The following is a 115,343-nucleotide window of genomic DNA, read 5'->3' as shown; positions in this document are numbered from 1 at the left end:
AGAACGCGAGATCGAGCCCCCGCGTCAGCTCGTGCAGGTGCAGCGCCGCGAGTGCCTTGGGTCGAAAGGCGCCGTCGATGCGCTCGGGCCGCAGCGAAAGAATCGGTCCGTCGTCGAGGGCACCGGCCGTGTGCACGACGCCGATGAGAGGATGCTCGGCCGGCACCCCGTCGAGCAGCCGGCGCAAGGCCTCTGCATCGCCCGCATCGCAGGCGACCACGGTGACCTGCGCTCCCGCGGCGGCGAGCTCTTGCCGCAGGCTCTCGGCGCCCGGTGCCGACGGACCCCGGCGCGATGTGAGAAGGAGATGCCGCACCCCATACGCGGTGACGAGGTGTCGGGCGAAGATCGCGCCCAGCGCGCCCGTGCCCCCGGTGATGAGCACCGTGCCTGCGGCATCGAACGACGTCCGGACCCCCGCCGCAGCCTCGAGCCGCACGAGCCGCGGCACCTTCGCCGAGCCCTGACGAAGCGCGATCTGCGATTCCCCCGATGCGATGGCCTCCGAAAGACCTCGATCCGCCTCGTCGCCGGCATCGAGATCGATCAAAACGAGGGTGCGATCCGGGTGCTCGGATTGCGCCGCGCGCACCAGACCCCAAACGGGCGCATGGGACAGATCGACCACCGTCTCGTCCGGCCGCGTCGCCACCGCGCGCCGTGTGACGAGCACCAAGCGGCAGGCTGCGAGCCGCTCTTCGGCGAGCCAGGCCCGGAGAAACTCCGCAGCCCGATGCGTGGCCGTGCTCGGATCCGGATCGCCGTTGGCGGAGATCCAATGGCTCACGACCGTGTCGGGGGCCGCTTCGCCGTGCCGGAGCGCTTCGAGGAGCGCGGGCAACTCCGCCGGCCCGACGGGGCGCATCGTGGCCGGCGGTAAGCCCTGGTTCTCGATCTCCAGCTCGATCCAGTCGAGGCGGTGCAACGCGGCGTTCGGCCGTCGCTCGTCGTGCGACTCGGGCCAGTAGCGTTCGCGCTGAAAGGCGTAGGTCGGAAGTGCGACACGCTGCGGGGCCAGGGGACCGAAAAACGCGCTCCACTCCACGCCGTACCCGCGCCCGTGCAGGCCACCGAGAACCGCGGCGATGGTCGAAGCCGCGGGTCGCTCGTGGTGGAGCGCAGGCAGAAAGCTCGCACGGGCTCGGTGCTCCTCCGAGAGGCAGCCATCGGCCATGGCCGAAAGCACGCCATGGGGCCCGAGCTCGACGAAGGTGGTCACGTTCTCGGCTTCGAGCGCGCGCACGCCCTCGCAGAAGCGCACCGTCTCGCGCACGTGCCGGACCCAGTACTCCGGGTCGCCGAGCTCCCGCGCCGTGGCCCGGCGGCCGCTGACGTTCGAGACGATGGGGATGCGCGGCGTGCCGAAGGACAGCGTGCGAACGACGGACCGAAAGGCCTCGAGCATCCCGTCCATGTGCGGCGAGTGAAAGGCATGGCGGACCCGCAGTCGCGATGTCTTCCGCCCCATGGCTTCGACCTCGCGGGCCACGTCCAGGACGGCCTCTTCGTCCCCGGCGATCACGGTGGACGAGGGCCCGTTCACGGCTGCGATGGCCACACGTTCCTCGCGCCCGCGGAGCAGCGGGCGAACTTCTTCCTCCGACAGGCGAACGGAGATCATCGCCCCGCCCGTGGGCAGCGCTTGCATGAGGCGCGCGCGTGCGGCAACGAGGGTGCAGGCATCCTCGAGCGACAGCACGCCGGCCACATGGGCGGCGGCGAGCTCCCCAACGGAGTGCCCGAGCAGGAAGTCCGGTGCGAGCCCCCAGCCTTCCAGCAGCCGAAAAAGCGCGACTTCGAGCGCGAAGAGGGCCGGCTGCGTCAGGGCGGTCTGGTCGAGACGCGCGGCGAGCTCAGAGCCCGGATCGGCAAAGAGTACCTCGCGCAACGGCGCCTCGAGCTGGGCATCGAGCCGCGCCGCCACGGCGTCGAGGGCATGGCGAAAGGATGGAAAGCCGTCGTAGAGCGCCCGCCCCATGCCTGCGTATTGGCTTCCCTGTCCGGTGAAGAGGAACGCGAGCTTGCCCGCCGCCGGCGCCTCGCCGAAAACGATGTCGGGCGCCGTCCGGCCCTGGGCCAAGTCGCCCAGCTGCTCGACGAGCGACGCGCGATCGCGCGCGAGCACCGTGGCCCTCCGCTCGAAGTGGCCGCGGGACGTGGCGAGCGAGTAGGCGACGTCGACGAGACCGAGGTCGGGCGCCGCCTTCAGATGGTCGCGCAGCCTCGAAGCCTGCGCCTCGAGGGCCGCTTCCGATTTGGCCGAAAGGACCACGGGCACGACGGAAAAGCTCCCCCACCCCGACCCTCCCCCGGAGGGGGAGGGAGCCCTTGCGGGCTCCCCCGGTGCGTAGGAGTCAGACGGAACGCCAGGGCTCCCTCCCCCTCGGAGGTCCGCGGCTTGCCGCGGCCGACTTTCAACGCAGAGGGAGGGTTGGGGTGGGGGGGCCTCTTCCAGGATGACGTGCGCGTTGGTGCCGCTGACGCCGAAGGACGAAACCCCCGCGCGTCGCGGCGAGCCGTTCGGCTTCCACGGTGCGGCTTCGGTGAGAAGCCGAATCGCGCCCGATGACCAATCGACGTGGGTCGAAGGTGCCTCGGCATGCAGCGTCTGCGGCAAGAGCTCGTGCCGCAAGGCGAGCACCATCTTGATCACGCCCGCGACGCCGGCGGCACCTTGGGTGTGCCCCAGGTTCGACTTGATGGTGCCGAGCCACAGCGGCTCGTCCTTCGACCGCGCCTTGCCGTAGGTGGCGAGAAGGGCCTGTGCCTCGATGGGATCGCCGAGCGTCGTGCCGGTGCCATGTGCCTCGACGGCCTGGATGTCCGCGGGCGCGAGACGGGCACTGGCGAGCGCTTGCCGGATCACACGCTGCTGCGAGGGGCCATGGGGGGCCGTGAGCCCCTGGCTCTTGCCGTCCTGATTGATCGCCGAACCGCGGATGACGGCGAGCACGGGATGGCCATGGCGCTGCGCATCGGGGAGCCGTTCGAGAAGCAGGAGGCCCACGCCTTCGGCCCAGCTCACGCCGTCGGCTCGATCGGAGAACGCTTTGCACCGGCTGTCGGCCGCGAGTCCCCGCTGGCGGCTGAACTCGACGAACGCCGCGGGCGTGGCCATGACCGTGACGCCGCCTGCGAGCGCCAAGGTGCACTCGCCCTGGCGCAGCGATTGGCAAGCGAGGTGCAGCGCCACCAGCGACGAGCTGCACGCCGTGTCGACGGTGACCGCCGGTCCTTCGAGGCCGAGCGCATACGCGATGCGCCCCGACGCGACGCTGGGGGCGCTGCCGATGCCGACGTAGCCTTCGAGGTCGGCCGGGGCGGGGGCCAAGCGCTCGGCGTAGTCGCTGTACATCACGCCCACGAAGACGCCGGTCGCACTTCCGTGGACCGAGGCCGGCGGGAGCCCCGCCCGCTCCACCGTCTCCCACGCCGTCTCGAGGAGCAGGCGATGTTGCGGATCGATGGCCAGCGCCTCGCGCGGGCTGATGCCGAAGAAGGCCGGATCGAAATGGTGCGCGTCGTAGAGAAAGCCGCCCTCGCGCACGTACGAGGTGCCGTTCTGGTCGGGGTCGGGATGGTAAAGCTCGTCGAGCTTCCAGCCCCGGTCGTCGGGGAAGGCACCGATGGCATCGCCGCCGCGAACGAGAAGCTGCCAGAGTTCGTCCGGATCGCGCACGCCGCCGGGAAAGCGGCAGCCCATCGACACGATGGCGATGGGGTCGGGCTCTTTCGATTCGATTTCCGTCAGCCGTTTACGAGTCTTGTCCAACTCGTGCATGGCTTGCTTCAAGTACTCTCGAAGCTTGTCTTCATTCGCCATTTGAGGCTGGCCCTCTGAATTCTCGATCGAACAAATCGAAAAGCTCGTTGTCCGAGGCGCCCTTGAATCGATTCCCGTTCCGGGACGCGGGCGCTCCGCCTTGCAGGCTGCTCCACTTCAAGAGCAACCGTTGCAGTCGCTCGGTGATGTCCTCGTGCATGTCCTCGCTCGGAGCCATGTCGTCGAGGATCGACTCGAGCCGATCGAGCTCCGCCAAGGCCGGCGCCGTCTCCATCGGGAGCGCCGCATCGTCGGGCACCATTTCGCTGCGCAGTCGATGCGCGAGGTCCGAGGGCGTGGGGTGATCGAAGAGCAGGGTGCTCGGCAGCCGCAAGCCGGTGACCGCGCCCAGTCGGTTGCGCAGCTCGATCATCATGAGCGAATCGAGGTGGAGCTCGCTCAGGGGGCGATCGGGGTCGATGCCTTGGCTCGACGTGAGGCCGAGCGCGGTGGCAATCTCCGCGCGAACGACGTCGAGCAGCGTGCGATTGGCATCGCGCGGCGAGAGGCCGGTGAGGCGCTCCCGGACGGGCGCGGGGCGGCCCGCTGCCGCGGGCTCCGTTGGGAGCTGGACGAGGCCTCGGAGGAGCGGAGAGATCTCCGAGCGTGCACTCAGCCCGGCGAAATCGAAGCGTGTGGCGACGACGCACGCCTCGGAGCGGCCGAGCGCCGCATCGAACAGCGCGATGCCTTCCTCGGGCGAGAGCGGCGCCACGTTTTGGCGCCGCATGCGGGTGCGGGCGGCCTCCGAAAGGGTCGAGGTCATCCCTCCCTCCGCCCACGGCCCCCAGAGCAGGGAGAGCCCGGGCCGTCCGAGCGCCCGCCGATGGCTCATCAGCGCATCGAGGTAGGCATTGGCCGCGGCGTAATTCGCTTGACCGGGATTTCCCAGGGTGCCCGCGAGGGAGGAGAACACGACGAACGCGGACAGATCCGCGTCGCGCGTGAGCTCGTGCAAATGGATGGCGGCGTCCACCTTTGGCCGCAGGACCCGCTCGATGCGCTCCGGTGTCATCGATCCGAGCACGCCATCGTCGAGCACACCGGCCGTGTGAACGATGCCTTGCAGCGGATGCATGGGCGGGATCTCCGCGAGGAGCTGCTGGAGCACTTCGCGGTCAGACACGTCCCCGGCGCGGAGAACGACACGGGCTCCCGCTGTTTCCAAATCGCGCACCAGGTCCTGGGCGCCCGGAGCCGATGCCCCACGGCGCGACACGAGCAGCAGATGCCGGACTCCGTGGTGCGCGACGAGATGGCGGGCCACGAGTGCCCCCAGCGCGCCCGTGGCCCCGGTGATCAGTACCGTGCGCTCCGCATCGAGTCGGGGCGGCATGGTCAGCACGATCTTGCCGACGTGGCGCGCGTGCGCGAGGAAGCGGAATGCTTCGGGGGCGCGGCGAACGTCCCACGTCGTGACGGGCAAGGGCCGAAGGATGCTGCGCTCGAACAAGCCGGCAATCCGCTCGAGGCTTCGGCGAACGTGGTCCGCGTTCACCTGCGCGAGGTCGAAGACCTGGTAGCGAACCCCCGCGTGGCGAGCGGCCACGGCTTCGGGCTCGCGCATGTCGGTCTTGCCCAACTCGACGAAGCGCCCGCCGCGCGGCAGAAGGCGCAGCGAGGCGTCCACGAAGTCACCGGCGAGGCAGTCGAGAACGAGGTCCATGCCGCGCCCGTCCGTGGCCCGCAGGAACTCGCCTTCGAAGTCGAGCGTGCGCGACGACGCGATGTGGGCATCGTCCAGGCCCGAAGAGCGCAAGGTGCTCCACTTGCCCGGGCTGGCGGTGCCGAACACCTCGGCGCCGAAGTGTTGCGCGAGCTGGACGGCCGCCATGCCCACGCCGCCCGCGGCCGCGTGCACGAGCACCCGCTCCCCGGCCTGGAGGCCGCCGGCGACGGCGAGTCCGTAATAGGCGGTGAGGAACACCACGGGCACGCCCGCGGCTTCGGCGAAGGACCAACCCTCGGGCACCCGCAGGAGCGTCCGGTGGTCGGCGATGGCGATGGGGCCGAAGGCTGCGGGAAAGATGCCCATCACGCGGTCGCCGGGGGCGAAGCGCGTCACGCCGGGGCCGACGTCGAGCACCACGCCGGCGCCTTCGCCGCCCAAGGGCCCTGCGTCGCCGGGGTACATGCCGAGGGAGTCGATGACGTCGCGGAAGTTCAGGCCCGCGGCCCGCACCGAAATGCGCACGTCGCCCGGACCGAGCGGCGAGGCCGCGGCCGGGTGCTCGACCAGCGCCAGGTTTTCGAAGCTCCCCTTGGTCGGGATGTGGAGTCGCCACGTGGGCGCTTCGGGCGGCTCGAGGGCCTCCACCGCGGGAAGCGCAGCAATCCGCGGAACGCGAGGAACGCCTTCGCGCAAGGCGAGCAGGGGCTCTCCGGAGGCGACCGCGGCGGGCAGCGCGCGCGTCGACTCCGTGCTGCCGTCGGTATCGACGAGGACGATGCGCCGATCCGGCGCCTCCAATCGCGCCGCGCGAACCAGCCCCCCGAGGGACGCCTGCGCGATGTCCATCACGGGTTCGCCCGAGCGCGTGGTCACCGCACCCTGGGTCAGCACCACCAGGGGCGTTGCGGCGAACCTTTCGTCGGCCAGCCAGGCTTGGATCACGCGCGTGGCGTGCTGCGTTGCCTCGTGGGCATCGAGGACGGCCTGGCCGGCGTTCCTGTCGACGTGGGCCGTCGCCCGTGCGGGCGGTGCGAAAACGAGCACCTCGGGCGCGGCGTGGAGCGCTTCCAGATCGGCGAGCGCGTCCTCACCCAGCCAAACCCAGGCGCCGGCGGCGTTTGGCTCGGGAAGGGGATCCCGATCGACCCATCCGACGACGTGAAGGTCCTGCTTCTTCCGATTCGGAAGAAAGATCTCCTTGGGGGCGCGGCGATTGGTGAACCCCTCGATGCGCGCGACGGGCGTTCCCGTTCCGTCCCAGAACGTGACGTCGGAAATGCGCGAATCGTCGTCCGAACGATCCCGCAGCACGCCCTCGGCCCACGCCGGTGTGGAGCCGTGCGCGTACCACACCAGGCGCTCCACCAGGAACGGCAGCCGGGGAACGTCCTCCACGGCATCGTACGAGCCCGAGCTCCACAGCTCGAGGCTCATGGCGCTGTCGAGCGCACCGCCGGGCAGCGGCGCATCGTCGGTGGGCACGCCCTCCGGTGCTTCGAGGCGGCCGAATCCGGTGCGTTCGCGCAGACCGTTCGCCTGCCGCAGCCAGCACCACCGCGGCCCCCACTCGGCGTTGGCGGAGCGGAAGGTGCCGCCCTCGAACTGCGACGGCATCCCCGTTCCTTGGCGTTTGGGCAAAGGCGGAAGCGGGACGTGCAGCGTCGGTTCGTCCGCCGCAGGTCCGAGCATGCCGGTTGCGTGCGTGTTCGAGCCGGTTTCGCTGCGCGTGAACAAGGTCGCCGAGAATCCCGGTCCGTCGTGGCGTGTGAGCTGGATGTGCAACGTCACCGCGCTGGAGGGATGCTGGAAGGTCAGCGCACGAAGGAACTGAACGTCCCGTAGCTCGATGGTTTGGCCCGGCCAGTGCGACTCCGCCACCGCGAGCAAGACGGCGAGGTAGAACGCACCCGGGACCACGATCCGTCCGTAGATCCGGTGGTCCTGCAGGTAGGTTTGAACGCCCGGCCCCACCTCCAGGGTGTGGAGAACGGAGCCATCGGGAAGATCGAGCCGCTGCCCCGCCAACGCGTAGCGCCCCGCCGACGGGAGGGACGACATCGCGCCTCGATGCGGCACGTCCAGCCAATGGCGCTCACGCTGGAACGCGTACGCGGGGAGAGGAACCCGCTTCGGCGCCAACGGCGCGAAGAACGCCGCCCAATCGAGCTCGTGCCCTTCGGCGTGCAAGGTGCCCAGCGCCGTGGTCAACGTCTCGAGCTCCGGCCTGTCCTTGCGCAGGGCGGACGCGAACACGGTCCGCCGGGCCCCGGAGCAAGCATCCTGGGCCATGGCCGAAAGGATGCCCTGCGGTCCCAATTCGAGGAAGGTCGTGACCCCTTCGGCCTCCAGCTGCCGCACGCCATCGACGAAGCGCACGGCCTCGCGCGCGTGGCGCGCCCAGTAGCCCGGGGTGCTCATCTCCGCCCCCGCACGCTGGCCGGTGACGTTCGACACGATCGGAATGCGCGCCTCGTGAAAGGTGAGTCCGCGCGCAACGTCCTCGAGCTCTTGGAGCATGCCGTCCATGTGCGGCGAGTGGAAGGCGTGGCTTACCTCGAGCCGTGTGGCCTTCGCGAAGTGCGTCGCCACCTCGAGGACGGCGGTCCGGTCGCCGGAGATGACGGTCGAGCGCGGACCGTTGAGCGCCGCCACGGCGATCTCGCGTTCTCGGCCCGCGATGCGTGCCCGAACCTCGTCTTCCGAGGCTTGGAGCGACACCATGGCGCCGTCGCGTGCGATCGCCTGCATCAGGCGCGCGCGCGCCGCGACCAACGTGCACGCGTCGTCGAGCGACAGCACGCCGGCCACGTGGGCGGCCACGAGCTCGCCGATCGAGTGCCCGAGGAGCCAATCCGGCTCGAGGCCCCAGCCCTGCATCGTGCGGAAGAGCGCCGTCTCCAGTGCGAACAGCGCGGGCTGCGCGTACGCGGTGTGGTTCAAGAGCGCCGCCGCTTCGGAGCCCGCGGGCGCCAGCAGAACGTCGCGAAGCGGTCGTGCGAGCCGGCCGTCGAAGTGCGCACACACCTCGTCGAGCGCCCCGCGGAACGAAGGGATCGCCTCGTAGAGCGCACGGCCCATCCCCGCGCGCTGGCTTCCCTGACCCGTGAAAAGGATGGCGAGCTTGCGCCCTTTGGCCGATCCGCTTACCACGCCGGACGGAGACGCGCCGCGCGAGAGGCCCTCGAGCACCTCGAGCGCGCGCGCGCGATCCTCGACGATGGCGACGGCCCGCGTCTCGAAATGCGTGCGCGCCACGGCCAACGAATGGGCGATGTCGAGAAGCGGCAGCTCCGGCCGGGCGAGAAGGTGTGCGCGCAGCGCGCCCGCCTGCGCCTGCTGGGCCGCCTGCGTCTTTCCCGAGATGGCGATGGGAAGCCACGGCGGCGACGTCGGCGCCTCGACGCCCGCGCGCGCGGGCGCTTCCTCGATCAGCACGTGGGCGTTGGTGCCGGAGAGGCCGAACGCCGACACCCCGGCACGGCGAGGCCGATCGAGCCGCGGCCACAGGCGCGCTGCGTCCACGACGCGAACCGGCAGATCGTCCCACTCGATGTGCGGGTTGCGGGGCGTGGTGTGCAGCGTGGCCGGCAAGGCATCGTGGCGGAGCGACGCCACGATCTTGGCCACGCCCGCGAGCCCTGCGGCTGCCTCGAGGTGTCCGATGTTCGTCTTGATCGCGCCGAGCAGCAGCGGGCGCTCCGCGTCGCGTCCGGTGCCGTACACGGCGCCCAAGGCTTGCACCTCGATGGGATCGCCCAGGGACGTGCCCGTACCATGGCACTCCACCACGTCCACGTCCGCGGCGGCGAGCCGTGCATCCTCCAGCGCGGCACGAAGCACCTTCTGCTGCGACGTACCGTTGGGCGCGGTGATGCCGCTCGTCCGCCCGTCGTGGTTGATGGCGCTTCCGCGCACGACGGCGAGGATGTCGCGCCCGCGAGCCCGTGCATCGCGCAGGCGCTCGAGCGCCACCACGACCACGCCCTCGCCGCGGCCGTATCCGTCGGCCTGCGCGGAGAAGGTCTTCGAGTGCCCGTCGGCGGCAAGAGCCCGTGTCCGCGACATCAGGACGAACAAATCGGGCGTGGCCATCACGTTTACGCCCGCCGCGAGGGCCACGTCGCACTCGCCGTGCCGCAAGGCCTGGCACGCGAGGTGAAGCGCCACGAGCGACGAGGAGCATGCAGTGTCCACCGACAGCGCCGGACCTTGCAGCCCCAACGTGAACGCGAGACGGCCCGCCGCGAACGACGAAGGAGTCCCCATGACCGCGTACGCGTCGGCGTCGCGAACCGGACCCTCGAGCTGCTCGTAGTCGCTCGGCCCGATGCCCACGAAGACGCCCGTCTTCGAGTCCCCCAGCGATGCGGGGACGATGCCCGCATCCTCCAGCGCATGCCACGCCGCCTCGAGCAGGAGCCGGTGTTGCGGATCCACGTGGCTGGCCTCGCGCGGGCTGATTCCGAAGAAGTCCGCATCGAAGAGATCGACGCGGTCGAGAAAGGCGGCGTCCCGGACGTAGCTCTTGCCCTTCACGTCGGGGTTCGCATCGTAGAAGGCGTCGGCGTCCCAGCGGTCCGAGGGAACGCGGGTGACCGCATCGGCCCCGCGCGCGAGGAGCCCCCAAAGTTCGTCCAAGCTGGTCACGCCCCCCGGCAAGCGGAGGCCGATGCCGACGATGGCCAGCGACGCCTCGGCGCGTGCGGACGCTTCCGGCGTGGCGTCGTGTCGCTCGACGTCGGCCGAGAGCCGGTCGAACAGCCAATTCGCGACGTGGCGCGGTGAGGGATGGTCGAACGCGAGCGTCGCCGGCAGCTTGACCCCCGTGCGCTTCTGGAGCCGGCGGCGGAGCTCGACGGCCATGAGCGAGTCGAGACCGAGATCGAGGAACCCCGCGCGCGGGGAAAACTCGATGCCTTCGGGTGCCTTCAGAACGGCGCCCGTCTCGGCCAGCACGAGTTCGAGCAAATGGTCGCGTCGCTCACGTTCCCCGAGCCCCTGGAGGTGTTCGGCCAGGGAGGGCTCCTTTTCCGTGGAGGTCCCTTCCGCCGAGACTACGCGCTCCGATCGCGCGCTCTCCGAAGGCTCGAGCCAATAGCGCTCGCGTTGAAAGGCGTACGTGGGGAGTGCAGCCTCCCCGAGTGCAAAGGGGGCGAAGAACCCGTTCCAATCGACATGGTGGCCGCGCGCATGCAGTCCACCGATGGCGGCAACCAATGCCGCGAGGTCGGGCCGGCCGCCGCGAAGCGCCGGAACGAACAGGGCATCCCTGTCGTCGGACGCGCAGTCTTGGGCCATGGCCGAGAGGGTGCCGCTCGGACCGAGCTCCAAGAACGACGAGACGCCTTCGGCCTCGAGGACACGGACCGCATCGGCGAAGCGAACGCCTTCGCGCGCGTGGCGTGCCCAATAATCCGGAGATGAAAGCTCCTCGAAGGTGAGAAGCCGGCCGGTGACGTTCGACACGATGGGCATGCGCGGCGAATGAAACGTGAGCCCCGCGGCGACGTCCCGGAAGGCGTCGAGCATGCCCTCCATGCGGGGCGAATGGAACGCGTGGCTCACCTGCAGGCGCTTGGATTTGCGCCCGAGGCCCTCGAAATGCGCGGCCACGTCGAGGGCCGCGTCGAGCTCCCCCGAGACGACCGTCGAGAGAGGACCATTGAGGGCGGCGATTCCGAGTCGTTCTTCGCAGCCGGCGAGGAGCGGGCGAACCTCCTCCTCGGAAGCCTGAAGGGCGAGCATGGCGCCGCCGCTCGGCAAAGCCTGCATGAGTCGCGCGCGCGACGTGACGAGGGTGCAGGCATCTCGAAGAGACAGAACGCCCGCTGCGTGGATGGCCGAGAGCTCTCCGATGGAGTGGCCGAGCAGCCAATCCGGCGTGATGCCCCAACCCTCGACGAGCCGGAAGAGCGCGACTTCGAGCGCAAAGAGCGCCGGCTGCGTGAACGCGGTCTGCTCGAGGCGCGCGGCGTCGTCGGAGCCGGGGGCCGCAAAAAGCACCTCGCGCAGCGGCCGCTCGAGGTGAGCATCGAGCTCGGCGCAGACGGCGTCGAGCGCCTGGCGGAACGGCGGCAGCGCCTCGTAGAGCGCGCGACCCATGCCCGCGTATTGACTTCCCTGTCCGCTGAACAGAAACGCGACCTTGCCCGAAGCCTCGGTGTTGCCGAGCACCGTGTCCGCATCGGGTTTGCCTCGGGCCATCGCCTCGAGCGACGCAAGGAGGGCCGTACGGTCACGGGCGACGAACACCGCCCGCCGCTCGAAGTGCGTGCGCCGCGTGGCCAGCGCCTGGGCCGCGCCGGCGATTCCATCGTCGGGCAAGGCGGCCAGGTGCTCGCGCAGCCGTGTGGCCTGCGCGGAGAGGGCGGCCTGGGACTTGGCCGAGAGGAGAACCGGCCACGCGGCAAGCAACGGCGCCGTCGCCGTGCGCGCATCCGCCGACGCGGGCGGAGCTTCTTCGAGGATCACGTGGGCGTTGGTGCCGCTGATCCCGAACGACGAAACGCCCGCACGGCGCGGCGAGCCTCCCGCGTTCCACGGGACGGGCTCGGTCAGGAGACGGACCGTACCCGGCGACCAATCGACATGGGACGAAGGCGTCTCCGCATGCAACGTCTTGGGCAAGAGCCCGTGTTGCATGGCCAGCACCATTTTGATGACACCGGCGACGCCGGCGGCGGCCTGTGTATGACCGAGGTTGGACTTGAGGGTGCCCAGCCAGAGAGGTCGCTCGGGGGAATGGGCATGCCCATAGGTGGCGAGAAGGGCTTGTGCCTCGATGGGATCGCCCAGCGCGGTGCCGGTGCCATGGGCTTCGACGGCATCGATGTCGGCTGCGTCGATGCCCGCATGGGCGAGCGCTCGCTGGATGACCCGCTGCTGCGCCGGTCCATTGGGGGCCGTGAGCCCTTGGCTTCGGCCGTCCTGGTTGATCGCCGAGCCCCGGATGACGGCGAGGACCGGATGCCCATGCCGCCGCGCATCGGACAGGCGCTCGAGCAGGAGCATGCCGGCGCCTTCGGCCCACCCCGCACCGTCGGCTCCCTCCGAAAATGCTTTGCAGCGGCCATCGGCTGCAAGCCCGCGCTGGCGGCTGAACTCGACGAAGACGCCCGGCGTCGCCATGACCGTGACCCCGCCGACGAGCGCCAGGGAGCACTCACCTTGCCGGATGGACTGGCAGGCAAGGTGCACGGCCACGAGCGACGAACTGCACGCCGTATCCACCGTGAGCGCCGGCCCCTCGAAGCCGAACGTGTACGCGATGCGGCCGGAGGCGACGCTCGGTGCGCTGCCAATGCCGATCCACGCTTCGAGATCGTGGGGTGCCCGGGACAGGCGCGCGGCGTAGTCGCTGTAAATGACACCGACGAAGACGCCCGTGGGGCTGCCTTGAAGGGCCGCGGGCGCGATGCCCGCGCGCTCGAGCGCTTCCCACGACGTCTCGAGCAGCAGCCGCTGCTGGGGATCGATGGCCAGGGCCTCGCGCGGGCTGATGCCGAAAAAGAACGGATCGAACCAGGCGGCGTCGTAGAGGAAACCGCCTTCGCGCGCGTAGCAGGTGCCGGGCTGCTCGGGATCGGGCGAGTACAGCGCGTCGAGGTCCCATCCGCGGTCGTCGGGGAAGGACGAGACCACGTCGGCGCCGTCGGCGAGGAGCTGCCAGAGGGCCTCGGGCGTGTGCACCCCGCCGGGGAAGCGGCAGCTCATGGAGACGATGGCGATGGGCTCCTCCGACGCGGTCGCGGGAGGGGGCGGGACCGCGGCCTCAGGGCCAACGAGATCGGCGCGCAGCCGTGCGACGAGGCCTGCGGGCGTCGGATGGTCGAAGAGCAACGTGGACGGAAGACGGAGTCCCGTCGCGGCCCCGAGGCGATTGCGCAGCTCGACGGCCATGAGCGAGTCGAGGCCGAGCTCCCGCAACGGCCTTGCCGCGTCGATGCCCGCGGGCGACGCAAGGCCGAGGACCGTGGCAATCTCCCTGCGCACGAGCGCGTCGAGCGACTCGACGCGCGGTTTGGGGGCCGACGCACGGCGGGCGGTCGCACGACGGAGCGTAACCCTCGCGCGATCGTCGAAGCGCGCTGGGACGACGAAGGCTTCGGGGTGTGCGAGGGCACGGTCGAAAAGGGCCAGCCCGTCGTCCGTCGAGAGCGCACGCACACCGAGGCGGCCCATGCGCTGGAGATCGGTGTCTCCGAGGTGGGCGGTCATGCCGGTGCGCTCGGCCCAGTAGCCCCATGCCAGCGAATGCGCGGGAAGGCCCGACGCCCTTCGATGCAGCGCCAGTGCATCGAGGAACGCATTGGCGGCCGCGTAGCCGCCCTGCCCCAAGGTGCCCACGACGCCCGCAATCGACGAGAAGAGGACGAAGAACGAGAGATCCTTCCCGTGCGTGAGGTCGTGCAGGTGCAAGGCCGCGTCGACCTTGGGGCGAAACACCAGCGGCAACCGGTCGGGGTCGAGTGAAAGAAGGACGCCGTCGTCGAGCGCACCGGCGGCATGGACGACACCCGTCAACGGATGCTCGGGCGGAATCTCGGCGAGGAGTCGGCGGAGGCTCTCCTTGTCGGAGGCATCGCATGCGGGGAGGGTGACGCGGGCACCCGCCGCCTCGAGCTCGTCGCGCAGAGCCTGCGCCCCGGGGGCCTCGATGCCCTGGCGCGAGACGAGCAGCAGATGGCGGACGCCGTGCTTGGCCACGAGGTGCCGTGCGAAAAGACGACCCAGCGTTCCGGTGCCGCCGGTGATGAGCACCGTGCCTTCGGGCGAAGGCGCGTGGGGCAGGGAGAAGACCAGCTTGCCGACGTGCCGCGCCTGGCCGAGAAAGCGGAAGGCATCCTGGGCATGGCGGATGTCCCAACCCATGACGGGCGGCGTATGGAGCGCGCCCTGCTCGAAGAGAGCCACCAGCGCGGTGAGCATCTGCTGGATGCGGTCGGGCCCCGCATCGAAAAGATCGAACGCCTGGTACGTCACACCCGGGTGCTCGGCCGCGACCGCGGCGGGATCCCGAACGTCGTTCTTGCCCATTTCGACGAAGCGCCCGCCGCGGGGCAGAAGCCGCAGCGACGCATCGACGAACTCGCCCGCGAGCGCGTCGAGCACGACGTCGACGCCGTGGCCTTCGGTCGCGCGAAGAAACCGCGGTTCGAACTCGAGGGTGCGCGAGGAGGCGATGCGGGCATCGTCGATGCCGAGGTCGCGCAGCGCGCCCCACTTGCCCTGGCTGGCCGTCGCGAACACCTCGGCGCCGAGGTGGCGGGCCATCTGCACGGCGGCCATGCCGACGCCACCGGCGGCCGCGTGGACGAGCACCTTTTCGCCCGGCCGCAGGCGCGCGAGATCGACCAGCGCGTGGTACGCGGTCAGAAAAACGGCGGGAACCGCGGCGGCCTCGGCGAAGGACCACCCGCACGGGATGCGCGTGACCATGCGATGGTCGGCCACGGCGATCGGACCGAAGGCGCAAGGCAGCAGCCCCATGACGCGATCGCCGGGCGCGAGACCCGTGACGTCCGAGCCAACGGCGAGCACGATGCCCGCGCCTTCGACGCCGAGGTCGACGCCCTGGCCGGGGTACATGCCGAGGGCCTGGAGCACGTCGCGAAAATTGAGGCCGGCCGCCCGGACCGAAATGCGCACCTGCCCCGGGCCCAAGGGCTCGAGCGCGGCCGGGTAGGGAACCAGGGCAAGGTTCTCGAACGTTCCCGTGGCCGAGACGTCGAGGCGCCACGCCGATGCGTCCACGGGAATCGAGAGCGCGGCACGCGCTCGCGCGAGCCGGGGCGCGTACAGGACGCCCTTGCGCCACGCGGCCTGCGGCTCCCCCGAGGCGACGGCGGCCGCGAGCGCGCGCTCGAGGTCCGCGTCGTCGTCGAGATCGAGAAGAAGCAGGGCCCTGTCGGGGTGCTCGGATTGGGCCGTGCGCACGAGCCCCCAAAGCGGGGCCTGCGAGACATGGTGAATGCGATCTTCGGCCTGCGCCGCGATCGCATTCCGCGTGACGAGAACGAGGCGACCTTCGGCCGAGTGCTCGTCGCCGAGCCAGCTGCGAAGTAGCGCGAGCGCCTGGCGCGTGGCCTCGAGCGGTGCCGCGTCGCCCGTGTCCTGCGGCCAAAGGCAGACCGCGAGCTCGGGCAGCTTCCCGCCTCGCGCGAGATCGATCCGAATCGTCTCGGGATCCTCGTAGCGTGCGAAGTCGAGCTTCGCCGGTGCCGCGCCCGCGGGCTGCGGCACCCAGTGCAAACCATGGAGCGCTCCCTGATGCACGCCGCCCCGAAGCTGCTCGCGCGAGGCGGATCGCATGTGAAGGGCGGCGATGGAGGCGACCGGCTCCCCGGTGGCGTCGGCGATGTCCAGCTCCGCGGCGCCCTCACGATCGTGGCGAAGATGCACGCGCAGGGTCGACGCTCCCGCGGCGTGCAGGGCGATCCCCCGCCACGCAAACGGGAGGACCACGTCTCGCGCCGCGAGGAGCAGCGGGTGAAGGGCGGCATCGAGCAAGGCCGGGTGAAGGCCGAACGCTCCGGCGCCGTGCGCCGTGCCCTCGGGCAGGTGGACCTCGGCGAACCAATCGTCGCCGTTCCTCCACACCGCCGAAAGACCTCGGAAATCTTGCCCATACGCGAGACCCGTCGCGGCGAGGCGCTCGTAGAGGCCGTCGATCGGTACAACGGCGCCGGCCGGAGGCCACGCGCGGAGCTCGAACGCGGGCTCCTCCGCATGGGGGGCCAGCATCCCGGTGGCATGGCGGACCCACGGAGCGTCGGCCGGCGCATCGTCGGAGCGAACGTGAAGGGTGAGTCCCCGTCGCTTTCCCTCGTCCGGCGGGCCCAACGCGAGCTGCACCCGAACACCGCCCTTCGGCGGAAGGGCGAGCGGTGTCTCCAAGGTGAGCTCTTCGACCTGCTGCAACCCCACGCGGTGTGCGGCGGCGAGTGCGAGTTCGACCATCGCCGTGCCGGGCACGACGACCGCATCGAAGACGCGATGGCCCGCGAGCCACGGATGGCGCTCGAGCGACAGAAGCCCGGTCAACACGACGCCGTCGCTGTCGGCGAGTGAAAGCGATGCGCCGAGCAGCGGATGCTCGGCGGAGACCAACCCCGCGGAGCGCACATCGGTATCGCGACGTCGCGAAGCCTCCAGCCAATGCCTCTCCCGCTGGAACGCGTACGTCGGCAGCGGCACCCGCCCTCCGCGGGGTAGGATTCGCGTCCAATCGACGGGCAGCCCTTTGGCAAAAAGCTCTCCGGCCGAAAGGAGCACGCGCCGGAGATCGCCCTCGTCGCGTCGCAGCGAGCCGGTCACGCAGGCCGAGACCCCGGCAGCCTCGAGCGCCTTCTCGATGGCCAACGTGAGCACCGGATGCGGGCTCACTTCGACGAAGAAGCGATACCCTTCGGCGACGAGCGTCTCCACCGCCTCGCCGAAACGAACCGTTTGCCGCAGGTTGCGGAACCAATACGCGGCATCGAGATCGGCGCCATCGATTCGGGTCCCGGTGACCGTGGAAAGGATCGGCACCTTCGAGGGGCGGGCCTGGATGCCGTCGAGGGCCGTTCGGAGCTCGTCGCGCAGAACCTCGACCTGGGCGCTGTGCGAGGCATAGTCGACCCGCACCTTGCGGGCGAAAATGCCCGCGGCATCGAGCTCGCGCAGCAGCGCCTCGATGGCCTCGGGCTCGCCCGAGACCACGGTGGAGCCCAGGCCGTTGACGGCGGCGACCGAAAGCCGATCGCCCCAGTGCGCGAGGCGATCGCGCAGCCGCTCGATGGAGAGCTCCACGGCGGCCATGGCTCCCTTGCCCGCGAGTTTGGCGAGGAGCCGGCTGCGCAGTGCGACCACTTTGGCCGCATCGTCGAGCGAGAGCGCTCCGGCCACGTAGGCCGCGGCGATCTCCCCCTGGCTATGCCCCATCACCGCGTCGGGTTCGATCCCCATCGAACGCCACACGGCGGCGAGCGAAACCATGACGGCGAAGAGCACCGGCTGCACCACGTGGACGGGATCGAGCGACGGAGCACCTTCGTCGCCGCGGACCACGGCAAGCAGCGACCAATCGACGTGGGCCTCGAGGGCACGCCCGCACGCTTCGAGCTCCTCGCGAAAGACCGGCGAGCTTTCGAGCAGCGCGCGGGCCATCGCCGGCCACTGCGAACCTTGTCCCGGAAAGACGAAGACGCGCCCACCCCGCAGCTTGCCCTCACCGAGCACCGTGTCGCCGCCGTGGGCCAGCGTATCGAGTGCGTCCAGAAGGGCGTCCCGATGGCGCGCCACCACCACCGCGCGCCGCTCGAAGTGCGTGCGCGCGAGCGCCAAGGTGCGGGCCACATCGCCCAGGCCGAGCTCGGGCCGGCGGTCGAGATGGGCGCGCAAATGCCGGACCTGCGCCTGCAAGGCCTCCTCCGTCCTGCCCGACACGAGGAACGGCAACGGATCGCCCATCGCCATTGATGTCGTTGTGACGTCGATGTCTTCGAGCGCCTCCCAGCGCACACTCGAGGCGTAGAGCGTGTGGATAGCGCCGAGCGTGTCGAACACCACGTCGAACTCGTCCTCTTCGCGCCGGAGCGACGGCAGCGCGATGCCCCGGCGTCCCGAGCGGCGGATGTTCGACTCGATGGCGTCGATGGTCAGCGGGTGCGGACTCACTTCGAGAAAGACGCCGAAGCCGTCCGCGAGCAAGCGATCGACGGCGGTGGAAAACAGTGCGGGATCGCAGAGGTTCGTCGCCCAGTGGCGGGTGTCGAACGCCTCGTCCGGAAGCACGCCGCCGGTCACCTCGGAATAGATGGGGATGGTCCCTTGGCGCGGCTGCACGCCCTGCAGCGACTCGAACACGTCCTCGCGGATGCCATCGGCCATCGGCGAATGCGGGGTCACGTCGATGGCGACCTGACGATAGAAGACCCCGCGGGCCTCGAGTGCGCTCCGCACCTCGGCGAGTGCCGTGCGTTCACCGACGAGCACCGTCGAATCGACGCTGTACTGAATGGCCCGAAAGACTCGGCCCGCGAAGCCTTCGAGTTCTGCCCCCGCCTCCTCCCACGACAGGCCGACGACGGCCATGAGACCGGTCCCGCGGATGCGCGCGAGCGCACGCCCGTAGACGCACGTGATCCGCATCGTATCCTCGAGGCTCAGAACGCCGGCGACGTGCGCCGCCGTGATCTCGCCGAGGCTGTAGCCCACCACCGCGGCCGGCCGGACGCCCCAGGCTTGCCATTGGGCGGCCATGGCCAGTTCGATGGCCGCGATGGCGGGCAGTCCAACGTCGATGCGATCGAGCCGGCCGTGCTCGTTGGACAGCTCGTCCAGCAACGACCATCCCATGATCCGCTGGATGAAACCGTTGCACGCCTCGAGGGTCTCGCGAAAGACGCGTTCGCGCGCCCAAAGTCGCAGGCCCATCTTCGGCCACTGCGCCCCCTGGCCTGCGAAAACGAAGACGGGCCCCCGCACCTCGCCCTCGAGGACCCCGCGCGCCCGCTGCGCCAGCGGGCCTTGGCCTTCGAGGGCGCGGACGCGGCGTGAGGGCGGCTCGGAGACGACGACATGGCAGTTCGTTCCGCCCATGCCGAAGGAACTCACGCCCGCCGAACGCGGCCGGCCCTCACTGGGCCAAGGCTCCAGCGCCGTGGTCACGCGAAGATTCAGCTCCTCGAGTGCGATGTGGGGATTCGGCTTCTCGAAGTGGAGGCTCGGAGCAAGCTGCCGATGCTGCATGCAGAGCACGACCTTCAGCAGTCCCGCGATACCGGCAGCGCCCTCCAAGTGGCCAATGTTGGTCTTGGCCGAGCCCACGAGCAGCGGGCGCTCCGGCGCTCGCGCCGTTCCGAGCACTGCGCCGAGCGCGGCGGCCTCGATGGGATCCCCGAGCTGGGTGCCCGTGCCATGCAGCTCGACGTAGTGAACGTCGGCAGGATCGATGCCTGCTTGCCGGTACGCTCGCCGCAGCGCCGCTTCCTGGGCCACGGGATTGGGCGCCGTGAGGCCATTGCTCGCGCCGTCGTTGTTCACCGCGCTGCCTCGAACGACGGCGCGGATGGAATCACCGTCCGCGAGGGCGCGTGAGAGCGGCTTCAGCACCACCACCGCGCCGCCTTCTCCCCGCACGTAGCCATTGGCCCGCGCATCGAAGGTGAAGCAGCGGCCGTCGGGCGACATGCCTCCGAACTTGGACATTCCGATGGTGGTCTCGGGAATGACGTTCAAGCTCACGCCGCCGGCGAGCGCCAAAGAGCATTCTCCCCGTCGCAAGCTCTCGCACGCGACGTGGACGGCGACCAGCGATGCCGAGCACGCCGAATCGATGGTCATGCTCGGGCCATGCAGCCCCAGAAAATACGAGACCCGGTTTGCGATGATGCTCCGGTGCTGGCCGGTCACGGTGTGTTGCGTGATGGCCTCGCGGTCATGCTGATGGACGAGCGTCGCGTAATCGTCCCAGATGGCGCCGAAGAAGACGCTGGTGTCGCTCCCCTTCAAGCTCGCGGGGAGCGTGCCCGCATCCTCCAACGCCTCCCAACTGAGCTCCAACATGAGCCGCTGTTGCGGATCCATACCCGCCGCTTCACGCGGCGAAATGCCGAAGAACGCGGCATCGAACCCATCGATCCGTTCGAGAAAGCCCCCCCATCGGGTGCTCATCTTGCCTGGCGCGTTCGGGTCCACATCGAACAGCGTTTCGGTGGACCATCGCTCGTTGGGCGCCTCCGTAATCGCATTGACGCCATTACTCAATAAACGCCAAAAGGCTTCTGGGTTCGGCGCCCCTGGAAAGCGGCACGCCATGCCGACGATGGCGACCGGCTCGTCGTGCGCCCGTGCCACCTCGCGCGATGTTGTTTTGACTTCAATATCCACATTGGCCAGGTGGCGGGCGAGCGACGCGGGCGTTGGATAGCGCCACGCGAGGATCGCCGAAAGCGGCCGCCCGAGCAGCTTTGCCAAAGAGGCGAGCAGGCCGGTGGCTCCGCGGGAGTCCAGGCCATAGCGAACGAACCGCTCCTCCGGATCGATGGATCCCACATCGATATTCAGTCGTTCGGCGAGGTGAGAGGCGATGAATGCGCGAAGATCGCTCTCGGACGGGGCGGCTGCTCGCGGATGGGCGGGCGAAGTCGTCATATTCGTGTGGGCCATTCCAAATGAGCAAACCCGTTAATCGGGAGAAGATGGCCCGCGTTAGGTACTAGGATCGAGACACGTCACCTGCAAGCCAAGTCACGCGGAAGGGGCTACTTTTCTCGTGGCGCAGAAAGCTCGACGTGCGCGGAACGGCAGATATCGACAGGTGCGTGGCGCAGGAAGCCGGGCCAAGCGCGCCAGGCTAATTCGTAAATTCGAATCAAGTAATCGCAAATGGTTTTGCGAATGAGGCTGTTGGTCGTGGGGGGCCGAACACTGGACGGCCGGAACGTATCCTTCCGCGTGAGGAAGCACGGGTTCCTCGACCTCGTCGCAAACTTACCGCGGTACTGCCGCTGCCTGTGGGGGTGGAAGACGATGCATCAACACGCTATGGTATACATCGTATGTACCACGCGGCCACGGGAAATATCCTTCGAGTGCGAGGGCCAGCACGGCGGCCCGCCTCGTTCGTGCACGTGATGGTCACGTCGGGACGATCCCGCGGCGCGCATGGAACCGGGCACCCATTAACGGTGGGCCGTTCGAGCAAGGCCGACGTGTCCCTCGACGATGCCTGCGTCTCGGAGCTCCACGTCGAACTCGTCGTGCACGACGAGGGCATCGAGGTGCGAGATCTCGACAGCCACAATGGCATTTACCATGCGGGCTCGCGGATCTTGCGCGCGGTGGTGCCGCGAGGTGCGAGTCTGCATCTGGGCGAATCGACGATTTGCGTGGATGTTGTCGAAGCATCATCGACGGCGCCGCGTCCGCCGCGCGATTCGTTCCACGCGCTTCACGGCAAGAGTGAGGTCATGCGTGAGCTCTTCTCGCACCTGGAGAGGCTCGCGCCCACCGAGCTTTCCGTGTTCATCGAAGGGCCCACGGGCAGCGGCAAAGAGTTGATCGCGCGTGCCCTTCACGACGAGAGCCCGCGTGCGAAAGGCGAGTTCGTCGTGCTCGACTGTGCCGCGCTCCCGCCGGCCCTGGCCGAGTCCGTTCTGTTCGGGCATGCCAAAGGAGCGTTCACCGGCGCGAGCGAAGCACGCATCGGCGTTTTCGAACGGGCCCACGGCGGCACCGTGTTCCTCGACGAGATTGGCGATCTGCCGCTCGACCTGCAACCGAAACTGCTGCGCGTCTTGGAACAACGCGAGGTGACGCGCGTCGGTGAGCAGCAGTCTCGTCCTGTTTCCGTACGCATCCTGTCCGCGACGTGGCGAAATCTCCGCCGCATGGTGAATCAGGGCTTCTTCCGCGGAGACCTGTATTTTCGCTTGGCACAAACCTGCGTGGTGCTGCCTTCCCTCGCGCACCGTCGCGACGACATCGAGCTTCTCGTGTCGGAGTTCTTACGATGTCTGCCTCCGGAGGCCGCGTGTGCCCGCGCGATCTCGGGGGAAGCTCTGGACGAGCTCCGCGCGCGCGACTTTCCAGGCAATGTGCGCGAACTCAAGAACGTGATCGAGCGCGCGGCGTACATGTGCAACGGCGCGCTCATTCGCCCGCAGGATCTCGCGTTCGACAGGCTTCTCGCTCGGGCGCCGAGGAACGATGGCGCCGAAACGGAAATTCCCGATTTCAAGGAAGCCAAGCGAACGGCGGTGGACGATTTCGAGCGGAGCTACCTGCAGCGACTGATCGCGAAGACGAACGGAAACATCGCCATGGCCGCGGGGCTGGCCGCGATCGAACGGCACCACTTGCGCTCGCTCCTCAAACGACACGGGCTGCACAATCCGAAATAGGAATGGTCCCATGACCGTTTTGCACCTGGATCACGTGGTTCATTTTGGTGGTCACGGTCGTGAGTGTCGGCGCGCAGCCTCCCCTTGGGGGACGATGGTGTGCCGCGCACCGACATGGCCTCGATGGAAGGCCTTCTCGCCCGAGGGAGGCGATGCGAATAATGGCATAATGCGCGCATGTCTAGCGGCTTATGCAGATTCCGTTCAACGCGAAGTCGCTGATCACGATCACCGTAGTATCGCTCGCCGCGATGGCGGCTCCGGGATGCAGCTCGCGCGAAGATGGGCCCCCCGCGCAGAACAGCGTGGATGCTCTCTCGAGTGCGGATCGCTTCCCACGGTATGAGAAAATTCGCGATTCGGCGCATGCGCGCGGAATCGGCAATGCGTACCTGCTGGCAGGTATCGCCATGCACGAGTCGGCCGGGCTCGCGATGTGTTGGTCCGAGTTGACCTGGGCATGCCAGGGACCAAACTCTCCCGATTGCGGAGGTGGCCCCATCATGGCCGGCTCCGGAGACGGAGCCTGCTCGTCGCAGCAAGGCGGTCTGGGCATGTTCCAATTCGATGCAGGTACCTATTGGGACACCATCAATCGGTACGGAGAGGACGTGCTGACCATCGATGGCCAGGTTCGCCACGCCATCGATTACGCCGTCAACATGGTCAAAGTGTCGGCCTATACGACGGACGCCGAGACCGATGACAAGGCGCGAGCATGGATCAACCGCTTCGACATCAACAATGGCACGCTCCGCGACCAGTGGATCAAAACCGTACTGAGTGAGTACAACGGATGCCGCAGTCCGGACTGGAGCTGCTGGGCACCCCGCTACCAGGCGTACAATGACGCTCTCTCTCAAGTGCTCGACGAAACGCCGGCAGGCTTCTGGGGGGCGGTGGGGATCACCTGCGAGGGCGGCAGCGGTACCGTGGTAGGGATGATCGCCGAGAAGTACCGCGCCCTCGGTGGGTGCGGATCGATCCTGGGCGTGCCGAAGAGCAACGAAATGACCACGCCCGACGGCGCCGGCCGTTACAGCGTCTTCGATCGCGGATCGATCTACTGGACGGAGGCACTGGGCGCGCACGAGGTCCACGGTGCCATTCGCGACAAATGGAAGGACGTCGGTTGGGAGACGGGGGCGCTCGGATATCCGATCAGCGACGAGACCCCGACGCCGGACCAGATGGGGCGCTACAACGTGTTCGAGCGCGGTTCGATCTATTGGACGGAGTCGACCGGTGCGCACGAGGTTCGCGGTGCGATTCGGGACAAATGGAAGGAGCTCGGCTGGGAAGCCGGAAGAATGGGTTATCCGATTTCCGACGAATACTCGGTCGCGGTGGGTCGCAAGAGCGACTTTCAAAAAGGCTCGATCACCTGGAACGAAAAGAGCAATCAGACGACCGTCGAAATGAAATAAGAATCGAGCAGCGAATCCTGGACGAAACCTGGAGGTCTGGCATGACATCATTCGGTTCTCTCCGCCCGCTCGTCATCGCGCTGTCGTGCAGCGTGTGGGCATGCTCCTCCGCCACCCGAGAGGAGAACGTGATCGAGCAGGCGAGCACATTCGCCGATACGGCATTCTGTCCGGCGGAGGGCCCGATCACGCAGGGCTATCACGAGGGGCACGATGGCGTGGACATTGGCGGTCCGCTCAGCGCGCCTATTTTCGCCACGGCGGCGGGCTCGGTGACGGCGTCCGGTCCTGCACAGGGTTACGGACAATGGATTCGGATCCGGCACGACGATGGCAGCATGACCGAATATGGACACATGCATACCCGCTTCGTCGAGGTCGGGGACCATGTGAACGGTGGCGATCGCATCGCACTCATTGGCGCAGAAGGCCAGGCCACGGGGCCGCACCTCCATATCCGCACGTACAACCGCGAAGGCGACGGGCATGGAATCGATCCCGTGGACTACCTCGGCGCCCGCGGAGTCCCGCTGCCGTGCCAAGCCGGGCAGGGCGGCGGCGGCTCGACGACGTGCTCGGGAGGAGATGGGGCGACGGTGGGCGCCATCAACGTCAAGTACCGGGCGCTGGGCGGTTGTGACTCCGTTCTTGGAGTCCCCCGTTCCGACGAGCTCACCACGCCGGACACGCGCGGTCGTTACAACGTCTTCGATCGCGGATCCATCTACTGGACCCCATCGACCGACGCCCACGAAGTTCACGGCGCGATTCGTGACAAGTGGAGCGACTCGAAATGGGAGGCGGGGCACTTGGGATACCCCATCACCGACGAGTTCACGGCCCCGGATGGCAATGGGCGCTTCAACGTGTTCGAGGGAGGATCCATCTATTGGACATCGTGGACGGGGGCCCACGAAGTGCGCGGGGCCATTCGCGACCGGTGGAAGGACGAGGGATGGGAAAAAGGCCGTCTCGGATATCCAACTTCGGACGAGCACGACGTTGGAAGTGATAGGCAAAGCGACTTCGAGCATGGATCCATCCAATGGATTCGTGCGACCAACGAAACGAAGGTCGTCATGAAGGCAAATCCGTAACGGAATGAATGTTGCTCACCGGAGGCTCATGATTTTTCGTCATCCCATTTGGTTCGTCGCGTTGCTCGCCGCGTGTAGCAGTCAAGGAGGAACGGGCTCCGACGGCACCAAAGACCCAGGTAGTCGCGAACAGGCGGGCAGCGGTACGGATGCTCCGCCGGCGGCATCGCCCTTTGCTTTGGCCCAGAGCGTCGATCGGGCGCGCTATACCGCGGACCTCACCGCCATTGCGAAGGAGCGCACCCCGCAGAATTCGCAATGGCAGTCGGTGCAAGACCTTTGTGCGACCCGCTTTGCGCAATACGGCTTCACGGTGGAGCGCCGCCATTACGCCTCCGGTGTCAACGTCGTGGGGGTGAAGCCGGGAACCTCGGCCACCGACAAAGCTCATCAAATCATCGTAGGAGCCCATTACGACAGCGTGGCCAATTGCCCGGGTGCCGACGACAATGGCAGCGGTGTGGCCGGCACCCTGGAGGTGGCCAGGGTGCTCGGCCAGGCGAGCTTCCCCCGCACCCTGACGCTCATGTGCTGGGACGAAGAGGAGAGCGGCTACAAGGGGTCGACCTCCACCGCCAAACAATCCTCGCAAGGTCACGACATCATCGACGCGGTGTTCGACTTCGAAATGATCGCGTTCAAGAACGACGCAGAGAACTCGCAGCAATTTCCCACCGGGATCGAGCTCGTGGCGCCGCAGCAAGCGCAATGGCTCAAGGCCAACAAGAACCGCGGCAACTTCATCGCTACATTCGGCAACCCGGGAACGGAAAATGCGCTCAATGTCTTTGCGGTTTACGCGCAAAAGGTCGGGGTTCTCAACCTCGCCACGGGGCTCACACCGCTCGGCATGTTGAACCCTCTGCTGGGCGACCTTCGCCGCTCGGACCACGGCCCTTATTGGACCGAGGGTTATCCGGCCGTCATGGTCACCGACACGGCCAATTTCCGCAATCCGGCCTATCACTGCTTGAACGGAACGGTGGACGACCTGAGCCAACTCAATTTCGAGTTCGCGACGCAAGTCGTAAAGAGCGTCGTGGGCGCAAGCGCCGAGATGCTGGGGTTGCCCCGCGACATCTGACCGGGTTGTGCCGGCTGTGTGCCATCCGGATCGTGCTGGCATCGTTCTGCTCGACGTTGGGCCGTTTTTCGCCGAGAAGACGCGAACCTGTAGGCTGCGGCATACAGGTTGCGTAACGGCGGTTCATGCGCTCTTTTCTCCCGCTTTCTTCGTTGGCGGCTTTTTCGGCACTCGCCCTCAGCGCCGCGTCGCTCGGCTGCAGCAGCAACGATGGCAACTCCGCCGCCGAGCCGAATGTCGTGAAATCCGATCTCGCACGCGATATGGCGCCCGCAGCGACGCCCGCCGACGTGGTGGCGCTCACCGCGGCCAACACCGATTTCGCGTTCGACTTTTACCGCGCCGCCGACCGCAAGCTCGCGGGCCAAAATATGTTCTTCTCGCCGCACAGCATCTCGGTGGCGCTGGCCATGACCTACGCCGGCGCCCGCGGGACGACCGCGCAGGAAATGTCGAAAGCCCTGCACTTCGCCCAGGCGCCTGCGGCATTGCATTCGACGATGAACGCGGTGGACCTCGCGCTTTCGAGCCGCGGCAAGGGCGAAAAGGGGGCCGATGGGCAGCCGTTTCGGCTTCGCGTCGTCAATTCGAACTGGGCCAACACCGGCACACCGTTCGAGAAGCCCTTCCTCGATACGCTTGCCCGTGATTACGGCGCCGGCATGTACGTGACCGATTTCCAACGAGAGCCGGAACCATCGCGCATCTCGATCAACCTGTGGACGAGCCGCCAAACGGAAAACCGCATCAACGATCTCATCCCGGAAGGGATCATCGACGCGAGCACGCGGATGGTGCTGGTCAACGCCGTCTATTTCAACGCCGAGTGGCGCGCGAAGTTCGATGCCAAGGTCACGGCCAAACAAGATTTCAAGCACCTCGACGGCACGAGCCAGAGTGCCGATTCGATGACCCAGCAGGAGACCTTCCCGTACGCCGAAGCCGATAGCTACCAGGCCGTGGAGCTGCCGTACGCCGGTGGCGACACCTCCATGGTGGTGGTGCTGCCGAAGGAGGGCAGCTGGGCGACCTTCGAATCGGCGTTCGACGGAGCGATCTACCGAACGATCACCGCGAGCCTCGCGCCGGCGGCCGTCAAAGTCTCGCTGCCGAAGTTCAAGATCTCCGGTGCTTCGATGAGTCTGAAGGAATCGCTCTCCCAACTCGGCATGCCCACGCCCTTCACGGGGAGCGCCGATTTCTCGGGTATCCTGAACCCCAGCGTGGAATCCCTCATGCTGCAGGATGTGCTCCACCAAGCCTTCGTCCGTGTCGACGAGGCAGGCACCGAGGCGGCGGCCGCCACCGCCGTGGGGTTGGGTCGTGGTGCTGCGCCCATCGGGGTGAAGACCTTCAACGCGAACCGCCCCTTTTTCTTTTTCATCCGCGACATCCCCACGAGGGCCCTGGTCTTCTTCGGTCGCGTGACCGATCCGCGGCAATAAGACGATTCACGAAGGGCCGCCGAAGAAGACAAAGGGAAGAACGCACAACGCGAGCAGGAGGGCGACGGTGCAAAGGGTGCAGAAGGCGATGGCCAGCTGCTTGGCCATCGCCGTGAGCACACCGGTGGGGGAGGGCCAGTCCATCACGACCTCCCATCGCGGCTCGACGCGGTAGGTGGGGCGCACCCACTGCTCCAGGGTCATCGTGCCGCTCCCCGAGACGTAGAGGCGCAGCCCAGCGATGTCCCCGCGGGCGACCGATCGGAGCCAGGCTTGTCGCCGGCGGTTGCGCGCGATGGCGACAGCGCCCCGTGCAGCCCCTGCGACGATCAGGGCTCCTCCGAGCCACGGGATGCCAGGAAGCGGGGAGAGCTGCGCCGCGCACCAAATGGACAGGGCGCCGACGGCAACGAGCCAGGTCGCGGTGGCGGCCGCGCGCAGGTCCGGTGGGTGATTGGGCTGGATGAGACCGAGAAGGCTCACGAGCAAGGGCATGGCGAGAAGACGGATCACCAACGTTGAAGCGTCCGCGGCGCGCACCCCGCTACCCGGAATGGACTCCACGCGCAGGCCGTCCAGCACCATGACCGCGATGACGGCGCCCAGCAGGAACCCCATTGGGGCGACGATGGCACTTCGATGAGGGCGATCGCGATGGCGCGATCGGGCCATCACGGCGATGGCCACGCTGGCGAAGGTGCAGCCGAACGCCGTGACGCACACGCTTCGACGGTCCGGCAACTGAGCGAGAGAAAGAAGGCCCATTCCAAAGAGCACGGCGGCGACAGCCACGCGCCGGTGCTCCAGGCGGGTGGGCCGCAAGAAAGCAGGTATCATTCGTCCTTGGCTAAGGTGTCCGGACCCCCACCGCCGGGATCGAGCATTCGTACGGTGTACGTGCGCTGCATTTCGCGCCGATCGAAGAGGTCGCTTCGTCGCATCGAGCGGCGTTGCACGTTGCAACGTGCAACGCGGTTTGGTGCGACGCTCTCGCGCCATCGCGCGGGGCGCGCGCCAAAGAGGCCCATGGCACCGCATCTGCAGCCTACGCGGGCGGGAGAATTCCATGGCGCCTCGGGAAAGGTCAACACGAGCGGCCGCGCTGCTGTTCATCGCCGCAACGGCGGGGTGCTATCACTACCGCGTGGCCGCACCGGCCGTGGCCAATGCCAACGAACCGGTATCGAGCACCAAATGGTCGCTTCTTTGGGGCGCCATCCAGAATGAGTCGACGGATACTTCGTGTATCTGCTTGAACAATGGCATCAAGGAGGTCACCGCCTCTACGAACTTTGGTTATGTGATGCTGAGCATTGCCTCGCTCGGCATTGCGGTGCCCATTCGTATGGAATACGTGTGCGGCAAACCTCCGCCGGGCACCGCGCCGCCCGGCCCTCCGATGGCCGGCCAATGCCCGAACATGGCGACGTATCCGGTGCCCGCGACCACCACGGTGCCGAATCGGCGCGACGATGGATCGTTTTGAAAGACGTGGCCCCATGGCAAGCCCGCTCATCACCCTTGGCGAGAACACCGTCTGGGAGAACAAGCACCGCACCGTGAGCCTCACGCCGCGTCTCTTTTGCGACGTGTGGAACATGTGGTTGGAGCCCCCCGCGTCGAACGAGCCTATCTGGCGGGCCGGCCTCGCGGGGCTGCGTGCGCTCGTTGCCAAGGCCGAGGCGCAGAACCTGCGCATCCGCGGGTTGGGCGGAGCCTGGTCGCTCTCTCGGGCGGCGGCGACTCACGACATCATGGTGAACACCAAGCCATTGAATTACATCGAACTTGGCTTTCGCGATAGTAGCTTGGATATCGGCTTTTCGGGCAATCCAGACGCCCTCTGTTTCGCCCAATGCGGTGCCAGCGTGATGGAGCTGTATCAATACCTCGAAGCCCGTGGCTACACCCTTCCGACGTCGGGCGCCAGCAATGGACAAACCATCGCCGGTGCGGTGTCTACGGGAACGCATGGTTCGGCCAATGCCATCGGATCCATGCAGGATTACGTGCTCGGACTTCATATGGTGATCGACGGCGGCCGTCATCGCTGGATCGAACGCGCTTCGAAGCCCGTCGTCTCGCAGGCCTTCTGCCACGCCATCGGTGCCGAGCTTTTGCGCGACGATGCGCTCTTCGACGCGGCGGTGGTGGGCTTTGGAAGCTTCGGACTGATGCACGCGGTTTTGTTCGAAGCCGAACCCCTATTTTTGCTCGAAAAGAGCCTCGTGCGCATGGACTACGACCGCGTGCACCCGGTCCTTGGCACGCTCGACGTCGAGGCATTGGGCTTGAGCGGCGGGGCCGAGCTGCCGTTCCACTTCGAGGTCGTCGTCAACCCGTACCGCGTATCGCGCGGGCAGCGCGGCGCTTACGTTCGGTACATGTACAAGCGCCCGCATCGACCGGTGGCCGTGCCCACCGGCGGGTCGACGTGGGTGCAGGGCGACGACGTCATGACCCTGCTCGGCACGGCGACGGGGTGGACGCCCGAGCTCGTGCCCGTGCTTCTGGAGCCCATTCTGTCCGCGCAGCTCGGTCCCGTGCAAGGCGTTGCGGGAACCCCGGGGTTCCAATTTGGCGCCACCGATCTTCGCGGCGACGTCATGAGCACAGAGATTGGCGTGGCCTTGGCGGATGCACCGCAGGCGGTCGATGCCATCATCGAGGTGGCGAACCGTTTTCCTTGGTCCGGTTTTCCCGCCATCCGATACGTGAAAGGCTCCGACGCGACCTTGGCCTTCACGCACTTTTCGCCGATGGCATGCACCATCGAGCTCCCGTCCGCGGGCTCACCGCGCACGCTGGAAGCGTTTCACCGCGTGTGGGACGAGCTTCGCGCCCGCGGTATCCGGTTTACCATGCATTGGGGTCAAAATATGCGTGAAGACCGCGCGCTCATCGAATACGGCCACGGCGCCCGTGTCGAAGAATGGCTCCGCGCACGACGCTCGCTGCTGGGGGCGACCGGTCAGCGCATCTTCGGCAGCGATTGGCTCACGGCGTGCGGTCTCGGCTGATTGTATCGATATACGTATTACGTATTACGAAGTTGGACCCGTGACCTGCTTCATCCGAGCGTTTGCGGACGCAACGCAGCATCATGCGTCATCGCGGATCCGGTAGAGGTACAGGAACGGGACAGCGTGAATCGGGCACGGACGTCGAGAAGGGTTGTGCGTACATGGATTCGCCCATGCGCGTCGTCTTTTGCTCATTGCGGGTGCTGTCGCAAATCGTTTATACGTGCCCGACTGACTTTCACGTAGTCCAGACTCGGCGTTTCTCCAGAGCAGTCGAACATACATTGAATTGGACCGGCGAATCACCGCTCGGTAGAGGAGCATTCGAGTGAACTCAAAAGAGAGATGGACGTCGGTGCGAACCGACGCGCTGGGCGCGTTGTTCCTCTTCGTGACCCTTGGCTTTCCAACAGGCTGCTCTTCCCGACCCGATCCCGAGAGCATCGGAGTCGATGCGTGTGACGGGTACATCATCGTTTATCAGGACTGCCTTCGAAGGATGGGCGTCTCCGGCCGCCCGTTGTACGCCCGCCTCGGCGCCGCGCGCACCTCGATGATGGTCGCTGCAAGCACGGGAGAAGCGGCTCGCGCCGCCCTTCAGGTCCGATGCATCGAGGCAACCAACCAATTGGCGCAATCTTGTCCCTAACGCACTAACTGGCTTTGAGTCAGTGAGCCCGGGGTTTGGTCATCGAAATCGATCATGGGTCGAAACGATAGATTCATCCAATCGGTTGCCAATCATGCTTCGGGCGCACAACCCCTGTCCGTATGAGCAAAACGGATTTTGCACTTTCCCACCACAAGACCGACGTTCATGGCGTCCGACTCCATTACGTTCTCGCGGGACGGGGCGAGCCCGTGGTTCTTCTGCACGGTTTTCCGCAGACGTGGTTCGAATGGCGAAAGATCATCCCCGTGCTCGCGGAGCGCTTTACGGTGATCGCACCCGATTACCGCGGTGCGGGCCATTCGAGCCGACCCGTGTCGGGGTACGACAAACGCACCATGGCCGAGGACATTCGCCAATTGGTTCGCCATCTCGGATTCGAGCGCGCGACCATCATCGGTCATGACATCGGTCTCATGGTGGCCTACGCCTACGCGGCCGCGTACCCCGAGGCGACCTCCAAGCTGGTGGTCATGGATGCCCCGTTGCCGGGAACCAAGGTGTGGGACCGTCTCGTCCACGATCCGCGCGTCTGGCATTTCGCGTTTCACGGCGCGCGTGACGTCGCCGAGATGCTGGTTGCCGGCAAGGAGCGCGAATACTTGACCACGTTCTACGACGCCCGCATCTACGATCCGAGCGCGTTCACCCGTGAGGACATCGACGAGTACGTACGTTCCTACGCCGCCCCCGGGGCCATGCGGGCCGGCTTCGAGGTCTACCGCGCCTTTCCACAAGACGTTGTGGACAACCGTGCCTCGATGCGGGCTCCCCTGGAGATGCCGGTGCTTGCGTTGGGCGGCGCGCACAGCACGAGTGGACCGCTTCTCGAAGAGATGATGCGCGAGGTCGCCCGCGATGTAACCGGAGCCGTCGTACCCCATGCTGCGCATTGGTTGCCGGAGGAGAACCCCGCGTTCGTGCTGGAGCAGCTGCGGGCGTTCCTCTGAGGGTGCTGATCGAACCGCCAAGACGCCAAGGACGCCAAGATGGATTGATGTGGTGCAGCTCCGAGTAACGCCTCGATCACGCATCCCATCCTTGGCGCTCTTGGCGCCTTGGCGGTTCGCTTCATTCCCCTGTATCAGGTCCTAGTCCTCGCGGCGGTACTGCGCGAGTTTGTAGACCAGGGTCCGTCGGGAGATGCCGAGACGGGCGGCGGCGCGGGTTTGGTTGCCACCCTCGGCGGCGATGGCTTCCTCGATGGTCTTGCGCTCCACTTCGTTCACGCGTTGTCGGATGCGGGACGTCGGGGCGCGGGATGAGGCGGGTTGCAGGACGGCGCCGGTCTGGATCTCGGACGGGAAGTGCTCGCAGCGCAACGTGGAGCCGTCGGCCATGACGAAGGCATGTTCGACGGCATTGCGAAGCTCGCGCACGTTGCCGGGCCACGGATAGGCCATCAGCATGGTGATCGCGTCCGGTGCGATCGTGGGGGGTGGTGCGCCGGTCTCGGTCGCCAGTTTGTTCACGAAGATTTCGGCGAGGAGGCAAACTTCCGCGAGGCGGTCGCGCAGGGGCGGGACGCGCACCATGAAAGGGCTGATGCGATAATAGAGATCGGCACGGAACCGCTCGATGCCGACGAACGCTTGCAGGTCCCTGTGCGTGGCACAGACGACGCGAACGTCGATGGGGATCGGGGAGGTGCCGCCCAGACGGGTGAGCGCCCGATTCTCGAGGACGTTGAGCAGCTTCACCTGCGCGGCCGAGGACAACTCGCCAATCTCGTCCAGGAAGATGGTCCCGCCCTGGGCTGCTTCGAAGTAGCCCGCCTTCCTTCGGTCCGCGCCGGTGAACGCGCCACGCTCGTACCCGAAAAGCTCGCTCTCGAGCAGCGTCTCCGGGATGCCGGCACAGTTCACGCGGACGAGTGGCTTCTCCGCCCGCGGACTCCACTGATGGAGCTGCTGCGCGAGCACGTCCTTGCCGCTCCCCGTTTCGCCCAAGATCAGGACCGTCGTCGCCATTCGTGCCACCTTGCGCACGCTGGCGTAGACGCGGGCCATCTCGGGGTCGGCGAGGACGATGTCGACCTGGTGCTCCGCCCCCGCATTCACGCTCGACGACGTCGACGAACGCGTACCCCAGACCCGTCCCGCCTGCGTGGCGACGATCAGCTGGCATTCGCCGATCACGACGATGTCGCCCGGGCCGATGCGGACCGTGGCGGAACGCAGGGCGTGTCCATTCACGAGCGTCCCGTTGCGGCTGCCGAGATCCTCGACGGTGAGTGCGCCGTTCGCAAACATCAGCTTTGCGTGGTGCCGCGAGACCTCCGCATCGTTCGCCACGATTTGAGCGTCTCTGGCCCGGCCGATGAGCCACTCGCGCCGTCCGCGGAGCTCGAACAACGACAGCTCGTTTCCGCTTCGTCGGATGAGAAACGGCTCAGAGAGCTCCTGTGGGCTGTCGAGCCCTATCAAGTCTTCACGAAAGAGCGGGACGGTCTCGGTTTCGTCGGCCGGACCCCGCGAGTGTTCGTCGACCATCGCATCCACTCCTGCCGACCCGTGCGCAGCGATGTTCCCCCGAACTGCCATGTCCCGCATCTTATCTCATGATGTGTGATGCACAACTGGCCGTTCAACGTTCAGAGCGGCTTATTTCTCCTCGTCACTCGGCACGTCGAGGTCGCCTATTGGCCTTCCAGCGTTCGACGTATCTCGAGATTTAATCACTCGTTGTCCATTCGACGAGCGAGCTCACGCATCGGTTGCGAAATATCGCCACCCCGCTCCAACATTGCAAATCGGTCCAACTTCAGCGGCAACGCCATGATTCGGCGGTCCGTCCATCGTGAGCGGCAAGCATCGGACCTGTGGGTTAAAATCCTTGTAGACACACGAAATACCTCAATCGGGGTATATCGTTTCAAATATTGGATGACGTATCCGAATTCCGTCCCAGTGAAACCACCGCAAGGTACGGGGATCGATTCATCCGACGACTACGCGCCTGGCGAATGCGGTTGCGATGCGGGTGAGGTTCCGCGCTGCTCACGGCGAGTCTGTGTTGCTTGTGAGCAATCGAGTGCTCTTCCTTGCTCCGTGTTGCGCAAACGTTTCGAGGGCGGGTGTCGGAACGGGTCGAGGCTGCCAATCGGATGCGGTGTTCGCGGCATCCGTTCATCGCCCGTCGCGCTGCCGCGACCGATGTGTGGCACAAGGCTGGCTACTACGACACCCAATGAATAGAGGCAGCCTTCATGGGGTGGGGGAGGCGAGGTCTTTGGTCGCGGGGGAAGGAACGTTTCCCGGCGCCGTGCCGAGGTTTCGCGTGCTCGCGCAGCTCGGTCAGGGCGGCATGGCCAACGTTCATCTGGCGATCGCTCGTGGCCCTGTCGGGTTCAGCAAGCTCGTCGTCCTCAAGTCGCTTCGCGCTGATCTGGTGGACGATCCTGCGATGGTGGAAATGTTCCTCCACGAGGCACGCATTGCGGCACGCCTCAACCATCCCAACGTCGTGCAGACGTTCGAAGTTGGGGAAGAGTCCGGGCATCACGCCATCGTGATGGAGTACCTGGAGGGGCAGACGCTCGCGCAAATTCGCCGGCGTGCCCGGGCGTCCGTGGGGGGCCTTCCTCTCGAGATCCATCTGCGCCTGCTCAACGATGTCCTCGGTGGGCTGCACTACGCGCACGAACTTTCGGACTACGACGGAACCGCCTTGGGCCTCGTCCACCGCGACGTCTCGCCGCAGAATATTTTCGTCACCTTCGACGGACAGGTCAAACTGCTCGACTTCGGAATCGCGACGCTCACGACCGGCCGTCGCATCGAGACGCAGACGGGCGTGCTCAAGGGCAAGATCGATTACATGTCGCCCGAGCAGATGATGGAGGCGGAACTCGATCGGCGTTCGGATCTCTTCGCGATGGGCATCATGCTCTGGGAGGCGGCGGCGGGCCGGCCCCTGTGGCAAGGGCTCACGGAAGTCGGCGTCATGAACCGCGTCCTCAATGGCGATATCCCACGGCTGCGCGACGTCAATCCGTTGGTGTCGAGGGGGCTCGAGCGCATCTGCCTCAAGGCCATGGCGAGATCGCGCGAGGAGCGCTATGCCACGGCGGCCGAGCTCCAACTCGATCTCGAGAGCGAACTCGCCTCCATGGGCGCGCCCATCAAGCAACGCGAGCTCGGTGGGTTCGTCGCGGACCTGTTTGCCGATGTTCGGGCCGAAAGGAAAACGTTCATCGATCTGCAGGTGCGCAGGGCTGCGCGGTTCTCTGGGAGCGAGTCCGATGCGCTCCGGCCGCTCCTGCTGCCCGTCCTGCGGAAGGAGCCGTCCAGTTGGGGCAGCGGGGACCTCGTGCCCTCGCAGCATCGGGGCGCGCTCTTGCGCAAGGCGTCGCGCGCGGCCTGGGGCGTCGTTCTCTCGCTGGGCACCGCATGCCTTTCCTCGCGGAAGTCGAAGGGCGTGCCCACCCCGTGAGGGCGGGGCGGGCCTGATCGAACCGCCAAGACGCCAAGGACGCCAAGGACGATGGATGTGCGGGGCTCGGAGGAAAGCCCTCGTTCACAACCATCGACCCTTGGCGCTCTTGGCGTCTTGGCGGTTCGACGAGATCGCTCGTCGTGAAGGAAATGCCAGCCGGCCCCGCGTCATGCGCCCGCGGTCGAATGCTTGTATCGGCGCCAGCATTCCGGACACCGCCATTCGGCTTGCAGCTCCCCGGATACCGTGCGCGACCTGGTCAAACGCCAGCCGTATTTCGCACTGATCAGCGTGTAGCTCGTATTCGTCGGCGGAGACTGCCTAAAACAATCCACGCACGCACGCTCCACCATGACTGTGTTGTCCATGGACCCGTGACCTCCTCCCACGAAAAAGTAGCGATATTCGCATACCGTATACGGTGTGAAAAAATCCGCCGAAGCGCGGCCTTCACTCGACTGAATCATCGGTCGCTCTATCGCGTGAGTCCGTCGATGACGGCCCCACGGACGTCGAGCCAGGCGCGCAGGCGTCGAGCCACGAATTGCGTCGAGAATTCGGAAACGAATGCCCATATCGAACCCTTGAATGGATACCCATGCTCTAGCGAGGCGCATGCCGGCGGTTCGCAGGGCGCCAGCGATGTGCCGTTCGTCGAGCAGCCGATGCGATGACGGCTCACCGTATGCGCAACCGTATGCTCAACCCGCGCAACGGATGACCATGCGCTCCTCGAACCACGCGCTCAGCTCGTGGACGATCCGTTCCCTCGCCGGCTGCCGCAAGAGGTCATGCGCCAAGCCCGGATACATGCGCATCCTTTTGTCGTGAGAGCGCACGCGGGCGTAGAGCGCCAAGGCCTCCCGCGGATCGGTCATCCGATCGAGGGTTCCCTGGAGGAGAAAGAGCGGAACGCGAAGGGTCGGCGCGCCCTCGAGAACGAACTGCCACGATACAGCGATCTCCGCCGCGGCCCCGCGCGTGATGCCGGCCGGATGGATGAGCGGATCCTTGCAGCCTGCCTTGAAATCAGGCTCGACCACGCAGGCATCCGAACGAAGGAGGGACGCGAGTCGCGCGCGCAGTGGAAGGGCGCGCTCGACGCGCGGTGCCGGCGCGATGACCGCCATGGAGTCGATGGCCAGGGTCGGCACGCTCATGACGTACGCGAGCGCAATCAGTCCGCCGATCGCGTTTCCCACCAGGAACAGACGCTTGGTGCGCCGCCGACGACGCAGTCGCTGAACATAGGTTTCGAGATCGGCGCAATGTTCCGCGAGCCGGAAATCGCCGCGGACACCCTCCGAATGGGCATGGCCCCGCAGATCGTAGCTATGGACGGCGAAGCGCTGATCGACCAGGCGGGATGCCATCCTCGAGTAACGACTGCAGTGGTCGTACAATCCGTGCACGAGGATGATGTCGGCGAGCGGTTCCGCATGCGGCTCCCAATGCCGCTCGAAAAGCACCGTGCCATCGGTGCCCACGAAGAACCCCGAGCGATGCACCACGTTCCGCGGCACATCGCGGGGTAGCGGAATATCCCGCGCCGGTGCGTAGGCTGCTCGTGCGGCCGTCGCACTTCTAAGCATGGTTCATTGGCATACGCGCCCCTCCGGCCGGGCTCGAGCAACGCGGATGCCAGAAGGACAGCAGTGCGAGACATCCACTGCGCGCGGCGCGCAAAGCGACCCCTGGAGCGCATGCCCATGCGCAGGTTGGGCAAGTCATTGCCCTTCCATCGGGCCGTGCTCCCTGAGATGCTCAAGCGCTGCATGGATACGATCGCGAACACGGTCACGTTGCGTAAGTTTATGTCCCACCGGTACGGCGTGGACCTTGCCGATTATCGCGCGTTGCGCGACTGGTCGGTGCGCGAGCTCGCGGCTTTCTGGGGCGGCCTCTGGGAGTACTTCGCGATCGAATCGCCCACGCCGTACGAGGCCGTGCTGAAGGACGGCCGCATGCCGGGCGCGCGGTGGTTCGAAGGGGCGCAGGTCAATTACGCGCGGCAGCTCCTTCGTCATGCCGAAGAAACCGGGGACTCGCCGGCGATCGTCTTTCGCAACGAGCGGATGCATCGCGAGGGCCATTCGTACGAGTTGTCGTGGTCCGAGCTGGCGCGCCGGAGTGCGGCCTTTGGCGCGGAGCTGCAGGCGATGGGCGTGCGCCGTGGCGACCGTGTGGCCGCGTATCTGCCGAACATCCCGGAGACGGTGATCGCGTTTCTCGGCTGCGCGTCCATCGGCGCGATCTGGAGCCTGTGTGCACCCGACATGGGGGTCGCCACGGTGCGCGATCGTTTCGCCCAGATCGAACCCAAGGTGCTCATCGCCTGCGACGGCGCGGTGTACGGCGGCAAGGTTCACGACCGCCGCGAGCTCGTGGGGAAGCTCCTTTCGTCGCTGCCCAGCGTCGAGTCGCTCGTCGTGGTGCCCAACCTCGAACGCGCGGGCGGGCCGAGCGTGCCAAGTGTCAGAGCGCCCGAGCTCGAAACGTGGACGGGCCGCGTCTCGAATTGGGATGCCTGCGTGCGCTCCGCGGAAGGGGCATCCCCCGAGTGGCTGCCGTTCGATCACCCGCTGTGGATCGTCTACAGCAGCGGGACGACGGGGTTGCCGAAGCCGATCGTGCACGGCCACGGCGGCGTCATGCTGGAGATGCTGAAGTTCCATGCCTTCCACTTGAACCTCGGACCGACTGCCACCACCGGCGACAGGTTCCATTGGTACTCGAGCACCGGTTGGGTGATGTGGAATGTGCAGATCTCCGCATTGCTCTTGGGGACGACGATATGCCTTTACGACGGGCATCCCACGTTCCCGCGCGCCGATACCCTCTGGTCGTACGCGTCGCAGGTCGGTGCCACCTTCCTCGGCGCGGGGGCGGCCTATTTCGCGATGTGCATGAAGGAAGGGTTCTCGCCGCGGGATGTCGACATTTCCAAATTGAAGGCCTTGGGCGCGACGGGCTCACCCCTCGCCGTGGAGGTCTACGAATGGGGTTACCGCGAAGTTCGCGAAGGCATCTGGTGGGCCGTTGTTGCCGGCGGGACGGATCTCGCGAGCGCATTCCTCGCGGGCACTCCGGAGCTTCCAACCGTGCCCGGTGAGATGCAAGGCTGCGCGCTCGCCGCGGACGTCGAGGCGTGGAGCGAAGATGGAACGCCGCTCGTCGACGAGGTCGGCGAGCTGGTGTGCAAACAGCCGATGCCGTCGATGCCCTTGATGTTCTGGGGCGATCCGGAACATCGTCGCTACATCGATAGCTATTTCGATGTCTTCCCTGGACGCTGGCGTCACGGAGATTGGTTGCGCATCGCACCGAGCGGAGGCGCGGTCATCTTCGGGCGCAGCGACGCGACGTTGAATCGTCACGGCCACCGATTGGGCACGAGCGAACTGTATCGCGTCGTCGAGGCGGTGCCGGAGGTGCTCGACAGCTTGGTCGTCGACCTCGAGTACCTCGGGCGGCCCAGCTACATGCCTTTGTTCGTGGCGCTCCGGCCCGGGGTGGAGCTCGATTCCGCCCTTCGAGAGACCTTGCGGCAGCGGATTCGTGAGGGCGTCTCACCGCGTTTCGTCCCCGACGATATCCTCCAGGTGCCCGAGATTCCGCGCACGCTGACGGGGAAGAAGCAGGAGCTGCCGGTGAAGAAGCTGCTGCTCGGCCGCGCGCTCACCGACGTCGTCAACCGCGATGCCTGCGCGAACCCCGCGGCCTTCGACTGGTTCGTCGAATTCGCCCAGCGTCGGCGCTGACCGACACGCGTCGCCGCGCGCCGACGCTCGATGGCGGGCGCGACGAACGATGGAATACGAAATAGCCGGCAATAGCGATTTGGCACTGCGGTTGCTCATGGTCATCGTCATGGATGACATGCGGAAATTGTTCGTTTGCACGACGCTGCTCATGATTCTCCTGTTGGCGAGGCGGAGCAGTCCGGCGCTGGATTTTTCGTCGGAGTACGAGTTGCCGATCCAGGTCGCGCAGGAAGCGTCGAAATGACATTTGCGAAGGATGCAGAGATCTTCGCGCCGCGAAACGTGATGGCGTGGCTGTTGTTCTCGCTGACCGCAGGTAGCGTGAACGCGGGCGCCTTCATGGCGTGCCGCAATTTCGTCAGCCACGTGACCGGCACCATCACGTCGCTGGGCGTCGAGTTTGGCGAATCCTGGCTCGCGCTCAAGTACATGCTGGTTTTCGCCGCCTTTTTCGGCGGTGCGGCCATTGCCGCCTTGGTGACGGTGACCCTGCGTCTGAGGGACAAGCAGCAGATCGTCGTCCCCATGCTGCTCGTGTTCCTCGTGTTGCTCTCGGTGGCGGCGGCGGGGCACGGCGGGCTGTTCGGGCCTTTCGGGCTCGAGGAGCCAACATCGGGCTCGTTCGTCCTTCTTTCACTCCTTGCGGCGGCGATGGGGATTCAGAATTCGGCCATCGGACTCGCGACGTCGAATGCCATCCGCACCACGCACGCGACGGGGCCGGTCACCGATCTGGCGGTCAACGTCGTTCGCGCGATGCTCGGCACGAAGGAGGCGAGTGCGCGCGAATGGAAATGGGCACTTCTGCGATCGGCAAAATTGACCATGTTCATCGGCGGAGCGCTGGTCACCACGCGGTATGCGTCGATATTGGAATACCGCACGTTCACCATTTCGGCCATGTTCCTCCTGGCCGGTGTGGTGCTGACCGGGCTATCGGAGGTGACCCGGGTCGGAGATCAATCGGTGCGCTTGTAAACCGAGGGCGAGTAGCCGTGCCGCCTCAGGAGATCGTAAAAGTCGGTGCGGTTTCGCCCGGCCAGACGCGCCGCCGACGACACGTTGCCCGATGTTCGCGAGAGCACGACATCGAGGTAGGCGCGTTCGAAGGCGTCGCGTGCATCGCGCAGGGCAGGGAAGGTCTGCGCGCTGGCGGTGACGTACGGATCGAGAACCTGGCGCGCGCGGGTCGAAAAATCCTCGAGCACCGACTGCGCCGGCGATTCCCCCATGGTCACCCCCGGCAGATGCTCCACCTTGAGCTCGCCGCCGTGCCCGGCCAAAACCGCCGCCTCCATGACATTGGCCAGCTCGCGCACGTTGCCCGGCCATGGATGCTCGAACAGTGCAGCCCGCGCCGCATCGCCGATGCGCGGGACGCTGAATCGATAGCGGGCGGCCGCGCGCTCGAGGAACATCTCTGCCAGCAGCAGGATATCTTCTTTGCGCTCACGCAACGATGGCATCGTGACCGGAACGACATGAAGACGGTAAAAAAGATCTTCTCGAAAGCGCCGCTCGAGCACCTCTTGGCGTAGATCGCGGTTGGTCGCCGCGACGATGCGAACGTTCGCATCCTGCTCGGTCGTGGAGCCCACGGGCGTATACCGCTTCTCCTGAAGGACGCGCAGGAGCTTTGCTTGCACGGCGGGCGGAGCCTCGGCAATCTCGTCGAGAAAGAGCGTGCCCTTGTTGGCCGCGCCGAAGAGTCCCTCGCGGTTGGCCGTGGCGCCGGTGAATGCGCCTTTGGTATGGCCGAACAGCGTGCTTTCCAGCAGCTCGGGCGCGAGTCCCGCGCAGTTGACCGCAATGAACGGTTCATGGGCCCGCCGCGAGAGCGCATGGAACGAACGCGCCACGAGCTCCTTGCCGGTGCCGGACTCGCCGAGGATGAGGACGCTCGCATCGGTGGGCGCCACGCGCGCGATGATCTCGCGAATGCGCTCGATGGCGGGGCTGACGCCTACCAAGCGAGCATCTTCGAGCCCATCGCCGATGACCCGGCGGAGCCCGGCAATCTCCCTTCGCAAGCGGCTGCTCTCGATGGCATGGCCAATTTTCTCGAGCAGATCGTGATCCAGAAACGGCTTGGTGACGAAACCGAAGGCGCCTTTTCGGATGGACTCCACAGCGGTGTCGATGGTGCCGTGGGCGGTGAGCACGATCACCGGCACGTCGGGCGAGCGCTTGGCGATGCCATCGAGCACTTCGAAGCCGTCTTCCTGCCCCAGCCGAAGGTCGAGCAGCACCGTGTCCACGTACTCGCTTCCGATCCGTCGAAGCGCACCCTTCACCGTGTGTTCGACCGAGACGCGATGTCCCTTCGCTTCGAGCCGCAGCGACACGAGCTCACAGAGCTCGATGTCGTCGTCGACGAGTAGGATGTGCGGTTCTTTCGACGTGTCGTTCGCCCCGCCCTGCGTGCGTTCAGTCATGAATCTCTCGGAGAGGTGCCAGAAGAAATCGAAAGCTCGATGCGGATGGTGGTGCCCGTCCGATCGGAGCGCAGAATCGTCAACAGGCCCCCGTGAGCACGGGCCACCTCCTTAGCAAACGAGAGCCCCAGTCCTATTCCAGCAGGACGACCAACATTGGGAATATCGGCGGCACCGAAAGGACGAAATGCGAAATCTTTTGCTTTTGCGGTGAAGCCCGGGCCCTCGTCCACGACATCGATGAAGGCGCGATCGTCCTTCATCGACAACGAGCGCTCGATGCGCACCGTCTGGCCGCGCCGTGAAACGGACACGGCATTTCGAATCAGATTGGCCACCGCCCGTTCCATCAGCGCGGAATCGAGATCCATGGGTGGAATCGAGCCGCGCCTGGCCACTTCGAACTCCACGCCGCGCTCGTTTGCTTCGGCGCGCTCTCCTTCGAGGGCGGCTTGGATGATGCGATCGAGACGACAGGCCGCCTCGAGCTTGAGCGCCATTCCCGAATTCAGTCGCGACATGTCGAGGAGGGCATTGACCAGTTGCACTTCGCGCTCACACGCGCGGTTGGCCAGGGTGAGCACGCGAAGTTGGCGCTCGTTGAGCGGCCCGCACGTTCCGTCGAACAAGAGCCCGAGCGCCTCGCGCAAGCGGGCCAACGGCGAGCGAAGCTCGTGCGAGACATTGGCCAGAAAGGATTGCTTCAAGCGATCGAGCTCGGCCAACCGCTCGCGCGTTCGTTCGAGGTCACGCCAGAGGTCTTCGATTTCGCGCGGGCCCGCCACCTTCGGAATCGGCGCGAAATCGCCTTCGCCGATGCGCATCGTCTCCGCTGCGAGCCGGCGCATCGGGTCGGAAATGCTTCGCGCCGTGGAGCGTGCGATCAGCACCGCGGCCAAGGCACCCACGGTGGCGACGCCGAAGGCACCGATGGCGGTCCAAATGCCGATACCTCGGGAGTGCTCTTCTTTTTGTGACAGATCGGCGTGCAGGTCGTGGACGAGGTCCATCCAAGCATCGGTGAGCTCCTCGTCCAGCGCGGTCCGTTGTGCGTCGGTGTTGGGCGCGAGGGCGAAGGCACAGGTGTCACCCGAGGTGGCTCGATCGGCCAAATCGAGGTAGCGCTCGGCTGCGGTCCGCAACCGAAGCGGCGCGTGCACCCTGTACTTGTCCAAGATCGCGTTCAGGCGATCACGCGCCAAAAGCACGGAGCGATGGACGTCGACTTCCTGGCGTTCGCTCTGGCACTCGAAGTGCGCGTGGCGCAATGCCACTTCGACCTGCCAAGCCGAGCGGTGAATTTCTTCCTCGGCGTCGACGCTCGAAAGGTACTGATCGCGAATTTCCGTAATGATGCCCAACATGCGAATCACGCCTTGAAGCGTGACCAACAGCGCAATCACCAGCAGCGCGACGAGTATTCCGTGATTGACCGCCAGACGGGTCGATATGGGCAGGCGACGCGACATCCTCGAAGGGGTACGTAGCATCCGCGCCGCACGCGTGCATAGGTTCGAGGTCGATGTCGGCGCACGCCAACGAGCGTGTCTGTTCGAGCCGACACGTATTCGTTGCAGCGCTCGAGCTCAGAATCGGTGATTCAATGCGACGAGCCGCCGGTACGCGCGAGTTCGCAGGCCAGCCACTCGCCGAGTTTGGTGCGCTCGTCGGCGGAGGGGCGGGGGCCGCTCGGAGGCATCGTCTCGTTCTTGGAGCTCGGTCCGAACGCGGCAAACTGATCGACGTGGTTGCCAACGTCGAGAATGCCGGTGAGCGAGTCGAAGTCGTGGAACGCGGGGGCGCCGTTGCGTGCACTGCCCGAGAGGGTGCTGCTGTGGCACCGCGTGCAGTACGACTCCATGAAGGTGCGGCCGAAGTTCTCGTAGGTCAGCGTGCTGCGCGACGGGCAGGTGGCGCCCGAAGGGGGACCGATTTGTCCGTCCCCGGGGTGGGTATGCCCATCCCCGTCGTCGTGCGAATCGCTGCCGCATGCGATGAACGCGGGCACCGCGACCGCAACCACGAGCAACGCGAAGAGTCGAGAAGGATTCGCCATTTGAGCGAACTCTAGCAGAACCAGGGTGGCCCGGGTGTGGCAGATTGTCGCGACCTTACGGTTGCGTAAGGTTCGGATTTCGAGGCCGCTCTGGGCATAGAGTTACTCTGCGTGCGTGTGCTCGTCGTCGAAGAGGATGCGAAGCTCGGGGGTCTGCTGACGCGGGGGCTCTCGTCGCAGGGCTACGTGGTGACCTTGGCTCGCTCGGTGGAGGAGACACACTCCCGGGCATACGACGATGTGGACTTGGCCATCGTCGACTGGATGCTGCCCGATGGCGATGGCCTCGAAGTGTGTACGATGCTCCGGCGTGACGAGTTCGAAGGGCCCATTTTGATGCTGACGGCCCGCGGGGAGACGCGCGGCGACGTGCATGCGCTGGATCTCGGCGCGGACGATTACCTGACGAAGCCGATCGACCTCGACGAACTTCTGGTGCGGCTCCGTGCGCTCACGCGCAGCGCGAAGCACGAGTTGGATATCGGTCCGTTGCACATCGACGTAGCCAGACGATATGCGTTTGCGCGCGGCCGTCTCTTGAACCTGACGGCACGGGAGTTCGATGTGCTGCTGTACCTCGCGCGGCGCGCGGGGACGCCCGTCGCGAAAGCCGAGCTTTTGGACGACGTGTGGCACACGGAGGAAGTCGTCCCCAATGTCGTCGAAGAGAACGTGGGCCGGCTTCGCGACAAGCTCGGAGCCGATGCCGAGCTGCTCGAGACGGTGCGCGGCCACGGCTATCGCGTCAAGAACGAGCCATGAAGTCACTCCAAATAGTGCACGATGGATGTGTCGAGCGACGTGGAGGCGAGGCATAAGACGCTGGTGAGCTCCGACTCCGTCAGCCGGTGTTGGGTGCGCAAGAACACACGAATACAGTGCGCCAGGCGTCCATGGGCGGCGCGCAGCCAACGCGCTGCGCTCGCGGGGTGAACCCCATAGACCTTTCCGAGCGCACGCACCGAAAGGCCATCGACGAACGCGAAGCGAAGGAGCAGTCGCTCCTGGATGTCCAACTCGCGTACGCCCGCGACGAGAGCCTCGCGAAACACCAGCCCATACTCGGCGCGCATGAGATCGAGCTCGGGATTTCCTGGCGCGGTCACCAGGAGATCGGCCTCGGCATGGCCCTCGAGCAGCGTTTCGACGGGGGCCGTTCGTCGCTGGTTCAACAGCGTGCGCAACGCGACGATTCGCACCCACGTCTTGAGGGCACTCTTTCCTCCGTACGCGAGAATTTTGGGCCGCTCGCCTCCGAAAAGGCGCAACCACACCATCTGAAGTGCATCGTCTCGGGGCGGTGACGACGCTCCCAGTCGTTGCACCACGGCCTCGACCTCGCCCGCGCACATGCGTTCGAACGCGTCCAGTGCACGGCGATGTCCTAAAGCGCACGCGCAGGCGAGATAGAGCGATGTCGTATCGAGGGCGCCGACGCCTTTCGGTTCATTCTGGCGCGCTTCGACGTATTCGCGAAAGTCGTTCAGGGTGACGCGGAACTCCGGCCAAGCCGCGCTGGCGACCCGGTGGGCCTCCGTCCATTGCGTTTCATCGAATAACGATTCCGCTGGCGCCATCAAATGCCTCGATCGCGTATGTGTCAGTGAGTTCTCTGCGATGCATGAATCAATTCGTGCGACAGCAGCCGGAACCAACTGTCTAATCCAGTAGAGACCGGAGTCGAGCGATGCAGGTACCCGTGTTCCGGCCTTCCGGCTTGAGTGCCTTCGTTTGCGTTCATTTATTAGGAAATTTTCTTAATTAGAAAAGGAGGTTCGTTGCGATGCATTCGTCGACCAGAACGACTGCGCTCTGCATCCTTGGCGTGGCGGGATTCGCCTTGGTCTTGCTTCACTGTCGAATTAGCGCCGAGTCGGCGGGCGATGCACCCGCAGCATCGACGCAGGCGGCGGTCGTCGGCGACAGTCTTCGACTCCAGGATGGCTGGTCGATCCGCTCGTCGGCCGAGGAAACCCGGGACGGTGCTGCACTGTCCCGCGTTGGCGTCGATGCATCGCACTGGCTTCCCACGCGTGTTCCGAGCACCGTCGTCGCCGCGCAAGTGGCCCACGGCGACCTGCCCGATCCGTACTTCGGGACGAATCTGCGCAATATCCCCGGCTCTCGGGACTTCGAGTACCAGGGCAAGACCGACAATGCGTCCTTTTACGACATGGAGGATACGAATCCGTACAAAGTGCCCTGGTGGTATCGAACGGAGTTCGAGTTGCCCGCAGGGCGGGAGCATGTCTGGCTTCACTTCGATGGCATCAACTACCGTGCGAACATCTGGCTGAATGGGCAGAAGATTGCCGGTGACGACGATGTTGCGGGCTCCTACCGTCGATACGACCTCGATGTCACCGAGATCGCAAAACGCGGGCGGCGCAACGCGCTCGCCGTGCAGGTCTACGCGCCTCGGAAAAACGACCTAGCTCCCAGCCATATCGATTGGCATCCCATGGCGGGCGACAAGAACATGGGAATTTGGCAGGACGTGTACGTCACCTCCAGCGGTCCGGTCACGGTGCGAAGTCCATTCGTGGTATCGCGCGTACCCGATACGCGACAGGCACGGTTGACCGTAAATGCCGAGGTTACCAACGTGACCGGCGCGCCGTTGACGACGACATTGGATACGACCATCGATGACATTCATGTCTCGGAGACCGTGTCGCTCGCGGCGCACGAGACGAAGAAGGTGAGCCTGACCCCCGAGGAACACGAAGAATTGGTCCTCGATTCACCGGACCTCTGGTGGCCCTATCAGCTGGGGACTCCCACGTTGCACGATTTGACCATGACCGCCACGGTCGAAGGCAGGGTTTCCGACCGTGCCATCCGTCGCTTCGGCATTCGCGAAGTGACCATGACGATGGTCGACGGCAAGTGGGCCCGCTATGCGATCAATGGCACGCCGTTGATGATTCGCGGTGCCGGTTACAATTCCGAGATCCTCTTTCGTTTCTCCAACGAACGCGACGAGAGGGAAATGCGGCTGGTGAAAGACATGGGGCTGAATACCATTCGCCTCGAAGGAAAGCTCGCCAACGACCATTTGTTCGACGTGACCGATCGCGAGGGCATTCTGGTCATGGCCGGCTGGGAATGCTGCAGCGTGTGGGAATACTGGCGTGACGACGGCGTGCACGATCTCTCTTGGAATCGGCAGAATTACCAAATTGCCGCCGCCTCGCTCGAGAGCCAGCTTTTGCGCCTGCGCGGCCGTCCGAGCGTCATCTCGTGGCTCTATGGGAGTGATAGCCACCCGCCGGAGGACATCGAGAAGATGTACCTCGGTGTGATTCGCGACACGCCCGACGGCGTCTTCTGGGACGACCTGGGGATGACCGACAACGACGTGGTGGAGGTCACCTACGAGTGGACGGAGGAAGGGGACCCGGATCCCGACGGCAACGAGGGGATGAACCTCGAGGGGGCGCGCCCGTTCCGTTGGCTGCCGGCGAGGTTCGAAACTCGATGACATAGTCGGGGAAGGTCGGGCAAATGTCGGCGTAAGAGGTCGCGAGGAGATCCCTGTCATGCGCACTTCCCGCTTCGCCTCTTGGTCGGCATTGTCGATTTCGAGCCTATTTCTCGTAGCCTGCTCACCCGATCGCCCTGCGCCCGACGGCAAGGACGACTCCCGCATCGAGCCCGCGAAGGCGCCTTCGCTGGCCGCAGCCGTGGCGGCGCGAAGCGCGTCATCGACTGTCGCCATAGGCCTTGGTCATGCCCTCGGGATGGGCGTTAACCTTACGAGCGGTACGCAGGCGCAACTTCAAGCACTCAACCTGGTCACCGGGGCCGAAATGACCCAGCAGGCGGAGTGGTCCTCCTCGTCGCCTGCCATCGTAAGCGTGTCCAACGAGACGGGGACGAAGGGCGCGGTGGTTGCCGGGCAGCCAGGTCTTGCCACTGTGCATGCGCAGGTCCTTGGTGAGACGGTGGACCTCCACGTTCTCGTTACCGAGCGAGCCATCGTGGGCCTGTCGATATCCGTGCCGCGTCCCGCGGTCGCACCCGGGCGGACTATGCCGCTCAAAGCCATTGCCTCGTTCGACGACGCGAGCCAGTTGGACGTGACGTCGGCCGTTCGATGGACATCGGATGCCCTGGATATCGCGGAAATCGTCGAAGCCGAAGACGCCCCCGCGGTCGGCGGACGCGGCAGGGGCACGGGCTTCGTCACGGCGTACATCGCAAGGGCGAACGACTCATTCGGCACCGGGGTGCCCATTGCGGTCACCCCGGGCGCGGGCGACGAGGATCACGATGGCTACTTCGTCGAGGACGATTGCGACGACAGCGACCCCGCGCGATCCCCCGGAGCGCCGGAAATCCCCGGCAATGGGAAGGACGACAATTGCAATGGCACCATCGACGAAGCGTGCACCAACGGGATCGTGTGCACGGTGGTGCAACCTCCTCGTGACATTGCCGTCAACTACGGCTGGCAGGTGAGCGGTGCTGCCGAGCCCAATGCCGTGGTCACCGTGCGCGACGTGGCGGCCAGCCCGCCGAGATTGACGAACATCAACGTGGATGCCTCCGGGCATTTCTCCAAATACGGACTGCCGAGCCAACTCGCTATTTTGCAGACGGCCAAGGCGGGCAGTGCGCCCAGCGGCAAGATCTGGCAATGGCTCGGGACGGCGGCGGACGTGGCGCCGCCTCCCCCGGCGAAGGACGTCTCCTTCGCGAGCGAAGGCGATCGAACGATGGCCATCTCGGGCACCATCTTGCTTCACGCATCCGCGGGGGTGCGCAACCTCTCGCAGCAAGTCTGGCAGCCCGCCCAGAGCATCAGCAGCGGCTTTGCCCCGCGATTTCGTGCGACGCTGTTGGCGTCGCCTGGCGATTGGGTCGACATTCGATCCTCCTACGTCGGCGCGGCAACGCCGGGGCTCATCGTGCAGATACCCGGAGTGGATACCCGGCCGCCGGTGGCTCCGACGGTCGGTATCGATCAATACGATCCATATTATCCCAATATCGTAGGCCGCGGTGAGGCCCGTTCGAAGGTCACATTGCACAATACGCGTTCGCATACCGACATTCAGGTCATCGCCGACGATGATGGTCGATATTTTTACGGTGGCGGCCAGGCGATTTATCCCGGTGACTTCGTATTCGCGTGGGCCAACGATGGGACCTTGGATAGCCCCAAGGCGTCGACGCGCATCGCGGGCATCGATACGACGCATCCGTCCGTCGTCGAATCGCTGGCCATCACGGCCGCGACGGACGGCGTGGCCAAGGTCACCGGCCGGGTGGAAATTGGCGCGAGCGTCCGGGTCCACCGCAACGGCGCGTACGCGGTGACGGTGGATTCGACCTGGAACGGCGTCGACGACTTTGCCACCTTCGAGGCGCTCACGCCCGCCACGGGAGGCGATACGCTCCAGGTCATGGCGATCGACACGGCGGGGTTGTACTCGTTGCAGACGCCCATTTGGGTCCCTGCATCGGGCGATTCGCCTCCCGCACCGCGGCCGCAGGTCACGTACGAAGGGGGCCAATGGGTGGTGCGAGGCACGGCGCAGCCGAACGCGCAGCTTCACGTGTACAATGCAAGCTCACGCAGCGCGCTCGGATCCTCCACGGTGACCGATCCGGTGGGCAACATCGCACGCTTCGAAGGACCGCAGGTTGCCCAATCCGGAGACGTGCTGCTCGTTTGGGTCGAGGCAAATGGGCACCAGAGTGAGCGCGCCTTGGTCCTCGCGACGTACGGCGTGACCGAGAACCGTGCACCGCTGCCCGTCCTCGATGCACTTGCCAGCGAATCCCTCGATGGAATCACCATCGTGTCCGGTCGTTCGGAGATCAACGGCACCTTGGAGTTCTCCGTGGGCAGCGATCCCGTGAGCAGCACGGCCGACGTCATGTGGTCGGCCGCGACCACGGACACGATGGGGACCTTTTACGCCGCGGTTGCCGCACCGCCCGGCGCCACGATTCGCGTGACGCCGCTGGATTGGCAAGGGCTGCGCGGTGCGGAGACGGTGGTCACCGTCCCCCAGGACATGGGCCGCGTCCGGATCGCACCGCGCCAGTAGCGTCAGCAGGCTAACGCTTCGACGTATCCTTCATCAGCTCCGCAGGAGGCGGATCGCCGGTCAGCGTTTTCAGGAATGCTACCAGATCCTTCTCCTGCTGCGCGGTCATCGGCTCGTGGTTCAAGAGCGACTTGTCCAGTTTGCCGATACCCGACTTGCCGCCACCCTCGGCATAGAGGTGGACGACCTCCTCCAGCGTGGCGAAGCCTCCCGTATGCATGTACGGCGCCGTCTCGGCGATTTGGCGGAGTCCCGTCGTGCGGAATAGACCGGGCTCGGACTTTCCGACCCCTGCATTGAAGTCGGGCTGTTTGCCGAGTTTGTCCGTGCCGAAGGTGCGATCGTCGCTGTACGTACCGCTGCCGAGGAACGTCGCCGTGAGATTGCCGGTAATCGTCGCCGCGCGGCCGTTGTCCGTGGCGGGCACATGGGGCCCATTGCCCTGGGCAATGCCGATGTTGTGGTACTTGTTGTTCGTGAAGGCCGGGCCGGAGTGGCAGTCTTTGCAATAGCCATCTCCGACGAAAACCTTGTAGCCACGAATGGCCGAGTCACTGATGGCCTTCGCATCGCCCGCCACGTATCGGTCCCACGGCGCATTGCGACTCACCAGGAGCCGCTCGTACGCGGCGATGCTCTTGGCGAAGTTCACGAAAACGCGATTGATCTGATCGCGCTCGGCCTCGGTGAGGTCAGTCTCCCATGGGCCATTCGCTGCGGAGACGGAACCTTTGGGCATGGCCGAAAGTGGAAACGGCTTTGCGTTGGCGGGATCCAACCGAGCGGGCAGGGGACCGTACTCGGCCCCGAAGATGGCCTCGTACTCGGCCTTGTACTTCTTGTAGATCATGGACGCGACACGCATGCGGTCGGAGGCCATCTCGTTCGGGTTCTCGACCGGCCCGGTGGCCTGCATCCACGCCGAATCGGCGCGCCCATCGGTGAAGTACATCTCGTAGAATGCCGAATTGGTGACGGCGGGCGAGTGGCGCCCCGTCCAGTTCACGCCCAGGGACATGTTGTTGGGGCTCGAGCGCGTGTCGCTCCCCCACGGGAGCACGTGGCAGCTCGCGCATGCGACGCGCCCCGACTGGCCCGGCGAGCCGAGATCCGACGGCGTGACGAGCGGCCCCGAGTAGCCCGTCTCGAAATAGAACGCCTGCCCAAGGCGCGCCGCGTTCGGATTGTCGGCATATTTGTTGGTCGGATCGGGCGGCACGGCCGGAAGTGGCGATTGCGTCTTGGCTTGCACCCATTCTTCCGCGGTGAGCGTAGCGGCGGGCGCCGGTCGCTCATCCCCGGCATGGTCGCCGGTGTCGGGCTGGGGGCCGCTGGCAGGATCGTCACTGCTGCTGCTACACGCCGAGAAGAACGCAAGCCCGCTCGCCGATAGCACAGCGGTCATCAAATACGCATGCTTGAACATCGTCATGTCTCCCCCCACAACCCCGTTGTTCGATATGCGATGGCTCGTCAGTCGTCCAGATCCAGGACGGACACGGCCAGCGTTGCCACGTTCACGTCGGCGATGAGCCCTTGCGTATTCGATTCGAGATCGAGCTGCCAAGAAGGATCGCCAGCGGAATACTTGTTGTCACCATCGGCATCGGCGTACGCCTCGATGCGATAGGACGTCAGTTCGTCGATAATGCCAGGAATCGAGGCTTGGTAAGCCTCTCGGGCGGCAACGCCCTCGCGGTAAAGCCCGACGAGCCGTCCCGTGGCCACCTCGTGGACTCGAAATTCCATCATCTTCCCCACGAAGGCCCCGCTGCCGGCCACATTGAGCTGGCAAGGTAGGAGCGTGGCCGTGCTCGTGATGGCGGCCCCCCCTGGGTCGCGATTGATATCGACGAAGGCGTAGTCGTGAACGAAGTTGACTTCGTAGCGAGCGCCATCCACCAGCTTCACGTCCGCAGGCAGCGGATCGGTGAGCTCGCGTCTCCACGAGTGATCGTGCTCGGACACCGGCCCGTCCACGCCGCCGTATTGTGCGTCGTGGTTGTGGTCACTCCAGAAGTCGAGCCGATACGGCGGCGTCGTCCTCGGGAGCGCACCCTTCATGTAGAGGGTGAAATCGCGCGCGCTGACGTAGTGGTAGATGGCCTTGGTGAGCACGTTGTTCGTGTGGTCCAGAACGCGGACCTCGAAATCCTCGTGCATGTGGGAGGTCATGTGGCTCGCGGTGAACTTGATGTCCATCAGCGCGGACGATGACTCCGATGCCTGGTGGTACTTGTCGACGTCGATCGACATCGAGCAGGCCAACGAGCATGCCAGCACACTCAGGCCAGCGAACCTGTAGAGTCGATTGGTATTCATCAGAACCGCCCCCGGAGTTGAATGCCGCAGCCCGAGCCCGCACAGCCGCCCGATATCCACTTTTGTTGCGTGTTCCCCATCTGGCGGGAATGGCTCTTCGATTGGATCACGTACCAGACGACTGCTCCGCCGAGCATCACCCCTCCGCCGATGAGCGACACATCGGCGACCGTCGAAAGCGTGTTCACACTGCTGCGGTTGGAGTCGAGGTCGTAACTTCGCGGACAGGTATCATTCGGGCAATTGGAGTCGATGTCGCTCGCTTTGCTGCGCGCCATGATGCCCGTGATGACGCCCGCGCCGATGGCGACGAGCCCGGCGGTGCCCAACGCAATGGGGCCCACGAGCGACGGACGCGAAGGCTGCGAAGGCGGTTCGACCAATACGGTCGTGGGGAACGTGAACCGATGCGTGTTCTCCGATGCGGGCTCGATGCCCATCTCGAAGGGCACCGATTCGTTCTGTCCGCCTTGAATCTTGAACGAGTGCCTTCCAGGCCGCAGACGAACGGTGAGCTCGGTGCCCTCGAAGGGATACGAATTCACCACCGGGTTTCCTCGTCCCACGATGCGCGTGTCGACGAGCACGAACTTGCCCTTGTCCTTCACGGTTGCGTGGAACTTCGCCGACGTCCACGTGAGCGTCGACAGATCTTTCTGAATCTGAGCGCGTTCGCGCTCGTCCACCGACGGTGCGCTGTTCAGATATTCGGTATAGGCTTCGATGGCCTCGCCATCGCGCTCCAGGTGCATCGCACAGAAGCCGATGTTCCCGAGGATTTTCGGTGAACGAGAGAGCTCGTAGGCTTTGCGAAAGGCGAACAGCGCTTCCTCGTATCGGGCACCGTCGGGATCATCGAGCAAATTGACGCCCGCCTGAAATTGCTTGCGCGCTTCGGCGGTCGAGTCGCTTTGCTGCTCATTTTGCCCTTCCCCGGCAAAGGCTACGCTCTCGTGGAAGAGGCCCGCGGGGCCGCCCAACACGCATAGCGCCGAGACGAATATCCGTAAGCGTTGTCCCGTGGTCATCTTCCCCCTCCTCTTTCACGCCTCACTCACCGTCAATGCAAAACATCGTCCACAATGGGCGATTCTTGATTCGCTTTCGTTTCGGTGCAGGTCATCGCAGTCACCCCCGGTGCGCCGGCGCGTACCCAAGAGAGCAGCGTCTCGCGGGCTGCCGCCTCCATGGTTACGGGCGCGAGCGGCATCGCGTGCGACTCGAGCTGGGCGATCACGAGTTGGGCAATCGTGCTGCCATTGCGCCCGCGCCGCAGAATATCCGAACGCCTCACCAGCGGAAATGGCGCGTCGTTCTTCGTCGGTCGTGCGTGGCATTGCTGACAGGTCTTCTGCAACACGGCGCGTGGCGCGCACGGAATTTCGTTTTCGTCGTCCGGCCCGTCACGCACCGGACCGGCGGCAGGCTCGCTATCCGGATCCGATTCCGAAGAAGACGCCGACGAGCACGCCGACACGAGGCCGATCAGTGCGATGAGCAACGCAACTGCCTTTGATGGATTCACTTTCATAGTTCTCGCCGAAACACTCTGCCTGTGGATGATTCCGCCGGTGCAGCCGGTGATGCGCTCGGGGAGCTCGCGGCGCGGGCGGGCGAATTCTGGCCCTCGGCGGCCGGTTCCGGCGAAGCCGCAGGCGTTGCCGGTGGTCGCGCCGGCGGCGGTCGCACCGGGACCACGGGTATGGCTTTCGCTCGAACCGAAGCCGCGGGTATCGCCGGGGCTGCATTGGTCGCCTCGGGCGCGGGCATGGGGGCCACCACGGGAATCGGTGCGGCCGTCTGCTGCGGTGCCTCGACGGGAATGGGAGCAGGTGGCGTCTCCGTGGCACCCTTCACCCGCGTCGTGGTTCGGTCGGCGAGATGCTGCGACCGCAAGATCGCGACGCCGCTTGCCAAGAGAAGGCTGAAGGCCACGCCGCTGCCGATCATGGCCGCGATCGCGATGCCGGCCCACCCGCGAACCGCGCCCCGTCGTGGCTGCGCATTCGCATTCGGTTCGATGTGCGGTGCACCCGCGGAGAACGTCACGCCGCTCGAGGTCGTGCCCATTCGCAGGGCCGCGCTTTTCGTCTTGGAGCCGTCCGGCTCGGCGGCATCGCTGAGATCGAGCAGCCCATCACTATTTAGATAGCGAACTTGGCTATCGCCGAAATCGTGATTCCCCTCCGAGCGCGACGAGACCTTCGCGACCTGCGCTCGGATCTGCACTTGCAGCCTTTCGCGCGGCTCCTTGAAAAGTTCGCATACGATCTCGCGTACGTCTTGCTCGGTCACCAGGCGCTCGCTACGGATGAAGTCCTCGAGGGCCACGTGCATTTCGTGGGCCGTCTCGTACCGATTCGCCGGATCGCGTTCGAGCGCCTTGGCGAGCACCGTGGCGAGCTTTTCGGGCACCTCCGGATTGACGTCGGAGGCGCGCGGAATCTCCTTGTTCATCAAGTTGAGAAGCGTCTTGGCGGGCGTGTCCTCCGCCATGAGGCGTTGCCGCGTGACGGCCTCCCAGAGGCAGATCCCCATGGAGAAGAGATCCGCGCGCCGGTCGATTTTCTCGCTCAAGAGCTGCTCGGGCGCCATGAAGGCAACCTTGCCCTTGAAGACGCCATGCACGGTTTGGCTCGAGCCGACGGCCTTCGCGATGCCGAAGTCCACGACCTTCACGCGACCGTCGTAGGTCACCATGATGTTCTGTGGACTCACGTCGCGGTGGACCATTTGAAGCGGCGTACCGTCGAAGTCCGTGAGCTCGTGGGCATGATGCAAGCCCTCGAGTGCGCTCGAGCAGATTCGTGCCACGAACGCGGGGTCGAGGTTTCGCTTCTCGCGTCTAAGCCGCGTGATGATGCGTGAAAGCGGCTGTCCGTCCACGTACTCCATGGCAATGAAGTAGCAATTGCCTTCGGAGCCCGCTTCGAACGTCTGAATCACGTTCGGGTGATTCAGCCGCGCGGCGAGCCGCGCCTCGTTGATGAACATTTCGCGCGCTTCCGGTTCGCTCGCTTGCTCGTCGCGCAGGCGCTTCACGACGGCGAGCTTCGTGACGTTCATCCCATCGCGCGCAACTGCAAGATAGACGTCGGCCATTCCACCTGTACCGAGGCGCGCGAAGAGATGGTATCTCCCGAGAGAAAACGAGCGACGCTCCCCGAAGGCTTCCGCCGCACTCTCTGCCGTGTTCGTACTCACGATTCCCTCCCCGTCGCATTCGCCTGTACGCACTCGGAAGCGCGGCACTCCATGGCCCGCTTCTCGAGATGAACTACCTACTGCTAGTACGAAGTGCAGCACGCATGGACGCACGGACAAACAGTCCCGCGCGCCTTGCGGTTGAGTGCAAAGGCAACAGCAGAAAACCTTGCATTGGCTCTCTCACCTGCGAAAGTGATGCCTGCAGGCGATGCTGTGACGCTTTCCGAGAAAGAGCGTCATGCTCGATACGATGCGCGCAACGTTGGAGGAGTGGTGGGTGTTGGTGTGCCCAACACGCGATCAGCGCAACCTCCGAATTGGAAGGATTCAACGACCCAAGCACGCGGGGGAGCCGCAAATTGCCCAATGATTGCGCAAGGACTTGCGCAGCGAGAGCGTTGCCGGACCGATCGCATGACCGGCGTCAACCATGGATGCTTGGCATTCCTGAGCTACAGCGTTTACGAGCATTCGTGTGGTTGCGTTTCGAACCGCGAGGGAGCAAAAATGCTCGGTCAGGAGCCCCAAATGCGATTAGCCCTCACCAGCATTCGATTGGCAGCGGTTCTCGTATTTTCATGTTCATGCGGCCGTAATGCCGATTCGGGGGTAAATCGCAATTCGGAAGAACGCCTGGCCGCCGCCAATGGCACATTTCGCAATCCGCTGAACGGGGCGCCGGATCCGTACATGACGTATTACGCCGGGAATTACTACCTGGCCACCACGCAGTTCGACGTGCTTCGCCTGTGGAAAGCGTCCACCCTCGGCGAGCTGTTGACCGGAGAATCCCGTGTAGTTTGGCGCGACAGCGATGGTTCCCGCAATCGAGATATGTGGGCGCCGTCCGTGTATTTCATCGACGGGCGCTGGTACATTTACTACACGGCGGACGATGGCATCGACGATCACCATCGCCTGTACGTCGTCGAATCCGAGGGCGCGGACCCGTTCGGGCCCTACCATTTCAAAGGCAAGCTGGAGGCACCCGGCTCAGAAAATACGTGGGCCATCGATGCGGCGCTGCTGTTTCAGAACGGCAGAACGTACGTCGCGTGGAGCGGCAAGCAGGATGCGACGTACAATCTGCTTTTCATCGCACCCATGAGCAATCCGTGGACGATCTCGGGCCCGCGCACCTTCCTCGCGGGGTCGGGCGGCTGCCCCGAGGTGCGTGAGGCGCCGTCCTTCGTGCAGCACGGTGGGCGGACTTTTCTCGTGTACTCGGCATGCGATACGGGAAAACCCGATTATCAATTGTGGATGAAGAGCATTCCCGATACGGCCGACCCAACGGATGCAAGCCGCTGGCAGCAGCATCCAGCGTCCGTCTTCGCGCGCAACGATGCGACAGGCACCTGGGGCCCCGGCTCCAATGCCTTTTTCAAGAGCCCGGACGGAAGCGAGGATTGGTTCGTCTACCACGCCAAGAACACGACGGCGTTCACCTACGATGGGCGCACGACGCGGGCGCAGAAGCTCGGGTGGAATGCCGACGGCACGCCCCATTTCGGCGCGCCGCTGGCGGCAGGCGCCACCGCCGATTTGCCCTCGGGAGATCCCGGCGGCGGCCCTTATTGGATCAACGACACGGGGACCTCCAGCGGCGCGGGGTCGGTGCAGTTCAGCAGCGGGTGGACGGCATTTTCCACTTGCGGTGTGCAATGTTTTTGGGGCGACGACCACGGAAGCGCCCGCGCCGGGGCCACGGCAACGTTCACGTTCGAAGGAACTGGCATCGACCTTCTTTCCGTTCGGGATACGGGCAACGGCATTGCCGCGTTCTCGCTCGACGGCGGATCCGAAACGACGGCCGACTACTATGCATCGATCCGACAAGGCGAGCAGCTGGTCTACGCGAGCCCGCGCGTACCCTTCGGTCGCCACACGTTGCGTGTACGCGTGACGGGCAGCAAATCCCCAACCTCGACGGGGACTGCCATCAGCATCGATCGAGCCGAAGTTCACACGAGGTGATGGAACGAGCCTCTCATCGAGGCAGACGCAGATTCACGATTCCGTCGATGGCCGTGCGCGCAACCGTATTGGGCAAGGCGGGCACGATGGCACGGGCGGACTCGGGGACGTTTTTCGGATGGAGGATAGCGACCTGCACGGTGCGGGAGGCTTCATCGAGCAAGAAAAGGTAGTATCGATCGTCCCGCGCGCGCCGCCAAACGGGGCCGGTCGCCGTCTGGCGATGGTCGGCGTCAATCACCGCGCCGGCGGACATCGCCCGTAGACCGTTGGCATCGAGCAGGTCGGCGTCCGCGGGAAATTTCTCGATTCCGCACCCTTCGATTCCGCACACGGCGCCACCCAGCGAGCCAACTTGGTACGAGCGAATGCCCGTGCTGATGATATCGCGGTTTCCCCACTTGGGGCCCGATGCTTCGGCGACGACCTCGAACACGTTGATCTGCCCGCAACCATCGCCAACGGCACCATTGGTGTTGGCGAAACAATGGCAAGGATTGTATCCGGACCAACCATCGCGGGAGAGCTCCGAGGGGGCGATGCCCACCCAGGGTGAGTCCTGCTGGCGTTCGTCCTGCCCCGCGCGGTTGCAGCTGAGAGGCTTCATCTTGGGATCGTCGGCATAGGGCATCGATGCCAGAAGAACGACGAGCTTGGAGCCGGGCCAGCCATGGAAGTCGAGATCGGAGCCCGGACAATACGGATCGCTCCCGTGGCCGCACGGAAATGGCTTTTCCTGCATCGCAAAGAACGTGCAGCTATTGCCAAGTGTCCCGGAAAAGATCGTGCTCTTGTTCGGCCCCGAGAAATGGATGTTGTACGGCCGCTCGGGCGTGCGCCGGTCCCAGAAGGAGCGGATGGCCCACGGGCCCGTGCGGTCGGCAAGGGGCTGGTAGATGGCCATCTGTTTGACCTCCAGCGGTCCGTCGAGCACCATGGTGAGTTGCTCGTTGAAGGGGGTCAGCGCGTTGGACGTCACGGTGTGCTTGGTCCGGCAGCAAAACTGATCTCCCCATGGCTGGTGGATCATCTCCGATTGAACGTCGCACCGCGGATCGCCGGGCTCGGCTTCGATGACCCGTCCCCAATAGCCCGGCGCACCGATGTTGGTGAAGGTCATCGTCCCGCCGCGGGTGACGACACCCTCGTTGGTGGCGGTGGGCGGCGTGTGATCGGGGGCATGCGTATTTCCAAGGTCGCTCCACACGCCGGAATCCGGATTGCCGACCGGCGCAGGATTTTGCGGCGACCCGCCGGAATCGGGCCCTTCGCTGGACCCGGCCGGAGGATCGCTGGAGCTGCAGGCCACGATGGCGCTGCCACCGAGGGCCACGGCGATGGCGGCCGCGCGCAGATATCGAATCTTCGACGGAACGGTATTCATCATTCAAAGATCCTCGAGGATGGCAAACACGTGATCGCCGCGGTCTTGGAAGACGGGGCCATTGATGATCCAGCGCCCATTCTTGTCGTTCAGCGAATGCGCCTCGGGGCCGGAGCCGGTCGGGATCCATTGGCCATCGGCACGCTGCTCGTAGGACAAGGTGCCAAGGAGCTTGGTTTCCCGAGTCTTCGCCTCATACCGGTAGAGCGTAATCTTGTAGAGTTGCTCCCGCGTCGGGATGTCGCCCATCTTCGTTCTCGCGGCGCGAAGCTCGAGCCAGGTGAAGCCTTCGGCGTGAGCGAAGTTGTATCCCTTGGTGTCGCATCCGCCGGAGTAAGGCTTGTGGTAATTGCCCGGCGAGTTGAGCCCCGGGGCGCCGTCGTCCTCCCACACGGCGACTTGCTCCATGCTCCGACCTTTGTGCCCCCAATAACGATGTCCGATCGCGCCGGGCGCCGCATAGCCGGGCAGAAAGGTCTCCGACGCATAGTACGATTCATTTCCAGGAAACTGCGTGCGCGTCGTGGGAACGGGCGCGCTGCCTCGGTTGATCACGACGCAGGCCTGGTAGTCATCCCATCCGACAAGGTTCGCCACCTTCGCCTTGGCCGGTTTGGGGACATGGACGTGCCCCGTCGGGTCGACGTAGAGGCCGAAGTTGAGCTCCCAATGGTCGCCGTGCCGCGGCCATGCAAAGCCCTGGTCGTCGGGGCTCGCTGGGTGGACGAAGAACATCTTGTACGCGGCGCCATCCGGATGAACCACCCAGGTCGGGCGAAAGGCCGAGTACCGAATGGGATCGCCGGGGAGCGGGTCGTTGGTGTAGGTGAAGTAGCCGTATTCGTATCCCGCGTTGACGTGGTAGACGAACGGGCGCATTCCACCGTTCTTCTTCACCAGCGCTTCGGGATCGTCGTTCGCTCCAATCGCCCACCCCTTGTTCTTCACGCCGGGCGTCCAGGCCACGTCGTCGAGTACGCCTTTGATGTACGGTAGTTCGAATTTGCTGTCGACGATGTAATGCGTGTCGGTCTCGACCGTCGGAAAGCGTTTGTGGCATTGCACGCTCGACACGAGGTACGTCCACGGCATCGAGGTGACGATCTTGTACGGCGTTCCTTGAAACGAGGTCGTGCCGACGGGTAGCACGCGGTACGTCTTGGAAAAGGGCGTACCGTTGTCCACACCGGCCGGTACGCAATCGTCATCGGGGCGGGTGTCGGGGCCCGCGTCTCCAGTGGAGGCATCCGCACCTCGAGGATCGGAGGGGCTCGCACCGTTCGGGGCCGAGTCGTTGCTCCCACAGGCGCTGAGGAGAACATTGCATACGAAAAGGAATCCAAGTTCGACTTTGCGTGTCGTCGACATCGTCCATGCACCCCGCGAATATCCGAAGTTTGGTTGCTTAGGCAATGGTAGGCCCCTTGCTAGGCCCGGGCGCTATGCAAACCTCTTTCCCGCGATGGCTCGCCTTCTTCGTCTGCACATTGGCGCTTGCGTGCAGCTCGAATTCCTCACCTACCGATGGACCGAACGGCGGTACGTCGTCCGGCGGGGCGGGGGCGGATGCCGGCAACGATGGGGAAGCTCCCCCCGTTTCGCAGGATGCGAGCGCACCGGGCAAGGTGACGAAGCGCGGTGTGGCCTATGGCTTTCGTGCCGTGGCTGATCTCGACGCCGTCTCCGCGGGTTTGGGTGGTGTGGGCTGGACGTACAATTGGTCGCCAAAGCCCGATAGCTCCAAAGCGGGCGTGGAGTTCGTTCCCATGGTCTGGGGCGGCCGCTTCGACGTCGACCAGCTCGCCAAAGACATTCCCCCGGGCTCGAAATACCTCCTGACCTTCAACGAACCGAACTTCCACGCCCAGTCGAACCTCACGCCCCAACAGGCGGCGGCACTCTGGCCAAAGCTCGAGGCGTTCGCCACGTCGCGCGGCATGCGCCTCGTGTCCCCCGCCGTGAACTATTGCGGCGGCGCCTGCAACGAGACGGATCCCTTCAAGTGGCTCGACGCGTTCTTCGCCGAGTGCAAAGGCTGCCGCGTCGACTACGTCGCATTTCACTGGTACGCGTGCACCAAGGAAGCGCTCACCTGGGTGCTGGGCCAGTACGAGACGAAGTACCAGCGTCCCGTGTGGCTCACCGAATTCTCGTGCCTCGACCGCGATGGCCTCTCGGAGGCCGTCGAGCTCCAATACATGCGCGACGCGGTGGCCGTGCTCGAGGCCGATCCCAAGGTCTTTCGCTATGCGTGGTTTACGGGCCGCTTCGATTCGCAGCACGCCGTCGACCTTCTTCGACCGAAGGCGGGGGAGCTCTCTCCGCTGGGCCAGCAGTACATTTCGCTGCCCATGGCCGGCCGCTAAGGTTCATCGGTTCGTGCTCTGGAACCATCGAATCGTGCGCGACCGGGCGCGCCGCGAGGGCTACTCCACGATGAGATGAACGTCAGCCCTCGTACGAACAGCAAGACTCTGAATGTGCTTCAAATGATTGCCGGGGTGGCGGTGATGGCCCTGTCGAGCGTCTTCGTGTACAGGGCACTCCGGCTCTTTAGTTTCGATCCCGAGAAGCTGGGAAAGTACTTTTCTTTCAAATGGATCATCATGGGCCACGTGCTCGGGGGCACGTTGGCGCTCTTCACGGGGCCTTTTCAATTGTGGAAGGCGTTTCGGGTCAAGTATTGGCGGGCGCATCGCATCATGGGGCGCATCTACCTGTCGGCCATTGGCGTGGGTGCTCCGTGCGCGTTGATCTTGGCGACGACCACCGCGCCCCTCATTCATTGGCCGTACGCGCTCTCGCTTCACATGTTGGCGAGCGTATGGCTCATCAGTGCGCTGCTCGCGTGGCGAACCGCCGTTCGAAAGAAGTTCAAGCAGCACGAAGAATGGGCAACCCGTAGCTACATCGCCACCCTGGCCTTCGTGGCGCAGAGTTTCTCGTTTGAACTACCGTTCGTGGCTCGCCTCGGCACCTTTGCAGAAGTGTCGACCACGCTCATATGGTTCTCATGGACCGTGCCTATGTTTGCCTATGATTGCGTGCGCGGGCTATCGACGCGGGCGTGACCCCGAGGATGCGGCGCATGCAGCGGGCCATGTGGCTCTGATGGGAAAAGCCAGCTTCGAGGGCGACTTGGCTCGCGGGGAGCTCCCCGTGGGAGAGAAGGGCGCGCGCACGCTCGACGCGGCGTTGAATGATGTACTCGTGCACGGGAATTCCCATCGAGCGCTTGAAGAGGGCGCGGAGATGCGAGGCGCTGACCCCCGAAATGCGCGCGAGGCGGAGGAGGGAGACATCCTCACCGAGGTGAGCCTCGATGTATTCCGTGACGCGCGCGAGCTGCCCTTGTGAAAGGCCGGTACGCGGTGCCGCCGGCGCGGAGTGATGCGCCAACAGATGAACGGCGAGCGCCATGCCGAGGCTCTCGCGGTAAATGAGGCCGCTCGGCGAGTCGGCACGCTGTTCGGCGGCGAGTGCCCATGCGATGTGTTCGATCTGCACGTCGCGCACGTGGCAACGGGATGCGATTCCCACGCGGTCCGCGTCGAGCCCCATCTCTTGGGCGGCGAGCCGCGCCAGCGATGCCGGAAGGCGCACGTGCAGCATATCGCTGGCGTCGTCTTCGAACCACTCCTCGGCCGTTCCCGCCGGAAATACGTTGATCTGGCCGCGGCTCCGCACGTCGCGAATCCCATTGGTGCACGCGATGCGCACGGGCGGCCCTGCATGCAGGCTCACGTAGTGGTCCGCGCTCGGCGCATGCCGGTGCTTGCCGATCCCCGTCTTGCGCAACTCGATCCCAAGTCCGATCCGTGCGCTGCGTGGTTGGAGGGTAACCGATTCCATCGTGTCCCTCACTCTAGCAGAGTCGCCTCGAGCGGCATTCGATGGCGCGATCCGCGCTTTCGTGCTTTCGAAACATCCGAACTACGCGGGTCGAAACTTCTCTTCGAGCAGCTCCACGAATGCCCGAATCTTGGGCGACAGGTTTCTCGCGCTCGGATAGACGGCATACCAGTGGCTCGGCGGTAGTGCGAAATCGTCCAGAATGCTGCGGAGCGTTCCTCGCTCGATCGAGGGCTCCCCGAGATACTCGGGCAGTCGCGCGATCCCGGCTCCTGCTTCCGCGACGGCCCGAAGCACGAGGAATCCGTTGATGGCGAGGTGAGGCTGCACCTCGATGGCCACCGGCTTTCTCTTGCCACGAAAGGTCCATAAGCGAGGCTCGCTATGGCTCGTCATGACCATGCAATCGTGTTCGCGAAGCTCGGCGGGGGTCCGCGGTTTCCCCTTTCGCTCGAGGTATGCGGGGCTCGCATAGAGGCGCATGGTTCCGACGGAGCCGATCTTGCGCGCGATGAGCGTCGAATCGGGCATCGAGCCGGGTCGAATCGCCAGATCGAACCCTTCTTCGAGGAGGTTGACGCGGCGATCGAACAGATCGACGTTGAGCTCGACGGCAGGGTAACGCTGCATGTAAATCGAGAGCACCTCGGCAAAGAATGGCGCGTTTTGTCCGATATCCACCGTCGTGGTGATTCGGAGGCGCCCCGACGGTGCGGCTTGAAGATCGCTCACCGCACGCTCCGCCTCGCCGACGGCATCGAGCGCGGGCTCGACGCGGCGTCGGTATGCTTCTCCGGCCTCCGTGATGCGAATCGTTCGCGTGGTTCGGTCGAGGAGCCGCACACCGAGGCGCTCTTCGAGTTGGGCCACCTTCTGACTGACCGTGGACTTCGGCATCCCGAGCGCCATCGCGGCTGCGCGAAAGCTTCGCCGGTGGATGACTTCCAAGAATACGGCGACCGCGTTCAGGTCCAAACCGATTGTCCGCATGGGCGGACAATGCATCCAGTACACGATGCTTGTCTATCGTCGAGTCGCGAGGCACTTACTCGGAGCGGGCAGGACTCCCCAGGAAAGGTAAAAAAGATGATGAAATTGTTCTACGCGCCCCACGTGTGCTCGTTGGTTCCGCATATCGTCTTGCGAGAGCTTGGACGCCCGTTCGAGCTCGCCCGGGTCGATCTGCGCCGCAAGACGCTCGCGGACGGTCGCAACTTCGAAGAGATTACCCCCAAGAGTTACGTGCCCGCCTTGGTGATGGACGACGGCGCGCTTTTCACCGAAGTCTCGGTCATCGTGCACTACCTGGCGGATTTGCGGCCCGAGACACGGCTCGCTCCGCCCCGAGGAACCATGGATCGTCTGCGCTTGGACGAGCTGGTGAGCTTCATCGCGACGGAACTGCACAAGGCGTTTCTCCCATTTACGCTGATGCCGACTCCTGGTCGCGAAGCAAAAGATTGGGCAGCTCGGCGGCTCGCGCATCGGGTCGCGCTCCTCGAAGAGAGGCTCGGGCGCGGGCCCTACTTCGGAGGAGAAGACTTCACGATTGCCGACGCTTATGCGTTCTGGGCGTTGCGCACGTTCGTCCGAGTGACGGGGCAGGAATTGCCTGCTCGATTGGCTGACTACGTTGCATGCGTGGGGGAGCGGCCATCCGTCCGGGAAGCGCTCGAGGCGGAGGTGCCGTCGTGATGGTTCATTCAGCGACTGGGACAGTCGATGGGCGTTGCCATCAATTCGAAATGACCGTCGCGCCCGGCTAGATAGGCGACAATCCCGCGGCCGTCGGGGAGGACGGCGGCTTGGCCTTGGCCGGCATTCGCGCCTTCGCTCGAAATCGAAAGAGGGGAGCCCAATGCGTGTCCCTCCGCGTTGATGGTCATGGCGCGGACTCGATGCTGCAAGGCAGGGCCTTCGCTCCAAACGACGAGAAAACGTCCGCCGTCGAGCGAAACGATCGACGGCGATATGTAGGACGCTCCTGCGTCGTCGTTGGGGATCTCGAGCGATTCGACGGGGGAAGGGGACTCGCTGCCACGGACCCACCTTCGAGAGCGCAAACGCCACGGTCCCTCACCGCCCGCACGATCCGCCCAGACGGTCCGTGCCGTTTCCCCACTCACGGCCAACGACGGCGCACCGACTTGGGCGCCGCCGCCCTTCGCCTCCGAGAGTGCGGTTACGGGAACGTAGTTCGCGTGGTCGTCGGTACGTGCGATGACGCCGGTCCAGATGCTCGCGCCACGTCGGAACGCGAGGATGTAAGCTTTCTCGTCCCCATTCAAGGGGACGGCTCGGAGCGCGTCGATCGCCGCGTCTCCTTCCAGTGCCCATAGAGCGCCAAACTCATTGGAGCCGCGTGCGGCCCAAACGAGATGACCATCGGCCATTCCGATATCGATGGGCGCAAGGCCGCTCGATGGACGTCGCGACGCGATGGGATCTCGTTTGCCGTCGCTCGAGACGATCTCGAGACCGTCCAGGTTCGGGGTGACGCGGTGAACCTCCTCTTTCGAGGTGGAGACGTGCGGCACTCCGATGGAGAGCCCGTTGGGGTCGAGCGTCGACACGACGGCTTCGTTCGCGTTTTTCGCGAACCCGATGGCGATTCCACCGCGCACGGCCACCGCTTCGAGGCCGCCCGCGAGTTGAACCTCTGGAGCCACGGATTGCGTAGGGCCTATCACGTTGCAGGAAGGTGGGGCGGCGACGGGCTGCGCCGGTGCCGCTGGGAGAGCCTTTTGCGCGGGCGCGGGCGGTCGCACGAAGAGCCCTTTGGCGGCGGCCCCGATGGTGATGAGCGCGACGAGGGCACCGGTCCCTAGGAACAGGGCCAGGACCAAAGGCGGTTTACCCTGCTGCAATCGGTGAAGCGCGTACCAAGCGGCGAAAAGCGGTTTCACCCAAAAGAACAGCCTGGGACGCCATATCGCATCTCGAGTCCTCGGAGCATCGCGCGATGCGCTCCACGACTCACCCAGCGCATCTCTTCGCGCGGGCGGCTCTTCGAGCGCAGGCACTCCGATGACGGTCGTGACCTTTTCTCGAAGCCCACCAGGTTGTAGCGTATCGTCCTCCCTCTCGGAGGGCGACGCCTCGTCGACCAGCGTTGGATCCTCGTCGGAGCTGGAGCATATTTCGAGCCGGGGCGCTTCGAGAAGGCCGACCAGGGTTGGCGCCGTGTGAACGTCCAACATCAGCGTCGATTGTTGACCGCCTCGATGCGGCGTTGGCGTGTTCGTGCCCATGATTCGTTCGCCGGATGCAATGAATCGTACTCCATTCGGAGAATCCGGGCCACTCGTGGGCCAGCGGAAAAAGAAAAAGAACGAGGCTTTTTCACGCATGAAATTCGAGAACGAATAGTCGGTCACGGGACGACGGTGACCGTACTGAAAATAGTCAACGCGAGCGAGGAGGTGACGCTCGGAGACATCCCGAGCGGCATTCCGCGCTGCGATCAGCGGTTCGTGCTCCCGAAACATCGGATCGTGCGCGACCGCTGGGCCGCCGGACACTAAATGGCCGGTGCAGGAGGAATTCCCACATGAAACGACGGATCACGGTTATCGGCACAGGACGCATGGGGGCTGCGCTCGCCCTTGCATTTCTCGCGCGAGGGCACGCGGTGACGGTTTGGAACCGCACGGTGTCGAAGGCCAAACCGCTCGAGGCCCAAGGCGTTCGCGTGGCGTCGTCGCTCGACGATGCGATCGCAGGCGCAGACATCGTCGTGGGGAACGTGAGCGATTATGCCACCACCACCGCGCTGCTGGCGCCCTCGGCCATGACGGAGGCATTGCGCGGAAAGCTCTTCGTGCAACTCGCCACCGGGACGCCACGCCACGCGAAGGACGCAGCCGCGTGGGCGCGCGCACACGGGATTCTCTACTTGGATGGCGCGATCATGGCGACACCGAACTTCATTGGGCAATCGGGTTGTACGATTCTCTATTCGGGGGAGAAAGAGCTCTTCGACGCGAACGCACCGGTGTTCGCGGCGTTGGGGGGAAATGCTGTTTACCTCGGCGTCGATATCGGTCACGCCAACGCGCTCGATGCCGCGATCCTCACCGTCCTCTGGGGCTCCCTCTTCGGCACGTGGCACGCCGCGGCCATTTGCGAGGCGGAGGGTTTCCCGCTCGATGCCTTCGCGAGCACGCTTGGAGCGACCTTACCGGTGCTCGAGGGCGCGATGAAGGATTCCGTGGAGCGAATCGCCAAGCGCCGATTCGCCGCCGACGAGACGACCATGTCGTCGGTGGAGACGTGCCACGCCTCCGTTCGTCTCATCCACGCCATTGGCCAGGAGCACGGAATTCATCTCGGCCTCTCGGAGGCCCTCGAAGTGATCTTCGCGCGCGCAAGTGATGGAGGCCGCGGCACGCACGACATGGCCGCCGTGTACCAGGGAATGAAGGGGTAGCTCTCAGGACGTGGCCGGATCCAGACGAACGGAATACAGAGCCGCACCGTCGGTATCGCGCAACGTGACGGTCATCACTTTGGAATAGGCCTCGATGAAGACCTCTCCGAAGTAGGGCGATGTTTCGAGCGGAGAAGCACTTTGCCGACTCGGGGCCTTCACGAATTTTACCTCGGGCCCGAACGTAGCATCGAGATCGTTCGGGCCGAAACCGCCGGCGTTCAAGGGGCCGGAAACGAACTCCCAGAAAGGCGTGAAGTCGGAAAAGGCAGCCTTGTCGGGATTGTAATAGTGCGCGGCGGTGTAGTGCACGTCGGCGGTGAGCCAGACCAATCCGGGGATCTTCTTCTGATGGACGAAGGAGAGAATCTCTGCGATCTCCCCCTCACGTCCCAGTGGCGGTCCGCCGTCGCCCTGGGCGACGGCCTCGAACCGCGTGTTGCCATCGCGAACGACCAGCCCAATCGGCATATCGCTGGCGATCACCTTCCACGTCGCGCGCGACGCTTCGAGCTCGCGCTTCAGCCATTGCACTTGCTCGACGCCCAAGATCCCTTCGCTCGGGGGAGGCGCCCGATTCTCGTCGTTGGCATTGCGGTACGTGCGCATGTCGAGGACGAACAGATCGAGCAGCGGGCCATAGTGCATGGTCCGGTACACGCGGCGGGCTTCGTTCGGATTGGGCGCGATGGGCATGTACTCGAGGAACGCGCGCTTGGCTCGCTCCGCCAACACCGTGATGCGTTTTTCGGTGTACCTTGCATCGTCGAGGATCTGTCCGGGGTACCAGTTGTTTCGCACTTCGTGGTCGTCCCACTGGATCACTTGAGCGATCTTCGAGGCGAAGGAACGAAAGTGGGTGTCCAGGAGGTTGTATTTGTAATTCCCACGGAACTCGTCCAAGGTCTCCGCTACCTTGGATTTTTCTTCGCTCACGATGTTTCGCCACTCGGTCCCATTGGGCAGTGCGATCGTCTCGGGGATCTCGCCATCGGCGTAGATCGAGTCGCCGCTGCACAAAAAGAATAGCGGGTTCAGCGCTTCCATCGTCTTGAAAATGCGGTAGCCGCCATAGGCGGGGTTGATGCCATATCCTTGCCCGGCCAAGTCGCCCGACCAGACGAATCGAATATCCTTGGCCTGGGCGGGCGCGGTCTGAAACCTGCCCACGACGGGCGGGCCCCACGAGCTGTCGTTGGACGGATCCACCATGGTGACGCGGTAGTGGATGACGCTGTCCGCGGGCAAATCGGAAAGGATGTACTTGCCTGTAAAGTCCGTCTCTGCGGCGAGCACGGGACCGTTCCAAGTCCGTGCCGCCTTCATGCTTTCGTCCAGGCTGGTCTCGATGCGCATGCGCGCAAGGCCGCCCGCCCGAGCCCACACCAACGCCGAGGAGGCGGTGACGTCTCCACATTGAACGCCATGGGAGAGCTCGAGGGGCGCGCCGCTGGCCGGACGTTTGGGTGAACAGGCAGCCAGGGCGCACGCCCCGCCTGCCATGAGAATGTCACGCCGGCTGAGAACTCGCAAAGAGGTCTTCACGGTCCCTTTTGTAGTCCGAGGGCCGTCTGGGGACAATCGTTTCGATGTGCTTAACAGATGACTAAGTTCGTTCGAATGGACGAAACAGGCGGTGCGACTAACCTCTAGACCATCAATGGTCTACGAGCTTCGCACCTACGACGTCAAACCCGGCTTGCTGGACGACTACCTTCGGCTGTTCAACGAAGTAGGTATGCCGGTTCGGAAAAATTACGGCACCTTGGTGGGCTTTTGGTCCTCCGAATTCGGTGCGCTCAACCGCGTCGTGCATATCTGGCAGTACGAGAGTCTCGATCATCGTGCCGTACTGCGTGCTGCGTTGATGAAGGACCCGATCTGGAGCGGCGAATTCTTGCCGCGTGCACTCCCGATGCTCGAGCGCATGGAGAGCACGGTGCTGCACCCAACGTCGTTCTCGCCCTTGCAGTGAGCGTCTCGATGAAGCCCGGGAACGAGCGCGTCGAGGCACGAACCATCCGCAAGATTCGGCGGCGCCTCGTTCCCTTCTTGGTGCTTTGCTACGTGGCCGCGTACCTCGATCGGGTCAACGTGGGCTTTGCGGCGCTCACGATGAATGCGGACATCGGGCTCGACGCCTTGTCGTACAGCCTGGGGGCGAGCATCTTCTTCGTTGGGTACTTCCTGTTCGAGGTTCCCAGCAATTACGCGCTCGTGAAGGTGGGGGCGCGTCGCTGGATTGCCCGCATCATGGTGACGTGGGGCATTCTTTCCTCGGCGACGGCGTTCGTCTCGGGGCCAACGAGCTTCTACGTTGCGCGATTCCTCGTCGGCGCGGCCGAAGCGGGCTTCTTTCCTGGAATCATTCTGTATTTGACGTTCTGGTTTCCGCCCGCGTACCGCGCCCGGATTGTCAGCCTGTTCATGGTATCCATCCCCGCTTCGAGCGTCGTGGGGGCGCCGATCTCGGGGAGCTTGCTCGGGCTCGACGGTTGGCTCGGGCTCAAAGGTTGGCAATGGCTCTTCATCCTCGAGGGCGCGCCGGCCGTCCTCCTCGGGCTCGTGGCGGGCTGGTACTTGACCGACTCGCCGGAGCGCGCGGAGTGGCTTTCCCGCGAGGAGCGTGATTGGTTGCGCCGCGCGCTCCGTCCGGCGGGGGATGCGGAGTCCGAACGCGCCACCGCGAGCGGCATCGCTCGGGCGATGGCGAGTCCGCGGATCCTTTGCCTCGCCATCGTGTATTTCGGTCTTACCGCCTCGAATTATGGATTGGGGTTCTGGCTTCCCCAAATCGTCAAAGCCATGGGCCTGACGAATACCCAAACGGGCCTGGTGACCGCCTTGCCGTTTCTATCTGGTGCGATCGCCATGGTCCTCTGGGCGCGGCACTCGGACCGGAGCAAGGAGCGCTTTTGGCATATGGCCCTGCCCGCCGCGCTGGCATGTATGGGCTTGGCCACGTGCGCATGCCTCCGCGACCCATGGCTCACGGTGTTGGTTCTCAGCGTGGCCGCGACGGGGATTTTCGCCTCGCTTCCGGTCTTCTGGACGCTCCCCACAGCCATGCTCACGGGCACCCGGGCCGCGACCGGCATTGCCCTGATCAACTCCATCGCGAATCTTTCGGGGTTTGGCGGTCCATACCTCGTGGGATGGATCAAGCAACGTAGCGGCAGTTTCGACGGGGCGCTGCTGGCCCTTTCCATCTTTCCACTTATCTCGACCGCGCTGGTGCTCGTGCTCGGGTGGGCCGTGCGCATCCCCGCGGAACAGGAGCAAATATGAAAACGAATCCATTTGGCATGTACATTGGCCTATTGCTCGTATCCGGCTCGGCGATTGCCGCGTTGGCGTGTGCGCGAAACGATGAGGCGCAGATGCCGCCGGGCGGCGTCGATGCGGCGCAAGAGTCGGGGGCCGTTGAAGTCGACGCGGCGCAAGGGAATCCCTTCGGCAAGGCCGAAGTGATGCATTCGTGGACGCGCATGGACTGGTTTTGGCGCAGCGCTGCGGAACGGCAGGCGTATGTATCCGCCGGCGTTTACAAGGGCGCCACCTTGGCGGGGGTCGATGTCGACCGCAAGGGCAATGTCTATGTGACCACGCCGCGGTGGCTCGACAAGGGCGTGCCCTCGACACTCAATCAGGTGGTGACGGTCTATGGGAAATCCGTCCTGCTTCCGTTCCCGGGCTGGGATGAGAACGCCGTGGGGGATGCCGCGGCCCATTTTCAAAATGTCCTCGGCGTCGAGGTCGACAGTGCGAATCGCATGTGGATCCTCGACATGGGGTGGGTCGCCGGCGTCGATCCTACGCCCGACGGTGCGCAGAAGATCGTGGTGCTGGACTTGAATACCGGCAAAGAGTTGAAACGTTACGCCATTCCGGATTCGGTGGCCAACCGTGCGACGTCGTTCCTCAATGATCTGGTGATCGACGAAAAGAGGGAGCTCGCCTTCATCACCGACAGCGGCAATCGCTCCGGATCGCCGACGGCCAGCGGCATCATCGTCTACGACTTCAAGGCCAATTCCGCGCGCCGTATTCTCGACCGTCACCCTTCGGTGCAGGATGATCCGACCCGTGAGTTGACCGTCCTCGGCGAGCGCGCCCTGCCGACGGGCCGCCTTGCCGTCGGGATCAATGGGATTACCCTGTCTCCGGATGGTCGCACGTTGTACTGGAACGTCACCACGGGAGATGCCATCTATTCGGCGAACGTGGACGTGTTGCTCGATCCAGCCGCCACCGCCACGCAGATTGAGCAAGCCATTACGGGACCCAAGAGAATCGGCGGTGGCGGTGATGGCCTGTCGGCCGACGCCAAGGGGCGCATCTATTTCACGAACCTTGCGGCCGGCAAAGTTCAGTACTTCACCCCATGGGGCACGACGACTGCGACCCTCGCCGAGGGACCCGGCACGGAGTGGCCGGACAGCCTGACGTGGGATGACAAAGGCGGCTTGTGGTTCAGCAGCAATTGGCTCAATCGAGCTTTCGCCGGTCAGATGAATTTCGAGCAAAGTACGCCCAATTTTCGCATCTGGCGGATTCAAACCGACTCGAGCAAGGCGTTCGTGAAATGAGTCTCGCCCGATGGAAATTTGGAGGGGGTGCCGCCTTCGCGCTGCTCTGCGGTTGCGCGGACAAGAGCATCTCCCAGCTGCTCGAGCCGCCCATTCGCCCCGCGGAAACGATCGAGGCGTGCGCTGTGCCGGCACCGGGTGAGGCTTTGCGCGATCCCGGAGTGCACTCGGTGGGGGACCTTCGCCGGATTGCCACGAACGAACTGAATGGCAGCGTTTCCGTTGGCGCGCTCGAGGGGCAAGGCCCGCTTTGGGGCATCGGCATGCCCCATGGCCTCGATCGCGAGATCCTCGTGTTGGGCGATCGGGTGCACCTCGGGCAATACGCTGGGCTTTCCTACAGCCGCTCCGACGGCCCATTGCCCCCCGTTGCGTTCTTGGTCTATGCGCGGGTGGCGCGCTGGTGCTCGGTCGATATCCCGTCGAACGTGGTGAGCTTTCAGGATCTCGAGGCGTTCGTGCCGGAGGCGGCCCATGCCGCGGGCGTCGATGCATCGCGCGCGCTCCCGTTCCGGATCGAGGCAAAGGTGCGCGTTCTACGGTGGTTCGTGGTCGGTGGCGCGGGCACCGGATTCCCGGATCCCCACGCGAGCTTCCTGCGCGAACGGCGCCTGGGCCCTCTCGGCGAGCGCACGATCGAGGCGCTGGGCTTTCATGTGGCCGGTGAGAAGGGCGTGCTTACCAATCCGGTGAGCCATATCCACGTTCACTTCGTCACCTCGGATTCCGAGCGGTTCGTGGCTCATCTCGACGACGATCTCGCGCTCGCGCCCGGAGGAAGGCTTCTCTTCCCCGCGACCCAGGAGGGGACTGTCGCACGGTGAGCGAGGTGGAAGCAGTTGGCGCGTGGCATCGAGTTTTTTCGACTATGGTCCGTTCCCATGCGCAAGACCCTCTATCCGCCGATCGAGCCGCACTCGGCGGGCCGCTTGGCCGTCTCCGGTGGGCACGAAATTTACTGGGAGGTCTCTGGCAACCCCAAAGGCAAGCCGGTGCTCTTCGTCCATGGCGGACCGGGCGGCGCCACCGAACCACGACACAGGCGCTTCTTCGATCCCACGCGCTACCGCATCGTACTCTTCGATCAACGCGGCTGCGGCAAGAGCACGCCCCACGCGTCGCTGGAGCAGAACACGACGTGGCACCTGGTCGACGACATGGAGGCGCTTCGCGTTCACTTGGGAATCGATGCGTGGCAATTGTTCGGCGGCTCGTGGGGAAGCACGCTTTCGCTCGCGTATGCTCAGCGGCATCCGGAGCGGGTGACGGAGATGGTCCTTCGCGGCATCTTTCTGGCGCGGGCTTCCGAGATCGCGTGGTTCAACCAATCCGGCGCGAGCGCAATTTTCCCGGATGCGTGGGAGGACTTCGTGGCCCCCATCCCGCAAGACGAACGACATGATCTGGTGCATGCATTCTACAAGCGCCTCACCGACGACGACCCCAAGGTGCAGTCCGAGGCCGCGCGCGCCTGGGCCGTGTGGGAGTCTCGCACGATAAGCCTGCTCCCCGATCGAGAGCGCATGGCGCGGTCGACCGGGGGGCCATTTGCCGTCGCCATTGCGCGGCTCGAATGCCACTATTCGGTCCACGGGGCCTTCTTTGGTCCCGACACGGCCTTGCTCGACGGTGTGAACCGCATTCGTCATCTGCCCGCCACGATCGTGCACGGTCGCTACGACGTCATTTGCCCTTTGCAAAACGCTTGGGCGCTTCACCGCGCGTGGCCCGAGGCCCGGTTCGAAGTCGTGGAGGACGCCGGCCACTCCGTGTTCGAACCGGGAATCTTGCACCAGGTGGTGGAGGCAACGGACCGCTATCGCTGAGGGCGCGCGCTACCGGGGACGAGCCTCGGCACGGCGTTCAATGCTTCACGGTGTGCAGGAACCTACGGAAGACCTTCCTTCGACAACGCGATGGGCCCGGGCCAATCGTCTTGTCGGCCGTGGCCATGATTCCGAATTTGGTGGCGTGATGGGTCGGCTTGGCATTCCTTAATGGCGTGCGCGCGGAACGATGCGACGGAGGGAACGATGAAGTATGCGTACTTGGCTTTTCTCGTGGTGGGCCTCATGGCGTGCGACGCGATGTTCGACTTTGGTAAATCGGACCCGAATGATGACTCGCATCGGGATCCCCAGGGCGGTGGTAGGGGCGATGGATCGAGTTCGGACGAACGCGATGCCTCCATTCCGCCGTCCAACGAGGGTAGTGATCCCACCAACGGCAGCGGATTTGCTGATGCTGCTGGACCGCCGAACGCGAAACGCATGTTCGTGACCAGCGCGGAGTACCCGGGCGACTTCGCGAAGTATGGCACGGGGACCGATCCCGGCGCGGCCGGCGCCGACAGATTGTGCAATACGGCGGCTGCCAGCGCGAACCTCGGCGGAACCTGGAGAGCGTGGATTTCGAGCACCACCAACGACTCCGCCCCCGTCACCCGTCATGCCATCGATCGCATCGCGGAGGTTGCGGGCGGCTGGTACAGCGTGGACCGCACGGCGTGGCTGTTCAAAAACAAGGCAAACCTGGCGACCGTGCCCAATGCTTCCGCGTGGAAGCTCTCCGCGGGGGCGGCCAGCCTGGTCCAAGACGAGAATGGTCGTCGGGCCCTCGACGGCACGAGGGTGTGGACGGGAACCGGTACGGGAGGGCAGATCGTCCCGGACCGGACCTGCCGGGGCTGGACCGCAAGCACCGCGAACTCCGAGGCAACCGCCGGAACCGCGGCGGGAAGCGCGGACCGGTGGACGTCGGGCGACTTCGTTGCCTGCAGCACCCCCGCGCACGTCTATTGCTTCGAACAGTGATTGCGAAAAAGGACTGACCCACGGCGGCGCAGCGTCGCCGGCTATGATGCAAAGGGCCCGTGTTCGAGCATGTCGACGATCACCTTGCCACGTGTGCGCTTGGATTCGAGATGGTGCATGGCCGCAATGACATCGGTGCGGGTAAATGCATAGGTGCGATCGGTCACGGGGCGGAGTCGTCCCGAGATGAGGAGCTCCGCCACGTAGGCAAAGTCCGCGACCCGCGGTCGAACGACCACCAGACGCGCGCGCGGAAATCCGACCGTGGTCGCGAGCACCTCGCATGCAAGGCGGCGCGACGGCACCGTCGAGACGTAGACCCCGCGGCTCGAGAGTACGGCGCGTACCTTTGCGAGGGACAAATTTCCGAAGGCATCGAATACGACGCGATAATTCGTATTTCCTTCGAATAGGTCGTCCGCGGCGTAGTCGCATGGGACATCGGCGCCGAGCTCGCGGCATAGCGCGAAGTTCTTCGGGCTCGACGTGGTCGTCACGTGCGCGCCCATGGCCTTGGCGATCTGGATGGCCATGGTGCCGACGCCACCGGACGCTCCGTGTATGCAAACCCGATCGCCCGGCGCGAGGCGCGCGACGTCGCGAAGTGCTTGAAGGGCCGTCAGTGCGGAAAGCGGCACACCGGCAAGATCGGGCGTGGCGAACGATGGTGGAATGGGGCCTGCCTCGTTCTCGCGGACACGCACGAATTCGGCGAGCGTGCCGCGGAGGTACCTCACCTCGGAGACGAACCCCATGACCGGTTCCCCGACCCTCGCAACGCGGAAGCGAGCACCCACCCGGACGATCTCACCGACGAAGTCGACGCCGATTTGCTTGGGGAACCTCCGGCCGGAGAAAGCGTGAAACCGGCCTTTGCGAAAAAACGAGTCCTTGGGATTGAGCGCGGCAGCCCGAACCCGCACGAGCGCTTCGTTCACCGCGAGCGCGGGCAACGGAATATCCTCCATGCAGAGGAGGTCTGCCTTGCCATAATCGCGATAGACAATTGCCTTCATGGGGCGATACTCGCACGATCCACCGATGTGGCCACGAGCAATCGTGTCGCGTAAATAGCCAGGTAGCTACAGATGGCGAAGCGCGATGACCGCGTCGGCGTGCTTCTCGAAGTAGCGCGCGCACGCCTCGCAGCAGAAGAACGCGGTGCGGTTGTCATGGACGCGCCGTTGCGTCTCCGGGGCAATTTGGAATACCGCGCCACTCACGGGACAGCGCGTGTAGTCGCCCTGCTTCGCTTTTGGCTGGAGCACGATGCGATCGGATACGTCCGCCGCGTTCATCCCGCACGACTTCTGGCAGCCGCGGAATGATTCGTCGACCGGGTCTTCAGGTCGAATGGCCTGGGTGGCGCTGGCATTCGCGCCGGTCGACGAGGCCTCTTCCGCTTCCTGCGTCTTGCATCCAACGGTCAGCGCCACCGCGGCGCCGTACACGAGCGCGAACACGTCGCGTCGAGTCCATTCTGTGTTCATGCGTTGCCTCCCTTCATGTGCGCGCAACCACCACCATCGCCTCGGCGGGTCGAGCGATGGCTTGGCGTTCCTTCGTGCTGGCGCAGTGTATTAGTAGATGTTAATATACTGCTATGCGAACCTCGAACGAGCAAGCGAAAGATCTTTCTGTCGGGGGTGCCCTGTTGGCTGCGCTGGCCGCCTCCTCGTGCTGCCTGGGGCCGTTGCTCCTTGCCGGCCTGGGGGTGGGAGGCGCGGGCGTCGCGTCGGCGCTTGGCGCCTACCGTCCGTACCTCCTCGCGGCGACGGCGGCGTTCCTTGCTGCGGGATTTTATTTCAGCTCCAGGCGATCGCGTGCGGAGTCAGGAGACAGCTGCGGATGCGATCCATCGCGTACGAGGACCGCTGGACGCGTTGGGTTGTGGCTCGCCGCCGTGGTCGTGGTTCTCGTGGCGGCCGCACCTCCCGTTCTGGCACGCTGGAACGCGTCCTCGCATGGCTCGAGTGGCACGCTGCCCAGCCATCTCGAGAGCGCGACGTTCGACGTGGCGGGCGTCGACTGTGAGGCATGCGCGGCGCCGATGCGCGCGGCCCCCGCGAAGGTCGGAGGCCTCCGCGATCTGCGGCTCGATGTCCGAGCGCAGCGCGTAACGATTGCGTACGAGCCGGCGCCCGGCCGGCCCCTGGCCTACGTCAACGCCTTCGACGATCTCGGATACGAAGCGAAGCTGCTCTCTGAGGGCGAAGCGAAATGATGAAACGGATCGAAGTGCTGATGTTCGACGGCTGCCCCCACGTCGACGCCACGGTGGCACGGGCGAGCGCCGCGGCACGCGCTGCGGGCATCCCGGCGGATGTCACGGTGGTGCGCATTGCAAGCGAGGAAGAAGCCATCCGCGAACGTTTCCTTGGCTCGCCAACGGTTCGCGTCGATGGCATCGACATCGACCCCGCCGTGGCCGCAGGCACCGATTTCGGCCTGCAGTGCCGCCTGTACACCGTCGATGGGCAGCTTCAGGGGACTCCGCCGGACGAGTGGATCGTTTTGGCACTTGGTGGTAGTGCTCCACTGCTCGTCGTCACATCGTTTCTTGGCGACGGTTCGGTGGCGAGCCCGTGCTGCACGGGTCGAAAGGACTAGGACTGCGATGCCCGTTCGATGTACGCCCCCCGAAACCGGCCGCGATCTGGTCAAGCGGTGGAAGAAGAGCATGACGTTCACGCCCGATCTCGACGAGCGGGCCGCGGTCCTCGCCGTCGTTGCTCAGCCCACGCGATTGCGCCTCTTCTACCTGCTCGACCAGATCGGCGAAGTCTGCGTGTGCGACCTTGGCGAGATCTTGGGCGTATCGCAATCCGCGGTCTCTCAACATTTGGCGAAGTTCAAAGCGTATGGCCTCGTGACCGTCCGCCGCGACAACCAGACGCTCTTCTACCGGCTCTCGGACAAGCCCGAGGTGAAGGTGCTGCGCAAGGTGGCGCTCGACGGCATCGAACGCACGTAGCGCAGGTCAAGGCGCGTAGCGGGCGAGCCAGACCGTGGTGTTCTCGCAGGACGGATCGCCCGGGACGAAGGCAACGACCTCGAAGCCGTTCTGCTCGAGCAAGGCGCGGTATTCCGCGGGAGCAAGGCTGGCGTGGTAGAGTGGCTCCCCGCGGTAGCTGCTGATCGACTCGTCGTCCTCGTCTCCGCTGGTGAACATGAGCACCGAGCCTGACGTCGCATGTTCCGCGAACACCCGGAACATGCGCCGCTGCGCGTCGCGCTCCAAGTGGATCAGGCTGTTCCAGGCGAGTACGCCCCGAAAGGTATGGCCGAGCGAAAGGCCGCGCATGTCCGCGACGTTCCAGTCGTGCTGCGGAAAGCGCTGACGGCAAAGCGCGATCATCGCGGGCGCGCCATCGACCCCCGTGAGCATGCACCCGCGCTCGATGAGGTACCGCGCGACCGGCTCCCCCATGCCGCAGCCCACGTCGAGGACGGACGGCGATGGAGGCATGAGGTCCAGAAATCGATCCAGCCACGGCTGCTCGAAGAGGCCCCGATGCCGGTCCGCGTCGAAGGCGAGCGCGTGGTCCTCGTACAAGCCAATGATGCGGTTCGCATGGGAGGGCATCGAAGCTCCTCCAGTCTAGCCCCGCCGGATGTCAGCGAGCCATGCTCATTTTTCGAGGCCAGCGAGCAAGGCTGGCAGGAACTGCGCGGCAAACTCCGCATCGGAGAAAGGCTGCTGCCCGGTGAAGAGCTCGCGATCGTGCACGACGTGGCTCTTCCCCGGAGGAGCGGTTTCAACGTTGCCTCCTGCCATGCGGAGCGCTTCGTCGGGGTAGAATCGCACCTTGCCGCCAAGAAAGGCCCGCGTTCCGCCCTCTTCCGCCGTCTTCTCCTCGGCGGTGCTGAACGCAGTCATGCGATAGCCTGCGTAGATCCATCCTCGTGCGAGCTCGCTCGCCTTCTTGCTGTCATTGGCGGCAATCGCCTCGACGAGTGCCGGCGGCTGGCTCGACGCAGCCAACAGCGCAATGGGGCCGTGACAGATGAGCCCCGTGGGCTTTCCTTTTGCGTGGAAGTACTGCAGCGTGGCGCCCACGTCGGAGTCTTGCAAGAGATCTCCCATTGGCGCATGCCCGCCTGGGAAGAACACGCCCACGTAGCCATCGAGCCCCTCGCGCACGACATCGCGTAGCTTCCGCGGCGTCGAAAATCCCTCCAGCCGATCGCGGAAGGCTTTGTAGTCACGCAGCGTCTGTTCGTTCCCGCCGAAGAATGATGGGTCATCGGAGTGGGGATCCATCACAGGCGTCGTTCCCTGCGGATTGGCGAAGACGGGTTGGAGTCCGGCATCGACAATGGCCTTTACGGGGACCATCATTTCGTTCAAGAAGTACCCTGTCTTGTACTCCTTGTGATCCCGTAGAGGCAGGGAGTTGGTGCTCGAGAGCACGACGAGCACCTTACCCCGCGAAACCTGCGGGCTCGACTGGCTGGCGGTCACGGATGATGCACCCGCCAAATGGCTGTTTGGCTCACGCGAACAACCAAGGATGGATGTGGCGAGTGCCAAGGGCATGACGCCAAAATGAAACGCACGAAACATATTGCATATCCTTCCGAGCAGGTGCTTTTCGAACGACGATTTACAACACATGCACGGCGGCGTCCGTTCAGATCCACTTACCAGAGCGTTAATGGATTCGAAACTATCGTCGTAGCCTCACTCACAGCCCCCCCGTTTCTCACGGCGATCGTCCACTTCGTCGAAACGAAGGATTCAACGGTGCCGTGATCCGTGGTGAAAAACAGCTCTTCGTAGCTACTTGCTCTGCGTTGCTGTCGCGGCTTGCTCGATGAGGGACGCTACGAGATCTGGCCTCGCGATGAAGATCGTATGGCTCCCCTCCGCCTCGGTGACGGTCGCGCCGGCGCGCTTCGCCATCGTTCGCTCGAACGAAGGCGGGATCATCTTGTCGGCCGTCGGCACCAGGTACCAGCTTGGTTTTGCACGCCAAGCAGGCGTGGTCACGGAACCCGAGACCGCCCCCACTCCGAGCGGTACCTGCGACGCGGACATGAACGCGGCCTTGTCGGCGTTGCTGTCCGCCGCAAACGCTGCTGCAAACTTCGATTGGTCCAAGGAGAGGAAACCGTCCTTGGGTGGCAGGATCGGCGGGGCCGGCTGGTCGGGCGGAGTGTTGCCGATCAGGGTCTGTACGGATTCACCCTTGTCGGGCACGTACCCTGCGATGTAGACGAGCGCCGCGACCTTTGGATCGTTGCCAGCTTCGGTAATTACGGCGCCCCCGTACGAGTGGCCGACGAGGATGACTTGGCCGGTCTGGGCTGCGATCGCGCGTCCCGTCACCGCGACGTCATCCGCAAGCGTGACCGTCGAGTTCTGCACGATGCTGACCGAGTATCCGTCGCGTTTCAGGAGCTTGTAGACCCCCTCCCAACCCGATCCATCGGCGAAAGCGCCGTGCACGAGTACAACGGAGGGCAGCGGCCCCCCGGGCGGAGGGTTCGACGCTGGACTGCCAGACGCCGGATTCGCTTGAGCGTTCGCGCAGCCAACGAGGGCTGCGGTGCACACGACCGCCACCGCCATGCCGACATAGTCATTCTTGTTCATTGAATGCTTCTTTCGTTTTCGTAGGCGCTCGATATAAAAATACGCCTTCGGTCACACGATACCTACCCGTGCCATCCCAATGGTGGTCGACGACACGGGTGACCCGTACCAGATGAGGTACATTAGCACGCGTCTCTGCACGAGCCACAATGGAATAGACGCACGCGTCGCACAATCGCGTACGGAGTCGATTATGTTGTGAAGATGATTCACGAATCATCGTATCTCTCGGGTAATTTCGCTGCTTGTCGCAATTGGAGATAGCCTTTGGCGTCGGCGCCGCCCGCGTCTTCGTCCTACGAAACGCCTCGTCGAGATTGTGCGTCGCCCGAGCGGACGATGGGCATGTGCTCGGACGCCGGCGGCCGGGCGTTGACCCGATATTCTCGTGTTTGGAGAAGCCGGTTCACCAAAGATGGAGTGTCGATATATCCAAGTATCCCGCATTCGACGTGTGAACTGACGGTTCTCATGCGGCTGGTCGTTCGACCAGAGTTAGGCCGGCGTCTCGACAAGCGAACATTATGTCGCTTCGTCGACATAGGTTTCTGCGACTCTTCGACATTCTCAAAAGAGTCGGGCTGCGCCATCTTCATCGCTGCACTGCCATGAAGCTCGACATCAATGGGATCCTTCGGGAGATTGACGCGCCGCCGGATATGCCGCTGTTATGGGTCTTGCGCGATCTGGCGGGGCTGCCCGGCACGAAGTTCGGGTGCGGCATGGCCGTTTGTGGTGCGTGCACCGTTCATCTCGATGGGCGGCCGGTGCGCGCGTGCATCCTGCCCGTTTCGGCGGTGGGCGGGCGCAAGGTCACCACCATCGAGGGCATCTCGAGCGATGCCTCGCATCCGGTGCAGCGCGCATGGGTCGAGGCCGACGTCGTGCAATGCGGCTATTGCCAATCTGGTCAGATCATGACCGCCGTGGCGCTGCTCGAGCGAAAGCCCAATCCCAGCGATGCGGACATCGATGCCGCGATGTCGGGAAACGTTTGCCGCTGCGGCACCTACGTGCGCGTGCGCGAGGCGATTCATCTCGCGTCGAGGCTCGTGAGGCAAGGCCGCCGATGAGCGTTTCGCGCCGGGGCTTCTTGCAGGCGGCGGGGCTCGTGCTGCACTTCCACGTGTCCGAGGTCGCGCGTGCGGCCATCGCGAAGCCGCCGCCCGCGCCGTTGGCGCCGCCGAATGCGTTTCTCCGCATCGGGACCGACGATACGGTGACCGTGGTGCTGGCCCATTCCGAAATGGGGCAGGGCATCTGGACCGGGCTCGCGATGCTCATTGCCGAGGAGCTGGATTGCGATTGGTCCAAGGTGCGCTCGGAGCACGCGCCCGCCCTGCCTTCCGTCTACGGCGAGGAGAACGTGCAGGCGACGGGGGGCTCGTCGAGCACCATCGGTCAATTCGATCGGTACCGCACGGTGGGGGCGACGGCCAAAGACATGCTCGTGCGTGCGGCCGCGGCCCGATGGAAGGTCGCGCCCGCGGCGTGCAAGGTCGCCCGCGGGATCATCTCGCACGGGACGCGTTCGCTGACGTTCGGCGAGCTGGCAGAGGAGGCCATGAAGCTGAAGCCCCCCGCATCGGTGAAGCTGAAGGATCCGGCGTCGTGGCGACTCATCGGCACCCCGGTGCGGCGGCTCGATTCCCCGGAGAAGGTCACGGGCCGCGCGGTCTTCTCCATCGACGTTGCGCTCCCGGGCCTGCGCACGGCGCTGATTGCGCGGCCGCCGGCTTTCGGGGCGAAACTCGTGTCCTTCGACCCGGCGGCCGCGCTCGCGGTGTCCGGTGTCGAGAAGGTGGTCGCCATTCCCAATGGCGTGGCCGTCGTGGCGAAGCACTTCTGGGCGGCAAAGCTCGGGCGGGACGCGCTGGCGATCACGTGGAGCCCGCCCGAAGGCGGCGGCGTCGACTCGCGCACCTTGCTCGAGAACTTTCGCACCTTGGCGCAAAAGCCCGGCGCGGTGGTCGTCGAGGCGGGCAAGCTCGAGCCGGCATTCGCTGCGGCGGCCCATCGCCTCGAGGCGTATTACGAAGTTCCGTACCTCGCCCATGCGCCGATGGAGCCACTCAACTGCGTAGTGAACATCGACGGCGGGTATTGCGAAATATGGGCCGGCACGCAATTTCCGAGCAACGATCAGCGGCTCGCCGCGAGCATCCTTGGCATCACCGTCGACAAGGTCCGCGTCCATACGACGTTTCTCGGAGGCAGCTTCGGGCGGCGCTTCAACGATACCTCGGACTTCGTGACCGAGGCCGTACATGTTGCCAAGGCAGCGGGTGTGCCCGTCAAAACGATTTGGACGCGCGAGGACGACATTCGAGGCGGCTATTACCGGCCGGCGCACGTGCATCGCATTCGTGTCGGCGTGGATGCCAAGGGCAGGCCGGTGGCCTGGGACCAGACCATCGTGGGGCAATCGATCGGCCGTGGCACGCAGTTCGAATCGGAGATAATTCAGAATGGCGTCGACCGAGCGTCGGTGCACGGAATCAAATCGTCCCCGTACCTCGAGGTCGTGCCCTCGAAGCGTGTGTCGCTGCATCTGCCGCAGACGCCCGTGACCGTGTTGTGGTGGCGCTCCGTGGGGCATACGCATACGGCCTTTGCCGAGGAGTGCATGGTGGACGAGCTGGCGCACGCCACGGGGCGCGATCCGCTCGCGTACCGGCTCGAGCTCCTCGAGAAGCGGCCGCGGTTTTCGGCGGTGCTCGCGCTCGCCGCCGACAAGGCCGGTTGGAAGACGGCGCCGCCTGCGGGGCGTGCGCGCGGGCTCGCCGTGCGCGAGGCGTTTGGCTCCGTGGTGGCGCAGGTGGCGGAGGTCTCCGTCGAGAATGGGCGCATCCGCGTTCACGAGGTCACCTGCGCGGTGGACTGCGGCATCGCGGTCAATCCGCTCGCCGTCGAGGCGCAGGTGCAGTCGGCCATCGCGTTCGGGCTGACGGCGGCGCTCCACGGGAAGCTCACGCTCGTCGGAGGGCAGGTGCAGGAGAGCAATTTTCACGATTACCCACCGCTGCGGATGTTCGAGATGCCCAAGATTGCGGTTCACATTCTGCGAAGCGACGCGCCCATGGGCGGCATCGGCGAGCCGGCCACCCCGCCGATTGCCCCCGCCGTGGCCAATGCGGTTTTCGCCTTGACCCAACAGCGCCTGCGCACCCTGCCGCTCCGCCTTGCTTGAGACCGCACCATGAATCGCCTCGCCATCGCCGTCCTTCTCCTCTCGGCGTGCCATCCCCCCCGCGATGGCACGAGCCGCACGGCCCCGCCGAGCGCGGACGGCGTCGTGGCCTTCGAGACCGTGCGCCGCGTGTTGCAGCATCCACGGTGTCAAAATTGTCACCCGGCGGGCGATGCGCCGCTTCAAGGCGACGACAGCCACGTCCACACGCAGAACGTGCAGCGCGGGCCGGAAGGGCGCGGCATGGTCGGCGCCGAATGCACGACGTGCCATGGGCTGGCCAATCCGCCGAATGCCTATGGTCCGCACGTGCCGCCGGGCAACGCCAACGGCTGGCACATGCCTCCGCCCGACACGAAGCTGGTGTTCGTCGGGCTCTCGCCGCGCGCGCTGTGCGAGCAAGTCCGCGATCCCGCGCGCAACGGACGCAAGGACCGCGCGGCGCTGCGCGCCCACCTCGAAGATCCGCTCGTCGTCTGGGGCTGGGCTCCCGGCCGCGGCCGCACCCCCGTGTCGACGCCGCGCGATACCTTCCTCGCGGCATGGGAAACATGGGCGCGCGCGGGGGCGCCGTGCCCCGACTAAGTTAGCTGGGGTGCGGACCGCGGCTCGAGGTGTCACGGACAGGCCGAAATCCGTCCGGGACAGAGGGGCGCCGCGCGGCGAGGGCCTATTTTTCGATGGATGCGAACTGGCACTGGATTGGCAATGCGTCGGGTCAGACCTTTCGTGCGCGGGGCTCCGGAACCCGCACCCGCGAGGTTGCAGATCAAGATGATGGGTTGCCGCAGGTAAGAGTGGGAGGCAACAGCCCTCCGCGTGCCCGAAAAGGCAGGGAACCAACGCCCAAGGGCGTCCAGCTATTGGGAACAACACGTGGGGCGGTGACGGGAGACGCTGCGGTCGCGGACCGGTGGCCGAATTCCTCGTTGGGGAAGCAGCGCAAAAACTGCTCGCATCTACCGGAACTTTTCTACCCTCATTTTTATCTGGCAGAGAGAAAGCCAGAAGAAGCATGTGTGCGATTGCGCGGAACGCGCGATCTCGCACCCGTTTGCCCTCGCCCCCCCCGTGACCGGGGGGTGAAGTCGTTGCCCCGGCCGGCCCAGCTCTATGCCGCACCCGGCACCAGGGACCCACCTGGTCACGGCGGCGCCTGCTCGCGCACGAAGTCGATGAATGCGCGAAGCGCCGGCGGCGTTTGCCTTCGGCTCGGATAATAGAGGTAGAAGCCGGGAAACGACGGCGACCATGCTTCCAAAATGCGCGTGATGCGGCCACGCTCCACGGCGCGGCGCATCTTTTCGTCGATGCCGTAGCCAATCCCGACGCCATCGCGCACCGCGCGCAGCAAAATGTCGGCATCGTCGACGATGAGCGGCCCCTCCACCGCGACATCGAGGCTTTTCTTGCCGCGCGCGAATTCCCAGCGGTACACGTTCCCATTGGGGGTGAAGCGCAGGTTGATGCAGCGATGGCGGTGCAGTTCGTACGGCGTCTTCGGGGTTCCGTGGCGCGCGAGGTAGTCCGGCGAGGCGACCACCATGGTGGAGAGCGGGCCGCTCAACTTGACGGCGACCATGTCCTTGTCGACCTTCTCGCCCAGGCGAACGCCCACGTCGAATCGCCCCTCGACGATGTCGGTCAGTGCATCGTCGCTCGCGATGTCGAGCACGATGTCCGGGTGCTTGCGCGAGAAGCGCCCGACCAGGGGCGCGAGGAAGCCGAAGACGGCCACACGCGCCGCATTGATGCGCACGACCCCTGCGGGGCGCTCGCGAAACGTCTTCACGTCCGCCACGGCGGCGTGCAAGTCCTCGAAAACGGGATGGAGCTTCGCCAGTAGACGCGCCCCCGCCTGCGTGGGAGAGACGCTGCGGGTGGTCCGGTTCAACAGGCGCACCCCGAGGCGCTCCTCGAGCCTGCGCACCGTCTGACTGAGCGCGGGCGCCGAGACGCGCAAATGTGCGGCGGCGCGCGTGAAGTTTCCCTGGGATGCGACGGCCGCAAAGGCGTTCAACTCGGTGAATTCGATTCCGCGCATTGTGTTCCTTCGAAGAAAGAATACCGCGCGATTCTGTCAGGTAGAAAGTGCCCTCATTCCGCGGGTGCGGGCGCCTCCCCGGCCGACGGTGCGCTGGAGAGGAGCGGCAGGCCTTTGCGAAGGACGAGCTCGAGCCAGAACCCGGTTGCCTGGGAGGTGAGAATGGCGGTGAGCACCAGGGTGGTGAAGAACGCGGGGCTGATGATGCCCGCGTCGAAGGCGACGCTCGCCAGCACGATGCCCGGTCCGCCCCGCGCGTTGGCGGTGATGGCCACGTTGGCGATGTCGAGACCGCGGAGTCGGGCCAATCGTGCGGCCAGGCCCATGGAAAGAAGGCGAATCGCGCTCGAGCCGACCAGGAAGGTCACGAGCATGGCGAGTGAGAACGTCCTGGTAAGATCCAGGCGATATCCCACGATGGCAAAGTACACGGGGACGAAGGCGCCGAAGGAGACCTTCCCCAGGGCGGCGACCGGTTCGGCGAAACGCGCGCGCTCCGTCCCTTTGAAGCCGCCCAGGATGCCGAAGCCTGCCAAAAATGCGCCGAACACGACATTGACGCCGGCCGCCGCCGCCGCCGCGGTGTACGCGAAGATGACCACGACGATCCACGCCATCGGCGATCCCACGGCGAGAACATTGCGCTGTGATCGGCCCCATTTGGCGAGCCACTTCGGCGCGAGTGTGAGCCCCAGGCCAATGTACAGCGTCGAAAGCACGAGATGACGCGTGACGCTCACCATCGGATCGACACCCGCCGTGCGAACCGCCGCCAGCGAGGTGGCCACGCCGAGGACGCCCCAGAGCAGGATGTCCTCGAGCATCGCCATGCCGAGAATCAGACCCGCGAACCGGGATTCGAGAATCCCCAAATCGGCGAAGATCTTGCTGATGACCGGGATCGACGTGACCGCCACCGCAATGGCGAGCACGAGAAGCAGGGACGTGCGCTGATGGGCGGCGCCCATCAAGGGATCCAAGGGAAGGCAGGGCCCGAGCGCGAGGGTGATCGCAAACGGCAGCGACGTGCCAATGCCCAAAAGCCACCAGGTCTGACGTCGGGTTTCGCGACTGCCCAGAACATTTCGAACTTCCGAGCCGGACGCGAAAAGAAGAAGCAGCAGCCCGAGCGAATAGAGGAATCCGAGCACGATGCGCGCCGGGCTGGTTTTGTCCTCACCGAAGAGCAGCGCGGACGCCGACGGTGCGATGCGGCCGAAAACCGATGGCCCGAGGAGAATGCCGGCTAGGATTTCGCCAATGACCCGCGGCTGCCGCCATCGCGCAAAGAGGTAGCCCAGGCCGTGGGCGCCCCCGATGATGAGAAGCAAGGCAAGGGTGAACGCTCCAAGCTGACGATCGGGCATGTCAGAGCACCCTCACCGTTCCGAGCCCGCCGTCGATCTCCAATTCGGCACCGTCGGCGATATGCCGGGTTGCGCCGTCGACGGCGACGATGGTCGGAATCCCGAGCTCGCGGCCGATGATCGCGGTGTGCGAAAGAATGCTGCCGCGCTCCACCACCAGGCCGCGCGCGGCCACCATGAGAAAGACCCAGCCGGGGTCGGTCATCGCGGCCACGAGGATCTCGTCCGGTTGTATGACGGCCCCCTTTGGATCGCGGACGATGCGGGCGCGCCCGCGGACCACACCGGGCGCGCAGCCTTGACCGCGCAAGAGGGACGCGGGCGCGACCTCGGGGCTCGTGCGCGCGGGCCCGGCGGCGCGATGGGCGCTCACGATGCCCTGGGTCACGATGCGTGATTCGGTGTCACGTTCGGCGAAGGCCCGGAACTCGCGGCGGCGCATGGCCACGACTTCCCCGAGGCCGCGGGTGACGGCGCTGCCGCGGATGGCGGCCTCGATCTCGTCCACGGTGAGGTAGAAAATGTCGGCTGCATCGCCGAGCAGCCCCTGCTCGCAGAACCGCCGGCCCATCGCGCGGAAGATGCGCTTGACCATGCCGAACATCCGCGAGCGCGCGAGGCGTGTGTTCTCGCGGTTTCGCACGGCCCGGCGCGTCTCCTCCAAGAGAAAGGCGAACGCAAGTCGCGTCCACGGCCTCCGGCGAAGGCGCTCGGCCACGGTGCGCTCGGCGCCGCTGCGGATGCGTGTCTCGCGCTCCTGGAATTGTTCGAACGTCGTGCCCGCGTGTAGGTACCCGCGGCAGAGAGCGATGAGGGAGGCCGGGTTTTCCGAGAGCGGGCTGGTCTCCAGTTTGAGTTCCTCGACGGTGCGGTCCCCATAGAGCTCGATGTGGCGTTCGACCTGGGCTCGAAACGTCTCGTGCGCCGGGTCCTCGCAGAGGCTGCGCCACACGCGCTCGTCGTGCCTTTCCGTGTCGAAAAGGCGGCGCAGGGCGTCGCTTTCGCGGATACGTTGCGTGAGCGCCAGCACGGAGCGCACCGGTTCCACGCTTTCCATTCCGCGTTCGCCGCAGAGAAGGTCGTTCTGCAGGGACGGATGGTCCTCGAACCCCGAGCTCGCGATGAAGCGGCCGAGCACGTGGTGAAAGTTGAAGGCGAAGAGATCGTTGACCGTCGTCGGCTCCCAATGCCGAATGAGGTCGTCGAACAGCGATTCGTAGAGAAGGAGAAGCTCGTCGGCGGAAAGATCGTCCACGCTTTGACTGCGAAAACGCCGCTGAAAGTCGGCCATGCGGCGCTGAAAGCTCGCCAGATCACGCCGTAGGCCGATGAAATTTCGCACGGCGTTGGCCCGCACGCGCAGCTCCTGGAGGAGTCGAGCCGGGCTTCGAGGAACGCGGGCCGTGGCATCCTTCAGGCCGAGGGCCTGCTTCCACGCTTCGAGGTTGCGCTCGAGGCCGGGAACCAACGAGTAATAGCGATACCAATTTTCGATGTTGTAATAAATGCGACCCTCGACCAGCCCGACCATGTTGGCGATGGTGGCGCGTTCCTGCACGAGTGTGCTCTCGGCGATGCCGAATGCGCGTGCGGTCTGGCGGAAGACGATTTCGTAGCCTTTCCGTACGAAGGAGAAGGTGAGGGGCGTCGTGACGCCGGGATAGCTCTCGACGATGTTCGTATTGTCGAAGACCCGGCGCGTTCCCGTCGGTTCGGGAGGCGTTTTCAAGGTGGTGATGGGCCGCGCCTGCAAGACGTAGATTTTTCCCTCGGCATCGATGGCCCATTCGACATCCTGCGGGCACCCGAACAGGGCGAGCGCGCGCTCGCCCATGGATATCAGCGTGTCGAGCTGCACGTCGTCGAGGGCCGGTGCATGGGCGCGGACGTTGGGGACCTCGGCGATGCACGTGCCGCGACCGGCGTGCTGGTCGAAGACGACCTGGGTTCCCTTGTTTCGGATCTGGCGATCGCGTGGTTGCCGGGTCGCGCGGTGGATGAAGAAAGTGTCGGCCTCGACCCGGTCGGCCACCACGCCTTCACCCAGCCCGTAGGCGGCTGCAATCACGGCCTCTCCGTGATCTCCGGTGGAGGGATTCGCGGTGAAGAGCACCCCGCTCACCTCGCTCCGTACGATCTCCTGCACGATGACCGCCGCGTGGGGGAGCGGTTCTGCGCCCTGTTTGCGCCGGTACAACAGCGCACGGTCCGAGAAGGCGGAGGCGAAGCAGTCCTTGATGCGATCGATCAACTCGGCGCGGGTCACGAAGAGGTAACTGTCCATCTGGCCCGCGTAGGACGCCTGCGAGCCGTCTTCACCGACGGCGGAGGAGCGGACGGCCACCCACGTTTCGGGGCCGAAAAGGGCATCGAAGTTCTCCAAGATCCGGCGTTCGTCGTCCGCCTCGAGGGCGCATGCACGCGCCGCCTGGCGCAGCTCGCCCGCGAATGCGATGACCTCGTCGTCGGTGGCCCACGCAAGGGTGGCCAGCCGCGCCGCGAAGCGATACCGAAGGTCGGAAACGAGGTGTTCGAAAGCGCGCGTGGTCACGCAAAACCACCGTGGAACGGGGAGCTCACGAAGGAGATCCAGATTGGCACCTTTCCCGCCGACCAATCGAGCCGGTAATGGCGCTTTCTTCTCACCCACGCCGCCAATGACGATGCGATCACACGTGTCGTTCATGGAATGTATATCCGTGTAAGATGCAATGATGATTCAGATCTGAAAAACGGTGTACTGCCGGCTTGCCGCCGCCACGCCATCGAGGAACGTCGGGCCCGCGGTGTGGAGCGCCGAAACGGCGCGGCGAAAGCCGTGGGCCAGGGCGGCCTCGAAGAAGGGCGCCACCACCATGGGATAAACCAAACTTCGTCCGCGCACGGAGGGGAGGAGACCCAGCGCATAGAACACGACGCGATCGCACTCCAACGGGTCGACGTATCCCACGTAGAACCCCACGGTCTCGCCGTCGGGGTCGAGGATGAAGCTGCCCAAACCGGGGCGCAAGGCCTCGCGCAGAAACGCGAATTTTCGGGCGAACGCTTCACGCGAAATGTCGGAAAAGGCAAAATTGTGTCGGAAACAGGCGCTGGCGATGGTGCGCAATCGTTCGAGTTGGTCGTCGAAGGTGCGCGACTCGAGCGGCTCCAGGTGAAACCCCCGTGGCGCGGACTGCTCGCGGCGGGCGAGGGCGCGCATTTCGCGCTCGCCGAGATCCCAGCTGTACCAATGTGCGTGCGCAGCAAAGCCCGCGCGTGCGAGGCATTCTGGCCACCAAGACGCATTGCGGGGCTCCCCGCCGAATGGCGTGCGCTCGAAGCCGCGGGTCATCAGGCGATACCCGCCCCAGATGGACGCATTCAGCGGAGCCCAGACGCGGCGAAGGCTTCGCGCGCGAAGCCAGGCGATGGCGGTTTCGAGCGAGGCGCGCACGAAGGCATCGCCGTCCGCCGATGCGGCCGTGAGGTCGCCGATGAAGCCGGCGCCGGCGATCCCTGGCGCGCACCCTGCAGTGAGCTCCGCGCGTTTGCCCCCGCGACCGGCGCCCACCCGGAGGAATCCCGCTTCGTCGAGGTGTGTGGTCGTCAAAATGCGCATTAGAACACGCGGCTCTTTACGCCGATCATCACCAGGACCACATTGAAGATGACCACGTGCACGATGGTGAGCACGCCGAAGGCGAGGCCGGCGATCAGAAGCGTCGGCACGTAAAAGGCGCACATGGAGACGAGAATGCCGAATACGCCGTCCACTTGATCGAGGACCAAGAAGGCGCTTCCGAGAGCGCCACTCCCTTTGGCCCCCTCGGCAATGGCCAATTGCCGCTTCAAAAAGCTATTGGGCAGCTCCCCCAGGACGTAGCCCGCGCCGTAGATGCCGCCGTCGAGCCACCACGTCGTCTGCCGGTAATCGACGAAGCCGAGATCGCACAGAGTGGCCGATTGATGGGAGGCGAGCACTTGAAGCCCGAAGAAAAGCGCCGTGCCGCCGATCATGACGACGAACCCGCGAAAGGTCTTGTGGTCGCCGAACAGCCTCGTTCCTCGCACCCGAAGGCCGCGATCGATGGGCCACGCCAGCCACGGGAAGAGCCGGGCGCGAAGGACGATGACTTGCAGAACGCCGGCGGCGATGAGCGGCGCGAGCAGCCAGAGAATCCGAAGGAGAAGCATCGTCATGGGCTCCGTTCGACGACGAACAGCAACAGCGAGGAGGCCAGGAACGAGCCGGCCAATGAAAAGATGACACGCAGGCGGACGATCTTCGGAAAGCGAATCCGGCTGATGAACAGCACGCTCATGATCGAGATGGCGGCCGCTGCGAGCAGGCGAAATGCGCCGGGGGCGAGCCACCCATGGAGCAGAACGAGGCCTGCCAGCACGAAGTGCGAATAGAAGCAGGGCATACCCAAGTAGGCCGGGCCGGCCGTCCCCTTCACATTCCCGATCACGGCGAAGTTCGCCAGACGAAGGATACCGGCAACGACCATGATGGTCATTGCCGCACCGCCGGCCAGTCCCTGGAGGCCGAGCACGCGAAGGGCGAGCGCCGGCGCCACGAGGTACGTGACGACGTCGCACAGGCTGTCGAGCACCTTCCCGAGATCGCTCTCGAGGTGGAATCGCCGTGCCACGACGCCGTCGAGCGCGTCCATGAGCAACCCCAGGAACATGAACGTGAGGCCCAAAAAGAACCAATGCGGCGTCAGGGAGGCCGCGAGGACCTCCAGGAGCAGCAGCGCGCCGATGGACGAGAAGACGCCGCCGGCCAAGGTGACCCAGCATGCCGGGCCGATGGATAGGCTCAACATGCGCGACCCAAGGAGGTACCCATTCGGACGCGCGTCTCATGGCCGCTTTGGCTGGCCGCCACGAGATCGTCGTCGAAGCGCACGCGCCCCGGCGGCAGCACGAGCACCATGCTCGAGCCGCCCAGACGGAAATAGCCTTTTTCTGCGCCACGGGTGACGTTTCCGGCGCGGTACGTTTGCACGATGGCGCCGCAGAAGAGCGCCCCGACCTCGACGATCAACATGTCACCGAAATGGCGGGAGCGAAGAAGGGTGACGTGGCGGTGGTTGCGGCAGAGGATGCCCGGCGCGCGGTCCAATGCGTAGTGATTGACCGAGTCGTAACCGCCCTCGATGGCCCGCACCTCGGATGCATCGCCGTCATCGGGAAAGTGGAATCGGTGATAGTCCGCGGGCGCGAGGCGCAGAACCACGGCGGCGCCTTTGGCGAAGCGTGCGGCAAGCCTTGGGTCGTCCACGAGCTCGGCCAAGGTGAAGTGGCCGCCCTTGATGGGGAGTCGCTCGCCGTCGAGCACCGGAACGACGAACACGCGCGCGTCTGCGGGGGATACGAGCACGCGCGCGTCGGACACCACGGGGCGCGCGTCCCGTTTGAGGCGTCGTGAGAAAAAGCTCGAAAGGCTGCGGTATTCCGAAAGCGGCTCGGCGGCTTCCTCGGCGTCGATGCCCAAGGATTCGCAGAACGCGCGCAGCCGCTCCACGGGCGTGGGGCGTTCCTGGAGCCAGCCGTAGACCCGTGTCGCGGCGCGGCGGGTCAGCGCGTAGCGCGTCGTTCGCGCGACGACACCGTCGCTGTAGAGCCACGGGAGGAAGCCACCGAATGCGAGCGGCTCTTCGCGCCACCCTTGGCTCTCACGGTCGATGTACCGGATCGGTCCGGGCATCGCTCAAGGCCGCCCTTCTTCCAGCTGGAGGAGGTGCCGCAGGGTGTGCATCGAGCGTTCGAGAAACCCGTAGTGGCGAAAAGCATGGGCCATCGCATAGAGCCCGAATCGATTGAGCCAGAGATCGCGAAGGCAGAGTCGATAACCGGTGCGCCACGACGCCGCGTCGATGGCGAAGCCGCTGGCCTGCTCGAGGGCGCGCCGGTGGTACTCCACGAAGCGATCGACCTGCGCGCGATCGGCGTTCGCGTCGAGCACGAAGGCCAAGAGCTCCGCGAGATCGTGCTGGGGTGGGAGGCACGTGGCGAGCTCCCAGTCGTAGGCGCAGAGAATCGAGCCCTCGCGGCGCAACGCGATGTTGCGCGGATTGAAGTCGTTGTGCACCAGCGTGCGCGGGAGCGATTGCAACTCGCTCCACCACGTGGGCAGATCCGCGATGAGTGCGTCGCTGCGGGCGCGGTCGTCGTGGGTGAACCACGCGAATTCGTCGCACGCGTGCGCCGCGAGCGATTCCCAGAGCGGTGCCATGGCCACCATCTCGTTGACGCCGGTGACGGGGCCGAGCCAGGGCTCGGCGAGAAGGTCCCGCTCGCGGCGGTACCAGATCGCGTGCACCTGCGCGATTCCGCGAAGTGCGGCCTCGACGTGCTCTGGCCGCCATCCGCTCACGTCGTCCGCGCTGTCCATGAGGAGGACGTCGTTCAGGCGTTCGAGCACCACGGCGTGGATCTCGCGAGCGTCGTCGCGGATCGTGCCATGGACGCGCGGTGTATGCTTGCGCAGGCGCGGGTCGTCGAGCTCATACAAGGCGATCTCGCGCAGATGGCAGCCGGCGAAACCGGTGCGGTTCTTGTGCTCGGCGTGGGCTTTCGCCACCGCAGGCCCGCACATGCCGGCGATGGCATTCACCATCAAGATGACCTCGTGATCCGAAGGTTTGAGCTTCAGAATCACGTCGATGGTCCGCTGTTGACCGGAGCGGGGCGTGAGCCGATACGGAAAGAGCCCCACGAGCTTGTTCGTCTTGCGCGAGCTCAACTCGGTGAGGATGCTGCTGCCGGTGACGGGTGCAGCGAGCGCCTCTGCATGCGCCACCTCGATGCGCTCGCCGCTGCGGCCACGCGACTGCGCCTCGTCGAAAAACCGCGCATCGATCTCGTTTCGCGTGAGGAACGACACCGGCCGATTCCGCCCGAGTCGCTCGTGCGCCAACGCGAACTCACCGCTCGCCATGGCCGAAGCCGTGGAGAGGTCGAGCGCGAGGCAATACCCCGCGATGATTTCGGCGAGGCGGGATGCCTGGCCCGCCCCGGCGCAGTCCATGATCTGGAGATATTCGTTCTGGCGCGGCAGGTGCGTACCACCGCCGATGGTGCCGACGATGAGGCTCGGGAATTGGACGTAGGCATACAGGCCTTCGGGCGTCACCTCGGTTTGCAGCACCGCGAGGCTCGACTCGTAGACGCACGCAATGTCCTGCCCCGTCGCCGTGAAGAGCCCGGCGATCAGGTTCGATGCGTTGATGCTGAACCCCACGCTCCCTGTCGCGAGGGCTGCATCTTTGGCCGCCGCGCAGAACGTGTGGAGCTCCTCGGGCGTGACCTTGAGGACGCGCTGAAGGACCTTTCGGCGAACGAGGCATTCCGCGCCGACGCGGATACCGCGCCCTGCGATGAGCGACTGAAACGTCGCCTTTTTGTCCCCGCTGCCGTTGGCATCCACGTAGAAGTTGCGAATGCGAAAACCCGCCGTGCGCGCTTGGTCGAGGAGCCATTGGCATGCATGCCAGGTGCACGTGGTGGTCATGTTCTGGCCGGCCGCGTCCCCCGTTCGGTAAACGAAGTGCACATGCACCTGCTTACCGAGTGTAACTGGGTTGATGGAGACCAGCAGCGCATAGCGCGATACCTCTCGCACCCGTTCGCGAAGCTCCTGTTGACGATCGATCACCCAATCCGCGAACCGTGCAGCGTCGCCCATGTTGTCGAGGACGAACATCGGCACGCGCATCATGCGCTGATCGTGCACGCGCGTGCTGACGCCGCCGGAAAGCGAAATGGCCTTCGCGCCCCGCGTGGCCGACGCCACCAGCGCCCCTTCGGTGGTGGCGATGGGCGCATAAACGAGCCCTCGCGCCTCCTCGCCGGTGAACAGGAGGGGGCCGGCGATACCTACCGGAACTTCGACGCCGCCGATGAGATGTTCCACGTTCTTGGTGAGGTGCCGTGCGTCGAGCGACGTGTTCTGCAGCGCCGCGAGCAAGGTTCGTGTCTCACGCCGCAAGAATTGCAGACGCTTGATGCGAGCCTCCTCGCTGTAGTGCCCGCGCAAGGGGATCTTGGGGAGTTCTTCGCGCCCATGGCGCTCGTTCGAAGAGACGTCTGCGATTTCGAAAGCGGCCGGAATGTAAGGTGAACTAGCCAAGGTGGATCCCTCTCTGCAGACCGAGGGCGATGACCACGCCCAGGTAAACGACGACGCTGTAGACATCGACATAGGGCCGCAGCCGCGCGTGCTCACGGCTGGGCGCCAGACGAAAGCGCATGCAGGCCAACACGGGCACGGCCGCGGCCACCGACAATAGAGCGCACAAGAAGGCATTTGCACCCGCCGCGCGCAGGGCAGGCAGCAGGCAGAAGAGGGATATCAGGACCAAGGCCGCAGGCACGAGCGGTGCCCGGCGCCCGAAGATTTTCGAGTACGATTCATAGGCCGTTTCATCCTCTGGAATTCGGATTTTTCGCGACGTCTCCCACGCCGCCCAGGGAAGCCAGATGCCGATGGCCAGCGGCAGCGCCCACCCATTGATCGCGTCGAGGCCGAAGTCTTGGATGTAGATACCACCCATGTACGCGACGAGCGCGAGCAGTAGCGGATTGTGCGTCAGCACCGCGAGCAGGAGGCTCTTCGACACCGCCGGCCAGAAGAACCAACGCGACGAAAGCCATACGAAGAGGAAGGTGCCTCCGAAGGCGATGCTCGCATAGGGAAATCCCAGCGAGATGTTCAGTGCGAAAAGCGTAACGATGAGACCCAAACGGTAGGCACGCAAATCGTCGAGCGTCACCGTTCCCTTGACGATGGGGCGGTCGACGTAGCGTGGGTCGCCGGCTTGCGCCAGCGCAAGGTCCGACGGTGCATCCTTGATTTCGTCGTAGACGCGCAGGAGAAGCCCGAAAAGATAGACGCTTGTCGCGCCTGCAAGAGCACGCCATGTCAGCCGAATGGGTTGCTGCCCCCCGAGGGCTTGCAGCCCGAAGTGAACCGCCAACGCGAACGCCATCATGAAGGGAACGGTGGCCAGCGGTGGAAACATTTGCTGCGTATACGCACCCAATCGCGTGAATCGAGACATTCCATGCGGCCTTTCCAGCAAAGACGTAGTGTTGCTAAGGCAATTAGGACTCAGTGGTTAACGACCTATGTGCAAATGGCGGTCCGCGCACCCGCCACGCAATCGTGATGCGAGCGTCGCACGCGCACGGCGCATTCGGACGGGACGATAGGGCCTTCTTTGGTGGACGGCTTCGTCCGCGAGCGCGGACGTTCGCGTCCACTCGCCGCTCCCTTTGGGGGCCATTTTCTCGTGCAGTGGACGATTTCGCGTTCGGATCGGAAATGCGGAAAAGCGAAGCGCCGATCGATTCCTAGCGAGGGTTTCTCGAATTGCCAACTCGTCAATAAGCTCTCGCACGAACGCGCATGGCGGCGAAATACTGGCCAAATCCAAATGGCCATCACGCGTCGCCATATCGAATGAATGACGATGTGTCGATATCACATCAGAAATCATCCTTTGCCGCTGCGTTCGCTGAACACGAACGGCCTGACGGACGGATGCTACGTCGTGGTGGCGAGCGCCAGTGGGAGCACCGCTTTGGCCCCTGCTTGGCGCAAGAGCACCGCGGCGATGGTCATCGTCCAGCCGCTGTCGACGCGATCGTCGACGAGGAGAATGGGCCCGGCCGTCTCGGCCACTGCGGCGGCCAATTCCGCGGGGACGACGAGGGTGCGGTGCACGGCTTGAACCCGTTTGGCGCTGTTGAATTGCCTTCCCGGTGAGCCGGCGTCGTAACGAAGGCTCCCGAGGTAGGCGAGCCGCCCCACCTGCGAGAGGCGCTGCGCCAAGCTCGCGATGAGAAGCGGCCGTCGCTCCGACGGCAGGCTCGCCACGGCCACGGGGCGCGCCGCCCACTTCCACGAGGCGAGCACCTGCACCACCGCGGCGAACACGTCATCGGGAATCGGCCCGTCTTCGTGGGCGTCGGCCAGCATCGATCGCAAACGGTTGCCCCAACCAATGTCGGTCAACCGGCCCAGCGCCCGCCCTTCTTCGTGCGCGATATCGGCTTTGATTTTCCCTGAAAGCCCCATGCCCTTGAGGCCCGAGGGCCATTGTTTGCGCGCCTCGATCTCGACGCCCGGTCTTCGCAATCGTTCCCGAGCAGCCTCCATGGCCCCGGCGTCGATCGTGGACGGGCGGTGACGGCCCGTGCAGTTGTCGCAACGGCCGCAGGGCCTGGCCGTATCGTCGTCGAGGTGTTTGCGAAGGAACATCTCGCGGCAGTCCGAGGTCGCGATGTATTCGAGCATCGCGTTCTTCTCCGCCGCGCGTTCGCCCGCGACACGGGCATAGCGATCGGCGTCGTAGGTCCACGCTTGCCCGGTGGCTTGCCATCCGCCGCGAACGCGATGGACGGCCCCATCGACGTCGAGAACCTTGAGCATCGTCTCGAGCCGGCTCCGGCTCATGTCCACGATGGGTTCGAGCGCCATCGTCGAGAGCGGCCCCTCGCTCAACGCGTCGAGCGTGGCGCGTACGACGGCCTCGGGAGGGAAGGCGAGCCCTTCGAAGTAGGACCAGATCTCCTTGTCTTCGGCGCCCGGAAGCAAAATGACTTCCGCCCGCTCTACGCCGCGCCCGGCGCGACCCACTTGCTGGTAGTACGCCACGGGGGATGCCGGCGCGCCCATGTGGATGACGAACCCGAGGTCGGGCTTGTCGAACCCCATGCCGAGGGCCGACGTGGCCACCAGCGCCTTGAGTTGGTTGTCGAGCAGGGCCTGTTCGGCGGCGATGCGCTCCGCCGGCTCGGTCGAACCGTGGTAGGCGGCAACCTTGTACCCTTGCTCGCGCAGATAGGCGGCGATCTCCAGGGCGTTGGCGACGGTGAGGGTGTAGATGATCCCCGACCCCTGCAGTTCGCCGATGGTGTGCGCCAGCCAAGCGAGGCGTTCCTCGGCGGAGGTCAGTTGGACGACGCTCAGGTGGAGGCTGTCGCGTTCGAGCGCACCGCGAAGGACGAAGGTGTCCTGACCGAGCTGCTCGGCAACGTCGTGCGTGACGCGGGCATTGGCCGTGGCCGTCGTCGCGAGAATCGGAACGTTCGGGGGCATGCCGGCGAAGAGTGTGCGCAGGCGCCGGTAGTCGGGTCGAAAGTCGTGACCCCAATCCGAGATGCAATGCGCCTCGTCGACCACCACCAAGCCGGCGCTCTCGGCCAGCCGAGGTAGCACTTGATCGCGAAAATCAGGATTGTTGAGTCGTTCGGGGCTGACCAACATCAGGTCGACGGTGCCCTGGGCGACCTTTTCGTGCACCGCTTCCCACTCGTCGAGGTTGGCCGAGTTGATCGTGACGGCCTGGATGCCCGCGCGTTCGGCCGCGGCGATTTGGTTGCGCATGAGTGCGAGCAGCGGCGAGACGATGACCGTGGGACCGGCACCGAGGCCGCGGAGCAGCGCGGTGGCGATGAAGTACACGGCCGACTTGCCCCAACCCGTGCGTTGCACGACCAGGACCCGCTTGCGCCCGACCACCAGAGCCTCGATGGCCGCCCACTGATCGGCGCGCAAGGTAGCGCGCGGGCCTGCCAGCGCCTCGAGCTTGCTCTCGGCCTGTTGTCGCAATGCGTCGTCCGTCATGCCCAAGTTCATCGCACGGGAGAGGTGCGAGCGTCATGCCGTTCCGACCAAGGGCCTGTTTTCCCGAGCGATCCGCACCCGCCACACCGTCCCGGACAGCCGCGACGGTGTCCCGGACAGAGGCCGGTGTGGTCACCTTCGGCCGCCCATTCCGGGTTCAGGCCCATCGGCCGGCGCTGAGATTTGTTGTGCGTATTCAAAATAAATTGCGACCCATGAATGCTCACGAATATCGAGGAGCACTGGCCATTCTCCTTTATCTCTTTTGGTCCACTGGAGGGCGGTATGGGCTTCTTCGAAGAACTTCGTAACTTTTCCGAACAGGTCAAACGCAGGCAATCTCACATCAAGGGGGAAGAGGCCACGAAGCAGTCCCTCGTCCTCCCGCTCATTCAGATACTCGGCTACGACATTTACAATCCGACCGAGGTTCAGCCCGAATACATCGCGGACTTCGCCAAAAAGAAGACGAATGGGCAGTTCGAGAAAGTCGACTACGCCCTCCGTCTCTTGGACACGCCGGCCATCTTCATCGAGGCAAAGGCCATCGATGTCACGTGCAGCGATCATGACGCGCAGCTTGCCCGCTATTTCAATGCGACGCCGTCGGTCAAGACGGCCATTCTGACGAACGGCCTCGTGTACCGCTTCTACACGGATCTCAAGCGAGAAAACCTGCTCGACGAAGAGCCTTTCTTCGTGTTCGACATCCACTCGTTCTCGGAACGTGATGCGGAAACGCTGAAGCAGTTCAACCGAGAAAGCTACGACGGGGAAGCGGTGCACGACGGTGCCGAGGAGCTGATCTACGTCGGAAAGCTGACCGCGCTCGTTGGCGATCTCCTGCGCAATCCGTCGGAGAACTTCGTTCGATTCCTTTTGAACGAGATCGAGGCGGTGGGGGCAGGCAAGCGCCTCACGGCCAAGATCATCGAACGCTTCCAGCCGGCGGTTCGAAAGGCCATTCAGGGAACGTTGCTGGAGATGGCCACGCGGTCGATCAAGCTCGAGACGGAAAAGCCGGAGCTCGCGGTCGTCGTGTCGCTCCCCGCGCCAGCGGCGCCGACGCCACCCGAGCCACCCGTCGTCGAGCCCCCGGCGGAGGGCGGAAAGATCGTCACCACGGCGGAAGAGCTCGAGGCTTTCGAGATCGTCCGCGATCTTTGTTCGGACTCGAGCTTCTTTGCCAAGTATCCGCCTCAGTACAAGGACTCCCAGAATTACTTCGGAATTTACGCTGGAAGCATCCGCTATTGGTTCTGTCGGTACTTCGGCGATCAGAAGCGAAAGTCCGTCGTCACACGTCTGGCGGTCGACAAAGTGAAGATCATGTCACCCGGTTTCGAGGTCGAAGCTGCACCGTCGACCTTTGGCGTCAGCCGCGTTTACTTGAACAACGTGAAGGACCTGACGCGCCTGCGCTCCCTCATCCACACCGCCTTCGAAGACGCCGTCCGCCGGCGTGAATCGGGGAGTGACGAGGGCGAATCCACCGCCATCGCGGGGATCTCCACGGGCTAACCGTGCTAAAAGGGGTCGAGGGAAAATGAACGACGTGCTTTGCGTTTGCCGACGACGGGCCATCATGACCGTGGCCCCCGTGCTGCTCGCGATCAGCGGGTGCTCGTCCGATTCGGATTCCCATCCCGATCCCTCCAACGAGGTTGCGATTCAGGGGGTGGCGACCGGGCAAGGTCCCGCGGATAGCGGACGGCCCGTCGCCACACTCGTGTGGAGCAAAGGCGGTGGGCAAATTTTAGCGGCCCGCAGCGCCGTTCGTTCGGAGATCGAGCTTGCGGAACCGCGGCGATACACGTTGAAGCTCACCGAGTCCCCGCCGGCGGAAGTCGTCGACGCCCAAGGGCTGGCCTTCGCCTACATTGCTGCGGTCCGCCCGGACCGCACCCCACAGAATGCCGAAGAAATGGCCGCCTCCATCGTGGGCGGCAGCCGAGAATTCTTGCTCGTCTACAGCCAGCGCGATGTCGCGTCGGACTCGCTCATGGGCAAATACCTTCGCGGTGCGGTCACGGCCGGATACCACCTTTTCAAAGCGCGCGCCTACACGTCGGAAGAGAGCGCGGGCATCTCGGCGTGCAAGCAAACGGCGACCGGGCAGGGAAAGAATCCCGAGGTGGAGTGCCCCGCATATCGCATGTTCGTATCGCCGGCCCCCAATGGATTCGGCGAGCAAGTACAGGTCGAGCTCGATCCGGTCTCGCGCCCGCGTTTTCCGGATCTCTCGTGAACATGCCGCGGCGTCACGCGGGGGCGAGTGTCGCGACTGCGCTTCGCAGGGCCGAGATGGATGGTGAGCGCAAGTAGACGACGGGGGCGCCGTTGTCGACGAGCGATATGGCCTGATCGCGAAGCGCGTGCGACACCATGCTCACCATGACGATGACCGCGGCAACCCGTCCAACGGCGCGGCGCGCTCCGTTGGGAACGCGGGTCTCGAAGTGACGCAGTTCGAGTCCGCGTTCTTCGACGATGGCGCGGTAGCGCGCCGACATGCCGCCGCTCCCGCCCACGACGATGACCGCGCCCTTGGGGGCGGCTTTCGTTTTGCTACTCATGATTCGATGAACAGCAAGACCAGGGCCATCCCCGATGCCGCGGTCATTTCCGGGGATCCGTGCGTCGGCCGTTCTATTCCTGCAACCTTGGCAAACGCACTGCCGGCGGCGGGCCCGCCCCTTGTCAAAGTGTCTTCCAACGCGGGTAGACGCGCCGCCGTCGGGAAGCGGCTATCCCTTTTTTTGCTGTCGCTCGACCTCGGCGCGCAGGCGATCCTCTTGGGCGCGCAGCTCGGGGGTGAATTCCTTGCCGAAGTCTTCGGCCTCAAAGATGGGGCGGATCTCGAGCTCCGCGTCCTCGCCGGGCATCGGATCGGGACAGCGGCGGGCCCATTCCACGGCCTCTTCGATCGAGCGTACCTGCCAGATCCAATAGCCGGCGATGAGTTCTTTGGTCTCGCTGAACGGCCCGTCGACCACGGAGCGCTTTCCCGCGCGGAACTGGATCCGCTTTCCCTTGGTGCTGGGGTGAAGGCCATCGCCCGCCAGCATGATGCCCGCCTTGACGAGCTCCTCGTTGTAGTTGCCCATGGCCCGGAGAAGCTCCTCGCTCGGCATGATGCCCGCTTCGCTGTTCTTCGTAGCCTTGACGATCACCATGACCTTCATTTTGTCGTGCCTTTCGTTGGGGGCGCTCGGGGGCGCCGGTGGGGAACGTACAGGCGTCGATCGAGTCTGGGGGAGATCGACACGGGCCGAGCGACTTTTTTCGCGTCGGCGCTTTAGGCCCGATCCCTGGAAAATCCAGGTATCCTGTACATGCTCCTCAACCGTGCCGAGGCGGGCAGCCTACTCGAGCGTCACGTTGCGTTGCACCGGCTCGCCGGACCGCGAGCGTGCGACGGCGCGCGCGTGCAAGGCGACGCTCTTGCCATTGACGAGCGTGGTCGCCTGGTTTCGCGCCGAGGCGAACAGGTACGTTTCGCCCGCTGGCAGTTCGTTCAGGGCGGACGCGGGAATGCTCGTCGTGTTCGCGTTGGCCGGGAATGTGCACGATACGCTGACGTTGGGATTGCCGGCGCCCGTGGCGTCGGTCGTAAACAGCGTGACGTATTTCGTCTCCTTCGCGCCGGACCATCGGAGCTCGAGCCCCGTCGAGCGCTTGATGCTCATGGCTTGGTCCTTCGCCGGCACCGCGGGCGCTTCGAGCGTCAGGGTGTCCGGGGTGGATACCGATACCTCGAAGGCCGGGACCTGTGCGCCCGAGCTCTTCACCGAAATACGCTGGCCGGGGTTCCAGGCTTTGCCCGACTCCACCTTGTGGTAGAAATTGTCGGCATCGGGTTGGAGCACCACGCCGGATGCCGCCAGGAGCCCGCCGCTCACGGTGAGGGTTCCCGCGGGCAGGTATTTCTCGAGTCCACCGTCACCGCCGGTGGCTTTGCACTTGCTGATCGTGCAGGCACCTTCGGTGCGCGTGGTGCACTCGGCGCTGGATACGTCGAAGTTCTCGGCGAAGGAACCATTGATCGAATACGTGAATTGGCCATCGGCGGTGGCTTGGCTTCTGATACTGATGACCCCCAGCTCGGGGGTCTGCGACTTCGGGTCGTCGTCGCTGCTGCACGCGGGCAGGGCGAAGGCTGACAAAAACAAGAAGAAGGAAAGCAAAGTCTTCGAATCGGCAAATCGCATGAACGTCTCCAAAAGAAAGTAACTCAATGGGCTCGAGCCATTCGTGCTCCAACCCTCTCCGTATGATGATTAGCAATCGGCGGGCCCGTACCCGATGTGCCAGGGCGTGTCGCGCAGGAGCCGAAATGGGGCGATTTTGGCTGGAGAAAGACCCTGCTGATCGTCGCCGCGATCGCACCGTGGCAAGTTTTACCCGTGCCGAACTTCGGGTCGGGTGGGCCGTCCCGCTCGATGCAGGTCGGTACCGAGCTTTGCCGCGACAAAAGGCGCAGCATCCGCCACGCAGCACGCTAGTGTTGCGCGCCGGAGGTCTCTTCATGAATCGATGTTTGCTGATGTTGCTCGCCGTATCGTGCGTCATGAGCTGTGCGCGCGAGACCCCGCCGGCCGCGCCCACCCAGACGACGGCCACCGAGCCGTCGCGCGTGGAGTTCCTCACGGCGGGTGGCAAGCCGGGGCGGCCATTCTCGCCGGCGGTGCGTGTCGGAAAGACCCTTTACCTCGCGGGCCAGGTCGGCACCACGCCAGGAACGGATCAACTTGCTCCCGGCGGCATCGAAGGCGAAACGCGGCAGGTGATGGAGAACATCAAGGACGTCCTCGCCAAGAGCGGAGCCTCGATGAACAACGTGGTCAAATGCACGGTGATGATGGCCGATATTTCCGAATGGGCGCGAATGAATAGCGTCTACGTCACGTATTTTCCGACGAACAAGCCGGCCCGCAGCGCCTTCGCCGCCAGCGGCCTCGCCCTCGGCGCCCGCGTCGAAATCGAGTGCATCGCCGCACTCGATTGAGTCATACGCCCCGGCGGAGAGGGCGCCATGCCCTCTCCGTTTCCGTTTGGGCAACGCCCCGTTCTCGCTCGCCGTATGGTATTCGCCGAGGCCGCGTGTGAAGAGTGACCCGCGACACGAACGTGTCGAACGAGGAGCTCCATGCGAAACGACCTATTGGCAAAACTCGTCACGGGGACCGTGATGGGAGCCGCAATCCTTTTGGCTTCTTTGGGACTGGCCGCGTGTGGCTCGTCGAGCAACGACGGAAGCAGCGCGCCGCCTCCGCCCCTCTCGGACGCGGGCGTCAACTCCGGCGCGACGAGCACGCTCGTCGCGAGCAACATGGCCGCGACGCTCGCCGACGCCGGGGTTGATATCGCGAATTTGCCACCCCTCGAGTCCCTGGACCGGCGCGCACGCGGTGCCGTGATGCGTTCCTTCGCCGCATCGCTGGGCGTGGGATGCGACGGTTGCCACGCCGGCGGCAAGCCGCTGCCCGACGGCGGCACCGGGCTCGATTTCGAGGCGCCAACGCGCAACAAGGCGGTGGCCGCACGCATGTGGAACGATATGGTGACGCCGTACACTTTGCCCGAGCACCAGACGCTCTATTGCGATTCATGCCATCAGGGGAAAGCGGAATTCCTCGACCGAGGCGATCGCCCGGCGCTCCAAACGTTCATGTCGAACAATTTCGTTCATGGACTCCAACGCAAGGACGGCGCCGAAATTCAATGCGCGACGTGCCATGGCACACCGTTCGTGGGTCCTTTCTTGGGCCCCGAATGATCCCGAGCGCAGCCGTCATCGCCATCGAAGAAGGGTGATCTCGGTTCGAGACGACGCTACGATGCCGGCCATTCGGGGAGGTCTCATGCGTTCATTTCGACTCGTCGTTCTTGGCGTGCTGCTCGCAACATCGATGGCATTTGCCCAGCCGGACAAGGGCAAAAGTGCGTCGCCTCACGCTCATGGCACTCCAGGCAAACAGGAGAGGGACGGAAAAGAGGGGCATTCGGATGGGAACAAGGGGGAGTCCGCATCGGCGAAAAGTGCGGGCGACGACGATGACGATGATGACATCGCCGATGGGGGAAAGCCCGGTGCGCAGCGGCGCACGCCCGCGCAGTTGTTGTTCCGAAAAGGGCTCTGGGAGCGCCGTCAAAAGGCCATCGAGGCGTTGGTCCACAAAGCGGGAAAACATCTGACCGACGAGGAGCGAGACCTCATCCGACAACACTGGGTGCGCCTCGGGATGCTCATGCGCATACGGGAACTCGCCCAAGAGGCGCACGACGATGCGGTGATCAAGCGGGTCGACGCTGCCATCGAACGTGAAGAGAAGCGCTCGGAAGCGAAACTCGAGAAACTCAGTGCGAAGGCGGGAGGTGCAAAATGAGCTTCGGATTCAACGTCGCAGCCTTCATGGCACTCGGTATGGCCGTGGGCGTCGCAGCATGCACACCGAAGGAAAAGACCGAGGGCGCCGAGGCGGGCATCGCAACGGTGGCCAGCGCCCAGGCGCCCGCCGTTGCCTCCGCCGCGCCCAGCGAGCCGCCCGCCACGGCCGAGAATGACCCTCTACCGGCGCACTCCGAGGCCACGAAAAAGGCGCGCGCGGAAATCACCAAACAGAATTACAAATCCGAGCTCGACAAACTGGAGAAGGAAATCGACCAGCCGTAACGCGCCCCGCCAGCAAGACCTTCGCAGCGCTGTCGTCAGTGCTTACCCGCCTCGGCGTTTCGTGCCGTGTTCATGTTCGAAACAGTTCGTCCAAGGTCGTCGACGTTTCGTACTCGATGCCAAAAGGGCACGTTTTACGGCGCATTGAGCGGTGCTCGGTCGCTTGACAAGGCGTGGCGCTCGTCCTACGAGCGAACATACGTTCTTGGCGGCCGCGTTTGCGGGGGTCGAGATGGAGGCAAAGACGCCACTCCTCGGTAGATGACCATATACGTGCACGCCATCGTGCGCGGCTGGCGCGGGAAGCGCGGTGCGCCGAACCCTTTCACGACTTTCACCAGGAGAACCACATGTCCATGCGAAGTTCGTCAGCTGCGATGCTCGGAGCGAGCTGTGTGTTGGTGTGTAGTATCCTTGCGGGCTGCAGCGCGGACGGTGCTGACCGGGTCCCCGAAGAGGGGCGTTCGCAAGAGCTAGAATTGTCTACCCCGGGTGGGGGCTCCGCCTTGATATGGCACAGTCTTCGCGCGGCCTCTCTGCAAGACACCTTGGAGAGCGAAACGACGGGCGAGGCGCTCTGGAGCGGTGTGTACCTGTATTCGGCCGCCAACAGCACGGCCAACTACGCGTGGGCCCGCGGCTTTACGTCGAATCTGGCCTCGCTTCCCGAGTGCGCATGGGTCGACGTGGGCGATGGCGGCGTGTGCCAGCGCGTGCAATGCAAGCCCGCCGAGAAGAACACGGGGATCGGCACCGTTCATATCTTTGGGACGGATCCGGCCATCCAGCTCGTTCCCGATGCCAATGGCAATTATCCCACGCACGACTCGGCGACCCCGCTCTATTCGAGCGGCGATCCCATTTTGGCATTCGTGGGGGGCAATGGAGATCGGCGCGGTGGATTCGTGGCGTTCTCGTTCGCGCCCGAACCTCTGAATCTCGTCACGCCCGAATACGATCCGGCGGTGGGCTTGGAAGTGTCCCGCGATGCGGACTTCCACGTGACGTGGAAGCCGTCGAAGAGACCCGAGCAGGGAAAGAGCCGCATCAACCTGTACCTCGGCACCAACGACTATTCGGCGTACATCAATTGCGGTTGGCCACAACGGGCGGGGCAGGGCACCGTCCCCGCGGAGCTTCTGCGGGATCTCCCGGCAGGGCCCGGTAGCGTGAGCTTCGCCACCATGGTCAAGAACGTTCGCGAGCCCAATGCGCAGAAGAGGACCGAGCTGCGTTTGAGCACGGACGTGTACGTGAACGGGAAGTCGGCCTCCGGGAACGCGACGTTCAAATAGAAGCCTCCGCGCCGTGGGGCGCGGTTGCTCTGTTGCGTGCGTGCGTGTGAGCTGCGAAACTCGCGCTGGCGCGAATGTCGGCAGAGTGCATCGACGCAAACACGGTCACGATGTGGTTCGACGGGGAACTTGCCCCGGAGGAACGCGTCTCGGTGCAGGACCACATCGATGCATGCGACGCGTGCCGCTCTCTCTTCGGTGAGCTGGGGCGCGTCGCAGCGGACACCGCCGACATGGCCGGCGTGCTCGTGCGGCCGCCGCGTGCACCCATCACGGTGGGGCAGCGCATCGACCGCTATGCCGTCCTCGAGTGGCTCGGGGAAGGTGGCATGGGCGTCGTGTATGGCGCGTATGATCCCAAGCTCGAACGGCGGGTGGCCATCAAATTGCTCCGCGCGGAGACGGAGCGCGACGAGGATGCGACCCGCCTCTTGCGCGAGGCGCAGTCGCTCGCGCGCGTGTCGCACCCCAACGTCATCGCGGTGTACGACGCGGGGGAGCACGAAGGGCACATCTTCATTGCGATGGAGCACGTGCGCGGTGGCACCATGGCCGAGTGGCTGCGGCGCGACAAGCCGCCGTGGCGGACCATTCTCGCGCGCTATATCGATGCCGCGCGCGGGCTTGCGGCCGTGCATGCCGCGGGCATCGTCCATCGCGATTTCAAACCGAACAATGTCTTGTTCGGCGACGACGGGCGCGTGCGCGTCACGGACTTCGGCCTCGCCCGCATGGCCACGCCGGAGGGGGAATTGGCTCCTACGATGGAGCGCTCGTGGCTCGGCACGCCGGCTTACGTTTCACCCGAACAGCGCGACCGCCATGCGGTCGATGCGCGCAGTGACCAATACAGCTTTTGCGTCGCCCTCCACGAGGCGCTCTACGGCGAGCTGCCGGCGATGGGTAAGGGGGAGTCTTCCGGCTCCAAGGTGCCCGCGCGCATCCGCCATGTGCTCGCGCGCGGGCTGTCGACCGATCCCGAGACACGGTTCGAGTCGATGGACGCCCTCATCGCCGAGCTATCGCGCGATCGCCGAGCCCAATGGCTGCGGATCGGAAGCGTGCTCGCCGCGGTCGCCGGTGTCACGTTCGGCGCAGTGGCCTACTCCCGTGCGCACCACGCCGCGCCGGCGCCATGCGCGGGTGCCGAGCGCAAGCTCGCGGGCGTGTGGGACGACGCGCGAAAGCAGACGATCCGCGCGGCCTTCTTGGCGGGGGGCCGGAGCTATGCGGGCGACGCGTGGAACGAGACCGAGCGAGCGCTCGACGCGTACACGGCGCGGTGGGTAGCCAGCCACACCGAGACGTGCGAGGCGACGCGCGTGCACGGCGATCAATCGGAGGCGCTGATGGACTTGCGCATCGCCTGCCTCGACGCCCGTGCCCACGAGGTCAAGGCGCTAACCGATCTCTTCACGAGCGGAAATGCGAAAAGCATCGAGCGCGCCGTGCCCGCGGTGGCGGCGCTTTCGAGCGTCGCCGGCTGCTCGGAGACCGACGCACTCCGGGTCCGGGTTCCGGGCCCCTCGGATCCCGCGAAGCGTGGCGAATTGGAGGGTTTGAGCACGCAGGTGGATCAAGCGGTCGCCCTCGCCCGCGCGGACGACGTACCCGCCGCCGAAAAGGCCGCGCGGCCGTTGGTCGACCTCGTGCGTGCGGCGGGGGATCGGTCGCTCGAATCGAAGGTTCACTACATCCTCGGGCGCGCTCATAGCGGCAAAGGCGAATGGGCGCAGGCCGAGGCGGCCTACTTCGAGGCGCTGTTCGCCGCGGAAGCCGCCCTCGACGAACCCGAGAAGGCGCGAGCCCTGGTGGGGCTCGTCTGGGTCATCTCGCATCAATACCAACGCCCGGCGGCGGATGCCGAGCGCCCGGGAAAGCTTGCGGCAGCCATCCTCGAGCGAATGCCCAAGGAGCTCGACCTGCGAGCCTCCCTCGAGAACAATCTCGCGAACGTCCAGGAGCGGGAAGGCCGCTTCAAGGAGGCCCTCGCGGGCTACGAGCGCGCCCTGGCGTTGCGCGAGGCGGACACGCCCGATGGGTATCGCGTAGGACTTGCCTTGATGAACGCGGCCATTCCACTGGCGGAACTGGATCAGGGCGAGAAGGCGCTCGAGTACCAGCGGCGCGGCATCGAGATTTACGAGCGGCGCCTCGGTCCGCACCATCCGCTTCTCGGGATTGCCCTGTCGAACGTCGCCATCTCCGAGCGCACGATCCGTCGGTACGACGATGGCGTGGCCCATGCCCGCCGCGCCCGCGACATTGCCCTGGACCTGTATGGGCCCGAGCACCGCCAGGTCTCGCGCTCGGGCGCCATCTTGGCGGATCTGCTGGGTGACCTGGGGCGCTACCCCGAGGCGCTCATGGAGGCGCAGAACGCGCTGGCCGTGTTCGAGCGGCTTTACCCCAATGAGCGCGAGACCGTCCAGGCCATGAATACCCTAAGCTCGATTTACCATAGCATGGGCCGCTACGCCGAAGCCGTCGATGTGGCGTTGCGTGCGCAAGCTCTGTGCGAGCGTCTGGGCAATCCCGTACATCACACGTCGGACATGCTGAGCATCTTGGGAGGTTCCTATTTGGGCCTGAAGCAACCGCGGAAAGCGGTGGAGCTTCTCGAACGCAGTCTCAAGATTCGCTTGGAGTCGAGGCCCCAGGACGACCAGCTCGCTCAAACACGCATGCTCCTCGCCCGCGCCCTCTGGGACGCGAATACCGATCGGCCGCGGGCCATCGAGCTCGCGGTGAAAGTGCGCGACGTCTATGCGTCGCTCGCCCACTACGAGAAGGAGCGCGACGAGGCCATCGCATGGCTCGCGTCGCACCCCGCGCCGGCGTCCCGCTGATCTTGGCGTGATCTATGGCCAGGCGGGGCAGGAGGCGAAGACGCCTTCGTCGAAGTTGTCCTCGTATTGCTGGTAGACGCTGGCATCGTCGATGCGCAAAATGGTCTCGTCGTTGTTGCGCAGCGAATTCGGATTGTAATTGTGGCTGCCGGTGAAAACGAGCTTCGCGCCTTTTTCCCCCGCGTAGCTGCCGGCGCCGGCCTCGATGAGCAGGTATTTCGAGTGCACCGTCTCGTCGCCCGCGCAATGGCGGATGCCGGTGAGCTTGTTCCGGACGATGCCGTCCACGCCCCCATCGAAGGATTCGTATGCCAAATAGACCTGGCAGCCCTGGTTCTTCAACGCGACGAGTTTGGACGCCACCGCCGGCCGATAAAGTTGCAATACGGCCACGCGAATGCGGGTGCGCGACGATGGGTCGGTGCTGCACGCGACATTCTCGAGCACGTTCACGATGGTGTCCGAGGATGACGTCGAACCCGCCCTGGGAAATGTATAGAGCTTGTAGGCTCCCGCATTTTCGGCGGTGTACGCATCGTTGGGGGGCGTACTCGTGCGGGTGATGCCTGCGGTCAGCCGTGTGAAGTACTTCGAATAGAGCCCATAGAGACCTTGGTCGGCCACCGTGTAGGCGTTGTTCCAAAACTTGACGCGGTTGTCGTGGGTCAGATTGGCGGAGCTCTGCACGACGACGTTTTTCGTCTCGCCCACCTGCGAGAAGAGAAAGAACTTGTTGTGATTGATGCCCGTGCCAAGGCAGCCCCAGCCCGCCTTGCATTGGGCGCCCCAGGAAGGGGCGCTGGCGCCGTAGTTTCCCAAAGCACCCCGTAGCTTGTCGAACATCGCGGTGGAGTTGCCGTCGGCGGCATTGTTCATCAACACCTTCACCCGCGCGCCCCGCGCATGCGCGCGAATGAGCGCATCGGCCACCGGTGCCTCCCGCCACGTGTACATGACCACGCGGATCTCCGCGCCGGCGGGCACGTGGTCGATCAGCTCGATGAGACGGTTCTGAATGGCATTTTCCCCGCCCGCGCCGGCGGCGGTCGGTCGATTGAACACCGCGCCCGCCGGCGGCACGTACGCCGCGATCGCATCGGCGGTGAGCTCCGCGCTCTCGATGGCACCCGGCGCGGAATCGTCTTCCGCGGTGTCAGGGGTTTCCGCGCAGCCCGAGAGCCCGGCTCCGAGGATCACGGCAAGGGGTAAGCTGCGAAGTGCACGCATAGGGACCATGAATGTCATGGTCCGACGAATTGCAAGCGCAAGACCATGATGAATCACGGCGCCCTTCCGCACGCGCGTGCGGCGCCATGTCAACGGGGCGTTGAATCGGACCCCCAGGCCTTCGCGCAAACTCGTTTTGGAGAACGTCGAGACTTTGGAAACTACCGCACGCTGTGTTTGGGACGGCAAAAGGCCAAGGCCTGCTGGGACGCGGGCGTCGTCGGTGCCGACTCGGGATCATTGGGTGTGAAGATGGCCGCACCCGGTGAGGAGTGATCCTCGCGGCAGTTCTTTCGCGCGTTCGCCTCGCCCCCGACGGCGACCGCCGGAGCCGCCGATGCGCTTGCCGACGGAGCGACCGCGGCGCTACCGCAACCCATCAAGCCCAGCCCGAATGCCACTGCGATGACTGCGTTTTTCCGTGAAACCATGACAGCTTTCTCCTTCGTCGATGTGTCGGGGGAAGCTTTAGTGACGCAGTGCGGCATCGACCAGTCTTCCCGGCGAAATAATCGTGACGTATCGGGCTCGGCCGTATGTCTGCGTCCGTCGGATCGGCAGACAACGCACGGCACTGATTTCCAATCAGCGACGGCGTCGATGCGCCGCGTGCGATTCGAAACGCTGGGGCGCACGCACGACTACAAAAGGCGCATTCGCGGAGCACTCGCGGTTCGAAAAAGAGATACGCGTCAGTTTTCTTTTTTTCGTGATGCTGTCGACGCGCGGCCATCTACATGACTGTTGGCCGGACGCGATCCTGGACGGAAGCAGGGCGGGCGAGACGGCCGTGATGGTTCGAAGCTGCTGCCTGGCCTCGAACGCACACGTCGGCCGACTACTAAAGAAGGAGATCTCCATGAGGAAGATGTCAGCGAAGCTTGGGTTGGGGGCGTTGATTCTCGGTTCCACCCTCGCGATGGGATGCTCGTCGAGCGGCGACTCGACCAATGCCGATAACGGCAATAATGGAAACAACGGGCCGGGAAATAGCACTTCGGCTTTGGTGGTCGGACACGTGACCGGTCAGGGCGGCGGAAGCATCAAGGCAGGCCTGGGCGGCAGCGCCGCGGTTTCGGCGGCCATCAACGTGCGTCTCTCTGCGGTCGTCGATGCGAAGTTGACGGTCGTCGCCAACGCCAAGGTCGAGGCAAATGGCTCGTTCAGCCTCTCGCTTCCGGCCGGTCTCGATTTGGCGGCGTGCGGCAACGTTCTCATTGTCGAGTCGCTCGACGTGAACGGGAGCGTCATCGGTTCCTCGATCCTCGAGGTCGACGCCAGCCTGACCCTCGCCAATGCCCAGATCCACGCGGCCCCCATCACCACGGAGAGCTCCATCGAGGCGAAGGCCCTCGTCGATCTCCTCCTCCACGCCAAAGTCAGCGCCGACGTGGCCGTGCAGCTCGCAGCGCAGTTGCATGCGTCGGTGGACGTGAACCTCGCGGCGCAGGTCGTGGCATCCATCAACGCCGGCGCCGACGTCAACGCCGTCGTCCATGCCGTCGCACAGGCCTCGCTGCTCGCGCAGACGGCGCAGGTGGAGGCGATTGCCAACGCTCGGGCCTCGCTCGACCTGAATGCGCTCCTGAAGGCTCAGATCCGGGCCGCCGCCGACCTCAATGCGTCACTCGACGCGAACGTTGCCCTCGATGCGAGTGCGGCCCTCGAGGTTGCGGCAAAGGCCAACGTTACGGCCCGCGCGAATCTCGACGCGTGCATCAAGGCGGCCTTGGATGCCGACGTTTCGATCGACGTCGCGGTGAAGGCCAAAGTTGCGGCCGACGCGAAGGCGCAGGCCGGTCTGGTCTTCAACGCCGCCCTCGGGTCGGCGCTCAAGTCGGTCGTTGGTGCGGAGGTCTTGGCCAGGGTCAACGCCGAAGTCAAGGCGAGGGTCGACGCGGAGATCAAGGTCGCGGCGCAGGTGCAAATCAAAGCGGCGATCGAGCAGCTGGTCATCGACCTCAAATCGAAGGGCTGCGATCCCAAGGTCATCCAGGCCGTCGTGGATGCGGGCGCCAAGCTCCAGTTGGATATCAAGGCGGCCGTCAGCATCGAGGCGATTGCCGACCTGCAAGCCAAGTTCGCGCTGGACCTGGAAGCGAACCTCAAGGCCAAACTCGGCCTCGTGGGCGTGCTGCTCGACCTCGTGCTCGACGTGGTCACTCACATCGGAGTGGACCTGCAGGCGAGACTCCAACTGTGCCTCAACGTTGGCGTGGACGTTCATGCCAATGTCGACGCGGCCATTCGAGCCATCGCCGCCATCCAGGCGAAGCTCGATCAGGGCATCGAGGTCGATATCAAAGCCGAAATCAGGGCCTGCCTCGCCACGGTCATCGAGGCGGATCTGACGATCAACACCAAGTGCTCCGGCGGCGGTGGCGGCTCGTGCGGTGGTTCGTGTGGTACGAAGCTGCGCGCCAACGAGCCTTCGCTCGCACCGTAAAGGTTAGTTGCCAATCCGGTCTTTTCACTGGCCGGATCGTCGGGAACCTCCCTCCGACGATCCGGCCCTTTTTTTCCCAAGGATGAAGCGTGAGGATTGCGACGGTGTTTGGGGCGGTGAGGCGGCTCAAGCGGTATTCTTTCGCCTCGATTGGCCCGGATGTGTATAGTTAGGAAGCTTTCCTAATTATATCTTCCACGGGAGGTCGTCGAATGGCAACGCGCGCGCGGGTAGTGGGAACTGCGGTTTTGGCGGCGACGGGCATCGCGATGGGCACGCCGGTGTGGGCGGAGCCTGCCCATCACGATGCGGAGAGCGGTAGTGCCCAGACGATGAACTACTGGCACCTGGAGGGGCACTACGCGACCGAGAGCGAATGTCGGGCCAAGGGTGAGTCGTTGCTCTGGCCCGCCAACCCGGGTGGTGCTGACGGCTACGAATGCCGCGCCAAAGGCGACGGTTGGGATCTATGGCTGATGTTCCTGACGTGAGTCGTCCATTTCCACGCCCCCATGGCATCATCGTCTCGAGATGCCCATGCTGGAGGAGTTGGCATGGCCGTGGAGCGCAACCCCGAGCTCGCGCGCGAGATCGTGCAACGGGGGCACGAGGCGGCGGCACACGGGCACACGTGGACGCCCCAGTTTTCCATGACGCCGGCAGAAGAGCGCGCGGCGTACGAATCGAACATCCACGCCATTCAAAAGGCGACGGGCGTGCGCCCGGTGGGATTCAACGCATTCTGGTTGCGAGGCACCCCGAAGACGCTCGAAATCCTGCAAGATTTGGGCTTCCTCTACCACGTCGACGACGTGAGCCGCGACGAGCCGTTCATCGTGCCGGTGCGGGGAAAGCCCTTCGTGGTGGTGCCTTATACCCTGCGCAACAACGATATCGTCCGATTCGACGCGCCCGCGCTGACTTGGAGTGGATTCCTAGAGGAGCTCAAAGCCGAATTCGACGTCCTTTACGAAGAGTCGCAAAGGCGCCGGCGCTTGATGTCCATCAGCACCCACGATCGCATTGCCGGCACCCCCGCCCGCGTCAAAGCCCTGGGCGAATTCATCGACTATGCGCAAAAGCACAAGGGCGTCACGTTCATGCGAAAGGACGAGATTGCCCGCTTTGCCCTCGCGCAGTCCAACACGCCGCGGGAAATGTGATGCGACGCCCTCCGCGCGCACGCACGCGGAGGGACGTGACGATTCGCGTCCTTCGCAGGAGCGGCTAAAGCCCGATGGCCTGCGCGAGCTCGGCCGGCTTCAGGATGCGCAGGATGCCTTCGAGCAGGTAGTAATCCCCGTAGGGCACGGAAACCTCGATGCCGTCTTCGGAGGGACGATTGCGTGTGCACCGTGCGACGATGGCCTCCGCCCGGGTGGACTTGGTGGTCAAGCAAGTCTGCGAGATCGCCGTCAGGATGCGGATGGCCGCCGCGCGGTACGACGAGCGCTGCGAGGCATTGGCCAGGTCGAGCAAACCACACGCCATGACGGTACCGGCCGATGCATCCTTGATGTCGTTCGGCGCTTGCGGTGCCAGGTAGTCCCAAACCGGGACATTGTCCGGCGTCAACGCCGAGAGCGCGAAATCGGCCAGCCGGGTCGCGGTGGTCAGGAATTGCGCATTGCCGGTGCGGCGGTACATGGTCGTGAAACCGTAGATGCCCCAAGCTTGCCCGCGCGACCAACACGACGTCGGACTGTAGCCCTGCACGGTGTTCGGCCCGATGGGCGCGCCGGTGCTCGGATTGAAGTCGTAGACGTGCGGTATCGAGCCGTCCGGGCGGAGGAATACGCGTTGGGCCGTCTTCGCGTGCTCGGTGGCAATGTCCAAGTAGGTGGCATCCCCCGTCTGCTCGGTGGCAAAGGCCAGCAAGTCGAGGTTCATCATCGTATCGATGATGACGCGCCCCGCATTCCCCGGATCGGACAGGTTGCCCCAGGCGCGAATGAAATGCCCTTTGGAATTGTACCGCTGGATCAGCGACGAGGCGGCTTGAATGGCGCCGGCGCGCCATTTGTCTTCACCGGTGAGCCGCCACGCGGTGACCCAGGAGGGGTAGAAGAGGAACCCCAGATCGTGCGTGCCGGTGTCCGTGCGCCGCGGTGCGAGCTTGTCCGCCCAATCCTGCGCGAGGGTTTTGAATTGTGCCTCCCCGCTGTAAAGCCACGCGAGCCACAAGGTTCCGGGCCAAAAGCCGCCGACCCAGTCGCCGTTCTGCGTATAGGCCCACTTTTCGAACTTCGTGATCAATGGGAAGCCCGTCACCGCCGGCGCGACGACACGCAATTTGGAAATGGCGTAGTCGGCCGCCGCCTTCAACGTGCGCGCGTCGCCGCTCGCGAGCGTGGCCGCCGCCGCCGAAGTATTCTTTGCGAGTGTCCCTGCCGCGACGGCGGCACCGGCTGCACTGGTCAACAGAGCGCGTCTGCTCAGACTCATCGTCCCCTCCAAGCTCGGGAGAACTGCACTGCGAAGTAGCCCAGAGTTTTCTACACGCGGAGGTGAGCTCTGTCTACCGGTGTCATTAGATGGGACGACTCGAAGAACGCCTTCCGATTGGCCAC

General features: G+C 65.0%; 85 protein-coding genes and 1 pseudogene (1 of these 86 running past the window's edge). 44 read left to right on the top strand and 42 right to left on the bottom strand.

What is annotated here, in order from left to right:
- From LVJ94_33850 to LVJ94_33840, 3 genes and pseudogenes are all read right to left on the bottom strand, one after another.
- A protein-coding gene (locus LVJ94_33850; GenBank protein ID WXB10771.1) for an SDR family NAD(P)-dependent oxidoreductase crosses the window boundary here: on the bottom strand, positions 1-1,978 show its 5' end (the start). Its footprint begins 16,529 nt before the window's first position; the window shows 1,978 of its 18,507 coding nt (coding positions 1-1,978); its start codon is at positions 1,976-1,978; the stop codon falls past the left edge of the window.
- Between the two features lie 210 nt (positions 1,979-2,188).
- A pseudogene (locus LVJ94_33845) lies at positions 2,189-3,823 on the bottom strand (polyketide synthase docking domain-containing protein).
- Positions 3,813-20,633: an SDR family NAD(P)-dependent oxidoreductase gene (locus LVJ94_33840; protein ID WXB01888.1), complete on the bottom strand. Its 16,821-nt coding sequence runs from the start codon at positions 20,631-20,633 to the stop codon at positions 3,813-3,815. Before LVJ94_33840 ends, LVJ94_33845 begins: the two are co-directional and overlap by 11 nt.
- Before the next feature lie 560 nt (positions 20,634-21,193).
- Between LVJ94_33840 and LVJ94_33835 the strand changes: the two genes are divergently transcribed.
- The 5 genes from LVJ94_33835 (at position 21,194) to LVJ94_33815 (ending at position 27,437) form a co-directional block, all read left to right on the top strand.
- Complete coding sequence (locus tag LVJ94_33835; protein ID WXB01887.1) at positions 21,194-22,384, top strand: sigma 54-interacting transcriptional regulator; 1,191 nt, start codon at positions 21,194-21,196, stop codon at positions 22,382-22,384.
- A 191-nt stretch (positions 22,385-22,575) separates the two neighbouring features.
- Entirely contained in the window at positions 22,576-23,811 is a 1,236-nt protein-coding gene (locus tag LVJ94_33830; protein WXB01886.1) for a hypothetical protein, read from the top strand.
- Between the two features lie 41 nt (positions 23,812-23,852).
- A complete protein-coding gene (locus LVJ94_33825) occupies positions 23,853-24,908 on the top strand; it encodes a peptidoglycan DD-metalloendopeptidase family protein (protein WXB01885.1) in 1,056 nt (351 codons plus the stop codon).
- 28 nt (positions 24,909-24,936) lie between these two features.
- Positions 24,937-25,992, top strand: coding sequence for a M28 family peptidase (locus tag LVJ94_33820; protein ID WXB01884.1), 1,056 nt, complete (start codon positions 24,937-24,939; stop codon positions 25,990-25,992).
- Positions 25,993-26,117: 125 nt separating this feature from the next.
- Complete coding sequence (locus LVJ94_33815) at positions 26,118-27,437, top strand: serpin family protein (GenBank protein WXB01883.1); 1,320 nt, start codon at positions 26,118-26,120, stop codon at positions 27,435-27,437.
- A 6-nt stretch (positions 27,438-27,443) separates the two neighbouring features.
- Here LVJ94_33815 and LVJ94_33810 read toward each other — a convergent pair whose 3' ends face one another.
- The gene (locus LVJ94_33810; protein ID WXB01882.1) at positions 27,444-28,274 is read right to left on the bottom strand and encodes a hypothetical protein; all 831 of its coding nucleotides are present in this window, start codon (positions 28,272-28,274) and stop codon (positions 27,444-27,446) included.
- 229 nt (positions 28,275-28,503) lie between these two features.
- On the opposite strand from LVJ94_33810, the gene LVJ94_33805 reads away from it, so the two are divergent.
- From LVJ94_33805 to LVJ94_33790, 4 genes are all read left to right on the top strand, one after another.
- Entirely contained in the window at positions 28,504-28,923 is a 420-nt protein-coding gene (locus LVJ94_33805; GenBank protein ID WXB01881.1) for a hypothetical protein, read from the top strand.
- Positions 28,924-28,936: 13 nt separating this feature from the next.
- Positions 28,937-30,457 carry an FAD-binding protein gene (locus LVJ94_33800; GenBank protein WXB01880.1) on the top strand — a complete coding sequence of 507 codons (1,521 nt, stop codon included), beginning with the start codon at positions 28,937-28,939 and terminating at the stop codon, positions 30,455-30,457.
- A gap of 358 nt (positions 30,458-30,815) precedes the next feature.
- Complete coding sequence (locus LVJ94_33795; protein WXB01879.1) at positions 30,816-31,109, top strand: hypothetical protein; 294 nt, start codon at positions 30,816-30,818, stop codon at positions 31,107-31,109.
- A 122-nt stretch (positions 31,110-31,231) separates the two neighbouring features.
- Complete coding sequence (locus LVJ94_33790; protein ID WXB01878.1) at positions 31,232-32,080, top strand: alpha/beta hydrolase; 849 nt, start codon at positions 31,232-31,234, stop codon at positions 32,078-32,080.
- A gap of 141 nt (positions 32,081-32,221) precedes the next feature.
- On the opposite strand, the gene LVJ94_33785 is transcribed toward LVJ94_33790, so the two are convergent.
- A complete protein-coding gene (locus tag LVJ94_33785; GenBank protein ID WXB01877.1) occupies positions 32,222-33,673 on the bottom strand; it encodes a sigma 54-interacting transcriptional regulator in 1,452 nt (483 codons plus the stop codon).
- Between the two features lie 721 nt (positions 33,674-34,394).
- Here LVJ94_33785 and LVJ94_33780 point away from each other — a divergent pair.
- A complete protein-coding gene (locus tag LVJ94_33780) occupies positions 34,395-35,564 on the top strand; it encodes a serine/threonine protein kinase (protein WXB01876.1) in 1,170 nt (389 codons plus the stop codon).
- A 704-nt stretch (positions 35,565-36,268) separates the two neighbouring features.
- Here the strand turns inward: LVJ94_33780 and LVJ94_33775 are convergent.
- The gene (locus tag LVJ94_33775) at positions 36,269-37,159 is read right to left on the bottom strand and encodes a lysophospholipase (GenBank protein WXB01875.1); all 891 of its coding nucleotides are present in this window, start codon (positions 37,157-37,159) and stop codon (positions 36,269-36,271) included.
- Positions 37,160-37,342: 183 nt separating this feature from the next.
- On the opposite strand from LVJ94_33775, the gene LVJ94_33770 reads away from it, so the two are divergent.
- The 3 genes from LVJ94_33770 to LVJ94_33760 are packed head-to-tail and all read left to right on the top strand — an operon-like array spanning position 37,343 to position 40,309.
- Positions 37,343-39,328, top strand: a complete 1,986-nt coding sequence (locus LVJ94_33770) for an acetoacetate--CoA ligase (GenBank protein WXB01874.1) — start codon at positions 37,343-37,345, stop codon at positions 39,326-39,328.
- Between the two features lie 49 nt (positions 39,329-39,377).
- The gene (locus LVJ94_33765) at positions 39,378-39,575 is read left to right on the top strand and encodes a hypothetical protein (protein WXB01873.1); all 198 of its coding nucleotides are present in this window, start codon (positions 39,378-39,380) and stop codon (positions 39,573-39,575) included.
- Positions 39,572-40,309 (top strand): DUF1275 domain-containing protein, encoded by a 738-nt coding sequence (locus tag LVJ94_33760; protein ID WXB01872.1) that lies wholly within the window; start codon positions 39,572-39,574, stop codon positions 40,307-40,309. Before LVJ94_33765 ends, LVJ94_33760 begins: the two co-directional genes overlap by 4 nt.
- Here LVJ94_33760 and LVJ94_33755 read toward each other — a convergent pair.
- From LVJ94_33755 to LVJ94_33745, 3 genes are all read right to left on the bottom strand, one after another.
- Complete coding sequence (locus tag LVJ94_33755) at positions 40,291-41,766, bottom strand: sigma-54 dependent transcriptional regulator (GenBank protein ID WXB01871.1); 1,476 nt, start codon at positions 41,764-41,766, stop codon at positions 40,291-40,293. The two genes, LVJ94_33760 and LVJ94_33755, sit on opposite strands and share 19 nt — an antisense overlap.
- On the bottom strand, positions 41,763-43,235 hold the full coding sequence (locus LVJ94_33750; GenBank protein WXB01870.1) for a HAMP domain-containing histidine kinase: 1,473 nt from the start codon (positions 43,233-43,235) through the stop codon (positions 41,763-41,765). The genes LVJ94_33755 and LVJ94_33750 overlap by 4 nt, the downstream gene beginning before the upstream one ends.
- 131 nt (positions 43,236-43,366) lie before the next feature.
- Entirely contained in the window at positions 43,367-43,822 is a 456-nt protein-coding gene (locus tag LVJ94_33745) for a hypothetical protein (GenBank protein ID WXB01869.1), read from the bottom strand.
- Positions 43,823-43,933: 111 nt separating this feature from the next.
- On the opposite strand from LVJ94_33745, the gene LVJ94_33740 reads away from it, so the two are divergent.
- Positions 43,934-44,584 carry a response regulator transcription factor gene (locus tag LVJ94_33740; protein ID WXB01868.1) on the top strand — a complete coding sequence of 217 codons (651 nt, stop codon included), beginning with the start codon at positions 43,934-43,936 and terminating at the stop codon, positions 44,582-44,584.
- 2 nt (positions 44,585-44,586) lie between these two features.
- Here the strand turns inward: LVJ94_33740 and LVJ94_33735 are convergent, their stop codons facing one another.
- The gene (locus LVJ94_33735; GenBank protein WXB01867.1) at positions 44,587-45,399 is read right to left on the bottom strand and encodes a hypothetical protein; all 813 of its coding nucleotides are present in this window, start codon (positions 45,397-45,399) and stop codon (positions 44,587-44,589) included.
- A gap of 206 nt (positions 45,400-45,605) precedes the next feature.
- On the opposite strand from LVJ94_33735, the gene LVJ94_33730 reads away from it, so the two are divergent.
- Positions 45,606-47,306 carry a hypothetical protein gene (locus LVJ94_33730; protein WXB01866.1) on the top strand — a complete coding sequence of 567 codons (1,701 nt, stop codon included), beginning with the start codon at positions 45,606-45,608 and terminating at the stop codon, positions 47,304-47,306.
- A gap of 58 nt (positions 47,307-47,364) precedes the next feature.
- On the top strand, positions 47,365-49,884 hold the full coding sequence (locus LVJ94_33725; GenBank protein WXB01865.1) for a putative metal-binding motif-containing protein: 2,520 nt from the start codon (positions 47,365-47,367) through the stop codon (positions 49,882-49,884).
- 10 nt (positions 49,885-49,894) lie between these two features.
- Here LVJ94_33725 and LVJ94_33720 read toward each other — a convergent pair whose 3' ends face one another.
- From LVJ94_33720 to LVJ94_33700, 5 genes are read right to left on the bottom strand one after another with little or no spacing between them, the layout of a single operon-like run.
- Positions 49,895-51,316: a hypothetical protein gene (locus tag LVJ94_33720; protein WXB01864.1), complete on the bottom strand. Its 1,422-nt coding sequence runs from the start codon at positions 51,314-51,316 to the stop codon at positions 49,895-49,897.
- Positions 51,317-51,357: 41 nt separating this feature from the next.
- Complete coding sequence (locus LVJ94_33715) at positions 51,358-52,206, bottom strand: hypothetical protein (GenBank protein WXB01863.1); 849 nt, start codon at positions 52,204-52,206, stop codon at positions 51,358-51,360.
- Positions 52,206-53,234, bottom strand: coding sequence for a hypothetical protein (locus LVJ94_33710; protein ID WXB01862.1), 1,029 nt, complete (start codon positions 53,232-53,234; stop codon positions 52,206-52,208). The genes LVJ94_33715 and LVJ94_33710 overlap by 1 nt, the downstream gene beginning before the upstream one ends.
- Before the next feature lie 32 nt (positions 53,235-53,266).
- Entirely contained in the window at positions 53,267-53,731 is a 465-nt protein-coding gene (locus LVJ94_33705) for a hypothetical protein (protein ID WXB01861.1), read from the bottom strand.
- A gap of 2 nt (positions 53,732-53,733) precedes the next feature.
- On the bottom strand, positions 53,734-55,410 hold the full coding sequence (locus LVJ94_33700) for a protein kinase (protein ID WXB01860.1): 1,677 nt from the start codon (positions 55,408-55,410) through the stop codon (positions 53,734-53,736).
- 531 nt (positions 55,411-55,941) lie between these two features.
- On the opposite strand from LVJ94_33700, the gene LVJ94_33695 reads away from it, so the two are divergent.
- Positions 55,942-57,390, top strand: coding sequence for a glycoside hydrolase family 43 protein (locus tag LVJ94_33695; protein ID WXB01859.1), 1,449 nt, complete (start codon positions 55,942-55,944; stop codon positions 57,388-57,390).
- 13 nt (positions 57,391-57,403) lie between these two features.
- Here LVJ94_33695 and LVJ94_33690 read toward each other — a convergent pair whose 3' ends face one another.
- Together LVJ94_33690 and LVJ94_33685 are read right to left on the bottom strand one after the other, a co-directional pair.
- Positions 57,404-58,774, bottom strand: a complete 1,371-nt coding sequence (locus LVJ94_33690) for a DUF2403 domain-containing lipoprotein (GenBank protein ID WXB10770.1) — start codon at positions 58,772-58,774, stop codon at positions 57,404-57,406.
- Between the two features lie 3 nt (positions 58,775-58,777).
- Positions 58,778-60,142: a hypothetical protein gene (locus LVJ94_33685; protein ID WXB01858.1), complete on the bottom strand. Its 1,365-nt coding sequence runs from the start codon at positions 60,140-60,142 to the stop codon at positions 58,778-58,780.
- Positions 60,143-60,216: 74 nt separating this feature from the next.
- On the opposite strand from LVJ94_33685, the gene LVJ94_33680 reads away from it, so the two are divergent.
- Both LVJ94_33680 and LVJ94_33675 read left to right on the top strand, forming a co-directional pair.
- On the top strand, positions 60,217-61,140 hold the full coding sequence (locus LVJ94_33680; protein WXB01857.1) for a glycoside hydrolase family protein: 924 nt from the start codon (positions 60,217-60,219) through the stop codon (positions 61,138-61,140).
- Positions 61,141-61,263: 123 nt separating this feature from the next.
- A complete protein-coding gene (locus LVJ94_33675; GenBank protein ID WXB01856.1) occupies positions 61,264-61,845 on the top strand; it encodes a DUF2306 domain-containing protein in 582 nt (193 codons plus the stop codon).
- Here the strand turns inward: LVJ94_33675 and LVJ94_33670 are convergent.
- Both LVJ94_33670 and LVJ94_33665 read right to left on the bottom strand, forming a co-directional pair.
- Positions 61,799-62,626, bottom strand: coding sequence for an AraC family transcriptional regulator (locus LVJ94_33670; GenBank protein ID WXB01855.1), 828 nt, complete (start codon positions 62,624-62,626; stop codon positions 61,799-61,801). The two genes, LVJ94_33675 and LVJ94_33670, sit on opposite strands and share 47 nt — an antisense overlap.
- Positions 62,627-62,707: 81 nt before the next feature.
- A complete protein-coding gene (locus LVJ94_33665; protein ID WXB01854.1) occupies positions 62,708-63,616 on the bottom strand; it encodes a LysR substrate-binding domain-containing protein in 909 nt (302 codons plus the stop codon).
- Between the two features lie 96 nt (positions 63,617-63,712).
- Between LVJ94_33665 and LVJ94_33660 the strand changes: the two genes are divergently transcribed.
- Complete coding sequence (locus LVJ94_33660; protein WXB01853.1) at positions 63,713-64,321, top strand: glutathione S-transferase N-terminal domain-containing protein; 609 nt, start codon at positions 63,713-63,715, stop codon at positions 64,319-64,321.
- Positions 64,322-64,329: 8 nt separating this feature from the next.
- On the opposite strand, the gene LVJ94_33655 is transcribed toward LVJ94_33660, so the two are convergent.
- Positions 64,330-65,826, bottom strand: a complete 1,497-nt coding sequence (locus tag LVJ94_33655; protein ID WXB01852.1) for a hypothetical protein — start codon at positions 65,824-65,826, stop codon at positions 64,330-64,332.
- A gap of 350 nt (positions 65,827-66,176) precedes the next feature.
- On the opposite strand from LVJ94_33655, the gene LVJ94_33650 reads away from it, so the two are divergent.
- The gene (locus tag LVJ94_33650) at positions 66,177-67,055 is read left to right on the top strand and encodes an NAD(P)-binding domain-containing protein (protein ID WXB01851.1); all 879 of its coding nucleotides are present in this window, start codon (positions 66,177-66,179) and stop codon (positions 67,053-67,055) included.
- Between the two features lie 3 nt (positions 67,056-67,058).
- Here LVJ94_33650 and LVJ94_33645 read toward each other — a convergent pair whose 3' ends face one another.
- Positions 67,059-68,600 (bottom strand): alkaline phosphatase D family protein, encoded by a 1,542-nt coding sequence (locus LVJ94_33645; protein WXB01850.1) that lies wholly within the window; start codon positions 68,598-68,600, stop codon positions 67,059-67,061.
- A gap of 115 nt (positions 68,601-68,715) precedes the next feature.
- Between LVJ94_33645 and LVJ94_33640 the strand changes: the two genes are divergently transcribed.
- The 6 genes from LVJ94_33640 (at position 68,716) to LVJ94_33615 (ending at position 74,457) form a co-directional block, all read left to right on the top strand.
- The gene (locus LVJ94_33640) at positions 68,716-69,030 is read left to right on the top strand and encodes an NIPSNAP family protein (protein ID WXB01849.1); all 315 of its coding nucleotides are present in this window, start codon (positions 68,716-68,718) and stop codon (positions 69,028-69,030) included.
- Between the two features lie 8 nt (positions 69,031-69,038).
- The gene (locus LVJ94_33635; protein ID WXB01848.1) at positions 69,039-70,343 is read left to right on the top strand and encodes an MFS transporter; all 1,305 of its coding nucleotides are present in this window, start codon (positions 69,039-69,041) and stop codon (positions 70,341-70,343) included.
- Complete coding sequence (locus LVJ94_33630) at positions 70,340-71,644, top strand: major royal jelly family protein (GenBank protein WXB01847.1); 1,305 nt, start codon at positions 70,340-70,342, stop codon at positions 71,642-71,644. The genes LVJ94_33635 and LVJ94_33630 overlap by 4 nt, the downstream gene beginning before the upstream one ends.
- Positions 71,641-72,468: a hypothetical protein gene (locus LVJ94_33625; protein ID WXB01846.1), complete on the top strand. Its 828-nt coding sequence runs from the start codon at positions 71,641-71,643 to the stop codon at positions 72,466-72,468. The genes LVJ94_33630 and LVJ94_33625 overlap by 4 nt, the downstream gene beginning before the upstream one ends.
- Positions 72,469-72,525: 57 nt before the next feature.
- Positions 72,526-73,470, top strand: coding sequence for a prolyl aminopeptidase (gene pip, locus LVJ94_33620; protein WXB01845.1), 945 nt, complete (start codon positions 72,526-72,528; stop codon positions 73,468-73,470).
- A 207-nt stretch (positions 73,471-73,677) separates the two neighbouring features.
- Positions 73,678-74,457: a hypothetical protein gene (locus tag LVJ94_33615; GenBank protein WXB01844.1), complete on the top strand. Its 780-nt coding sequence runs from the start codon at positions 73,678-73,680 to the stop codon at positions 74,455-74,457.
- Positions 74,458-74,498: 41 nt separating this feature from the next.
- Here the strand turns inward: LVJ94_33615 and LVJ94_33610 are convergent, their stop codons facing one another.
- Entirely contained in the window at positions 74,499-75,473 is a 975-nt protein-coding gene (locus LVJ94_33610; GenBank protein ID WXB01843.1) for an NAD(P)-dependent alcohol dehydrogenase, read from the bottom strand.
- 66 nt (positions 75,474-75,539) lie between these two features.
- The gene (locus LVJ94_33605) at positions 75,540-75,947 is read right to left on the bottom strand and encodes a hypothetical protein (protein WXB01842.1); all 408 of its coding nucleotides are present in this window, start codon (positions 75,945-75,947) and stop codon (positions 75,540-75,542) included.
- Between the two features lie 113 nt (positions 75,948-76,060).
- Between LVJ94_33605 and LVJ94_33600 the strand changes: the two genes are divergently transcribed.
- From LVJ94_33600 to LVJ94_33590, 3 genes are read left to right on the top strand one after another with little or no spacing between them, the layout of a single operon-like run.
- The gene (locus tag LVJ94_33600) at positions 76,061-76,681 is read left to right on the top strand and encodes a heavy-metal-associated domain-containing protein (protein WXB01841.1); all 621 of its coding nucleotides are present in this window, start codon (positions 76,061-76,063) and stop codon (positions 76,679-76,681) included.
- Positions 76,678-77,067, top strand: a complete 390-nt coding sequence (locus LVJ94_33595) for a hypothetical protein (GenBank protein WXB01840.1) — start codon at positions 76,678-76,680, stop codon at positions 77,065-77,067. Before LVJ94_33600 ends, LVJ94_33595 begins: the two co-directional genes overlap by 4 nt.
- A 7-nt stretch (positions 77,068-77,074) precedes the next feature.
- On the top strand, positions 77,075-77,431 hold the full coding sequence (locus LVJ94_33590) for a metalloregulator ArsR/SmtB family transcription factor (protein WXB01839.1): 357 nt from the start codon (positions 77,075-77,077) through the stop codon (positions 77,429-77,431).
- 6 nt (positions 77,432-77,437) lie between these two features.
- On the opposite strand, the gene LVJ94_33585 is transcribed toward LVJ94_33590, so the two are convergent.
- The 3 genes from LVJ94_33585 to LVJ94_33575 form a co-directional block, all read right to left on the bottom strand.
- The gene (locus tag LVJ94_33585) at positions 77,438-78,043 is read right to left on the bottom strand and encodes a class I SAM-dependent methyltransferase (protein ID WXB01838.1); all 606 of its coding nucleotides are present in this window, start codon (positions 78,041-78,043) and stop codon (positions 77,438-77,440) included.
- Positions 78,044-78,088: 45 nt separating this feature from the next.
- Positions 78,089-78,922 carry a type 1 glutamine amidotransferase domain-containing protein gene (locus LVJ94_33580; protein WXB01837.1) on the bottom strand — a complete coding sequence of 278 codons (834 nt, stop codon included), beginning with the start codon at positions 78,920-78,922 and terminating at the stop codon, positions 78,089-78,091.
- Positions 78,923-79,240: 318 nt separating this feature from the next.
- The gene (locus LVJ94_33575; protein ID WXB01836.1) at positions 79,241-80,056 is read right to left on the bottom strand and encodes an alpha/beta hydrolase; all 816 of its coding nucleotides are present in this window, start codon (positions 80,054-80,056) and stop codon (positions 79,241-79,243) included.
- Between the two features lie 608 nt (positions 80,057-80,664).
- On the opposite strand from LVJ94_33575, the gene LVJ94_33570 reads away from it, so the two are divergent.
- Genes LVJ94_33570 through LVJ94_33560 form a run of 3 tightly spaced genes read left to right on the top strand, consistent with a single transcriptional unit; the run spans position 80,665 to position 83,831 of the window.
- Positions 80,665-81,129, top strand: a complete 465-nt coding sequence (locus LVJ94_33570) for a (2Fe-2S)-binding protein (protein WXB01835.1) — start codon at positions 80,665-80,667, stop codon at positions 81,127-81,129.
- Positions 81,126-83,246 carry a xanthine dehydrogenase family protein molybdopterin-binding subunit gene (locus tag LVJ94_33565; protein ID WXB01834.1) on the top strand — a complete coding sequence of 707 codons (2,121 nt, stop codon included), beginning with the start codon at positions 81,126-81,128 and terminating at the stop codon, positions 83,244-83,246. Before LVJ94_33570 ends, LVJ94_33565 begins: the two co-directional genes overlap by 4 nt.
- 9 nt (positions 83,247-83,255) lie before the next feature.
- Positions 83,256-83,831 (top strand): hypothetical protein, encoded by a 576-nt coding sequence (locus LVJ94_33560; protein WXB01833.1) that lies wholly within the window; start codon positions 83,256-83,258, stop codon positions 83,829-83,831.
- Between the two features lie 559 nt (positions 83,832-84,390).
- On the opposite strand, the gene LVJ94_33555 is transcribed toward LVJ94_33560, so the two are convergent.
- The 10 genes from LVJ94_33555 to LVJ94_33510 all read right to left on the bottom strand — a co-directional run bounded on the left by LVJ94_33555 (position 84,391) and on the right by LVJ94_33510 (position 98,280).
- Complete coding sequence (locus LVJ94_33555) at positions 84,391-85,290, bottom strand: LysR family transcriptional regulator (protein ID WXB01832.1); 900 nt, start codon at positions 85,288-85,290, stop codon at positions 84,391-84,393.
- A gap of 53 nt (positions 85,291-85,343) precedes the next feature.
- Positions 85,344-86,657, bottom strand: coding sequence for a cation:proton antiporter (locus tag LVJ94_33550; protein ID WXB01831.1), 1,314 nt, complete (start codon positions 86,655-86,657; stop codon positions 85,344-85,346).
- Position 86,658: 1 nt separating this feature from the next.
- Positions 86,659-89,343, bottom strand: coding sequence for a hypothetical protein (locus LVJ94_33545; GenBank protein WXB01830.1), 2,685 nt, complete (start codon positions 89,341-89,343; stop codon positions 86,659-86,661).
- A 33-nt stretch (positions 89,344-89,376) separates the two neighbouring features.
- Positions 89,377-90,258: a hypothetical protein gene (locus tag LVJ94_33540; GenBank protein ID WXB01829.1), complete on the bottom strand. Its 882-nt coding sequence runs from the start codon at positions 90,256-90,258 to the stop codon at positions 89,377-89,379.
- Entirely contained in the window at positions 90,258-90,839 is a 582-nt protein-coding gene (locus tag LVJ94_33535) for a CDP-archaeol synthase (GenBank protein ID WXB01828.1), read from the bottom strand. The genes LVJ94_33540 and LVJ94_33535 overlap by 1 nt, the downstream gene beginning before the upstream one ends.
- Positions 90,836-91,471 carry a CDP-alcohol phosphatidyltransferase family protein gene (locus tag LVJ94_33530; GenBank protein ID WXB01827.1) on the bottom strand — a complete coding sequence of 212 codons (636 nt, stop codon included), beginning with the start codon at positions 91,469-91,471 and terminating at the stop codon, positions 90,836-90,838. Before LVJ94_33530 ends, LVJ94_33535 begins: the two co-directional genes overlap by 4 nt.
- On the bottom strand, positions 91,465-92,355 hold the full coding sequence (gene asd, locus LVJ94_33525) for an archaetidylserine decarboxylase (protein ID WXB01826.1): 891 nt from the start codon (positions 92,353-92,355) through the stop codon (positions 91,465-91,467). Before asd ends, LVJ94_33530 begins: the two co-directional genes overlap by 7 nt.
- A gap of 3 nt (positions 92,356-92,358) precedes the next feature.
- Positions 92,359-94,779, bottom strand: coding sequence for a phosphotransferase (locus LVJ94_33520; GenBank protein ID WXB01825.1), 2,421 nt, complete (start codon positions 94,777-94,779; stop codon positions 92,359-92,361).
- A complete protein-coding gene (locus LVJ94_33515; protein ID WXB01824.1) occupies positions 94,772-95,710 on the bottom strand; it encodes a hypothetical protein in 939 nt (312 codons plus the stop codon). The genes LVJ94_33520 and LVJ94_33515 overlap by 8 nt, the downstream gene beginning before the upstream one ends.
- 485 nt (positions 95,711-96,195) lie before the next feature.
- Complete coding sequence (locus LVJ94_33510) at positions 96,196-98,280, bottom strand: RecQ family ATP-dependent DNA helicase (protein WXB01823.1); 2,085 nt, start codon at positions 98,278-98,280, stop codon at positions 96,196-96,198.
- A 285-nt stretch (positions 98,281-98,565) separates the two neighbouring features.
- On the opposite strand from LVJ94_33510, the gene LVJ94_33505 reads away from it, so the two are divergent.
- Positions 98,566-99,801, top strand: coding sequence for a type I restriction enzyme HsdR N-terminal domain-containing protein (locus LVJ94_33505; protein ID WXB01822.1), 1,236 nt, complete (start codon positions 98,566-98,568; stop codon positions 99,799-99,801).
- A 25-nt stretch (positions 99,802-99,826) separates the two neighbouring features.
- Positions 99,827-100,528, top strand: a complete 702-nt coding sequence (locus LVJ94_33500; protein ID WXB01821.1) for a hypothetical protein — start codon at positions 99,827-99,829, stop codon at positions 100,526-100,528.
- Positions 100,529-100,541: 13 nt separating this feature from the next.
- On the opposite strand, the gene LVJ94_33495 is transcribed toward LVJ94_33500, so the two are convergent.
- The 3 genes from LVJ94_33495 to LVJ94_33485 all read right to left on the bottom strand — a co-directional run bounded on the left by LVJ94_33495 (position 100,542) and on the right by LVJ94_33485 (position 102,491).
- Entirely contained in the window at positions 100,542-100,856 is a 315-nt protein-coding gene (locus LVJ94_33495) for a DUF2325 domain-containing protein (GenBank protein WXB01820.1), read from the bottom strand.
- Between the two features lie 171 nt (positions 100,857-101,027).
- A complete protein-coding gene (locus LVJ94_33490) occupies positions 101,028-101,465 on the bottom strand; it encodes a YciI family protein (GenBank protein WXB01819.1) in 438 nt (145 codons plus the stop codon).
- Positions 101,466-101,645: 180 nt separating this feature from the next.
- Positions 101,646-102,491, bottom strand: coding sequence for a hypothetical protein (locus LVJ94_33485; protein ID WXB01818.1), 846 nt, complete (start codon positions 102,489-102,491; stop codon positions 101,646-101,648).
- Between the two features lie 317 nt (positions 102,492-102,808).
- Between LVJ94_33485 and LVJ94_33480 the strand changes: the two genes are divergently transcribed.
- The 6 genes from LVJ94_33480 (at position 102,809) to LVJ94_33455 (ending at position 109,100) form a co-directional block, all read left to right on the top strand.
- The gene (locus tag LVJ94_33480) at positions 102,809-103,288 is read left to right on the top strand and encodes a Rid family detoxifying hydrolase (GenBank protein ID WXB01817.1); all 480 of its coding nucleotides are present in this window, start codon (positions 102,809-102,811) and stop codon (positions 103,286-103,288) included.
- Between the two features lie 141 nt (positions 103,289-103,429).
- Positions 103,430-104,059 carry a hypothetical protein gene (locus LVJ94_33475; protein ID WXB01816.1) on the top strand — a complete coding sequence of 210 codons (630 nt, stop codon included), beginning with the start codon at positions 103,430-103,432 and terminating at the stop codon, positions 104,057-104,059.
- Between the two features lie 85 nt (positions 104,060-104,144).
- Positions 104,145-104,669, top strand: coding sequence for a hypothetical protein (locus LVJ94_33470; protein WXB01815.1), 525 nt, complete (start codon positions 104,145-104,147; stop codon positions 104,667-104,669).
- On the top strand, positions 104,666-104,956 hold the full coding sequence (locus tag LVJ94_33465; protein ID WXB01814.1) for a hypothetical protein: 291 nt from the start codon (positions 104,666-104,668) through the stop codon (positions 104,954-104,956). The genes LVJ94_33470 and LVJ94_33465 overlap by 4 nt, the downstream gene beginning before the upstream one ends.
- Positions 104,957-105,435: 479 nt before the next feature.
- Positions 105,436-106,251, top strand: a complete 816-nt coding sequence (locus LVJ94_33460; GenBank protein ID WXB01813.1) for a hypothetical protein — start codon at positions 105,436-105,438, stop codon at positions 106,249-106,251.
- Between the two features lie 74 nt (positions 106,252-106,325).
- A complete protein-coding gene (locus LVJ94_33455; GenBank protein WXB01812.1) occupies positions 106,326-109,100 on the top strand; it encodes a tetratricopeptide repeat protein in 2,775 nt (924 codons plus the stop codon).
- Between the two features lie 12 nt (positions 109,101-109,112).
- Here LVJ94_33455 and LVJ94_33450 read toward each other — a convergent pair whose 3' ends face one another.
- On the bottom strand, positions 109,113-110,297 hold the full coding sequence (locus LVJ94_33450; protein WXB01811.1) for a phospholipase D-like domain-containing protein: 1,185 nt from the start codon (positions 110,295-110,297) through the stop codon (positions 109,113-109,115).
- Between the two features lie 191 nt (positions 110,298-110,488).
- Positions 110,489-110,758: a hypothetical protein gene (locus LVJ94_33445; protein WXB01810.1), complete on the bottom strand. Its 270-nt coding sequence runs from the start codon at positions 110,756-110,758 to the stop codon at positions 110,489-110,491.
- Between the two features lie 428 nt (positions 110,759-111,186).
- Between LVJ94_33445 and LVJ94_33440 the strand changes: the two genes are divergently transcribed.
- The 3 genes from LVJ94_33440 to LVJ94_33430 all read left to right on the top strand — a co-directional run bounded on the left by LVJ94_33440 (position 111,187) and on the right by LVJ94_33430 (position 113,936).
- Entirely contained in the window at positions 111,187-112,773 is a 1,587-nt protein-coding gene (locus tag LVJ94_33440) for a hypothetical protein (protein WXB01809.1), read from the top strand.
- A 233-nt stretch (positions 112,774-113,006) separates the two neighbouring features.
- Positions 113,007-113,264 carry a hypothetical protein gene (locus LVJ94_33435; protein WXB01808.1) on the top strand — a complete coding sequence of 86 codons (258 nt, stop codon included), beginning with the start codon at positions 113,007-113,009 and terminating at the stop codon, positions 113,262-113,264.
- A 63-nt stretch (positions 113,265-113,327) separates the two neighbouring features.
- Positions 113,328-113,936 (top strand): polysaccharide deacetylase family protein, encoded by a 609-nt coding sequence (locus LVJ94_33430; protein WXB01807.1) that lies wholly within the window; start codon positions 113,328-113,330, stop codon positions 113,934-113,936.
- Positions 113,937-114,000: 64 nt separating this feature from the next.
- On the opposite strand, the gene LVJ94_33425 is transcribed toward LVJ94_33430, so the two are convergent.
- Positions 114,001-115,218, bottom strand: a complete 1,218-nt coding sequence (locus LVJ94_33425) for a glycoside hydrolase family 88 protein (GenBank protein ID WXB01806.1) — start codon at positions 115,216-115,218, stop codon at positions 114,001-114,003.
- Between the last annotated feature and the right edge of the window lie 125 nt (positions 115,219-115,343).

The sequence above is a fragment of the Sorangiineae bacterium MSr11367 genome (assembly GCA_037157805.1).
GTDB lineage: Bacteria > Myxococcota_A > Polyangia > Polyangiales > Polyangiaceae > Pendulispora > Pendulispora rubella.
The sequence above is the reverse complement of the archived record's forward strand: the minus strand, read 5'-3'. Positions and strand labels throughout refer to the sequence as shown.

Bases quoted from the DNA above. Each gene is read 5' to 3' on its own strand.
- LVJ94_33840 (WXB01888.1), bottom strand. From the start codon at position 20,633: ATGACGACTTCGCCCGCCCATCCGCGAGCAGCCGCCCCGTCCGAGAGC.
- LVJ94_33830 (WXB01886.1), top strand. From the start codon at position 22,576: ATGCAGATTCCGTTCAACGCGAAGTCGCTGATCACGATCACCGTAGTA.
- LVJ94_33825 (WXB01885.1), top strand. From the start codon at position 23,853: ATGACATCATTCGGTTCTCTCCGCCCGCTCGTCATCGCGCTGTCGTGC.
- LVJ94_33820 (WXB01884.1), top strand. From the start codon at position 24,937: ATGATTTTTCGTCATCCCATTTGGTTCGTCGCGTTGCTCGCCGCGTGT.
- LVJ94_33815 (WXB01883.1), top strand. From the start codon at position 26,118: ATGCGCTCTTTTCTCCCGCTTTCTTCGTTGGCGGCTTTTTCGGCACTC.
- LVJ94_33810 (WXB01882.1), bottom strand. From the start codon at position 28,274: ATGATACCTGCTTTCTTGCGGCCCACCCGCCTGGAGCACCGGCGCGTG.
- LVJ94_33805 (WXB01881.1), top strand. From the start codon at position 28,504: ATGGCGCCTCGGGAAAGGTCAACACGAGCGGCCGCGCTGCTGTTCATC.
- LVJ94_33800 (WXB01880.1), top strand. From the start codon at position 28,937: ATGGCAAGCCCGCTCATCACCCTTGGCGAGAACACCGTCTGGGAGAAC.
- LVJ94_33790 (WXB01878.1), top strand. From the start codon at position 31,232: ATGAGCAAAACGGATTTTGCACTTTCCCACCACAAGACCGACGTTCAT.
- LVJ94_33785 (WXB01877.1), bottom strand. From the start codon at position 33,673: ATGGCAGTTCGGGGGAACATCGCTGCGCACGGGTCGGCAGGAGTGGAT.
- LVJ94_33775 (WXB01875.1), bottom strand. From the start codon at position 37,159: ATGCTTAGAAGTGCGACGGCCGCACGAGCAGCCTACGCACCGGCGCGG.
- LVJ94_33770 (WXB01874.1), top strand. From the start codon at position 37,343: ATGGATACGATCGCGAACACGGTCACGTTGCGTAAGTTTATGTCCCAC.
- LVJ94_33765 (WXB01873.1), top strand. From the start codon at position 39,378: ATGGAATACGAAATAGCCGGCAATAGCGATTTGGCACTGCGGTTGCTC.
- LVJ94_33760 (WXB01872.1), top strand. From the start codon at position 39,572: ATGACATTTGCGAAGGATGCAGAGATCTTCGCGCCGCGAAACGTGATG.
- LVJ94_33755 (WXB01871.1), bottom strand. From the start codon at position 41,766: ATGACTGAACGCACGCAGGGCGGGGCGAACGACACGTCGAAAGAACCG.
- LVJ94_33750 (WXB01870.1), bottom strand. From the start codon at position 43,235: ATGTCGCGTCGCCTGCCCATATCGACCCGTCTGGCGGTCAATCACGGA.
- LVJ94_33745 (WXB01869.1), bottom strand. From the start codon at position 43,822: ATGGCGAATCCTTCTCGACTCTTCGCGTTGCTCGTGGTTGCGGTCGCG.
- LVJ94_33735 (WXB01867.1), bottom strand. From the start codon at position 45,399: ATGGCGCCAGCGGAATCGTTATTCGATGAAACGCAATGGACGGAGGCC.
- LVJ94_33730 (WXB01866.1), top strand. From the start codon at position 45,606: ATGCATTCGTCGACCAGAACGACTGCGCTCTGCATCCTTGGCGTGGCG.
- LVJ94_33725 (WXB01865.1), top strand. From the start codon at position 47,365: ATGCGCACTTCCCGCTTCGCCTCTTGGTCGGCATTGTCGATTTCGAGC.
- LVJ94_33720 (WXB01864.1), bottom strand. From the start codon at position 51,316: ATGACGATGTTCAAGCATGCGTATTTGATGACCGCTGTGCTATCGGCG.
- LVJ94_33715 (WXB01863.1), bottom strand. From the start codon at position 52,206: ATGAATACCAATCGACTCTACAGGTTCGCTGGCCTGAGTGTGCTGGCA.
- LVJ94_33710 (WXB01862.1), bottom strand. From the start codon at position 53,234: ATGACCACGGGACAACGCTTACGGATATTCGTCTCGGCGCTATGCGTG.
- LVJ94_33695 (WXB01859.1), top strand. From the start codon at position 55,942: ATGCGATTAGCCCTCACCAGCATTCGATTGGCAGCGGTTCTCGTATTT.
- LVJ94_33690 (WXB10770.1), bottom strand. From the start codon at position 58,774: ATGAATACCGTTCCGTCGAAGATTCGATATCTGCGCGCGGCCGCCATC.
- LVJ94_33685 (WXB01858.1), bottom strand. From the start codon at position 60,142: ATGTCGACGACACGCAAAGTCGAACTTGGATTCCTTTTCGTATGCAAT.
- LVJ94_33680 (WXB01857.1), top strand. From the start codon at position 60,217: ATGCAAACCTCTTTCCCGCGATGGCTCGCCTTCTTCGTCTGCACATTG.
- LVJ94_33675 (WXB01856.1), top strand. From the start codon at position 61,264: ATGATTGCCGGGGTGGCGGTGATGGCCCTGTCGAGCGTCTTCGTGTAC.
- LVJ94_33670 (WXB01855.1), bottom strand. From the start codon at position 62,626: ATGGAATCGGTTACCCTCCAACCACGCAGCGCACGGATCGGACTTGGG.
- LVJ94_33665 (WXB01854.1), bottom strand. From the start codon at position 63,616: ATGCGGACAATCGGTTTGGACCTGAACGCGGTCGCCGTATTCTTGGAA.
- LVJ94_33660 (WXB01853.1), top strand. From the start codon at position 63,713: ATGATGAAATTGTTCTACGCGCCCCACGTGTGCTCGTTGGTTCCGCAT.
- LVJ94_33655 (WXB01852.1), bottom strand. From the start codon at position 65,826: ATGTTGGACGTTCACACGGCGCCAACCCTGGTCGGCCTTCTCGAAGCG.
- LVJ94_33650 (WXB01851.1), top strand. From the start codon at position 66,177: ATGAAACGACGGATCACGGTTATCGGCACAGGACGCATGGGGGCTGCG.
- LVJ94_33640 (WXB01849.1), top strand. From the start codon at position 68,716: ATGGTCTACGAGCTTCGCACCTACGACGTCAAACCCGGCTTGCTGGAC.
- LVJ94_33635 (WXB01848.1), top strand. From the start codon at position 69,039: ATGAAGCCCGGGAACGAGCGCGTCGAGGCACGAACCATCCGCAAGATT.
- LVJ94_33630 (WXB01847.1), top strand. From the start codon at position 70,340: ATGAAAACGAATCCATTTGGCATGTACATTGGCCTATTGCTCGTATCC.
- LVJ94_33625 (WXB01846.1), top strand. From the start codon at position 71,641: ATGAGTCTCGCCCGATGGAAATTTGGAGGGGGTGCCGCCTTCGCGCTG.
- pip (WXB01845.1), top strand. From the start codon at position 72,526: ATGCGCAAGACCCTCTATCCGCCGATCGAGCCGCACTCGGCGGGCCGC.
- LVJ94_33615 (WXB01844.1), top strand. From the start codon at position 73,678: ATGAAGTATGCGTACTTGGCTTTTCTCGTGGTGGGCCTCATGGCGTGC.
- LVJ94_33610 (WXB01843.1), bottom strand. From the start codon at position 75,473: ATGAAGGCAATTGTCTATCGCGATTATGGCAAGGCAGACCTCCTCTGC.
- LVJ94_33605 (WXB01842.1), bottom strand. From the start codon at position 75,947: ATGAACACAGAATGGACTCGACGCGACGTGTTCGCGCTCGTGTACGGC.
- LVJ94_33600 (WXB01841.1), top strand. From the start codon at position 76,061: ATGCGAACCTCGAACGAGCAAGCGAAAGATCTTTCTGTCGGGGGTGCC.
- LVJ94_33595 (WXB01840.1), top strand. From the start codon at position 76,678: ATGATGAAACGGATCGAAGTGCTGATGTTCGACGGCTGCCCCCACGTC.
- LVJ94_33590 (WXB01839.1), top strand. From the start codon at position 77,075: ATGCCCGTTCGATGTACGCCCCCCGAAACCGGCCGCGATCTGGTCAAG.
- LVJ94_33585 (WXB01838.1), bottom strand. From the start codon at position 78,043: ATGCCCTCCCATGCGAACCGCATCATTGGCTTGTACGAGGACCACGCG.
- LVJ94_33575 (WXB01836.1), bottom strand. From the start codon at position 80,056: ATGAACAAGAATGACTATGTCGGCATGGCGGTGGCGGTCGTGTGCACC.
- LVJ94_33570 (WXB01835.1), top strand. From the start codon at position 80,665: ATGAAGCTCGACATCAATGGGATCCTTCGGGAGATTGACGCGCCGCCG.
- LVJ94_33565 (WXB01834.1), top strand. From the start codon at position 81,126: ATGAGCGTTTCGCGCCGGGGCTTCTTGCAGGCGGCGGGGCTCGTGCTG.
- LVJ94_33560 (WXB01833.1), top strand. From the start codon at position 83,256: ATGAATCGCCTCGCCATCGCCGTCCTTCTCCTCTCGGCGTGCCATCCC.
- LVJ94_33555 (WXB01832.1), bottom strand. From the start codon at position 85,290: ATGCGCGGAATCGAATTCACCGAGTTGAACGCCTTTGCGGCCGTCGCA.
- LVJ94_33550 (WXB01831.1), bottom strand. From the start codon at position 86,657: ATGCCCGATCGTCAGCTTGGAGCGTTCACCCTTGCCTTGCTTCTCATC.
- LVJ94_33545 (WXB01830.1), bottom strand. From the start codon at position 89,343: ATGAACGACACGTGTGATCGCATCGTCATTGGCGGCGTGGGTGAGAAG.
- LVJ94_33540 (WXB01829.1), bottom strand. From the start codon at position 90,258: ATGCGCATTTTGACGACCACACACCTCGACGAAGCGGGATTCCTCCGG.
- LVJ94_33535 (WXB01828.1), bottom strand. From the start codon at position 90,839: ATGACGATGCTTCTCCTTCGGATTCTCTGGCTGCTCGCGCCGCTCATC.
- LVJ94_33530 (WXB01827.1), bottom strand. From the start codon at position 91,471: ATGTTGAGCCTATCCATCGGCCCGGCATGCTGGGTCACCTTGGCCGGC.
- asd (WXB01826.1), bottom strand. From the start codon at position 92,355: ATGCCCGGACCGATCCGGTACATCGACCGTGAGAGCCAAGGGTGGCGC.
- LVJ94_33515 (WXB01824.1), bottom strand. From the start codon at position 95,710: ATGTCTCGATTCACGCGATTGGGTGCGTATACGCAGCAAATGTTTCCA.
- LVJ94_33510 (WXB01823.1), bottom strand. From the start codon at position 98,280: ATGACGGACGACGCATTGCGACAACAGGCCGAGAGCAAGCTCGAGGCG.
- LVJ94_33505 (WXB01822.1), top strand. From the start codon at position 98,566: ATGGGCTTCTTCGAAGAACTTCGTAACTTTTCCGAACAGGTCAAACGC.
- LVJ94_33500 (WXB01821.1), top strand. From the start codon at position 99,827: ATGAACGACGTGCTTTGCGTTTGCCGACGACGGGCCATCATGACCGTG.
- LVJ94_33495 (WXB01820.1), bottom strand. From the start codon at position 100,856: ATGAGTAGCAAAACGAAAGCCGCCCCCAAGGGCGCGGTCATCGTCGTG.
- LVJ94_33490 (WXB01819.1), bottom strand. From the start codon at position 101,465: ATGAAGGTCATGGTGATCGTCAAGGCTACGAAGAACAGCGAAGCGGGC.
- LVJ94_33485 (WXB01818.1), bottom strand. From the start codon at position 102,491: ATGCGATTTGCCGATTCGAAGACTTTGCTTTCCTTCTTCTTGTTTTTG.
- LVJ94_33480 (WXB01817.1), top strand. From the start codon at position 102,809: ATGAATCGATGTTTGCTGATGTTGCTCGCCGTATCGTGCGTCATGAGC.
- LVJ94_33475 (WXB01816.1), top strand. From the start codon at position 103,430: ATGCGAAACGACCTATTGGCAAAACTCGTCACGGGGACCGTGATGGGA.
- LVJ94_33470 (WXB01815.1), top strand. From the start codon at position 104,145: ATGCGTTCATTTCGACTCGTCGTTCTTGGCGTGCTGCTCGCAACATCG.
- LVJ94_33465 (WXB01814.1), top strand. From the start codon at position 104,666: ATGAGCTTCGGATTCAACGTCGCAGCCTTCATGGCACTCGGTATGGCC.
- LVJ94_33455 (WXB01812.1), top strand. From the start codon at position 106,326: ATGTCGGCAGAGTGCATCGACGCAAACACGGTCACGATGTGGTTCGAC.
- LVJ94_33445 (WXB01810.1), bottom strand. From the start codon at position 110,758: ATGGTTTCACGGAAAAACGCAGTCATCGCAGTGGCATTCGGGCTGGGC.
- LVJ94_33440 (WXB01809.1), top strand. From the start codon at position 111,187: ATGAGGAAGATGTCAGCGAAGCTTGGGTTGGGGGCGTTGATTCTCGGT.
- LVJ94_33430 (WXB01807.1), top strand. From the start codon at position 113,328: ATGGCCGTGGAGCGCAACCCCGAGCTCGCGCGCGAGATCGTGCAACGG.
- LVJ94_33425 (WXB01806.1), bottom strand. From the start codon at position 115,218: ATGAGTCTGAGCAGACGCGCTCTGTTGACCAGTGCAGCCGGTGCCGCC.